General features: G+C 33.1%; 115 protein-coding genes and 2 tRNA genes (2 of these 117 cut by a window edge). 65 read left to right on the top strand and 52 right to left on the bottom strand.

All coding sequences use genetic code 11. The features are described 5' to 3' along the window. Positions 1–696 carry the 5' end (the start) of a patatin-like phospholipase family protein gene (locus NU08_RS08260; RefSeq protein ID WP_129746664.1) on the bottom strand. The gene continues 1,575 nt to the left of window position 1, outside the view, so 696 of the gene's 2,271 nt are visible here — the first part of the coding sequence; its start codon is at positions 694–696; the stop codon falls past the left edge of the window. 6 nt (positions 697–702) lie between these two features. Further along, the gene (gene uvrC, locus NU08_RS08255) at positions 703–2,496 is read right to left on the bottom strand and encodes an excinuclease ABC subunit UvrC (RefSeq protein WP_129746663.1); all 1,794 of its coding nucleotides are present in this window, start codon (positions 2,494–2,496) and stop codon (positions 703–705) included. Positions 2,497–2,630: 134 nt separating this feature from the next. On the opposite strand from uvrC, the gene NU08_RS08250 reads away from it, so the two are divergent. The 3 genes from NU08_RS08250 to NU08_RS08240 all read left to right on the top strand — a co-directional run bounded on the left by NU08_RS08250 (position 2,631) and on the right by NU08_RS08240 (position 6,143). Then, entirely contained in the window at positions 2,631–3,611 is a 981-nt protein-coding gene (locus NU08_RS08250) for a succinylglutamate desuccinylase/aspartoacylase family protein (RefSeq protein WP_129746662.1), read from the top strand. After that, on the top strand, positions 3,598–4,167 hold the full coding sequence (locus NU08_RS08245; protein ID WP_129746661.1) for a 5-formyltetrahydrofolate cyclo-ligase: 570 nt from the start codon (positions 3,598–3,600) through the stop codon (positions 4,165–4,167). The genes NU08_RS08250 and NU08_RS08245 overlap by 14 nt, the downstream gene beginning before the upstream one ends. 425 nt (positions 4,168–4,592) lie before the next feature. Further along, complete coding sequence (locus tag NU08_RS08240; RefSeq protein WP_129746660.1) at positions 4,593–6,143, top strand: vWA domain-containing protein; 1,551 nt, start codon at positions 4,593–4,595, stop codon at positions 6,141–6,143. An 88-nt stretch (positions 6,144–6,231) separates the two neighbouring features. Here the strand turns inward: NU08_RS08240 and NU08_RS08235 are convergent, their stop codons facing one another. From NU08_RS08235 to NU08_RS08195, 9 genes are all read right to left on the bottom strand, one after another. Continuing rightward, positions 6,232–6,978, bottom strand: coding sequence for a tetratricopeptide repeat protein (locus NU08_RS08235; protein WP_129746659.1), 747 nt, complete (start codon positions 6,976–6,978; stop codon positions 6,232–6,234). Between the two features lie 88 nt (positions 6,979–7,066). Further along, positions 7,067–8,809, bottom strand: a complete 1,743-nt coding sequence (locus tag NU08_RS08230; protein ID WP_129746658.1) for a BatD family protein — start codon at positions 8,807–8,809, stop codon at positions 7,067–7,069. Between the two features lie 109 nt (positions 8,810–8,918). Further along, positions 8,919–9,689 carry a tetratricopeptide repeat protein gene (locus NU08_RS08225; protein WP_129746657.1) on the bottom strand — a complete coding sequence of 257 codons (771 nt, stop codon included), beginning with the start codon at positions 9,687–9,689 and terminating at the stop codon, positions 8,919–8,921. A 129-nt stretch (positions 9,690–9,818) separates the two neighbouring features. Further along, entirely contained in the window at positions 9,819–10,853 is a 1,035-nt protein-coding gene (locus tag NU08_RS08220; RefSeq protein ID WP_129746656.1) for a vWA domain-containing protein, read from the bottom strand. A gap of 140 nt (positions 10,854–10,993) precedes the next feature. Next, entirely contained in the window at positions 10,994–11,995 is a 1,002-nt protein-coding gene (locus NU08_RS08215) for a vWA domain-containing protein (RefSeq protein WP_129746655.1), read from the bottom strand. Continuing rightward, complete coding sequence (locus NU08_RS08210; protein ID WP_129746654.1) at positions 11,995–13,632, bottom strand: hypothetical protein; 1,638 nt, start codon at positions 13,630–13,632, stop codon at positions 11,995–11,997. The genes NU08_RS08215 and NU08_RS08210 overlap by 1 nt, the downstream gene beginning before the upstream one ends. A gap of 88 nt (positions 13,633–13,720) precedes the next feature. Continuing rightward, positions 13,721–14,077: a four helix bundle protein gene (locus NU08_RS08205; protein ID WP_095953888.1), complete on the bottom strand. Its 357-nt coding sequence runs from the start codon at positions 14,075–14,077 to the stop codon at positions 13,721–13,723. A 74-nt stretch (positions 14,078–14,151) separates the two neighbouring features. Then, the gene (locus NU08_RS08200; RefSeq protein ID WP_129746653.1) at positions 14,152–15,015 is read right to left on the bottom strand and encodes a DUF58 domain-containing protein; all 864 of its coding nucleotides are present in this window, start codon (positions 15,013–15,015) and stop codon (positions 14,152–14,154) included. 77 nt (positions 15,016–15,092) lie between these two features. After that, complete coding sequence (locus NU08_RS08195; protein WP_008465328.1) at positions 15,093–16,097, bottom strand: AAA family ATPase; 1,005 nt, start codon at positions 16,095–16,097, stop codon at positions 15,093–15,095. Positions 16,098–16,309: 212 nt separating this feature from the next. Between NU08_RS08195 and NU08_RS08190 the strand changes: the two genes are divergently transcribed. Further along, complete coding sequence (locus tag NU08_RS08190) at positions 16,310–17,185, top strand: aldo/keto reductase family oxidoreductase (protein WP_129746652.1); 876 nt, start codon at positions 16,310–16,312, stop codon at positions 17,183–17,185. A gap of 17 nt (positions 17,186–17,202) precedes the next feature. Beyond that, positions 17,203–17,709, top strand: coding sequence for a GNAT family N-acetyltransferase (locus tag NU08_RS08185; RefSeq protein WP_129746651.1), 507 nt, complete (start codon positions 17,203–17,205; stop codon positions 17,707–17,709). Positions 17,710–17,814: 105 nt separating this feature from the next. Here the strand turns inward: NU08_RS08185 and NU08_RS08180 are convergent, their stop codons facing one another. Next, positions 17,815–18,624: a DUF4382 domain-containing protein gene (locus tag NU08_RS08180; protein ID WP_129746650.1), complete on the bottom strand. Its 810-nt coding sequence runs from the start codon at positions 18,622–18,624 to the stop codon at positions 17,815–17,817. Between the two features lie 184 nt (positions 18,625–18,808). On the opposite strand from NU08_RS08180, the gene NU08_RS08175 reads away from it, so the two are divergent. Continuing rightward, the gene (locus NU08_RS08175; protein ID WP_129746649.1) at positions 18,809–19,564 is read left to right on the top strand and encodes an SDR family NAD(P)-dependent oxidoreductase; all 756 of its coding nucleotides are present in this window, start codon (positions 18,809–18,811) and stop codon (positions 19,562–19,564) included. Positions 19,565–19,673: 109 nt separating this feature from the next. Further along, positions 19,674–20,819, top strand: a complete 1,146-nt coding sequence (locus tag NU08_RS08170) for an ATP-binding protein (protein ID WP_129746648.1) — start codon at positions 19,674–19,676, stop codon at positions 20,817–20,819. 114 nt (positions 20,820–20,933) lie between these two features. On the opposite strand, the gene NU08_RS08165 is transcribed toward NU08_RS08170, so the two are convergent. After that, on the bottom strand, positions 20,934–21,677 hold the full coding sequence (locus NU08_RS08165) for a DUF3298 and DUF4163 domain-containing protein (protein ID WP_129746647.1): 744 nt from the start codon (positions 21,675–21,677) through the stop codon (positions 20,934–20,936). Between the two features lie 104 nt (positions 21,678–21,781). Between NU08_RS08165 and NU08_RS08160 the strand changes: the two genes are divergently transcribed. After that, positions 21,782–22,924: a cystathionine gamma-synthase gene (locus NU08_RS08160; RefSeq protein WP_129746646.1), complete on the top strand. Its 1,143-nt coding sequence runs from the start codon at positions 21,782–21,784 to the stop codon at positions 22,922–22,924. Between the two features lie 91 nt (positions 22,925–23,015). On the opposite strand, the gene NU08_RS08155 is transcribed toward NU08_RS08160, so the two are convergent. Then, on the bottom strand, positions 23,016–23,807 hold the full coding sequence (locus tag NU08_RS08155; protein ID WP_129746645.1) for a THC0290_0291 family protein: 792 nt from the start codon (positions 23,805–23,807) through the stop codon (positions 23,016–23,018). 327 nt (positions 23,808–24,134) lie between these two features. On the opposite strand from NU08_RS08155, the gene gdhA reads away from it, so the two are divergent. From gdhA to NU08_RS08130, 5 genes are all read left to right on the top strand, one after another. Further along, positions 24,135–25,478 carry an NADP-specific glutamate dehydrogenase gene (gene gdhA / locus NU08_RS08150; RefSeq protein ID WP_129746644.1) on the top strand — a complete coding sequence of 448 codons (1,344 nt, stop codon included), beginning with the start codon at positions 24,135–24,137 and terminating at the stop codon, positions 25,476–25,478. A gap of 127 nt (positions 25,479–25,605) precedes the next feature. Next, complete coding sequence (locus NU08_RS08145) at positions 25,606–27,888, top strand: T9SS type A sorting domain-containing protein (RefSeq protein ID WP_129746742.1); 2,283 nt, start codon at positions 25,606–25,608, stop codon at positions 27,886–27,888. Between the two features lie 72 nt (positions 27,889–27,960). After that, the gene (gene recO / locus NU08_RS08140) at positions 27,961–28,674 is read left to right on the top strand and encodes a DNA repair protein RecO (protein ID WP_129746643.1); all 714 of its coding nucleotides are present in this window, start codon (positions 27,961–27,963) and stop codon (positions 28,672–28,674) included. 130 nt (positions 28,675–28,804) lie between these two features. Further along, on the top strand, positions 28,805–32,206 hold the full coding sequence (gene ileS / locus NU08_RS08135) for an isoleucine--tRNA ligase (RefSeq protein WP_129746642.1): 3,402 nt from the start codon (positions 28,805–28,807) through the stop codon (positions 32,204–32,206). Positions 32,207–32,212: 6 nt separating this feature from the next. Then, positions 32,213–32,593: a TraR/DksA family transcriptional regulator gene (locus NU08_RS08130; protein WP_008465297.1), complete on the top strand. Its 381-nt coding sequence runs from the start codon at positions 32,213–32,215 to the stop codon at positions 32,591–32,593. Between the two features lie 256 nt (positions 32,594–32,849). Here the strand turns inward: NU08_RS08130 and NU08_RS08125 are convergent, their stop codons facing one another. Continuing rightward, entirely contained in the window at positions 32,850–33,230 is a 381-nt protein-coding gene (locus tag NU08_RS08125) for a hypothetical protein (RefSeq protein ID WP_129746641.1), read from the bottom strand. Positions 33,231–33,267: 37 nt separating this feature from the next. Beyond that, positions 33,268–33,624, bottom strand: coding sequence for a roadblock/LC7 domain-containing protein (locus NU08_RS08120; protein ID WP_129746640.1), 357 nt, complete (start codon positions 33,622–33,624; stop codon positions 33,268–33,270). A gap of 180 nt (positions 33,625–33,804) precedes the next feature. Between NU08_RS08120 and NU08_RS08115 the strand changes: the two genes are divergently transcribed. From NU08_RS08115 to NU08_RS08085, 7 genes are all read left to right on the top strand, one after another. Further along, positions 33,805–34,020 carry a hypothetical protein gene (locus NU08_RS08115; protein ID WP_129746639.1) on the top strand — a complete coding sequence of 72 codons (216 nt, stop codon included), beginning with the start codon at positions 33,805–33,807 and terminating at the stop codon, positions 34,018–34,020. A gap of 119 nt (positions 34,021–34,139) precedes the next feature. Next, positions 34,140–34,736, top strand: coding sequence for a lipoprotein signal peptidase (locus NU08_RS08110; RefSeq protein ID WP_129746638.1), 597 nt, complete (start codon positions 34,140–34,142; stop codon positions 34,734–34,736). A 144-nt stretch (positions 34,737–34,880) separates the two neighbouring features. Continuing rightward, positions 34,881–38,039, top strand: a complete 3,159-nt coding sequence (locus NU08_RS08105) for a UvrD-helicase domain-containing protein (protein WP_129746637.1) — start codon at positions 34,881–34,883, stop codon at positions 38,037–38,039. A gap of 82 nt (positions 38,040–38,121) precedes the next feature. After that, positions 38,122–39,315, top strand: coding sequence for a glycine C-acetyltransferase (kbl, locus tag NU08_RS08100; RefSeq protein WP_129746636.1), 1,194 nt, complete (start codon positions 38,122–38,124; stop codon positions 39,313–39,315). Between the two features lie 113 nt (positions 39,316–39,428). Continuing rightward, a complete protein-coding gene (locus NU08_RS08095) occupies positions 39,429–40,892 on the top strand; it encodes an OmpA family protein (protein WP_129746635.1) in 1,464 nt (487 codons plus the stop codon). A gap of 63 nt (positions 40,893–40,955) precedes the next feature. After that, on the top strand, positions 40,956–43,718 hold the full coding sequence (locus NU08_RS08090) for a PD-(D/E)XK nuclease family protein (RefSeq protein ID WP_129746634.1): 2,763 nt from the start codon (positions 40,956–40,958) through the stop codon (positions 43,716–43,718). Between the two features lie 295 nt (positions 43,719–44,013). Further along, positions 44,014–44,688 (top strand): ATP-binding cassette domain-containing protein, encoded by a 675-nt coding sequence (locus NU08_RS08085; protein ID WP_129746633.1) that lies wholly within the window; start codon positions 44,014–44,016, stop codon positions 44,686–44,688. 6 nt (positions 44,689–44,694) lie between these two features. Here NU08_RS08085 and NU08_RS22295 read toward each other — a convergent pair whose 3' ends face one another. Continuing rightward, entirely contained in the window at positions 44,695–44,838 is a 144-nt protein-coding gene (locus NU08_RS22295) for a hypothetical protein (protein ID WP_165352435.1), read from the bottom strand. 275 nt (positions 44,839–45,113) lie between these two features. Here NU08_RS22295 and NU08_RS08080 point away from each other — a divergent pair, with 275 nt between their 5' ends. Then, on the top strand, positions 45,114–45,449 hold the full coding sequence (locus NU08_RS08080; protein WP_242502509.1) for a hypothetical protein: 336 nt from the start codon (positions 45,114–45,116) through the stop codon (positions 45,447–45,449). Positions 45,450–45,648: 199 nt separating this feature from the next. On the opposite strand, the gene NU08_RS08075 is transcribed toward NU08_RS08080, so the two are convergent. Both NU08_RS08075 and NU08_RS08070 read right to left on the bottom strand, forming a co-directional pair. Next, positions 45,649–46,425, bottom strand: a complete 777-nt coding sequence (locus tag NU08_RS08075) for an alpha/beta fold hydrolase (RefSeq protein WP_129746632.1) — start codon at positions 46,423–46,425, stop codon at positions 45,649–45,651. Between the two features lie 166 nt (positions 46,426–46,591). After that, the gene (locus NU08_RS08070) at positions 46,592–47,395 is read right to left on the bottom strand and encodes a TIGR00266 family protein (protein ID WP_129746631.1); all 804 of its coding nucleotides are present in this window, start codon (positions 47,393–47,395) and stop codon (positions 46,592–46,594) included. A 178-nt stretch (positions 47,396–47,573) separates the two neighbouring features. Between NU08_RS08070 and NU08_RS08065 the strand changes: the two genes are divergently transcribed. After that, on the top strand, positions 47,574–47,930 hold the full coding sequence (locus NU08_RS08065; protein WP_129746630.1) for a hypothetical protein: 357 nt from the start codon (positions 47,574–47,576) through the stop codon (positions 47,928–47,930). Positions 47,931–48,019: 89 nt separating this feature from the next. Continuing rightward, complete coding sequence (locus NU08_RS08060) at positions 48,020–48,538, top strand: ferritin (protein WP_129746629.1); 519 nt, start codon at positions 48,020–48,022, stop codon at positions 48,536–48,538. Positions 48,539–48,593: 55 nt separating this feature from the next. On the opposite strand, the gene NU08_RS08055 is transcribed toward NU08_RS08060, so the two are convergent. Continuing rightward, positions 48,594–49,886: an aminopeptidase P family protein gene (locus NU08_RS08055; RefSeq protein WP_129746628.1), complete on the bottom strand. Its 1,293-nt coding sequence runs from the start codon at positions 49,884–49,886 to the stop codon at positions 48,594–48,596. A gap of 449 nt (positions 49,887–50,335) precedes the next feature. Between NU08_RS08055 and NU08_RS08050 the strand changes: the two genes are divergently transcribed. Further along, positions 50,336–50,905, top strand: a complete 570-nt coding sequence (locus NU08_RS08050; protein WP_129746627.1) for a hypothetical protein — start codon at positions 50,336–50,338, stop codon at positions 50,903–50,905. Between the two features lie 98 nt (positions 50,906–51,003). Here the strand turns inward: NU08_RS08050 and NU08_RS08045 are convergent, their stop codons facing one another. Then, positions 51,004–51,411, bottom strand: a complete 408-nt coding sequence (locus NU08_RS08045; protein WP_066033377.1) for a helix-turn-helix domain-containing protein — start codon at positions 51,409–51,411, stop codon at positions 51,004–51,006. A 152-nt stretch (positions 51,412–51,563) separates the two neighbouring features. Here NU08_RS08045 and NU08_RS08040 point away from each other — a divergent pair, with 152 nt between their 5' ends. From NU08_RS08040 to NU08_RS08015, 6 genes are all read left to right on the top strand, one after another. Further along, positions 51,564–52,937: a polymer-forming cytoskeletal protein gene (locus NU08_RS08040; protein ID WP_242502508.1), complete on the top strand. Its 1,374-nt coding sequence runs from the start codon at positions 51,564–51,566 to the stop codon at positions 52,935–52,937. Next, the gene (locus NU08_RS08035; protein WP_129746626.1) at positions 52,934–53,524 is read left to right on the top strand and encodes a hypothetical protein; all 591 of its coding nucleotides are present in this window, start codon (positions 52,934–52,936) and stop codon (positions 53,522–53,524) included. The genes NU08_RS08040 and NU08_RS08035 overlap by 4 nt, the downstream gene beginning before the upstream one ends. A 22-nt stretch (positions 53,525–53,546) precedes the next feature. Beyond that, entirely contained in the window at positions 53,547–53,924 is a 378-nt protein-coding gene (locus tag NU08_RS08030) for a nuclear transport factor 2 family protein (RefSeq protein WP_129746625.1), read from the top strand. A gap of 4 nt (positions 53,925–53,928) precedes the next feature. Continuing rightward, on the top strand, positions 53,929–54,366 hold the full coding sequence (locus NU08_RS08025) for a GNAT family N-acetyltransferase (protein WP_129746624.1): 438 nt from the start codon (positions 53,929–53,931) through the stop codon (positions 54,364–54,366). 168 nt (positions 54,367–54,534) lie between these two features. After that, entirely contained in the window at positions 54,535–54,984 is a 450-nt protein-coding gene (locus tag NU08_RS08020) for a GNAT family N-acetyltransferase (protein ID WP_165352434.1), read from the top strand. Between the two features lie 20 nt (positions 54,985–55,004). Next, a complete protein-coding gene (locus NU08_RS08015; protein WP_129746622.1) occupies positions 55,005–55,562 on the top strand; it encodes a hypothetical protein in 558 nt (185 codons plus the stop codon). 218 nt (positions 55,563–55,780) lie between these two features. Here NU08_RS08015 and NU08_RS08010 read toward each other — a convergent pair whose 3' ends face one another. Continuing rightward, positions 55,781–57,142, bottom strand: a complete 1,362-nt coding sequence (locus NU08_RS08010) for a hydroxymethylglutaryl-CoA synthase family protein (protein WP_129746621.1) — start codon at positions 57,140–57,142, stop codon at positions 55,781–55,783. A 355-nt stretch (positions 57,143–57,497) separates the two neighbouring features. On the opposite strand from NU08_RS08010, the gene NU08_RS08005 reads away from it, so the two are divergent. The 5 genes from NU08_RS08005 to NU08_RS07985 all read left to right on the top strand — a co-directional run bounded on the left by NU08_RS08005 (position 57,498) and on the right by NU08_RS07985 (position 62,797). Continuing rightward, positions 57,498–58,163, top strand: coding sequence for a succinate dehydrogenase cytochrome b subunit (locus NU08_RS08005; RefSeq protein WP_129746620.1), 666 nt, complete (start codon positions 57,498–57,500; stop codon positions 58,161–58,163). 12 nt (positions 58,164–58,175) lie between these two features. Further along, on the top strand, positions 58,176–60,176 hold the full coding sequence (locus NU08_RS08000) for a fumarate reductase/succinate dehydrogenase flavoprotein subunit (protein ID WP_129746619.1): 2,001 nt from the start codon (positions 58,176–58,178) through the stop codon (positions 60,174–60,176). Positions 60,177–60,271: 95 nt separating this feature from the next. Continuing rightward, positions 60,272–61,018, top strand: coding sequence for a succinate dehydrogenase/fumarate reductase iron-sulfur subunit (locus tag NU08_RS07995; RefSeq protein ID WP_129746618.1), 747 nt, complete (start codon positions 60,272–60,274; stop codon positions 61,016–61,018). Positions 61,019–61,216: 198 nt separating this feature from the next. Continuing rightward, positions 61,217–61,993, top strand: coding sequence for a DeoR/GlpR family DNA-binding transcription regulator (locus NU08_RS07990; protein ID WP_129746617.1), 777 nt, complete (start codon positions 61,217–61,219; stop codon positions 61,991–61,993). Positions 61,994–62,029: 36 nt separating this feature from the next. Then, entirely contained in the window at positions 62,030–62,797 is a 768-nt protein-coding gene (locus NU08_RS07985; RefSeq protein ID WP_129746616.1) for a nitrilase family protein, read from the top strand. Here the strand turns inward: NU08_RS07985 and NU08_RS07980 are convergent. Continuing rightward, a complete protein-coding gene (locus NU08_RS07980) occupies positions 62,794–64,482 on the bottom strand; it encodes an Ig-like domain-containing protein (protein ID WP_129746615.1) in 1,689 nt (562 codons plus the stop codon). The genes NU08_RS07985 and NU08_RS07980 overlap by 4 nt on opposite strands. A gap of 268 nt (positions 64,483–64,750) precedes the next feature. On the opposite strand from NU08_RS07980, the gene NU08_RS07975 reads away from it, so the two are divergent. The 5 genes from NU08_RS07975 (at position 64,751) to NU08_RS07955 (ending at position 69,192) form a co-directional block, all read left to right on the top strand. Then, a complete protein-coding gene (locus tag NU08_RS07975; protein WP_129746614.1) occupies positions 64,751–65,659 on the top strand; it encodes a hypothetical protein in 909 nt (302 codons plus the stop codon). Next, positions 65,619–67,985 carry a hypothetical protein gene (locus tag NU08_RS07970; RefSeq protein WP_129746613.1) on the top strand — a complete coding sequence of 789 codons (2,367 nt, stop codon included), beginning with the start codon at positions 65,619–65,621 and terminating at the stop codon, positions 67,983–67,985. The genes NU08_RS07975 and NU08_RS07970 overlap by 41 nt, the downstream gene beginning before the upstream one ends. A 5-nt stretch (positions 67,986–67,990) precedes the next feature. Beyond that, entirely contained in the window at positions 67,991–68,395 is a 405-nt protein-coding gene (gene mce, locus NU08_RS07965; protein WP_129746612.1) for a methylmalonyl-CoA epimerase, read from the top strand. A gap of 146 nt (positions 68,396–68,541) precedes the next feature. Next, a tRNA-Ile gene (locus tag NU08_RS07960) sits at positions 68,542–68,615 on the top strand. A 157-nt stretch (positions 68,616–68,772) separates the two neighbouring features. Further along, a complete protein-coding gene (locus NU08_RS07955) occupies positions 68,773–69,192 on the top strand; it encodes a very short patch repair endonuclease (protein ID WP_129746611.1) in 420 nt (139 codons plus the stop codon). Here NU08_RS07955 and dcm read toward each other — a convergent pair. Then, positions 69,189–70,175 carry a DNA (cytosine-5-)-methyltransferase gene (gene dcm / locus NU08_RS07950; protein ID WP_129746610.1) on the bottom strand — a complete coding sequence of 329 codons (987 nt, stop codon included), beginning with the start codon at positions 70,173–70,175 and terminating at the stop codon, positions 69,189–69,191. The two genes, NU08_RS07955 and dcm, sit on opposite strands and share 4 nt — an antisense overlap. A 409-nt stretch (positions 70,176–70,584) precedes the next feature. Here dcm and NU08_RS07945 point away from each other — a divergent pair, with 409 nt between their 5' ends. After that, positions 70,585–70,851: a hypothetical protein gene (locus NU08_RS07945; protein WP_129746609.1), complete on the top strand. Its 267-nt coding sequence runs from the start codon at positions 70,585–70,587 to the stop codon at positions 70,849–70,851. Positions 70,852–70,883: 32 nt separating this feature from the next. Here the strand turns inward: NU08_RS07945 and NU08_RS07940 are convergent, their stop codons facing one another. After that, the gene (locus NU08_RS07940; protein ID WP_129746608.1) at positions 70,884–71,474 is read right to left on the bottom strand and encodes a riboflavin synthase; all 591 of its coding nucleotides are present in this window, start codon (positions 71,472–71,474) and stop codon (positions 70,884–70,886) included. A gap of 57 nt (positions 71,475–71,531) precedes the next feature. Here NU08_RS07940 and pdxA point away from each other — a divergent pair, with 57 nt between their 5' ends. The 12 genes from pdxA (at position 71,532) to NU08_RS07880 (ending at position 80,001) form a co-directional block, all read left to right on the top strand. Further along, complete coding sequence (pdxA, locus tag NU08_RS07935) at positions 71,532–72,581, top strand: 4-hydroxythreonine-4-phosphate dehydrogenase PdxA (protein ID WP_129746607.1); 1,050 nt, start codon at positions 71,532–71,534, stop codon at positions 72,579–72,581. Positions 72,582–72,686: 105 nt separating this feature from the next. After that, positions 72,687–73,229 carry a YceD family protein gene (locus NU08_RS07930; RefSeq protein WP_129746606.1) on the top strand — a complete coding sequence of 181 codons (543 nt, stop codon included), beginning with the start codon at positions 72,687–72,689 and terminating at the stop codon, positions 73,227–73,229. Between the two features lie 9 nt (positions 73,230–73,238). Next, complete coding sequence (rpmF, locus tag NU08_RS07925; protein WP_008465217.1) at positions 73,239–73,433, top strand: 50S ribosomal protein L32; 195 nt, start codon at positions 73,239–73,241, stop codon at positions 73,431–73,433. A gap of 175 nt (positions 73,434–73,608) precedes the next feature. Continuing rightward, on the top strand, positions 73,609–74,607 hold the full coding sequence (locus NU08_RS07920) for a beta-ketoacyl-ACP synthase III (RefSeq protein ID WP_008465216.1): 999 nt from the start codon (positions 73,609–73,611) through the stop codon (positions 74,605–74,607). 23 nt (positions 74,608–74,630) lie between these two features. Beyond that, positions 74,631–75,116, top strand: coding sequence for an acetyl-CoA carboxylase biotin carboxyl carrier protein (accB, locus tag NU08_RS07915; protein WP_129746605.1), 486 nt, complete (start codon positions 74,631–74,633; stop codon positions 75,114–75,116). 108 nt (positions 75,117–75,224) lie between these two features. After that, entirely contained in the window at positions 75,225–76,571 is a 1,347-nt protein-coding gene (gene accC, locus NU08_RS07910; protein WP_129746604.1) for an acetyl-CoA carboxylase biotin carboxylase subunit, read from the top strand. A 324-nt stretch (positions 76,572–76,895) separates the two neighbouring features. Beyond that, complete coding sequence (locus tag NU08_RS07905) at positions 76,896–77,192, top strand: hypothetical protein (protein ID WP_129746603.1); 297 nt, start codon at positions 76,896–76,898, stop codon at positions 77,190–77,192. A 76-nt stretch (positions 77,193–77,268) separates the two neighbouring features. Further along, positions 77,269–77,565 carry a hypothetical protein gene (locus NU08_RS07900; RefSeq protein ID WP_129746602.1) on the top strand — a complete coding sequence of 99 codons (297 nt, stop codon included), beginning with the start codon at positions 77,269–77,271 and terminating at the stop codon, positions 77,563–77,565. A 26-nt stretch (positions 77,566–77,591) separates the two neighbouring features. Then, positions 77,592–77,882, top strand: a complete 291-nt coding sequence (locus tag NU08_RS07895; RefSeq protein WP_129746601.1) for a hypothetical protein — start codon at positions 77,592–77,594, stop codon at positions 77,880–77,882. A gap of 17 nt (positions 77,883–77,899) precedes the next feature. Further along, on the top strand, positions 77,900–78,193 hold the full coding sequence (locus tag NU08_RS07890) for a PepSY-like domain-containing protein (protein ID WP_129746600.1): 294 nt from the start codon (positions 77,900–77,902) through the stop codon (positions 78,191–78,193). Positions 78,194–78,208: 15 nt separating this feature from the next. Beyond that, on the top strand, positions 78,209–78,505 hold the full coding sequence (locus NU08_RS07885) for a hypothetical protein (RefSeq protein ID WP_129746599.1): 297 nt from the start codon (positions 78,209–78,211) through the stop codon (positions 78,503–78,505). 137 nt (positions 78,506–78,642) lie between these two features. Then, positions 78,643–80,001: a sigma-54-dependent transcriptional regulator gene (locus NU08_RS07880; RefSeq protein ID WP_129746598.1), complete on the top strand. Its 1,359-nt coding sequence runs from the start codon at positions 78,643–78,645 to the stop codon at positions 79,999–80,001. Between the two features lie 24 nt (positions 80,002–80,025). On the opposite strand, the gene NU08_RS07875 is transcribed toward NU08_RS07880, so the two are convergent. Both NU08_RS07875 and NU08_RS07870 read right to left on the bottom strand, forming a co-directional pair. After that, entirely contained in the window at positions 80,026–82,464 is a 2,439-nt protein-coding gene (locus NU08_RS07875; RefSeq protein WP_129746597.1) for a hybrid sensor histidine kinase/response regulator, read from the bottom strand. 172 nt (positions 82,465–82,636) lie between these two features. Further along, the gene (locus NU08_RS07870) at positions 82,637–84,538 is read right to left on the bottom strand and encodes a S9 family peptidase (RefSeq protein ID WP_129746596.1); all 1,902 of its coding nucleotides are present in this window, start codon (positions 84,536–84,538) and stop codon (positions 82,637–82,639) included. A gap of 327 nt (positions 84,539–84,865) precedes the next feature. On the opposite strand from NU08_RS07870, the gene NU08_RS07865 reads away from it, so the two are divergent. Genes NU08_RS07865 through NU08_RS07855 form a run of 3 tightly spaced genes read left to right on the top strand, consistent with a single transcriptional unit; the run spans position 84,866 to position 87,717 of the window. Beyond that, positions 84,866–85,978 carry an NAD(P)/FAD-dependent oxidoreductase gene (locus tag NU08_RS07865; protein WP_129746595.1) on the top strand — a complete coding sequence of 371 codons (1,113 nt, stop codon included), beginning with the start codon at positions 84,866–84,868 and terminating at the stop codon, positions 85,976–85,978. Positions 85,979–85,982: 4 nt separating this feature from the next. Next, the gene (gene mtgA / locus NU08_RS07860) at positions 85,983–86,771 is read left to right on the top strand and encodes a monofunctional biosynthetic peptidoglycan transglycosylase (RefSeq protein WP_129746594.1); all 789 of its coding nucleotides are present in this window, start codon (positions 85,983–85,985) and stop codon (positions 86,769–86,771) included. Beyond that, positions 86,746–87,717 carry a lipid A deacylase LpxR family protein gene (locus NU08_RS07855; protein WP_129746593.1) on the top strand — a complete coding sequence of 324 codons (972 nt, stop codon included), beginning with the start codon at positions 86,746–86,748 and terminating at the stop codon, positions 87,715–87,717. The genes mtgA and NU08_RS07855 overlap by 26 nt, the downstream gene beginning before the upstream one ends. Positions 87,718–87,867: 150 nt before the next feature. Here NU08_RS07855 and tnpA read toward each other — a convergent pair whose 3' ends face one another. The 5 genes from tnpA to NU08_RS07830 all read right to left on the bottom strand — a co-directional run bounded on the left by tnpA (position 87,868) and on the right by NU08_RS07830 (position 91,393). Further along, complete coding sequence (tnpA, locus tag NU08_RS07850) at positions 87,868–88,320, bottom strand: IS200/IS605 family transposase (protein WP_129746592.1); 453 nt, start codon at positions 88,318–88,320, stop codon at positions 87,868–87,870. 247 nt (positions 88,321–88,567) lie between these two features. Next, positions 88,568–89,152: an SMI1/KNR4 family protein gene (locus tag NU08_RS07845; RefSeq protein ID WP_129746591.1), complete on the bottom strand. Its 585-nt coding sequence runs from the start codon at positions 89,150–89,152 to the stop codon at positions 88,568–88,570. Positions 89,153–89,191: 39 nt separating this feature from the next. Then, a complete protein-coding gene (locus NU08_RS07840) occupies positions 89,192–90,223 on the bottom strand; it encodes an oxidoreductase (protein WP_129746590.1) in 1,032 nt (343 codons plus the stop codon). Positions 90,224–90,345: 122 nt separating this feature from the next. Continuing rightward, complete coding sequence (locus tag NU08_RS07835) at positions 90,346–90,777, bottom strand: YybH family protein (RefSeq protein ID WP_129746589.1); 432 nt, start codon at positions 90,775–90,777, stop codon at positions 90,346–90,348. A 25-nt stretch (positions 90,778–90,802) separates the two neighbouring features. Further along, positions 90,803–91,393, bottom strand: coding sequence for a hypothetical protein (locus NU08_RS07830; RefSeq protein ID WP_129746588.1), 591 nt, complete (start codon positions 91,391–91,393; stop codon positions 90,803–90,805). Between the two features lie 639 nt (positions 91,394–92,032). On the opposite strand from NU08_RS07830, the gene NU08_RS22290 reads away from it, so the two are divergent. The 3 genes from NU08_RS22290 to NU08_RS07815 all read left to right on the top strand — a co-directional run bounded on the left by NU08_RS22290 (position 92,033) and on the right by NU08_RS07815 (position 95,314). Then, positions 92,033–92,209: a hypothetical protein gene (locus NU08_RS22290; protein WP_165352432.1), complete on the top strand. Its 177-nt coding sequence runs from the start codon at positions 92,033–92,035 to the stop codon at positions 92,207–92,209. Between the two features lie 248 nt (positions 92,210–92,457). Then, entirely contained in the window at positions 92,458–93,639 is a 1,182-nt protein-coding gene (locus tag NU08_RS07820) for a tyrosine-type recombinase/integrase (protein WP_129746586.1), read from the top strand. Positions 93,640–93,691: 52 nt separating this feature from the next. Beyond that, positions 93,692–95,314 carry a DUF5131 family protein gene (locus tag NU08_RS07815; RefSeq protein ID WP_129746585.1) on the top strand — a complete coding sequence of 541 codons (1,623 nt, stop codon included), beginning with the start codon at positions 93,692–93,694 and terminating at the stop codon, positions 95,312–95,314. 166 nt (positions 95,315–95,480) lie between these two features. Here NU08_RS07815 and NU08_RS07810 read toward each other — a convergent pair whose 3' ends face one another. Next, positions 95,481–95,939 (bottom strand): hypothetical protein, encoded by a 459-nt coding sequence (locus tag NU08_RS07810; RefSeq protein WP_129746584.1) that lies wholly within the window; start codon positions 95,937–95,939, stop codon positions 95,481–95,483. Between the two features lie 122 nt (positions 95,940–96,061). Here NU08_RS07810 and NU08_RS07805 point away from each other — a divergent pair, with 122 nt between their 5' ends. Beyond that, positions 96,062–96,331, top strand: a complete 270-nt coding sequence (locus NU08_RS07805) for a helix-turn-helix domain-containing protein (RefSeq protein WP_129746583.1) — start codon at positions 96,062–96,064, stop codon at positions 96,329–96,331. A gap of 161 nt (positions 96,332–96,492) precedes the next feature. On the opposite strand, the gene NU08_RS07800 is transcribed toward NU08_RS07805, so the two are convergent. The 8 genes from NU08_RS07800 to NU08_RS07765 all read right to left on the bottom strand — a co-directional run bounded on the left by NU08_RS07800 (position 96,493) and on the right by NU08_RS07765 (position 102,387). Beyond that, on the bottom strand, positions 96,493–97,521 hold the full coding sequence (locus tag NU08_RS07800) for a toll/interleukin-1 receptor domain-containing protein (RefSeq protein WP_129746582.1): 1,029 nt from the start codon (positions 97,519–97,521) through the stop codon (positions 96,493–96,495). A 58-nt stretch (positions 97,522–97,579) separates the two neighbouring features. Further along, the gene (locus NU08_RS07795) at positions 97,580–97,858 is read right to left on the bottom strand and encodes a hypothetical protein (RefSeq protein ID WP_129746581.1); all 279 of its coding nucleotides are present in this window, start codon (positions 97,856–97,858) and stop codon (positions 97,580–97,582) included. Between the two features lie 43 nt (positions 97,859–97,901). Further along, positions 97,902–98,498 carry a super-infection exclusion protein B gene (locus NU08_RS07790; RefSeq protein WP_129746580.1) on the bottom strand — a complete coding sequence of 199 codons (597 nt, stop codon included), beginning with the start codon at positions 98,496–98,498 and terminating at the stop codon, positions 97,902–97,904. A 194-nt stretch (positions 98,499–98,692) separates the two neighbouring features. Then, on the bottom strand, positions 98,693–99,277 hold the full coding sequence (locus NU08_RS07785; protein WP_207214061.1) for a Swt1 family HEPN domain-containing protein: 585 nt from the start codon (positions 99,275–99,277) through the stop codon (positions 98,693–98,695). Beyond that, a complete protein-coding gene (locus NU08_RS07780) occupies positions 99,270–99,896 on the bottom strand; it encodes a DUF5343 domain-containing protein (RefSeq protein WP_129746579.1) in 627 nt (208 codons plus the stop codon). The genes NU08_RS07785 and NU08_RS07780 overlap by 8 nt, the downstream gene beginning before the upstream one ends. Positions 99,897–99,935: 39 nt before the next feature. Then, positions 99,936–100,838 (bottom strand): hypothetical protein, encoded by a 903-nt coding sequence (locus NU08_RS07775; RefSeq protein WP_129746578.1) that lies wholly within the window; start codon positions 100,836–100,838, stop codon positions 99,936–99,938. A gap of 658 nt (positions 100,839–101,496) precedes the next feature. Then, positions 101,497–101,802: a hypothetical protein gene (locus tag NU08_RS07770; protein WP_129746577.1), complete on the bottom strand. Its 306-nt coding sequence runs from the start codon at positions 101,800–101,802 to the stop codon at positions 101,497–101,499. Between the two features lie 15 nt (positions 101,803–101,817). Continuing rightward, positions 101,818–102,387, bottom strand: coding sequence for a hypothetical protein (locus NU08_RS07765; RefSeq protein ID WP_129746576.1), 570 nt, complete (start codon positions 102,385–102,387; stop codon positions 101,818–101,820). A 264-nt stretch (positions 102,388–102,651) separates the two neighbouring features. On the opposite strand from NU08_RS07765, the gene NU08_RS07760 reads away from it, so the two are divergent. Further along, positions 102,652–103,137, top strand: a complete 486-nt coding sequence (locus NU08_RS07760) for a hypothetical protein (protein WP_129746575.1) — start codon at positions 102,652–102,654, stop codon at positions 103,135–103,137. Between the two features lie 121 nt (positions 103,138–103,258). Here the strand turns inward: NU08_RS07760 and NU08_RS07755 are convergent. Further along, positions 103,259–103,332 (bottom strand) — tRNA-Ala (locus NU08_RS07755). Positions 103,333–103,436: 104 nt separating this feature from the next. Here NU08_RS07755 and NU08_RS07750 point away from each other — a divergent pair. The 4 genes from NU08_RS07750 (at position 103,437) to NU08_RS07740 (ending at position 105,792) form a co-directional block, all read left to right on the top strand. Next, positions 103,437–104,201 carry an enoyl-CoA hydratase/isomerase family protein gene (locus NU08_RS07750; RefSeq protein ID WP_129746574.1) on the top strand — a complete coding sequence of 255 codons (765 nt, stop codon included), beginning with the start codon at positions 103,437–103,439 and terminating at the stop codon, positions 104,199–104,201. 91 nt (positions 104,202–104,292) lie between these two features. After that, a complete protein-coding gene (locus NU08_RS22285; protein WP_165352429.1) occupies positions 104,293–104,469 on the top strand; it encodes a hypothetical protein in 177 nt (58 codons plus the stop codon). A 33-nt stretch (positions 104,470–104,502) separates the two neighbouring features. Then, the gene (locus NU08_RS07745; RefSeq protein WP_129746573.1) at positions 104,503–104,955 is read left to right on the top strand and encodes a 6-pyruvoyl trahydropterin synthase family protein; all 453 of its coding nucleotides are present in this window, start codon (positions 104,503–104,505) and stop codon (positions 104,953–104,955) included. A 93-nt stretch (positions 104,956–105,048) separates the two neighbouring features. Further along, positions 105,049–105,792, top strand: a complete 744-nt coding sequence (locus NU08_RS07740) for a UDP-2,3-diacylglucosamine diphosphatase (protein WP_129746572.1) — start codon at positions 105,049–105,051, stop codon at positions 105,790–105,792. A gap of 54 nt (positions 105,793–105,846) precedes the next feature. On the opposite strand, the gene NU08_RS07735 is transcribed toward NU08_RS07740, so the two are convergent. From NU08_RS07735 to NU08_RS07690, 10 genes are all read right to left on the bottom strand, one after another. After that, a complete protein-coding gene (locus NU08_RS07735) occupies positions 105,847–107,058 on the bottom strand; it encodes a cytochrome c3 family protein (RefSeq protein ID WP_129746571.1) in 1,212 nt (403 codons plus the stop codon). Positions 107,059–107,141: 83 nt separating this feature from the next. Continuing rightward, positions 107,142–107,498, bottom strand: a complete 357-nt coding sequence (locus tag NU08_RS07730; RefSeq protein WP_129746570.1) for a hypothetical protein — start codon at positions 107,496–107,498, stop codon at positions 107,142–107,144. Positions 107,499–107,585: 87 nt separating this feature from the next. Next, positions 107,586–108,449, bottom strand: a complete 864-nt coding sequence (locus NU08_RS07725) for a carboxypeptidase-like regulatory domain-containing protein (RefSeq protein WP_129746569.1) — start codon at positions 108,447–108,449, stop codon at positions 107,586–107,588. Positions 108,450–108,572: 123 nt separating this feature from the next. After that, the gene (locus NU08_RS07720) at positions 108,573–108,929 is read right to left on the bottom strand and encodes a hypothetical protein (RefSeq protein ID WP_129746568.1); all 357 of its coding nucleotides are present in this window, start codon (positions 108,927–108,929) and stop codon (positions 108,573–108,575) included. 151 nt (positions 108,930–109,080) lie between these two features. Next, the gene (locus NU08_RS07715) at positions 109,081–109,995 is read right to left on the bottom strand and encodes an alpha/beta fold hydrolase (RefSeq protein ID WP_129746567.1); all 915 of its coding nucleotides are present in this window, start codon (positions 109,993–109,995) and stop codon (positions 109,081–109,083) included. After that, positions 109,996–111,279, bottom strand: a complete 1,284-nt coding sequence (locus NU08_RS07710) for an MFS transporter (RefSeq protein ID WP_129746566.1) — start codon at positions 111,277–111,279, stop codon at positions 109,996–109,998. Then, positions 111,266–112,969, bottom strand: coding sequence for a single-stranded-DNA-specific exonuclease RecJ (recJ, locus tag NU08_RS07705; protein ID WP_129746565.1), 1,704 nt, complete (start codon positions 112,967–112,969; stop codon positions 111,266–111,268). Before recJ ends, NU08_RS07710 begins: the two co-directional genes overlap by 14 nt. 291 nt (positions 112,970–113,260) lie before the next feature. After that, on the bottom strand, positions 113,261–113,605 hold the full coding sequence (locus NU08_RS07700; protein ID WP_008465164.1) for a HopJ type III effector protein: 345 nt from the start codon (positions 113,603–113,605) through the stop codon (positions 113,261–113,263). Between the two features lie 171 nt (positions 113,606–113,776). After that, the gene (gene rsmI, locus NU08_RS07695) at positions 113,777–114,496 is read right to left on the bottom strand and encodes a 16S rRNA (cytidine(1402)-2'-O)-methyltransferase (RefSeq protein WP_111287100.1); all 720 of its coding nucleotides are present in this window, start codon (positions 114,494–114,496) and stop codon (positions 113,777–113,779) included. Between the two features lie 45 nt (positions 114,497–114,541). Beyond that, a protein-coding gene (locus NU08_RS07690; RefSeq protein WP_129746564.1) for a hypothetical protein crosses the window boundary here: on the bottom strand, positions 114,542–115,343 show its 3' portion. It continues 221 nt past the right edge of the window; only the last 802 of its 1,023 coding nucleotides appear in the window; its start codon lies beyond the right edge, outside the window — the gene reads right to left on this strand; it ends in the stop codon at positions 114,542–114,544.

Genomic DNA, 115,343 nt, shown 5'->3' with positions numbered 1-115,343 from the left:
AACGCCGCCATCAACAAGAAGATTTCCGTCAATTTCTACTGGAGTAAATAGGGAAGGAAAAGCAGCACTTGCCATCATTGCTTGAACGAGATTTCCTTTGTTTAGTAAAACTTCTTCGCCTGTTTCAATATTCGTTCCGATACATAAAAATGGAGTTGGCAGTTTGTTGAAATCACGAACATGGCGCACGTTTCTAGTTAAACTGCTCAATAAATTATAGTTGTACATTCCTTTTGAAAGGGCTTCTGGAATGCCTATTCTGAAATTGCTAAATGGTAAAACAATTGCATAGAGCTCATCATTCTTTTTGCCATAAAAGTTTTTGGATGAACGCGGAATATAATCGTTAATTAATTCGTCAAAATTGGTCTTTTTAAAAATAGAATCAATTTGTGAAGCGTTGTAGCCAGAAGCATAAAGTCCGCCAATTACAGATCCCATACTGGTACCGCCGATATAATCAATTTTGATTCCGGCTTCTTCCAAAACTTTTAAAACTCCAATATGAGCAAAACCTTTGGCGCCACCACCGCTAAGAACCAAACCAATTTTGGGTCTTTTAACACTGTCTTTTTTAATTTCCTGTGTAAAAGATTTTTGCGAAAATAAAAATAACAGCAATACAACAAATGAGAATGCGCGCGAGGAAACTCCTTTGAACCAAATTTTTGAAATGTACAGTTGGAATGAACGCATAAAACTCTAGTTGGTTTTGTAAAAGTCGACAATTTTTTTGGCTTTAGAAACACCTACAACGGCTGAAATTTCTTTTTCTGTGGCCAATTTTAATCTTTTAACACTTTTGAAATGTTGTATTAACGTAGTCATGGTTTTTTCGCCAATTCCAGGAATGCTTTCCACAGAAGAATTAAGCGCCGATTTGCTTCTTTTGTCCCTATGAAATGTGATTCCAAATCTATGCGCCTCATTTCTTAAATGCTGAATAACTTTTAATGTTTCTGATTTTTTGTCCAAATATAACGGAATTGAATCGCCAGGATAGAAAAGTTCTTCTAGACGTTTTGCTATTCCAATAATAGCGACTTTTCCGCGTAAGCCTAAATCGTCTATACTTTTTAAAGCGGCCGAAAGTTGTCCTTTTCCACCATCAATAATAATTAATTGCGGCAAAGGTTCATTTTCGTCCAACAATCTTTTGTAACGGCGATACACAATTTCAGTCATCGAAGCAAAGTCGTTTGGACCTTCAACGGTTTTGACATTAAAATGGCGATAATCTTTTTTGCTTGGTTTTCCATCTTTAAAAACGACGCAAGCCGCAACTGGATTTGTTCCCTGAATATTCGAGTTATCAAAACATTCGATATGTCTTGGTTCAGACGGAAGACGCAAATCTTTCTGCATCTGTGCCATAATTCGGTTTACGTGACGATCTGGATCTACAATTTGCAATTGCTTTAATTGTTCTATTCGGTAGAATTTGGCATTTCGAATCGATAAATCCAGAATCTGTTTTTTATCTCCAAGTTGTGGAACGGTCACTTTAATGTTTTCGCCCAAATCCATTTCAAAAGGAACGATGATTTCTTTGGATAATAATTGAAAACGCTCGCGAAGTTCGACAATTGCTAATTCCAGTAATTCTTCATCAGATTCGTCCAATTTTTTCTTCATTTCTAAAGTGTGCGAACGAATAATCGAACCATGAGAAATCTGAAGGAAATTGACATAAGCCGCACTTTCGTCAGAAACAATCGAGAAAACATCAATATTGGTAATCTTCGGATTGATAATGGTAGATCTGGATTGATAATTTTCTAAAACTTCAATCTTTTCTTTTATTTTCTGCGCTTCCTCAAATTGTAAATTCTGGGCATAAGTATTCATTACTTTCTTAAAATCCTTCAAACTTTCTTTGAAGTTTCCTTTCAAGATTTCGCGAATCGCGTTAACCTGTCTTTGATATTCTTCCAAAGGTTCCAAGCCTTCGCATGGGCCTTTGCAATTGCCAATATGATATTCCAGGCAAACTTTAAATTTTCCTGAATTAATGTTTGATTCACTCAAATCATAATTACAAGTTCGAAGCGGATATAATTCTTTGATTAAATCTAAAATCGTATGTACCGTTTTGAAACTCGTGTATGGGCCAAAATATTCAGAGCCGTCCTTGACCATGTTTCGAGTTGAAAATATTCTCGAGAAAGGTTCTTTTTTAATACAGATCCATGGATACGTTTTATCATCGCGAAGCAAAACATTGTATCGCGGTTGAAGTGTTTTAATTAAATTGTTTTCCAATAAAAGCGCATCAGTTTCGGTTGGAACGACAATGTGTTTTATAGTCACTATTTTTTTTACCAATACGTTGGTTTTGGCAGTGTCGTGAATTTTATTGAAATAGGACGAAACCCTTTTTTTTAAATTTTTAGCTTTTCCGACATACAAAATTTTCCCGTCTTTATCATAATACTGATAAACGCCCGGATTATCAGGCAACGTTAAAATTTGAAGATCTAAGGACGGTTTTTGCATTCTATTGTGTTTGTGAAGATGTTCGAGAAGCTTTTCAAAAACCATTCCGATTTCTAAAAGAAGCTTAACATTGAATTAGTTTCAAATTTACAAAATCAAAAGAATAATTTCTATATTTAGATTTTATAATTCACATGAAAAATAGTACTCCCTTGGTCATTTTTGGCGAATCGATTTTGCCAGGAGAACATAGAACCATAAACGTCGAAATTGCTCGACTTCATACTACGACTAAGTTGAATATTCCTGTTATTGTGCGCCGTTCCAAGCATGAAGGTCCTGTTGTTTTATTTTCTGCAGGAATTCATGGCGACGAAATTAACGGTGTAGAAATTGTTCGTCAGATTATCAGTAAAAAAATAAACAGACCGGCTTGCGGCACAATAATCTGCATTCCAGTAATCAATATGTATGGTTTTGTGAACAAATCGAGAGAATTTCCAGACGGACGTGACTTGAATCGTGTTTTTCCTGGAAGTAAAAAAGGTTCGCTTGCCAGCAGATTTGCCTATCATATTGTCGAAGAAATTCTCCCGATTTTAGATTATGCTGTCGATTTTCATGCAGGTGGAGCAAGCCGTTTTAATGCGCCTCAAATTAGAATTACCGAAAATAATCCTGAATTGAAAGTTCTCGCCGATATTTTTAATGCGCCGTTTACGTTGTATTCTAAAAATATAAATGGCTCTTTTAGAAAAACTTCTGAAACGGCCAATGTAAAAATGTTGCTTTTTGAAGGCGGAAAATCTTTAGACATCAATAATGAAATTGCAAATCAAGGCGTTTTAGGAACCAAACGCTTGCTTCATTATCTTGGAATGTTGGATTCTAAACAAATTATGGAACCCGCCTTAACTCCTTCAATTTACATTAAACAATCGGTTTGGCTTCGTGCAAAATGTTCTGGATTGCTTCATGATTTTAATTTGGTTGGAAAATTTGTAGTCAAAGGAACTATCTTAGCCATTATTACAGATCCGTTTGGGAAATTTGAACAAAAAGTCAAAGCGCCGCACGATGGTTATGTAATCAATGCCAACCATTCGCCAATTGTTTATGAAGGCGATGCCATTTATCATTTATCTAAAACCCCAGACGATAATGCCGACGAGTAAAAAAGAACTTCGTATAGAATATAAAAATCTTCGTAAAGCACTTTCTTTTGATGAAATAGAAGAAAAAAGTCTCGCAATTGCCAATCAATTAATTCAAATGCCAATTTGGGATAAAACGTATTATCATGTTTTTCTCCCTATTGAAGAGCACAAAGAAGTAAATACCGAATATATTCTGCACTTGCTTTCTGGGAAAGATAAAGAAATCCTGATTTCTAAAAGTGATTTCGAATCTAGAAAAATGACGCATTTTCTTCTAACAGATAATACTAAAATAAAAAAGAACGAATACAATATCCCTGAACCCGTTGACGGAATCGAAGTTCCGTCGTCTAAAGTTGAAGTTGTTTTTGTACCGCTTTTGGCTTTTGATGTTTATGGAAATAGAATTGGCTACGGAAAAGGTTTCTACGATAAATTTCTTGCCGAATGCAAACCAGAAACCATAAAAATCGGACTTTCTTTTTTTGAATCGGTAAGCCAAATAGATGACGTTTTTGAATCGGATATTAAATTGGATTATTGCGTTACGCCAGAGAAAATTTATACATTTTAATTTCACAACGGAACGTTCAAAATTTAATGCCACAGATTAAAATGATTCCAAAAGATTAATCCTTTTTTAATCCTTTAATCTGTGGCCAAAAAAATCATTTTTTGTTGTCGACATGCTGGGTGTAGACGCACTGAAGTGCGTCTACTACAATTCAAACGCGTAAAAAAAATATGCCACAAAAAATAATCTATTTTAATCCTTTAATCTGTGGCAAAAAAATCTTCACATTCAAAAAAATATTCCACACGAAATCCCTTTAAAAATAAAGGTTTCTCATTTTATTTTCACGTAAGAAAAATATTTGTAAAAAATTTGGCACGATTTTGATACTCGAAAAATTGCAAATAATCGCCTCTAGTAAATCCGGAATGCTAGTCCTTATTTGAAGCCTATAACCTTTTATTAATTTTTTAAAAACTTACTTTATGAGAAATCTTAATTTCTTTATGATGGCATTCCTTGTACTTACTATTTTCGGCTGTAAGAAAGTTGATTATGCTACCGTGGAAACTGCAGATTCTACTGCAGTTGCAGCTACGACCGATTTAATTGAAGAGGAAAGTTATATTCCTGAGACCAATACAGAAAGTTATGCAGAATTAGAAGAAAATCCGTTTGAATCTCCACTCAAAGAACCGCTTTCTACTTTTTCTATCGATGTTGATAATGCATCGTATACCAATATCCGCAGATTTATAAACGAAGGGCAGAAAGTTCCAAAAGATGCTGTTCGTGTTGAAGAAATGATCAACTTTTTTAAATACAAATATCCGCAGCCAGATGGCCAGCATCCGTTTTCTATAAATACAGAATACAGCGATTGTCCGTGGAATAAAAACAGTCGACTGCTAAAAATTGGTCTGCAGGGAAAGAATGTTCCAATGGCAAATTTGCCAGCAACTAATTTAGTTTTTCTAGTGGATGTTTCAGGTTCGATGGATGAGCCAAACAAACTGCCGTTGCTAAAAGAATCGATGAAAATTTTAGTGAAAGAACTTCGAAGCATCGATAAAGTTTCGATTGTAGTTTATGCAGGATCTGCAGGAGTAGTTCTAGAACCAACTTCGGGAGATAATAAAGATGAAATTATGGATGCTTTTGACGATTTGCATGCAGGCGGAAGCACGGCAGGAGGAGAAGGAATTGAATTGGCGTACAAATTGGCACAACAAAATTTCATCAAAGAAGGAAACAATAGAGTAGTGATAGCGACTGATGGAGATTTTAATGTTGGCGCTTCTTCTGATGATGATATGTTGAAATTGATTGAGCAGAAAAGAGAGTCTGGTGTTTTCTTGACCGTTCTTGGATTTGGAATGGGAAATTACAAAGACAGTAAAATGGAAATTTTGGCTGATAAAGGAAATGGGAATTATGCTTATATCGATAACATTCAGGAAGCGAATCGTTTTCTTGGAAAAGAATTTAAAGGATCAATGTTTGCTATCGCGAAAGATGTAAAAATCCAAATTGAGTTTAATCCAAATCATGTTCAAGCGTATCGATTGATTGGTTATGAAAACCGAAAATTGAATGCAGAAGATTTTAAAAATGATAAAATTGATGCGGGCGAATTAGGTAGCGGACATTCGGTTACGGCTTTGTATGAAATAGTTCCGGTAGGTGTAGAGAGTGATTATGTCCCTTCAGATTTAAAATATACTAAAATGTCAAAAGTTGCTGAAAATCATAGTAATGAGTTGGCAACTGTAAAATTCAGGTATAAAAAACCTGATGGCAATAAAAGCATTGAAATCGTAAATGTTATAGCAGATAAGAAAACAGACTTAGAAAACAGTTCTCCAGATTTCAAATTTACGACAGCAGTTTCTTGGTTCGGATTAAAACTGAGAGATTCAAAATACATTGCCAGCAGTTCAAGTTCGGATATTAAAAGATTGGCAAAATCTGGTTTATCAAATGATGAAGATGGTTACAGATCTGAGTTTGTTAGATTGGTGGATGCGGTGAATTAATTATTAAATTCAAAAAAAAACAAGAAATCCCAAATTCCAAAACAGTAATTGGAATTTGGGATTTTTATATTTGAATTATTTCTAAACGTTATTTTACTTCTTTAATTGTTGAAGAGTCAATCCAACCTTGTGTTCCGTCTGTCAATTCAATTTTTTTCCAGCCTGCAACACTTTCTAAAACATAAACTTTTGCTCCTTCGTGCAATAAAATAATGCCATTTGAAGATTTTTCAGGTTTGTGTCGTACTTGGCTTAATTCAGAAAAAACAATGGCAACACGATCGTTTTCAAAATGACTTTTTTCAGACATTCCAGCCGAAATGCTTAACGCAAAAGCAACCAGAATGATAAACATCCCAACAAAATAAATTCTTTTTGCCAATGTAGCATTTGAAAAATAATACCCGATAAAACTCAATAAAAATACAAAACCAAGTACAACAGAAATTTTAGCCCAAGCGTTATAATCAAAAATAGAGGTAAAGTTTTGAATCAGTTTTGCAAAACCTACTTTTGGAACTTCTTTAATTTCATCAATAGTCAGTTTTTTGGCAAACTTTAAATTGTTTAAAGTCTCTGGATCGTTTGGCTTAAGAACCAATGCTTTCTCATAATTATAAATCGAAGGCGCAACCTGGTTTAGTTTGTAATAACAGTTTCCAAGATTAAAATACAATTCGGCAGATTGCAATTTATCTTCTTTTATAATGTTCTCATAAACCTGTGCCGCTTCTTTATATTGTCCTTTTTGGTACAATGCATTTCCTGCTTCAAAGCGACCTTGCGCAAAGAAAACCTGCGAGATGAATAAAAAGAGATATAGTATGTTTTTCATTTTCTTTTTTAATAAGATTTTCAACTTTGCGAACTTAAATTCGACTCAATCTAAATCAATTTTCTTAGCGAACTTTGCGGTAAAAAAATTAAACAATCTGTTTTTCTAATTCAGAAATAATCATAACAGCCTTATCATAATCCTGCTGAATTGAAGCGCTCGATGCTGGTGCATAACGTGCAAATTCGCAGTTTTCAGTCAAAGCAATAAAATTCTGAACCGTTTCTGCATTTGCATTTCTAGACAACAGCAATTCTCTAATATTGTCTTTACTCATTTCTGAAGTTTCAATATGCAGTTTTGCTTTCAAGAAATTGTGCATTGCTTTTTCAAGTGCAATATAGAAAGGCTCTTTGTTGTTAAGATGTTTCTTCGCTTGCGATAAATATTTCTTCGCCAGTTTATTGTTCATTCTAATTCTATTTCCAGTAACATCACTATCCATAGCTTCTTTTTTCTTTCTAGCTAAAATGATAATCGGAATAATGATGAATGGAGCAAACAATAATCCTAAATACAGATTTGAATCATAAAAATCCTTTTTCTCAATAGGAATCAATGCTGTTTTAGATTTAATATTTTTGAATTGATCTGCTTTGGCCACAACATTTTTAGCTGCTCCAGTATTTGCTTCAGCAGGTGTTGGTCCGTCTAACACATCAATCATAATTTCTTTTGAAGTGATGGTTTTATAAGATCCAGTACTCAAATCAAAATACGAAAACTGCATTGGTTTGATAGCGTATTTTCCTCTGTACTGTGGTACAATCGTGTATTTGTCTGTAATTCTGCCAGACATTCCATTCAAAGAGGTAGTTACTTGCTCATCGTGAACTGGATCGTACATCTCTAATGCGTTTGGAACAACTGGTTTTGGAAGCGTAAATAACTTCATGTTTCCAGTTCCCTGAGCACTTACGATCAAGTCAAGACCCTCACCATTTTTAAGCGTTGTTTTTGATGGAGTAACGGTAAAATTGAATCGTCCGACAGCGCCAGTAAAACTTTCGGGTTTTCCAGTTTCAGGAAGTGGTTTTACGTTAATTGTTTTTGCCCCAGCAGAAACGACTTTATTACCTTCTGTTGTAATCATTTGACCAAACATGTCACGACGATTAGAAGCCATTTCTACTTCAATATCTAAAGAAAGAGGATCAATTGTCAATCTTCCAGACTTTTGCGGATATAAAACGGTTTTCATCAAGATTACAGAATAACATCTCTGACCTTTATAACTTCCTTCTTCAATCTGTAATTGCTTAATGGCTATATTCTGATTCCAGAAATCATTGTATTTAGGTTTTGCCAATTCTTTAAAACGGTTTACTCCGATATTATTAAAATATAATTTGTAAACAACTGTAATTGGTTCGTTTAAGTACGGATTTGTTTTTGAGATTTCGGCAACAAGTTCCAATAATTCATCAGGAGATCCTGGAGGTCTGTCATTTGGATCTCTTTCTTGAGCAACTGCATTGGTTACTGTAACCTTTATAGGATTGGTTTTGTAAACCTGACCATTAAATTCAATCGCAGCCTGTTTTATTGTTATAGCGCCTTTTCTCTCAGGCTGTAAGATATAAGAATATATTTTTTGAAAAGAACTGCGACCATTAATCCAAGACTGGCTAATCTGCTGGCTTGGTCCGGCAACCATTTTAAATCCATCAAAAGAAGGCTGTTCGAAATTATCTCCGTCAACATTCATGATGAAATCAATGCGAAGTCTTTCGTTTAGTCCAAGTGTATTCTTGCTGACTCTGGCTTCAAATTGCACCTGAGCCATCAGTCCTTGAAAAGTGATTAGAAATAGAATTAAATATCTTTTCATTCTTTGTTTTAGTCGTTGTTTATTTAGCTGTTAAACTGTTTAACCGTTTAATCGTTTAACTGTATATTCGATTAAACAAATAAACAATTAAACGATTAAACTCAAAATCCTACCAGTCTTTTTCTGTTTTCTTAGGATTTGCTTTTACTTTCTGAGCATTTACTTTGTCCTGAATTTTCTTTTCTTCATTATTTACCGCATCTAATAAATTCTGAACACGCTCTTTTGATATTCCGCCAGGCTGTGGTTTTGGCTGTCCTTGGTTATCAGATTTATCATCTTGCTTAGGATCATTTTTACCGTCTTTTTTGTCTTTGTCCTGATCGCCTTTGTCGTCTTTCTTATCTTTATCCTTGTCTTTGTCTTTATTGTTGTCTTTGTTCTTGTCTTTATTTTTATCCTTATCCTTGTCTTTGTCCTTGTTTTTATCTTTGTTCTGATCGTTTTTCGGAGGATTTTCTTTTAGTTTTTGTTTGGCGTAAGCATAGTTGTAACGCGTTTCTTCGTCGGTTGGATCGTTACGAAGTGCTTGTTTGTAAGCTTCAACTGCCTGTGTGTAATCTTTCTCTTTCATGAAAGTATTTCCAAGATTATGATAAGCCTTGTGTTTTTCAGGTCTTGTTTTGGCATTTTTTATCGCTTTCGCGTAAGCAAATTTAGCTTCCGAAATCTGATTTTGTCTATAAATGGTATTACCTAAATTATAGGCCGCTGCTGATTTTTTAGGAAATTTTGATTCCGAAATTCTATAGTTTGCCTCAGCATCAGTAAATTTATTCTGTTTATATTCTTCATTCCCAACAGGCAATGATTTGTCTTTTTCTTGTGCAGAAACTGCAAAAGAAACGGTTAGTAAAATATAAAGAAGTAAATTTTTCATTCTAGTTTTATTTTTTTTCGCCACGAATTTCGCTAATTGGCACTAATTTATTTTGTTATTTTCTTTTTGAATTTCACCAAAAAAGCAATTGTTTTTCGTGTAAATTCGAGCAATTAGTGGCTAACTTTTTTATTTCTTTTCATTAAATAAATCCAACTCTTTGATCCAGTTTGTTTTTCTTTCTAATAAGAAAATGTCTAGGAAAAGCAATAAAAACGCAAATCCGATAAACCATTGAAACTGCGATTGAAATTCGGCCATTTGTGTAGCTTCAAATTCTGTTTTCTGAATATTGTTTAAAGCATTTTTGACATATTCTAAAACCTCTTTTGTGCTTCCGCCGTAAACATAACCACCTTTTGTTGCTTTTGCAATTGTTTTTAAACCTTCTTGGTTTAATTTGGTGATTACGGTTTCTCCGTTTTGATCTTTCTGATAACCTCTTACAACACCATTTTCTTTTAACGGAATTGTTCCTCCTCTTTCTGTTCCAACACCAATTGTGATAATTTTCATTCCCAATTTATTGGCCTCTTCTGCCGCAGCAGCTGCACCTTCAGAATGATCTTCTCCATCAGAAATCAGAATTAATAATTTGCTGGTTTTGCTTTTTTCATCAAAATAAGTCGAAGACAATTTAATCGCTTCATCCAAAGATGTTCCTTGAGACGAAACCATTCCTGGACTCATGCTTTGCAGAAACATTTTGGCAACGCTGTAATCTGATGTGATTGGTAAAACAGGAAAAGCACTTCCTGCATAAGCTACGATTCCGATTCTATCACTTCCTAAATTGTTGATGATCTGTGAAACTAACTGTTTGCTTTTATCCAAACGGCTAGGAACAACGTCTTCTGCCAGCATACTTTTAGAAACGTCGACAGCGAAAACAATATCAATACCTTCTCGTTTTACGGTTTCCATTTTGGTTCCGATTTTCGGATTTACTAAACCGATAATCAAACACGTAAGTGCCAGAAGAATCACTACGATTTTTAAAACAGGTTTGAAAACCGACTTCTCAGGACTCAGCCTTTTTACCATTTCCAAATCACCAAATTCGCGTTGCGTTCTTCTTTTCCAATACATATTGAAAAGAAAAATACACACCACAATCGGGATTAGTAATAAGAGATATAAATATTTTTTTTCGTCTAATTCCATAAATATTTTTAAAATTCCAATCTCAAATAATTCTGAGATAAATTCCAAATTCCAAACTTGTTTTAAACTCCAATTTTAAAAATTCCAAATTCCAATTTGTTATTTTGAATTTTATTGTTGGAATTTTTTGATTTGAAAAATCAAATAAAGCTTCTATAAACTGTATTTCTTAATCCAACTTCGAGCAATAATAAAAAGCCAGCAAATAAAACAAAAAACCTGTACTTTTCATCATAATCATAGAATTTCAATTCCTGAATTTCTGTGGTTTCCAATTTATTGATTGAGTTGTATATTTCTGCTAATTTATCATTGCTAGTAGCTCTAAAATACGTTCCGTCTGTTTTACGAGCAATACTTTTCATCAATCTTTCGTCGATTTCAACTTTTTGCATTTTGAATAAGAAACCTCCGTTTGGCGCATAAGCATATGGTGATTCTGCCATTCCGTTTGTACCAAGACCAATTGTATATACTTTTATTCCGTATTGTTTCGCAATGTCGGCTGCAGTTTCTGGTTCTATAAATCCGGCATTGTTTACACCATCAGTAAGCAGAATGATAACACGGCTTTTTGCTTTACTGTCTTTAAGACGGTTAACAGCAGTTGCCAATCCCATTCCAATTCCTGTTCCGTCTTGCAAAACATTATCATATTTAATGCCTTTTATGGCTTCAAGAATAATGGCTTTATCGCTTGTAACGGGCGTTTTGGTATAAGCTTCAGAAGCGTATAAAACCAAACCAATTCTGTCGTTTGGTCTTTCTCCAACGAAATCTGCAGCAACTCTTTTTAAAGCTTCCATACGGTTTGGCTTTAAATCTTTTGCCAGCATAGAACCAGAAACGTCAATTGCCATTACGATGTCAATTCCTTTTGTCGTTTTTGTCTGGTTGCTAATGTCTACTGTTCTTGGTCGAGCCAAAGCTATAATCAAAGAACATAAAGCCAAAATTCTAAAAACGTAAAGAGCAGGTTTAAACTTGGTCCAAAACGATTCGCTGTTTTGAAATCCTGCTGTCGAACTCATTTTTAAGGTAGCCGATTGCTGGTTGCGTTTCCAGAAAAACCAGATTATCGCAATCGGAATTAATAGAAACAACCAAAGAAACTCTGGATTTAAAAAACTGAAATTGCCCATTAGTTGTTTGCTCTTTGAAGTTCAACAGAATTTAAGATTCGAGTTGTAATCTCGTTCGCATAAGTATCGCCTTCTTCATGTAAAATCAAAATTTGCTGTAAACCTTGATCTTGTTTGAAAAGCAATAATTCATAATATGCTTTTGTACTCGTTTTGGTTGCCGGATTCAAAACAGTCATTGTTCCATAACCTTTTATTCCTTGAATACCTTCGTTTGTTTGAAAATCTTCTTGTTTTACAATAATATTTTGTCCGCCTTGAGCCTCAATGATTTTTAGAGTTCCTTCAAGGGTTTTGCTTAAGTCAATATCGGTTGGCTGTTTGAATTTAGACGTAGAAACCGTTACATAGAAATTGTCAATCATGCTTCCATATGCAAAAAGCTGCATTTCTTTGATAAGAGCCATAGCTTCTTTTGGAAGTACTTTTTGCGCATCCATTCTTTTTAAAACCTTTGGAGTTTCAATAATAATGGCTGGACTTCCGTAAGCACTTTTTACCCATTCGCCTTCTAATAATTCTTTAGATGGATGGCCAATTATATTGTCTTTTACATAATTGAATCCCTTGGTAACAATAAAGAAAGTTGTTGTAGCAAACAATAATAGTATGACAGCTCCAACTGCATAACCAATTCTTGCATTGCGCTGTTTTTTCAACTGTGCCTGAATTTGTTTTTGTCTTTGCGCTTCGTTTAGTAGCTGATCTTCTATATCCTCAGGAACTTCTGTCGGAATAGCATTGTCAAGCGTTAAAATTACTTTCTGAATTTTATTTCTATCCTCAGTAATTTCAAAATCAAGCGGTTTTGATTTTGCAAATTTTACCAAATCGGCCTGACGTAAAACACGTTCGAGATTTTCAACCGTTTCAGGCGTAAGCGTCATTTTCTTTTGTGTCGATGCTACTCTGATAGCCTGAATTAACTCAGAAGTTGTACTTTCCATTGCTGGAATATGAATGGCTTCTTCGATATAATTTCTAGCGATATCAGTTAATTCGCTGTAGTATTCTTTAATTTCACCTTTTTGAACCAGTTCTTTTTGCTCTAAGTTGTTTAATAAACTAGTTGCTTTTTCAATTGGTGTTTTATAAACTTCTTCTTCGATTTTTTTCAGCTGGCGTTTTTTAACATACCAATAAACAAAAGCTCCGATTCCGATAATAGCTAAAACAATTAAAACGTAAATCCACCAATTTCCCATTCCTTCATCAGCCGAAGCAATATCTTTGATGTCATACATTTTCTGCTGTAAAGTGTCCACTTTTACGTTGGCAACTTCAACTTTAATAGAGTCACTATAAAAAGGCTTTTTGTCTATTAAAATCTTAATGCTAGGAATTGTATAACGTCCAGAATCAAACTGTGTTAAACCATATTTTTTTATGAGTTCGTAATTAGTAGCGTCTTTCTTAACCGTATCGATTGGATAAGACTGAATTACTTCTAACGGACCAATATTTTTAAGTTTTGGGAATTCAACTTTTGCTGTTGAAGATACAACTGTTTTCAGGGTCAGTTTGAACTCTGCACCAATCTTATTTTTGGTGGTGTCAATACTAGTTTCTACTTGTTTCTGCTGTGCAAAAATCATAGTAGAAAAAAGCAATAAAAATATATAAAGTTTAAATTTCATTTGATTAACGATTGAAGATTAACGATTTTTGATTTTTGATTTTTCCAAGGATTTCTCAATAGTTTTCTAAAATTGTAATCTTTAATTTTTATGAATTATTTTTTGATGTTTTAATGCTGGATACAAAAATGGAAATTAATTGATTTGCTTCTATTTTTACCTGCATTAAACTTTCTCTGTCTGTTGATAAATTTGCTTTTTCTATTATTTTCAAACAAACAAATGTTTCTCTTAATTCTTTCAGACAAATTCCCATTTTATGAATAAAATCTTTTTTACTCTCTGCACTTTGCGCTTCACCGTAATTTAGCGCTGGCGATGTTCCCGATCGAATTATTTGTCCAGATAAATGATTTCCTGCATAATTTTTTTCAAACTTACTTGCTATAATTATAATTGTTGCTGCAAAATCAATCAATCTATTTTCTAATTCTTGTTTAGTCATTTCTTAAATACTTCCTTTAATCTCAAATCACACACATCATAAATCAAAAATCGTTAATCAAAAATCAAAAATCTTTACCTCGATTTGAAATAGCCTAATAGTTTAGTAACGTAATTTTCGTCTACTCTGGTATTTACAATTCCAGCTCCAGATTTACGAAAAGTATCTTTAAAGTAATTTAGTTTCTCCTGATAATGCTTCTCGTAATTCATGCGAACCACTTTGGAACTTGTATCAACCAATTGAATTTTTCCGGTTTCGGCATCCAACATATTTACCATTCCTAAATTTGGAATTTTTTCTTCGCGAATATCATACACGCGAACACCAGTAATGTCATGTTTTTTTGAAGCGATTTTTAATGTATGTTCGTAAGAATCAGACATAAAATCGGAAATCATAAAAATGATGGCTTTCTTCTTTTGAGTTCCAGATAAGAATTTTAAAGCTTGAGCGATGTCTGTTTTGTGACTTTTTGGTTCAAATTCGATCAATTCACGAATGATACGCAGTACGTGCGAACGTCCTTTCTTTGGTGGAATATATAATTCTACGGTGTCAGAAAATAAGATTAAACCAATTTTATCATTGTTTTGTGTAGCCGAAAAAGCCATCGTTGCCGCAATTTCGGTTACGATGTCTTTCTTGAATTGATTTTTAGAACCAAAAGATTCCGAACCCGAAATGTCGACCATTAAAACCATAGTCAATTCGCGTTCTTCTTCAAATACCTTAACATGAGCTTCGTTGTAGCGTGCGGTTACATTCCAATCGATGTTACGAATATCATCTCCGTATTGGTATTGACGCACCTCGCTAAACGTCATTCCTCGTCCTTTAAATGAAGAGTGGTATTCTCCCGAAAAGATATGATTACTCAGCCTTTTCGTTTTGATTTCTATTTTCCGTACTTTTTTTAAAAGCTCTTTTGTATCCATTTTTGATTTGGTTTATGGTTTATGGTTGTTGGTTGATGGCGAATACCATCAACAAAAAACTATCAACCATCAACTTTTTAAGGTACTTCAATCTCGTTAACGATTTTGTTGATAATGTCTACAGAAGTAATGTTTTCTGCTTCCGCTTCGTACGTAATTCCAACTCTGTGACGTAACACATCGTGAACAACGGCACGAACGTCTTCTGGAATTACATAACCACGACGTTTGATGAAAGCATAACATTTAGCGGCATTAGCCAAGTTGATACTTCCACGAGGAGAAGCCCCAAAACTGATAAGCGGTTTTAAATCGGCTAATTTGTATTTTTCTGGATAACGAGTAGCAAAAATGATATCCAAGATATATTTCTCAATTTTTTCGTCCATATAAACTTCACGAACCGCTTCTTGCGCACGTAAAATCTGGTCAACAGAAACCACTGGGTTTACTTTTTCGAAAGATCCTTTTAAGTTTTGACGAATTACAAAACGTTCTTCATCAATTTTTGGGTAATCAATAACGGTTTTCAACATAAAACGGTCAACTTGTGCTTCAGGAAGTGCATAAGTACCTTCTTGCTCAACAGGGTTTTGCGTTGCTAATACCAAGAACGGACGATCTAATTTGAAAGTTGAATCACCAATAGTAACTTGTTTCTCCTGCATCGCCTCCAAAAGTGCTGATTGAACTTTTGCAGGAGCACGGTTAATCTCATCGGCAAGTACGAAATTGGCGAAAATCGGTCCTTTTTTAATTGAGAACTCGTTTGCTTTAATGTTGTAAATCATGGTTCCGATAACATCGGCAGGCAATAAATCTGGCGTAAACTGGATACGGCTGAAAGATCCTTGAACCGCTTGAGAAAGCGTGTTGATGGCTAAAGTTTTTGCCAGACCAGGAACTCCTTCCAATAAAATATGCCCTTGTCCAAGTAATCCGATCAATAGACGCTCGACCATATGTTTCTGACCCACAATAACTTTGTTCATTTCCATTGTAAGAAGGTCTATAAAAGCACTTTCTCTTTCAATTTTTTCATTTATCGCTCTAATGTCTAAAGTCGTTGTATTTTCTTCCATATAAATATTTTTAAAACCTTGATTTTTACGCCTAATTTTTGAGAGTGCAAATTGAATATTTTTTGAGAAGTAAGATGTTAAAGAATGGTTAAAACTTCGACCAATGACCTAATTTTAAGGACTAATTGTGAATCTATTTTTATATTTTTAAGAACTTTGATGATTATGTTTTATAAAAGCATAATTATTACCAAAAATAACGCATAATTATTATGAGCAAAACAGTCTTATCGCCTATAATTTCGGGCACTATGAATTGGGGAGTTTGGGATAAAAACCTTACAACCAAAGAAATGGAAAACATGATACAAGTGAGTATCGAAAACAAAATTACGACTTTTGATCACGCGGATATTTACGGTTCGTATACGACCGAAGCCGATTTTGGAAAAGCCTTTCACGCAAGTAAGATCAACCGTGAAAAATTACAATTAATTACCAAGTGCGGCATTCAGATGATTGCTGAAAAACGCCCTGAAAACAAAATCAAACATTACGATTATTCTAAAGACTATATTATTAAGTCTGTGGAAACTTCTTTGAAGAATTTAAAAACAGATTATGTAGATGTTTTTTTACTTCACAGACCAAGTCCGTTAATGCAGGCTGACGAAATTGCAGAAGCAGTTGAAAAGTTAAAAGGAGAAGGGAAAATTATCGATTTTGGACTTTCTAACTTTACAAGTTCTCAAACAGAATTAATTCGCCAGAAAACAGAAGTGAGCTACAATCAAGTGCAATTTTCGGCAACGCATTACGAAGCAATGACAGACGGAAGCTTAGATTATATGCAGGCGCATGGAATTCGTCCGTTGTCTTGGAATCCGCTTGGAACTGTTTTTAGAGAAGATACCAAAAAAACACGTCGTCTGAAAAAACTGTTTTCTGAGTTGGTAGAAAAATATCATTTAGGTTCTGATACTTTATTATTGGCTTGGATTTTAAAACATCCAGCAAAAATAATTCCGATTGCTGGAACAGTAAACATTGCCAGAATTCAGTCTTTGATGAAAGCTGTAGAATTGGAAATGGATAACCAAGACTGGTTTGCGATCTGGACAGAAAGTATGGGCGACGATGTGCCTTAATTTACGATTCTGAAAAAATGATACACCTAGAAAAATTTGAGAAAAAAGATTATTCTGAATTGATTAATTCTGTCAAAAACGCAAAAGATTTAATGCAATTTGGCGGGCCAGAATTCACTTTTCCCTTAACGGAAAGTCAAATAGGCAAAACACTTTCTGATGAAAACAGGATTGCTTTTAGAGTTGCAAATACTTCTAATGGCAATACGATTGGACATTGCGAAATTTATTTTTACGATGGTGTTGCAAAGTTAGGTCGAATCTTGATTATGGATCAAAACCAGAGAGGAAAAGGAATTGGTGAAAAAATGGTGATCTTAATGTTGCAATATATTTTTGAAAACAGGAAAGAAAGAAACATTGAATTGAATGTTTTCGACTTCAATATCGGAGCTCAAAAGTGTTATGAAAAAGTTGGATTTACTATTAATCCCGATAAAAAATACTTGAGAGAAGTCGATGGAGAAACTTGGACAGCGCTTAATATGGTGTTGAATTTAGAAGAATGGAAAAATAAGCATTGAAAAAATGCCACAGATTAAAGTCATTTTTATTTTTAAATGAATAACCATAAAAAAAACAGCTATTCTGCTTTTTAGAATAGCTGTTTTTTATGTTTTAGGTTTTTTTTATTTTAAAACTAGAGTATTCACGTTTGTGATTTGCCCGTTTACCACCACGACATTTGGAACAACTAAAGCAGGTAATTGTGAACTTGCATCAGGAGTAATGGTTACAGAATAAGTTCCTGCTGGAATACCATTTAATTGAAACGCTCCTGATTCATCTGTATATGCTGAAATAGCTGTGTCTCCCACTTGAACAGATACTAAAGATTGGAAAGAGAAAGGCGTTACTAATCCTTTAATTATTCCTGATGTTGCAGTTGTAGATACTCTGATTACAGGATGTAAATTGAAGTTGCCAGAACCGCCAGCTTCTACAACAACAGAATGTTCTACATCAAAATCTAATAAAAAGTCATAAGTTGCACCAGCTGTCAATGTTTGGTTAACTTTTAATTTTAAACCTGATTGTTGCGCACTAGGTGTTTTTAAAGGATAAGTTACTCCGTCTTTAACAACAGTGTTTTTGTCTCCAAGAATTAATCGAATTTGGCCTAAAAATCCAGAAGGCACTTCATTATCTGCTAAAAGCACATTTACACCGCCAGTTAAATCTAGTAAATTATATACTCCAGGTTTTATGTTTCCTATACTAACCCAGCCATCTTCGCCAGTTTCAGAATTACTTTTAATTTTAACGTCTAAAACTTCAACGTTTACTTGGTCATAATCACCCGGTGCATCTGTCATTCGTACACTTACTTTTGAAGTTTGTGTGCCATCATTACCATCATTACTGCTACAACTTGCTAGAAATAGGGTAGATAATGAAGTCAAGAGAAAAATTTTAAATTTGAGGGTTGTACTTTTCATAAATTTGTTTTTTAAAAAATTAGTAAATTAATAACGAAAAACAGAATCTATTTAGTGTTTTTATAACGTAATTTTGTGTTGAATTAATCAAATCTTAAGACATTAGGATTTTATTTAATCGTAAAAAATGGATCCTAAAATTGATACATTACTTTATTATGTGTCAAAAAACAAATAATTTAAAATGAAAAAAACAGTTTTAATTACTGGTGCTACAAGCGGAATTGGAAAAGCAACTGCTCAGATTTTAGCAAGAAATAATTATAAAGTTGTGCTTTGCGGAAGACGTAAAGACCGTTTAGAAGAACTTCAGAAAGAACTTTCTGCTTTTACAGAAGTGCATTCTTTAGCATTTGACGTTCGAAATAAAGAAGAAGCTTTAGAAAAAATAGGCTCTTTGCCAAACGATTTTTCGGCTATCGACGTTTTAATTAATAATGCAGGAAATGCACATGGTTTAGATCCGATTCAAAATGGAGATTTAGACGATTGGGATGCGATGATTGATATTAATGTAAAAGGACTTTTGTACGTATCAAAAGCAATCATTCCGCAAATGGTAGAAAGACAATCTGGGCACATTATTAATATTGGTTCGACAGCAGCTAAAGAAGTGTATCCGAACGGAAATGTATATTGCGGTTCTAAACACGCCGTTGATGCCATTACAGCAGGAATGCGAATCGATTTGAATCCGTTTGGTATTAGAGTTGGAGGCATTCATCCAGGAATGGTGGCGACAGAATTTAGTGAAGTTCGTTTTAAAGGAGACGTTGAAAGAGCAGCAAATGTTTACAAAGGATTTGATCCGCTTCAGGCAGAAGATATTGCCGATATTATTCATTTTGTAGTTTCAAGACCGTATCATGTTAATATTGCTGATTTGGTTGTCATGAGTACGGCTCAGGCGTCTTCGACGATTGTGAAGAAAAATATTTAAAAATTAGATAGTTAGACTTCTTAGAAGTTAGATCTTTAGTTTAATTTAGAAAACTGAAAATCAATCTAAGAAGTCTAAAAATCTAAGTCAGTCTAATAATCTAGAAAGAATGATTAATAAGCGCCTTTTAATTAAAAATCTCCTCGCTCATAATGACGAAAGCAGTTTTTATGATAAGAAAAGGCAATTGAATCTTCATTCCAGAGAAGGAAAAGGAAAGTTCTTGAAGCATATTTGCGCGCTATCAAATTCCAATCCGAACAATAATTCTTATATAGTAGTTGGAGTAGAAGATCAAGATAACGAAATTGTTGGCGATGATTTCTTTGATGACAGCCGAATTCAAAATCTGGTGAATGCTTTTTTAGAAAATCCTCCAAAAATTCAATACGAAAACGTCCCTTTTCCAAACCTTCCAAAAGACAAAGTAGTTGGTCTTGTCACCATAAAGCCTAAAAGTAAAATCTCGTACTTTAAAAAAGGAATCCATACCATTTTAGCGAATAGCGTTTTCATAAGACGTGGCAGTAATTCGATTCCGCTCGAAGAACACGAGGAAATCGAAAAAAGCAATCAGAATACAGAAACTGTAATCGGGATTGAAAATAGCTCTCGAAACAGCATTCAATATACTTTAGATGGGGTTATCGATTTTATGAATTTCAGGCATAAAGATATGTCGCCAAAATATCATGTTTTTAAAGAGTTGTTTGTAATCTGCTGGGCTGGAGTTCCAAAAAAACTTCGTGAAAAAACGTATTTGTCGCGTGTAGATATCGAATTGATAAACGAACAGATTAAGCTTTTTTATTCTGCGCAAGACGTTGTCACGATAGATTATAATGACGATACTTTTACAATCACAGAATATGTTCCTTTGGGGTTGAATGACAAAACGAGTTATTATCCGCTTGAAGAACAAACGATTCATTTTTTTGACAATGGTTATTATAAAATCGATCGTCAAATGCTTTTTCAGCCACCAGAATTCAACAGAAAAATGTTACATCACATTTATAATTCTAATATAGCTCTGCTAAGAAAACTTGAAAAAGAGATGTCATTATCTGAGCGTGAAATGAAAGACCTAGAGAATCTGCCTTCTACTTTTATGATTTGTCATTTGAATGGTTTTGAAGATGCCAGACAAAAATTGATTGACGCTAAACTACTTTTAAAGCCGTATAAAAATATTTATTCTTCTTTTAAAGAAGCTTTGAGGGTTTTGCGTAAAATGAAATATGATGTTCAGTAGAAAAGGTTCTAAGTTGCTGAGATACTAAGATTCTGAGATTTACTGTAGAGATGCACTGCAGTGCGTCTCTACGATATACAGGAACCAAATTAAATGGCTTGATTTATTTTTTTTTTATTGAAAATTCAAATATTTTTTTACTTCTTCATAGGGAAATATAAGCTCTTTTGGACCATCTGCGTAAGATGCGGCTTCGTATGAATTGTAATATAAAAGTAAACCTGCAGAGGTATAAAAAATGTTTTGAGGCAGTTGAAATTTATCATTTTCGAACATCAAGCCAGTAGCATTAATATTCGCTTTTTCAGGAATTTTATATTTTGCTCTAAAAGTTTTTTCGGCGAAAGCTTTAAACTCATTTTCGTTTTTAAATAATTGTTTGTTGAAAATTGTCTTACCAGTTTTTTTATCAAATAACAATGATCGATAGCCTTGATATCCGTGAGCGCCTCCAGTAAAAGTATAGTGATCAATTTTAAGGTTTAAAACTTGGTCAGATTCAAATTCGACATTTCCAATAATTTTTGCTTCCCAACCAAAAGTGTCATTTGGGAATTTTTGATGCATTTCTTCATATGAAGCAATAAAAGATTTAGCCAACGATTTATAATCATCAACTTTTACTGAATCTTCTTCGAAAAATACAATCTCTTTTATAACAGCAAAGACTTTTTTATTGATGCTGTCTGATGTTACTTTAATATTTTTAGCAATAGGAACTTCTATCGTGATTTTTGGGCAGTCATTTGCGCACGGTACAGTAGATTTCTCTTCAAATGTTTCATTTTCAAATGAAAGCTCTTTTTTGCAACTTGTAAAAATCAAACACAAAAAGATTATAAATATGGAATTTTTCATATCAAAAAGTGTTAATTATCTACAAAGGTAAGAAGTTGTGTCACGATAAAATAAATTAAGCGGTAAATTTGTAAAAGAATTACAGAATTAAAATTTATAACTATATGAAATTCAATACAAAAGTAATACATGGTGGTCAGCATCATGATCCAAGTACAGGTGCGGTTATGCCTCCGGTATATCAAACTTCAACATTTGTGCAATCAAGCCCGGGGAAACCTTTGGCAGATTACGAATATAGCCGAGCTTCAAATCCTACTCGTACAGCTCTGGAAGAAGCGTTGGCAAGTATTGAAAACGGAACTCGCGGATTGGCTTTTTCTTCTGGCCTTGCAGCTACAGATTGCGTTTTAAGATCTTTTAAAGCTGGAGACGAAATCATTGCGATGGATGATTTATACGGAGGAACATACAGAATGTTCTCTCGTGTTTATAAAGATTCGGGTATTAAATTTCATTTTGTCGATATGACAAATATTGATAAACTGAAAAGTTTAATCAACGAAAATACGAAGTTAATCTGGGTAGAAACACCAACCAATCCGTTGATGAAATTGGCAGACATTCAAGAAATAGCAAAAATTACTCAGGAGAAAAAAATTCTTCTTGCCGTAGATAATACTTTCGCAACGCCATATTTGCAAAAACCTCTAGATTTAGGAGCTGATATTGTAATGCACTCAGCAACAAAATATTTAGGAGGACATTCTGATGTTATTGCTGGAGCTTTAATTGTAAAAGACGCAGCCCTTGGAGATCAATTGCATTTTCAGCAATTTGCAACAGGAGCAACTCTTGGACCAATGGATAGCTTTTTGGTTTTAAGAGGAATTAAAACATTAGCATTAAGAGTTCAGAGACATTGTGAAAATGGAGAAAAAGTGGTTGAATATTTAAGCAATCACCCAAAGATTAAAACGGTTTATTATCCAGGTTTAGAAAATCACCCATTTCATGAAATTGCGAAGAAACAAATGAAAGCTTTTGGCGGAATGGTTTCATTCGATTTTAAATCGGGTAAAAAAGAAGATTCTATTGCATTTTTAGAGAAACTAAAAGTGTTTACTTTAGCAGAGTCTTTAGGTGGAGTAGAATCATTGGCTAATCATCCAGCATTAATGACACACGCATCGATTCCTGCAGATAAAAGAGCAGAAGTTGGTATTACTGACGATTTGGTTCGATTAAGCGTTGGTATTGAAGATGCAGAAGATTTAATTGCGGATTTGGAACAAGCCCTTTCTTAAAAAAAGAATTTGCAATAAAACTAAAATCCCAAATTCCACTTTTTAATAGTTCTGGAATTTGGGATTTGTATATTTTGGATTTAAAATTTTTTTAAAATTGTAAATAGTAGATGTATCCGAAGTTAAACCAAACTTGCCAGTCGTTAGATTTATTTTCTTTGTAGATATCTTTGTTTGGATTTAATCCGTCGATCCAGTCTGAGCTGTACATATGAAAACGAGTTTCAAACATCAAATCACTCATTTCAGTCAGTTTATAATGAACTCCAATTGCTGCTGTTGCTGCTAATGCTACACCGGTTTCGGTAGAGAATCCATGTGCACGTCCGTCAGATGGAGTTAAATATTTTCCTGGAGTATTAGCAGGAAATGTAATGTCTCCTAAATGTGATCCAACTTTTGCTGAATAATAGCTTACTTGAACCCCAAAAGCTCCATACGGACTGAAGCTACCAATTGTGTTTTCGAAATCGTGAATTTTCATAAAAGGAGAAAATTCTAGCTGTGTGCCCAAGCTTACAATGCTTGAGCTGGCATGCATGTTTCTCAACTGTGTTGCAAATAATCCGTTAGACTTATAATCAACCCATTTGCCATGATGTTTTAAATTGGTTCGGCTGTAAGACAGATCAGATCTTACTTTAAAATGTTCTGTGAAATAATTTTCTCTATTGTTATTGGCAGAGAAGTTAATAAAGTGCATGACTCCAATGCCAAAACCTGTGTTTCCGACATTATTATCAAAGTTGTTTCTTTCTCCAAAATCGGACTGTAAAGTTACTGGTCCTGCATAGATTCCGATCTCTTGGGCTAATCCTTGCGCTGATACGGCAGTTGAGATGCCGAACAAGGCAAATAATGTGATAAATAGGTGTTTAGACATTTTTAGGGGCTTACAAATCGTGGCAAATATATAAAAAACCTAATCGATTCAAAATATTAAATCGATGTATTGAAAAATAAGTAACAAAATACTTAATTTACTAACTTTTAAAAGGTGATTTGCATGTAAACACCTACATGAAAAATGTGTTTTTTTTGGAATGTTTGAAAAAACCACAAATCGATTCAAAAAAGTGAAAAATGTAACATTGAATCATTATTTGCTATATCTTTGTCAGTTAAAACGAAAACGTTTTCTTAAACATGATTTCTTATTTTTATAAGAGTAAAAATTAAATCTAAATTATCTGAAAAATTTATTTCAAAGATGGAACAAAAAATAAATGAATTTATGGCTCTTATTGAGTCAAAAAATCCAAACGAGCCAGAATTTCTTCAAGCAGTTAGAGAGTTTGCAGAAACTGTAATTCCGTTTATATCTGAGCGTAAAAAATATGATGGAAAGAATATTCTTTTAAGAATCGCTGAACCGGAAAGATCAATAATATTTAGAGTTCCGTGGGTAGACGATAAGGGAGAAATTATTGTAAATAGAGGTTTTAGAATTCAGATGAACTCTGCAATTGGACCTTACAAAGGAGGGATTAGATTTCACCATACAGTAAATTTATCAGTTTTAAAATTCCTTGCTTTCGAACAAGTTTTCAAAAACAGTTTGACAACTCTTCCAATGGGCGGAGGTAAAGGAGGATCTGATTTTGATCCAGAAGGAAAATCTGATGGAGAAATTATGCGTTTCTGCCAGTCATTCATGACAGAATTATGCCGTCATATTGGACCAGATCTTGACGTTCCGGCTGGAGATATTGGCGTTGGAGCAAGAGAAATTGGTTATTTGTTCGGACAGTACAAAAGAATTAGAAATGAATTTACTGGAGTTTTAACTGGAAAAGGTTTAGCTTATGGAGGTTCATTAATCAGACCAGAAGCTACAGGATATGGAGTAGTTTATTTTACAGATCAAATGCTTCGTACTATCGGACATGAGATTAAAGGTAAAAGAGTAGCTATTTCAGGATTCGGAAACGTAGCTTGGGGAGTAGCTTTAAAAGTAAATGAATTAGGAGGTAAAGTAGTTACTATTTCTGGACCTGACGGATACATTTACGATGAAGAAGGTATTTCTGGAGAAAAAATCGATCATATGCTTGAAATGAGAGCTACTGGAGATAATAGAGCAGAAAGATATTTAGAGAAATATCCAAATGCTGTTTTCCATAAAGGAAAAAGCCCTTGGGAAGTAAAAGTAGATATCGCAATTCCATGTGCTACTCAAAACGAATTAAACGGTGATGATGCTAAGAAATTAATAGATAATGGCGTTTTATGTGTGACTGAAGCTGCAAACATGCCTTCTACATTAGATGCTATTAAACTTTTCTTAGACAATAAAGTGTTATTCGCTCCTGGAAAAGCTGCAAACGCTGGTGGTGTGGCTGCTTCTGGATTAGAAATGACTCAAAACTCAATTCGTCTAAACTGGACAAGTGAAGAAGTAGACTTGAGATTGAAAGAAATCATGATCGGAATTCATAACCAATGTAAAAAATACGGTGCTGAAGAAGACGGATATGTGAACTACGTAAAAGGAGCAAACATTGCCGGATTTGTGAAAGTTGCCGATGCGATGCTTGCACAAGGTGTCGTTTAAGATTTACTTACTACTATAAGAAATACCCTCGATTGTCTGGATAAGATATCGAGGGTATTTTATTTGTGTTAAAAATTAAATAAAATCTTGATTGTAGTATATTTGTCCTAATCGAATATATTAAATGATGAAAAAAGTATTTTTCTGCAGTTTGTTTTTACTTCTCATCCAGTTTTGCGGAGCGCAGGGCAAATTGTCTTGGCAGGGATATTTTTCATTTAATGAAATAAAAGATATTTCTGAGTCGGCTACAAGTGTTTTTGCGGCTTCAGAAAATGCGTTGTTTTCAAAAAATACAGCAACAAATATTCTTAAGACCACAACTACCGTCGATGGACTATCAGGTCAGACCATTTCTGCGGTTTATTATAGCGAGGCATTCAAAAAAACGATAATCGGCTACGAAAATGGTTTGATGATTTTGATTAATGATATTGACGGAAGTATTCTCAAAGTAGTTGATATCATTAACAAACAACTGCCCGCAAATGCAAAAAAGATCAATCACTTTATGGAAGATAATGGATTGGTTTATATTTCTTGTGATTTTGGAATTGTGCAATTCAATTTGAAAACTTCGCAATTTGGCGATACTTATTTTATTGGTGACAACGGAGCTGAAATAAGCATAAAACAAACCGCGTTATATAACGGATTTATTTTTGCTGCAACATCAAGTGGGATTAGAAAAGCAGATAAGACAAATGCTAATCTTATAGATTACAATCAGTGGTCGATTGTAAATGGAGGAAATTGGTCTAGCGTAGAGACTCTGGATACTGAGCTTATCGCAATAAATGATTCAGGATATATTCATAGATTCAACTCAAATACTTTTGTTGGATTTTTGCAATTGCCTCAAGCAGCAGTCGATACTAGAGCCAAAAATCATAGTTTATTTATTACAACTGCCAATACGGTTTATGTGTACAATAATCAAATGGTTTTGAATCGTCAAATTACAAATTCTCAGGTTTTAGACAATACTTTGAATTTTAGCTGTGCAACCGCTGTTGGAAATCAGATTTTTATTGGAACAAAAGAAAAAGGTCTATTTGCTTCTTCTCTTAATAATGTAGCCGCTTTTGAGAATAATACGCCAGCTGGACCAATTCGAAATAATATTTTTGCTATAGATGCAGGTTCTAGTGTTTTGTGGACAGTTTACGGCGACTATGATGTTTCGTATAATCCTTATCCTTTAGATAATTACGGAATTAGCAGGTATAATGCTTCTGGTTGGCTGAACATTCCGTATTCTGAAGTCTATGACGCAAAATCAATCACAAGAGTTCTTGTTAATCCAAATAATGAAAAACAAGTTTATGCGAGTTCATTCTTTTCTGGTTTGGTAAAAGTTGAAAATGATGTGCCTAATTTTTTATACAATGAAAAAAATAGCGGTTTAGAATCTATAACTACAGAAGGGCCAAATTATATTGATGTTCGTATAAATGCAACGGCATTTGATAAATCTGCAAATCTTTGGGTAACAAACAGCCGAATTAAAAATGGACTGAAGGTTTTAAAAACAAATGGACAATGGGGAAGTTATGCCATGACTTCGATTATAGACAATGCCGAAGAAGAAAACTATTCGAGTATAGCCATAGATCGAAATAATGTAAAGTGGATTGGAACTCTAAAAAGTGGAGTTGTTGGGTTTAATGAAAGCACTAATACGTTCAAAAAAATGACTTTTGGTGTTGATGCTGGAAATTTACCAATAGCCGATGTTCGAGCTTTAGCATTAGACACTAAAAATCAGCTTTGGATTGGAACAACAAAAGGGCTGAGAGTTTTGTCAAATGTCTCAAGTTTTCAGTCGGAAAGTCAATTAAAAGCAAATCCTATTATTATTAACGAAGACGATTTGGCACAGGAATTATTATACGAACAGTTTATTACTTCAATAGCAGTTGATGGAGCAAACCATAAATGGATAGGAACAGCTGATTCTGGAGTTTTTATGGTTTCTCCAAATGGTCAGGAAACCAAATATCATTTTACTATAAATAATTCTCCGCTGCCGAGCAATTATGTAAATGATATCAAGATAAATGGTAAAACGGGAGAAGTTTTTATTGCAACCAATAAAGGGCTGATTTCGTTTAACGGAATAGCAACAGAGGCAAACGACGATTTGAGTAATGTATATGTTTATCCGAATCCAGTACGCCCGACTTATACAGGAACTGTAAAAGTTGCTGGATTGATCGATAAAGCCAATGTGAAAATCACAGATATCGAAGGAAATTTAGTTTACGAAGTAACATCTTCTGGTGGAACAATCGAATGGGATACAACCGCTTTTGGCAAATATAAAGTGGCTTCTGGAGTTTACATGGTTTTTATTTCTGCGGAAGATGGCGGTGAAACTAAAGTCAAAAAAGTAATGATTATTCGTTAGTCTGAAAGTCAAAAGTATCAAAAGCAAATAGCCAAGAAGTCTAATAATCTAGTATCTAAGAAGTCTAAAAAAGTGCTCGTCAAAACAAAAGCCATAGTAATCTCTTCTATAAAATTTCAGGAAAAAAGCTTGATTGTAAAATGCTTTACACTTTCTAGCGGACTGAAATCTTATTTTGTGCGCGATGCATTTTCCAGCCGTAAAGCAAGTCAAAAGATTGCTTATTTTCAGCCTTTTTCGATTTTAGAAATTGAAGCCGTTCATAAAAATAAAGGAACACTTGAAAATTTTAAAGAAATAAAAACAGCCGTTCCGTTTCAGACTATCCATACTGATATTGTTAAAAGTACAATGGTGATGTTTTTGTCTGAAATGCTTCATTATTCCATTCAGGAAGAAGAAAAAAACGAGCAGCTTTTCCTTTTTTTGGAAACCGCTCTGACTTGGCTGGACCATCATGAAGAAATTTCAAATTTTCATTTGATTTTGCTTTTAGAAATTACCAAATATTTAGGTTTTTATCCAGATATTTCAGAAATTAATTTGCCTCATTTTGAAATGAATGAAGGTGTTTTTGCACTTTTTCAAGGAGCGAGTGTTTTATCAGAACACGAAACCAATTTGTTTAAAAAACTATTGGAATTAAAATTTGATAACGATCAAAAAGTTTTTCATGTTTTAGAAAGGCAAATCCTCTTGAAAATTCTAATTGACTACTATAGTCTGCACTTAGAAGGATTCAAAAAACCTAAATCTTTAGAGGTTTTAAAGGAAGTTTTCTCTTAAATCACTAAAAAGGATATTATTTATTGCGGAATCTACTCGAAATTTCCTGAAATCGGTCTTTTTTGTCTTATCTTTTATCTATTTTCCTCAAAATTCCTTACTTTCGCACCTCGTTTAAGAAAAGGATAAAATGAGTACAAAATTTACTGAATACAAAGGACTTGACTTACCAACTGTAGCGTCTGAAGTTCTTGATTTTTGGAAGAAAGAAAATATATTTGAAAAGAGTGTGACAACTCGCGAAGGTGCCGAACCTTTCGTATTTTTTGAAGGCCCGCCTTCAGCAAACGGATTACCTGGAATTCACCACGTAATGGCACGTGCGATTAAAGATATTTTTTGCAGATATAAAACTCAGAAAGGTTTTCAGGTAAAAAGAAAAGCCGGATGGGATACTCACGGTTTGCCTGTAGAATTAGGTACCGAAAAAGAATTAGGAATTACAAAAGAAGATATTGGTAAAACAATTTCGATCGAAGAATATAACGAAGCGTGTAAAAAAACCGTTATGCGTTATACTGACGTATGGAATGATTTGACCGAAAAAATGGGGTATTGGGTTGATATGGAAGATCCATATGTGACTTATAAACCAAAATATATGGAATCTGTTTGGTGGCTTTTGAAACAAATCTATGATAAAGGTTTGTTGTACAAAGGATACACAATTCAGCCTTACTCTCCAAAAGCAGGAACAGGATTGTCTTCTCACGAAGTTAATCAGCCTGGCGCTTATCGTGATGTTACCGATACTACAATCGTAGCGCAATTCAAAACTTTGCCAGAAACGCTTCCGAGCTTTTTGCAAGGTTTTGGAGATATTCACATTTTAGCTTGGACGACAACTCCTTGGACGCTTCCGTCAAATACCGCTTTGACAGTTGGTCCAAAAATCGATTATGTTTTAGTAAAAACTTTCAATCAATATACTTTTGAGCCAATCAATGTGATTTTGGCTAAAAACTTAGTTGGAAAACAATTCGGAAAAGGATATTTTGTAAGTGAAGATGACGCTGATTTTGACAATGTGAAAAATGGCGACAAAAAACTTCCATACAAAATCTTAACTGAAGCAAAAGGAGCAGATTTAGTAGAAATCCGTTACGAACAATTATTGCCTTACGTATTGCCGTACCAAAATGCTGAAAATGCGTTTAGAGTAATTTCTGGAGATTTCGTTACAACAGAAGACGGGACAGGAATCGTGCATACAGCGCCGACTTTTGGTGCAGATGATGCTAAAGTAGCAAAAGAAGCAAAACCAGAAGTTCCGCCAATGTTAGTTTTAGACGAAAACGGAACTGCAGTGCCTTTGGTTGACTTACAAGGAAAATTCACTTCTCATGTAGGTGATTTAGCTGGTAAATATGTTAAAAACGAATATTACGATGCAGGACAAGTTCCAGAGAAATCTGTAGATGTTGAAATCGCTATTCGTCTGAAAGAAGAAAACAAAGCTTTTAAAGTTGAAAAATACGTGCACAGTTATCCACACAGCTGGAGAACAGATGAGCCGTTATTATACTATCCTCTAGATTCATGGTTCATCAAAGTAACCGATGTAAAAGATAGAATGTTCGACCTGAACGAAACTATCAATTGGAAACCTAAATCTACTGGTGAAGGACGTTTTGGAAATTGGCTTAAAAATGCTAATGATTGGAACTTATCTCGTTCTAGATATTGGGGTATTCCGTTGCCAATTTGGAGAACAGAAGATAAAACGGAAGAAGTTATTATCGGTTCTGTTGAAGAATTGTACAATGCAATCGAAAAATCAATCGAAGCAGGTTTCCAAAAAGAAAATCCGTTTAAAGGATTTGAAATCGGAAATATGTCTGAATCAAATTACGATTTAATCGATTTGCATAAAAATGTTGTTGATGCTATCACTTTGGTTTCGGCTTCTGGAAAACCAATGAAGCGCGAAAGTGATCTAATTGACGTTTGGTTCGATTCTGGAGCAATGCCTTATGCACAATGGCACTATCCTTTTGAAAACAAAGACAAAATTGACGGAAATAAAGATTTTCCAGCGAATTTCATTGCCGAAGGAGTAGACCAGACACGTGGATGGTTTTATACCTTGCACGCTATCGGAACTTTAGTTTTTGATAAAATTGCATATAAAAACGTAGTTTCAAATGGTCTTGTTTTGGATAAAAACGGAATTAAAATGTCTAAGAGTAAAGGAAATACGATAGACCCATTTAAAACCATTGCAGAAAACGGCCCAGATGCTACGCGCTGGTATATGATTATGAATGCAAATCCGTGGGATAACTTGAAGTTTGACCTTGAAGGAATTGCTGAGGTGAAACGTAAATTCTTCGGAACGCTTTACAATACCTATTCATTCTTCTCGTTATATGCTAACATCGACGGATTTAAATATGCTGAAGCTGAAATTCCGTTAAACGAAAGACCAGAAATCGATCAGTGGATTATTTCTGAATTACATTCGTTAATCAAATTTGTTGATGAATGCTACGAAGATTATGAGCCAACAAAAGCAACTAGAGCAATTTCTGACTTCGTTCAGGAAAACTTAAGTAACTGGTACGTTCGTTTATGCCGTCGTCGTTTCTGGAAAGGGGAATATGCAAAAGATAAAATTGCAGCTTACCAAACGCTTTATACTTGTTTATTGACTATAAGCAAATTGAGCGCTCCAGTAGCTCCATTTTTTATGGATAAATTGTACAGAGATTTAACGTCATCTACGGGAACCGAGGATTTTGCTAGTGTTCACTTGGCTGAATTCCCAAAATTTGTCGAAAACTTTGTTAATAAAACGTTGGAAAGCAAAATGCAGAAGGCGCAAACCATCTCTTCTTTAGTTTTATCACTACGTAAAAAAGAGATGATTAAAGTTCGTCAACCTCTGCAAAAGGTAATGATTCCGGTACTTGACGACAATCAGCGTGCTGAAATTGAAGCGATTTCTGACCTTGTAAAAGCTGAGGTAAATGTTAAAGAAATCGAACTTTTAGACGATGCTTCGGGTATTTTGGTAAAACAGATCAAGCCTAATTTTAAGGCTCTTGGACCACGTTTTGGAAAAGACATGGGCTTGATTTCTAAGGAGATACAAGGTTTTTCTGCAGAACAAATCAATCAGCTGGACAAGCAAGGAACGCTAGATATTGTTATTGCAGGAAATAGTGTAACTTTATCATTAGAAGATGTAGAAATTACATCACAAGATATCGAAGGATGGTTAGTTGCAAATTCAAACGGAATAACAGTTGCGCTTGACATTACACTTACCGAAGAATTGAAAAATGAAGGTATCGCCAGAGAATTAGTAAATAGAATACAAAACATCCGTAAAGATTCAGGATTTGAGGTTACGGATAAGATTAAAGTTCAAATAAAGAGAGACGGTATTTTAGAAGATGCGGTTTCAAAAAATGAAGACTATATTAAGTCAGAAACATTAACAGACGAACTGGTTTTTGCTGACACGTTAGAAAACGGCACAGAAATTGAGTTTGATGACATTAGAACCATTATATTAATTTCAAAATAGTAGAAAATGATAGATGAAATTATTAGATACTCAGACGCAGATTTAGCAGAGTTCAAAGAGATAATCCAAGCAAAAATTAAAAAAGCACAAGAAGATCTTGATTTGATCAAAAGTGCTTATATGAACGATTTGAATAACGGAACTGACGATACTTCTCCAACTTTTAAAGCTTTTGAAGAAGGAAGTGAGACCATGTCAAAAGAGGCGAACTCTCAGTTGGCTATCAGACAAGAAAAATTCATTCGTGACTTAAAAAATGCTTTATTCCGTGTTGAAAATAAAACATACGGTATCTGCAAAGTAACAGGTAAATTAATTAGCAAAGAAAGGCTTAAAATCGTCCCTCATGCAACAATGAGTATCGAAGCTAAAAACTTGCAGAGATAAATTTTAAAGATATATCTTCTAAATAGAAAAACGCTCCTTTTTAAGGGGCGTTTTTTTTGTTTAATATTTGTTAACGTTCTAGTTTACTGGGGAAATGGCGTATTGAAAGAAATTATTTATAATTAATCAAAATAAATTAATTTCAAAGACGACTTTTTTTGTAAGAATAAAACGGGTAGAATTACTTAAGATTTTTTAAGAATAGGCCAAAAAAAAAACGCCTTGATTAGAGGCGGTTTTTTTTAAAGTAAAAATGTTATGCTAGATTCTTTTCAACATCAGCTTTGTGTTTTCTTAAAATAGCTCTTGTCATGCCTAAATTTGCTTTTGAGGCGTCAGCTGCAAGATAGATCATGAATTTTTTGTTAGGAGAAATGTCGATAATGTGAATCTGATTAGATAATGTAATCAAAATGTCTTCAATATCCTGGTTTAAGCCTAGGGCTTTTACTGCATTCAGTTTTGCTTTTACAACTTCAAGATTATAAGCCGCTGCAAGTTCGGGATCAAAGCTAGGGTCGATTGTTAAATTTCCAAAGCTTAATCCAGATTCAATTTCTGTTACTGCTACAGCGATAAAGCCGTTTACGTTACTTTTCATTTCGCTTAAAAATACGTTTAAAAAATCATTGCTCATAGTTCATTAGGGTTAAATTGTTAATAGAATTTTATGGTTATTTCAATAGGGAATTTTTGCTTAATTCTGCGGAAACTTCTTCTGTAGAACGCATTAATAATGCTAAGTTGCTCCCTTCTTTAGAAAAAGCAACAATAAAGTTAGAGCCACTTATTTTGTTTCCGACAATTACACCTTCAGCGCTTTTTAGATACAATTGCTTTAAAGCACCCTTTTCTAAATCAATTAAGAATTTTTCGCTCATGGATAAAATGGCAGCGCTCATCGCGGCAATGCTGTCGCCGTAGTCAAGATTTAAGGAAGTGATAAGTTTTCCTTTTCCGTTCAAAATTAATGCAGCAGTAGATTTGGTGCTAACAAGAAAGTCATTTAAAGTAGTAGTGATTTCATTCATAATTTGTAGGATTTTGGGAGGAATGTTAAATTCAGTTTATTTGGTATTTGGTTTTAAAAATTAATTTGTATTTATCCTAAACAAGTGTTAATTTTTATTAACAAATATAAATTAAATTATGTATCATTGCAGTACCAAATCAGTAATAATTTAAATTATTTACTACGAAAAACTTACATTATGGCTAAAGTACTGAAATTCAAAGAAGTAAACTCTGATGTAGAACGCAGAATGAAAGAATTTGAAAAACTGCGCGTTAAATTTAAAGCAGATGTAAAGAAGGGAGAAGCTAAGAAGCTGGCTGCCGGAAAAGAGAGTAAAGGAATTTTTAAATCAATTTCAGATTTCTTCTCCGACAGTCCAAAAACACCAGCAAAAGCTGCTGTAAAGAAGTAAACTTTATCAGGTTTAGATTAGCATATAAACTTGTTTAGTTTGTTAGAAAAGAATTAACGCTCCATTAGGAGCGTTTTTTTTGATTTAATTGTTATTTTTGCCCATCAAAAAATCATAAAATGTCATTACGAAAAGCGTATTTCCTTATATTCTTAGTTTTAATTGTTGATCAGCTTTCTAAAATCTATGTCAAAACAAATTTCATCCTTGGTGAAGAAGTTGTAATTGCTGATTGGTTTAGAATTCATTTTATTGAAAATGAAGGAATGGCGTGGGGAACAAAAATACCTGGGGAGTATGGAAAATTAATTCTGACAGTATTCAGAATTTTTGCTGTTTTCGGAATTGGCTGGTGGCTTTCTGATTCGATAAAAAAACGTTATTCTACTTATTTAATAGTTGCTATTGCATTAATCTTTGCTGGAGCGGCAGGAAATATTATCGATTCTGTTTTCTACGGAGTTATTTTTGATGATAGTACCCATAATCTTGCGACAATTTTTTCTCCAGCGCCATATGGAACTTGGTTTCATGGTTTGGTTGTAGATATGTTTTATTTTCCTATTTGGGAAGGAAACCTTCCAGAGTGGCTTCCACTATTTGGGGGTAAACATTTTGCTTTCTTTAATGCTATTTTCAATGTAGCCGATGTGGCAATTTCTACAGGTGTAGGAATACTTTTGGTTTTCAATCGAAGAGCTTTTCCAAAACATTAATAAATTTCAGAAATTCCAATATTTTCAAAATTCCAAATCCCAATATTTATAGCATTCGCAACAAAAAGATATTGGAATTTGGAATTTTTCATTATTGAGGGTTGAATATTTTGTATTATTTTTACAATACAAAAAAATCAAACTATGCAAAGTCCGTCTTTTTCCATTTATGATGCTTCTGCGGGATCAGGAAAGACGTATACATTGGTAAAAGAATATTTGAAAATTATTCTTTCTTCGCCAAAAAACGATGCATACCGAAATATTTTAGCCATTACCTTTACCAACAAAGCGGTTCACGAAATGAAAAGCCGTATTGTTGGAAATCTGTCTGAATTTGCAAAAGACGATCCGTCACCAAAAGCGGTGGATTTGATGGAAGACTTGTCGCGCGATACAGGACTTTCAATTATTAAAATCAAAACCAAATCGCAACAAATCATTAAGCACTTAATTCATAATTATGCTGCTTTTGATATTTCTACCATTGATAAATTTACCCATAAAGTTATCCGTGCTTTTGCGCATGATTTAAATCTTCCGATGACTTTTGAGGTTACTCTGGACACCGAAAATTTATTGGTTGAAGCTGTTGATGCCATAATTGCGCAAGCGGGTGAAGACGAAACATTGACCAGGCTGCTCATCGATTTTACAATGGAAAAAACTGATGATGACAAAAGTTGGGATGTTTCACGCGAAATTCTCGATACTGGAAGATTGGTTTTGAATGAAAATAATCGAAATGAAATTCTTCATTTTCAGAATAAAACAATTGAAGAGTTTGTAGAGATTAAAAAGAAAATGCAGGCACTTTGTAAAGAGTTGGAAGATGTCAACGAAAGTCTTGCAGTAAAAGCAATTGAATTGATTGATAAAAACGGAATTGATCCGAAATCATTTTCAAGAGGAACTTTTCCAAATCATTTGCAAAGTATTAAGGAAGGGAAGTTTAATCCGAAAAATAAAACTTTTCATGAGTTTGATGATATTGCGATTAACAAAACAGCAAAAGACCGAGCTTTAATTGAAAATATTATTCCAGAATTGCTTCAAATATTGAAAGAGGTTTATCAGAATTTCGAAAAAAGAGATTTTTATAAAGCCTTTTTAAAAAATATTACTCCCCTTTCATTACTAAATACAGTAAGTAATGAGTTGGCAAAAATTCAATCGGAACAAAATATCTTATCGATTTCAGAATTCAATGCGATAATTCACCGCGAAATTCAGAATCAGCCGGCGCCTTTTATTTATGAACGTTTGGGCGAGCGTTATCGCAATTTCTTTATTGATGAATTTCAAGATACTTCAGAAATGCAATGGCAGAACTTGATTCCGCTGATTGATAATTCGCTTTCTGGTTTAGATGATCTGGGAAATAAAGGTACATTGATGATTGTTGGAGATCCGAAACAGTCAATTTATCGTTGGCGTGGTGGTAAAGCTGAGCAATTTATAGAATTAAGTAAAGATGTAAATCCGTTTAATAATCCAGATAAGCAACTTAAACATTTAAACACAAATTATCGTAGTTACAGTGAAATTATTGAGTTTAATAATGCTTTTTTTAAATTGATATCGAATGAATTTTCAAATGAAGATTACAAAGATTTGTATGAAAATCATAGCTTTCAAAATATCAATTCCAAAAAAGGCGGTTATGTGAATATTTCATTTCTTCCAATTGTCGATAAAAATGATTATGGTCATGAAGATGATGTTTTGGAAAAATCAGATTTGTATGTTTTGGCAACTTTGAATACAATTCAAGAAGTAATTAAGCAAGGTTTTGAGTATAAAGATATTGTGATTCTGACTAGAAAAAGAGATCAAGGAATTGCAATAGCAAACTATTTGACAGAACAGGGAGTTCCTCTGCTATCTTCAGAAACTTTGATGATTCAAAATGCGTCAGAAGTTCGTCTTATAATTCATCTTCTTAGGTATTTAAATAATAGTTCGGACTTAGAATCGAAAGCTAATGTTTTGCATTTCTTGGCTTCAACGAAAGATTTGTTGATGCCTATTCATGATTTTATTGCTATGGGAATGAATCATCGATTTGAAAAAGAATTTGAAGAGTGGCTTTTAACATTTGATGTTTCTTTTTCTTTTGAAGATGTTCGGAAAAAATCTTTGTATGAAGCGGTCGAAATTATCATCTCTAAATTTATTCTTCCATCAGAAGGAAATGCTTATGTTCAGTTTTTTCTGGATATTGTTTTGGAAAGAGATATTAGAAACCAAGCAGGAGTTGCAGATTTTTTAGTTTTCTGGGATAAAAATTCGCATAAGTTTAGCATTCCATCGCCAGAGGGAAATAATGCAGTTCGAATTATGACCATTCATAAATCGAAAGGGTTAGAATTTCCAGTTGTAATTATGCCTTTTGCTGATGAAGATTATAACCGAAAGCCAAAAGATAAATTGTGGCTCGATACGGAGGAAATAGATTTGGGAGTTCCAAAAGCATTAGTTGATAATAGCAGTGCGGTTGAAAGTTTTGGAGAAAGTGCATCGGCAGTTTTTAATTTGAAAAAACAAGAAGAGCTTTTGGATAATATAAATGTGCTCTATGTTGCTCTGACTCGTGCTGAAGAACAGCTTTACGTGATTTCGCAATCTCTAAAGGCTAAAAGTGATGGCGAATATCCAAATAACATGGCGTCCTTTTTTATTAAATTTTTAATTAATGAAGGGGTTTATGATGAAGGAAAAGTGAATTATGAGTTTGGAAATAAAATAAGACTTTCAAAAGCCACCAAAATGGTTGATACAGTTAAATCAATTCCAATAGTGAGAGACGTTTTGAATTCCAAAAACATAAAAATTGCACAACGTGAGGCCCTAATGTGGGGAACGCATCAGCAGGAAGCAATATCGTATGGAAATGTTATTCATGAGATTTTGGCTTTTGTTAAAGATAAATCAGATGTTGATTTGGCCGTAACAAAAGCGCTTGAAAATGGATTGATAACTTTTGATCAAGTAGATCAAGTTTCGCAGACTTTGAAAGAGATTGTGAATCATCCAGAACTTAGTGTTTGTTTTAATGGAAATCATACTGTATTAAACGAACAAACAATTGTTCAGAAAGAAGGGAGAATTTTAAAGCCTGATCGAATTGTATTTTTGGAAAACAAAGAGGCTTATTTGCTGGATTATAAAACTGGAGCATCAAATGCTAAATACCAGCAACAAATTAAGGAGTATCAAGATGCAATTGAAGATTTGGGATATTCAGTGTTAAAAAAAGCTCTTGTATATATAGGAGAGGAAATTGAAGTAGTAAATTTGTGAAAAAATTAATCAGGTGTTAAAGAAAAAACGAAGCTAAATTTTGGTTAAGTTGTTAATTTTTAACGTTTTAAATAAATAAAAAATGTACGGTAAAATAAAAGAACATCTGCAAAAAGAATTGCAGACGATTGAAGAAAATGGAATTTTTAAAAAGGAGAGAATTATTACCTCTCCTCAAGGTGCTGAGATCACAATTTCGACTGGAGAAAGAGTATTGAATTTTTGTGCAAATAATTATTTAGGGCTTTCTTCGCATCCAGAAGTAGTGCAGGCAGCAAAAGATGCCATGGATACACATGGTTTCGGAATGTCATCTGTGCGTTTCATTTGCGGAACACAGGATATCCATAAAATATTAGAAAAAAAGATTGCTGATTTTTACGGTACAGAAGATACCATTTTATATGCTGCCGCTTTTGATGCAAACGGTGGAGTTTTTGAGCCTTTATTAGGAGAGAACGATGCGATTATTTCAGACAGTCTAAATCATGCTTCTATTATTGATGGGGTTCGTTTATGTAAAGCGGCTCGTTATCGTTATGAAAATAATAATATGGAAGATCTGGAGCAGCAGTTGGTCAAAGCCAATGAGGCTGGAGCTCGCTTTAAATTGATCGTAACCGATGGGGTTTTTTCTATGGATGGTTTAGTGGCGCCATTAGACAAAATTTGCGACTTGGCTGATAAATATGATGCAATGGTAATGGTAGACGAATGTCATGCGGCTGGTTTTATCGGAGCTACAGGAAAAGGAACTCTTGAGGCAAAAGGAGTAATGGGAAGAGTGGATATTATTACCGGAACTCTTGGAAAAGCTTTAGGAGGTGCTATGGGAGGTTACACTACTGCTAAAAAAGAAATAATAGAATTGTTACGTCAGAGATCTAGACCTTATTTGTTTTCAAATTCATTAGCTCCTGCAATTGTTGGGGCTTCAATAAAAGTGTTTGAATTATTGGAAAAAGATACAGCGCTTCGTGATAAACTAGAATGGAATACCAATTACTTTAAAGAAGGTATGAAAAAAGCAGGTTTTGATATTATTGATGGAGATTCTGCAATTGTTCCTGTTATGTTATATGATGCCAAACTATCTCAAACCATGGCAAACGAACTTTTGAAGCAAGGAATTTATGTCATTGGATTTTTCTTTCCGGTAGTTCCAAAAGAAAAGGCAAGAATTCGTGTTCAGCTATCTGCCGCACATGAAAAAGAGCACCTTGATAAGGCTATAAATGCCTTCACAGTTGTCGGTAAAATGTTAAAAGTTATATAATTACCACTTTGGTTAAATTTTTGTAGGTTTTTTTTAACATTTCATTTTGTATTTAAAAAATTTGGTGTTACTTTTGCTTGTAATTAACTAAATTGTAATTAAAAAAATTAAGTATGAAACATCTTAACAAACTTTTAGTTGCTGTATTGATGGCGATGGGTTTAAGTTCTCACGCGCAAGACAGTAACAATCCATGGGCGATCTCTTTCGGGGTTAATGCTGTGGATACTAGAACAAGTTCAGGTGCTGGTCATGGTTTCTTTGACCAACACTTTTCTCAGCCATTCGCTGTAAAAGATAACTGGAATATTCTTCCATCTCTATCTTACATTGGAGTAAATAGATATGTGGGACATGGTTTCTCAGTTGGTTTACAAGGATCTGTAAACAAAATTGATAAATATGTTACTTTTAACCCAACTGCTGCAGGTCATGACAACAGAGGTAACGTTGTAACTAATCCTGGTGATTTAATGTACTACGGAATCGATGCTAGTATCAAATATAGCTTCCAAGAGTTGATTAAATCTAAAGTAGTTGATCCTTCGTTATCAGTTGGTGGAGGTTACACTTTCTTCGGAGATAGTAGCTATGGAACTGTTAACCCAGGTGCTGGTGTTACTTTCTGGTTTACAGATGCTATTGGTCTTGAGCTTGCTACAAGATACAAATGGGCTGTTAGTGGAGATAGACAAGATGCAAATGGTGTTCCAGATGCTCCATCTCACTTCCAACACACTGCAGGTTTAGTTTTCAAATTCGGAGGTAAAGATACTGACGGAGACGGAATCTATGACAAAGATGATGCTTGTCCAGATGTTGCAGGTTTAAAACAATTCAACGGATGTCCTGATACTGACGGTGACGGAATCGTTGATGCTTCTGACGCTTGTCCAGATGTATTTGGTTTAGCTGCATTAAACGGATGTCCTGATACAGACGGAGACGGAATTGCTGATAAAGATGACGCTTGTCCAGATGTTGCTGGTTTAGCTGCTTTAAAAGGTTGTCCTGATACTGACGGTGACGGAATCGCTGATAAAGACGATAAATGTCCTACAGTTGCTGGTCCAAAAGAAAATGGTGGTTGCCCATTCTTAGATGCTGATAAAGATGGTGTTGCTGATAAAGATGATGACTGTCCAACAGTTTATGGTCCAGCTAGCAACAGAGGATGTCCAGAAGTTACTTCTGAGGCGTTAGAAGATCTTAAAGTTCAAGCTAGAGCGGTATACTTCAACTCAGGAAAAGCTACTTTCAAAACTGGTGATAAAGAAACTCCAGCTAGATTAGACGCTATTAAAGAAATCCTTAAAAACTATCCAAACGCGAAATTCTCTATTGAAGGACACACTGATAGTACAGGTTCTGCTAAATTGAACCAAAAACTTTCTGAGGATAGAGCTAAAGCTGTAATGGATGCTTTAATCCAAAGAGGTGTTAATCCAGAAAACTTAGAGTATAAAGGATTTGGTTCTAGCCAACCAGTTGCAAGTAACAAAACTGCTGCAGGTAAAGCTCAAAACAGAAGAACTGAAATTAGACACATTGGTTCTAAATACCAAGGTAAACTATAATTAGTTTTCTAAATAAACAAGAAAAGCCATTCTTAATTGAATGGCTTTTTTTATTTTTATACTATGGTAAATGATTCTTTTCTTCAGAAAATTGCGTCTGTCGTAATTCAGAATTTTGCAGAGAAACTTTCTGATATAACAATAATACTTCCTAATAAAAGGGCAAAAGTTTTTCTGATTGAAGCGCTTAAAAAAGAGACTTCAAAGACTATTATTGCTCCAGAAATTACAAGCATAGAGGATTTTGTTCAAGATGTCGCTTCAATTCGTGCAGTTGATTCGATAGAGCTTTTATTTGAGTTTTATGAAGTTTATTTGTCTATTACAGAAAAGAAGCATCAACAGTCTTTTGAGTTATTTGCTAATTGGGCCAAAACCCTTTTGCAGGATTTTAATGAAATCGACAGGTATCTCTTAGATCCTTCACATGTTCTGTCTTATTTAAAAGATATTGAAGACATAAAAAAATGGGGACTTGAAGTAGATCAAAAAACAAAACTCTTAGAGAATTATATTGACTTTTGGAAATTGCTTCCTGTTTATTACGACTCATTGTACAATCATTTGTTGTTTAAATCGATTGGGTATCAAGGTTTAATTTATAGAGAAGCGGTGAATAATCTCAATCATTTTTCAAATACGATTGGAAATCGCACTTTTATTTTTGCAGGATTTAATGCTTTGAATGCTGCTGAAGAGAAAATAGTGCAGCATTTGCTAGCTTTGGATCAGGCGAAAATTTATTGGGATGCAGATCAAGCTTTTCTAAATGATCCCTATCATGACGCTGGGCTTTTTTTAAGAAGATTTAAAGAAAGTTGGAAATATTATAAGTCAAATATTTTTGAATGGATTGTGGATGATTTTTCGCAATCAAAAAATATTCAAGTTATAGGCACTCCAAAAACAATTGGTCAGGCAAAATTAGCGGGTAGTATTATTGAAAATTTAATAGATCAAAATCCTAATGCTTCACTAGATAAAGTTGCGCTTGTGCTTGGCGAAGAAAACTTATTAGTTCCAGTTTTATATTCGCTTCCTGCGTCAGTCGGTGCATTAAATATTACTATGGGATATTCGGGAAAGAATAACCCATCACAAATATTTGTAGCTAAGTTGTTTAAAATGCATACTAATGCGCTTTCTAGAAAGGGCGGTAGTTATGTTTTTTATTACAAAGATGTACTTGATATTTTAACACACCCCTTGGTTGAGCCTTATGCAAAGGCGCAAAGATTGGTAAGAATTATTAAAGAGAATAATTATACTTTTATTACACATCATAAAATTTTAGAGCTTCATCCTGAGCCTTCACTTTTTTTTAATTTGCTGTTTGAAAAATGGGAAAATGGTTCTGTAGCTGTCCTAAAGAATATTTCAGCTTTGTTAATTGAAATTAAAGAACATTTTAGCAATGACAACGAAGAAGAAAAGATTGCTAAAGCTTTTGTTTATGGTGTTTTTAAAGTAATTAATAAACTGATAAATTATTATTCGAAACATCAGCATATTGATAATATAGAAACTCTTCATTCTATTTACAAACAAATTATAGATTTGGCAGAAGTGTCCTTTGAAGGAGAACCATTGCGTGGTTTGCAGATTATGGGGGTTTTAGAAAGTCGTGTTTTAGATTTTGACACTGTTATTATAACTTCTATGAATGAAGGGAAATTTCCAGCGGGGAAATCGCAGAATTCATTTATTCCATACGATGTAAAGCGTGAGCTAGGGCTTCCAACTTTTAAAGAAAAAGATGCGATTTATACCTATCATTTTTATCATTTGTTGCAAAGGGCTAAAAATATATATTTGATTTATAACACAGAAAATGATGGATTGGATGCAGGGGAACGAAGTCGCTTTATTACGCAATTGGAAGTAGAGAAAAAAACAAAGCATGATATTACTTTCGATATTTATAATCCCGAGTTGCCAAATACAGCTCACGAACCAATTTCTGTTCCGAAATCTGGACTAGTGATGGAGAGGCTCAAGGAAATTGCTGTAAATGGTTTTTCTCCGTCTGCATTGACAAGTTATATTCGAAATCCGATTGAGTTTTATTTTCAAAAGATACTGAGAATTCGTGAGGTAGAAGAAGTAGAAGAAAATATTGCTTTGAATACTTTAGGAACCATTATTCACGAAACCCTAAAAGCGTTGTATGAACCTTTTATTGGGAAGTTTATTTCTGAGACGGATCTTCTAAATTGTTTTAAATTATTGGACGATGAAGTTTTGAAGCAATTTAAATTGGTTTATAAAGAAGGTGAAATCAAGAAAGGTAGAAACCTTTTGGCTTTTGAAGTGGCTAAGCGAAATGTTGCTAATTTTCTCAGAATGGAAGTGGAGTCGGTAAAAAATAATGAAGCGATTCAGATTATTGCTTTAGAGCAGACTTTTGAGCGTGAATTTGTTCATCCAAAACTGCCATTTCCTGTTTTGATTAAAGGAAATGTCGATCGTATTGAACGCCGAGACGGGAAAATTAGAATTATCGATTATAAGACGGGAAAAGTTGAAAAGTCTAATGTTATCCTTAAAACTTGGGAAGGATTGACGCAAGAGCTTAAAAATGATAAAATCATTCAGGTTTTGGCATATGCTTTCATGTATGAGAAAGAGGCAGGAGAACTTCCGATAGAGGTCGGTATTATTTCATTTAAAAACTTAAAATCCGGATTTTTACCCTTTGGATTTAAAGAAGAGAAAGATTTAAACGTTTTGGTTACTTCTCAAATATTGAATTCATATTTAGAAGAAATTGCTAATTTATTAGGAGAGATTTATGATGTTAACATTCCTTTTGAAGAAAAAATATAGAAATCTTATCAGGAAATTTAGAAACATATTTGAATTTTATAAAACTACTTTGGCTGTTAATTTAACTTTCTCAGTTATAGTGTCTCTTTTCGGAGGGCTTAATCAATTTTTACTTATGATAGCTACACTAGGTTTTGTATTAAGCATTGGATTTAAAGAGGCTTTCCGTAAAGATGAATACTTATTTTATATGAATAATGGGATTTCAAAGAGGGCACTTTTGTTCTGTAGTTTCTTAGTGAATCTTGTTTTTGTATTTTTACTTCTGGTAGTTCTAATCTCATTTTAAATATTTTTGAAAAAGCATGTCCTTAAAATAAGTGGTATTCAAAAAAGCTTTAATGATAAATTGTTGCTTTCGGATATTTATTTGGAATTGCAAACAGGACAAATAATGGGTTTATTTGGAAGAAATGGCTCTGGTAAATCTACATTATTTAAGATTATATTCGGAATAGTAACCGATTTTGATAAGAGTATTTTTATTGATGGAATTTCAAAACATAATTCACCTACATTGATATGTGAAATTAGTTATTTGCATCAAAACCAGTTTGTTCCGAATCATTTTTCAGTTTTTAAAGCCATTAGATTATCAATAGATAAACAAAAACTAGACGCTTTTTGTGATGATGGTTTTTTAAAATCGCTTTTTAATCAAAAGGTTAGGAATTTATCTTTTGGAGAACTGCGATATCTTCAGGTTAAATTGATTCTTTTTAACCAATCAAAATTTGTATTATTAGATGAGCCATTTAGCGGTTTGTCTCCAAAGATGATTGAAATTGTATTTAAGTTAATTAAAGAAAATTCTAAAGAAAAAGGAATATTTATTACTGATCATCATTATGAAAAGGTAATAGAAATTGCCACAGATTTAAGAATGTTGAAGAACGGAAAATTAAGCATAATCAGTAAGAAAGCAGAACTTATTGAAAATGGTTACTTGGTAAATCCGGTAATTTTATAGGTGTTTTTAACCAAATATTTTTTTGAAGAAACCTTTTTTAGATTTTTCCTCAGAAGCTTTGGTATTAATATATCCGTTTTCAATACGAAATCTTCTAAACTTCTCCAGTTTTACATTTAGATCAAAGCGTAATTCGTCAACAGTTTTCATTTTAGTAAAAATTTTTGCAAATCTATATAAAAACTTTTTGTCAAACGTAATAATCTGCAAATGTTAATTCTAGAATTAAAATTTGTTAAACAAAATGTTAGGTTTTTGATATTATTAGTTTTTTATGTTAATTTTTTTTGCATATTTTTTGCAAATAAATACGATTAATTATGTGATAAATAAAAGTGTGCCAGTACGTTATATTGCATCTTTTTTTTAACAAGTGTTTATCGAACAATTACCAATATTAAAATATCTTTGATGCTTCCAAAAACATGACAAATAATAATATGGTTGATTTACAAACACTAGTAGAAGAGACCGGAGCAGAGTCTGGGCTGAGTTTTAACATTGATGGCATCTTAAATGAATCTGTTAATTTAGAATACGACGGAAATGTTGCAGCAATGATCGGAATGATTTTAAAGATGTGTCTTGAAATGTCTGAAGATGTTAACAACGGAGATCTTAAACAAGTTATGATTAAGAATAATGACGGAATTGTTGTAGCAAGTAAAAGTCAAGATGATAATTGCATCGCATTGCTTTCTAAAGATTTGAGTAAAATGGGGTTGTTGCTAAGGAGAATGGATTCTATTTTTAAGAACTAGATTAAATCTAATGTTTTCTTATATAGTTAGTTGTAGATTCTACATAAAGAAAATCTTAATTTAAGAAAATCTGACTCTATTTAAATATAAAAAGATATTGTTTTCAGAGTTATAATGATATTTTGCCCCCAAGAATGAGAAAAAGGCTGTTTCAACCCTCGGTTAGAAATGGCCTTTTTCGATTTTAATAGTTGTCTTTTTATTCAAAGAAATGCAGTAAAACGGTTTTTAGTTCTTCTTTGTTTTCAATTTGACTCATGTGCCCATCTTCAAATGAAATTAACTCAACAGTGGTGTCTTCAATTTGAGAAATACTTTCTTCGTAGTTTAAAACAGGATCTTTTTTTCCTAAAATCAATAAAACAGGAAAACGATTTTCTTTTAAAAGCCATTCTCTGTCTTTTCTAATTTTCATTCCTTCCTGAGAAGCTATAATTCCTTGTAATGGCGTTTTTAAGGCTTCTATTTTTACTTTCTCAATTTCTTCAGACAATCTCGTTCTGTTATTTTCGCTGAATAAATTTGCAATTGCCAGACTTATAAAGTTAACATAGTTTTGTTTTACGGCTTTAATTGCACGAGTTCTGTTTAGTTTTTTCTCGGCACTGTCTTCTTTTGACGTTGAATTTAATAAAACCAATTTTTGGATCTTCTTCGGATACAATTCGGCGAAAGCCAAGCCAACATATCCGCCCATAGAATGTCCTACGATAATAGCTTTTTCAATTTTTAGGTTTTCCAAGACTTCATTTACAGCATTGGCATTATCTTCCATTTCATGAACGTAACCTAGCGGGTCAGATTCTCCATGGCCTAATAGATCTATTGTTATGACACGGTATTTTTCTGAAAACAAATCAACATATTCTGCCCACATTTTTTTGTTTTCTAAGAAGCCGTGAAGCAAAACGATTGTATTTCCTTTTCCTGAATCTGTAAAAGATATTTTGGTGTTTTTATATAAAATGTTTTTCAAAACGATATTTTTTGTTGAGAAGTACAAAGTTAAGAAAGCTGAACTAAAATATCGTGATGTCTTGATTTAATTGGGAAATCTTTAAAACAGCTATAGATTTATTTATAACAGGATAATTATTGTGAAAAAATAAAAAATGGCTTCCGTGTCTGAAAGCCATTCTAAATTAAAATCTATTGTCACCATCTAAAAGATTTCCTAGTCCGCCTAGAAGACTTCCTTCATCGCGGCTATTTCCGCCAGATCTTGGTGCCGATGCAATGATTCTGTCAGCTAATCTTGAGAATGGTAAAGATTGTATGTAAACGGTTCCAGGACCTTTGAGAGTGGCATAAAATAATCCTTCGCCACCAAAAATAGAATTCTTGATTCCGCCAATAAATTCAATATCATAATCCACATCTTTGGTGAAACCGATAATACATCCCGTGTCTACTTTTAGGATTTCGCCGTGAGCTAATACTTTTTTAGCCATCGTTCCGCCAGAATGTACAAATGCCATTCCGTCTCCTTCAATTTTTTGCATGATAAAACCTTCACCACCAAATAAACCGCGTCCTAATTTCTGAGAGAATTCTATTCCTACAGAAACGCCTTTTGCAGCGCATAGAAAAGAGCTTTTTTGGCAAATAAATTTACCTTGAAATTCAGTTAAATCAATTGGAAGAATTTTTCCTGGATAAGGCGATGCAAATGAAACTTTACTTTTAGTATGACCTTGATTTAAAAATGCTGTCATAAATAAGCTTTCGCCAGTAAGAACTCTTTTGCCGGCGCTTAAAAGTTTGCCAAACAAACCCGAACCTTGCTGTTGAGAACCGTCTCCAAATATAGTTTCCATCTGGATGTTGTTTTCCATCATCATAAAACTGCCTGCTTCTGCAATTACAATTTCTTGAGGGTCTAGTTCTATTTCGACATATTGCATTTCTTCGCCAAAAATCTGATAGTCTATTTCGTGTGCCTGCATAATTTCTTAGTTATTTGTTTTCAAAATTAGACTAATCATGTTTTAAAATGTTACAGCTTTTGGTGTATTTCAGTGGTTTTTAAAAACATAAAATCATTTTGTTATTTTAAATTAGTCTTAATTACGTGTTTAATTCCCTTAAATTATATATTTTTGCACCGTTATTATATTTATCAGAATGGCATTAGTTAGTGATTTAACGACCAAAGTATTATTTGAAACCGAAAAAGGATATAGTTATCAATGTGATTTGACTAATAGTATAATTATCAATTTTATTGATACAGTGTCAAGTTATAAAATTCAAGATTTTTTGATTTTTCAAAGAAAGGTTAATAGCGTTGACATTCTTAACATGCTTTACGACTTATCTGATCAGTCAGATGCACAGCTGATTGAAACTACCAAAAGAAATTTTTCCAGAAATCTCACCATCTGCGAAATAGTGCAGTTAAGAGATTTGTTAAACGGAACTAAATTTACTCTCACATTACATTCTATGCTTTGTAGCGTAGCAAATGTTGAACTTATTTAGATTCTTACTTAGATTAAATCCAAATTTTCAAGCACTTAGAGATGCCTGCTTTAATTTTTGTAATTTTACACGTATAAAAATTAAAGGTTATGAAAGATTTACTAAGAACACGTACTTCATTAACTGAAGGTGTAGAAAATATATTGAATTTACAGGCAAAAATAGAAAGTGACGCTTCTAACAAATATTTAGCTATGGCTGCATGGTTGGATAGAAATGGTTATGCTAATACAGCATCGTATTTGTATAAGCAAGCTGAAGAAGAAAGAGAGCATTTTCTGAAAATTTTCAAATTCATTACAGATATGGGCGGTATTGCCATTACACCATCTGTTCCAGAAGTGCAACAGGAATTTGCTTCTTTTAGAGAAGTATTCGAAATTGCTTTGCAAAACGAAATTGCAGTTACTCAAGCAATCAATAAAGTAATCGCAAAATGTAGAGCTGAAAACGACTATGCTACAGAAGATTTTATGATGTGGTATGTAGCTGAGCAAAGAGAAGAAGAGAAAAACGCGAGAAGAGCTTTAGAGCTTTTTGATCTAATTAACGGAAATGAAGCTGACGGAAAATTCCAATTGGATCTTCAGATTTCAAAAATCGGATAATAAACGTTTTTAAAATTAAAAAGCCCTTAATAAATTTATTAAGGGCTTTTTTTATTTATGAATTCATCAGGCTTTCAATCTCGTCAACTTCAATAGGAATATTTCTCATTAAGTTGAATGGTTCTCCTTTTTCCTGAACCACAACATTGTCTTCTAAACGGATTCCGAATTTTTCTGCTGGAATATAAATTCCTGGTTCAACCGTGAAAACCATATTCGCTTTCATTGGTTCGTGAAGCAATCCGTAATCGTGCGTGTCAAGTCCCAAATGGTGAGAAGTTCCGTGCATGAAATATTTTTTGTAAGCTGGCCATTCTGGATTTTCGTTCTGAACATCAGCTTTGTCAATTAAGCCTAAACCAAGTAATTCAGAAGTCATGATTTTACCCACTTCAACATGATATTGTTTCCAAAGCGTTCCTGGCGTAAGCATTTTTGTAGCTTCGTTTTTTACTCTCAAAACAGCATTGTAAACCGCTTTCTGACGATCTGTAAAACGTCCCGAAACAGGAATCGTTCTCGTCATGTCGCTTGAATAATTTGCATATTCTGCAGCAACGTCAAGCAAAATTAAATCTCCGTCTTTACATTGCTGATTGTTTTCGATATAATGTAAAACATTTGCATTGTTTCCAGAAGCAATAATTGGCGTATAAGCAAAACCTTTAGAACGGTTACGGATGAATTCGTGAGCCAATTCAGCTTCGATTTCGTACTCTGTAACATTTGGTTTTACGAATCCTAATAATCTGCGGAAACCTTTTTCTGTGATATCACAAGCGTGCTGAATCAAATCGATTTCTTCGCTTTCTTTTACAGAACGCAATCTTTGTAAAATAGGGTTGCTTTTTGCAACATTATGCGCTGGATAACGCTCTTTCCACCATTTTACAAAACGAGCTTCGCGAGTTTCTGTCTCAACAGTTGCACGATAATGTTCGTTTGTATTGATGTACATCGTGTCTGCGTACGTCATCATTTCATTCAAAACCTTATGAAAATCTTGTAACCAGTAAACCGTTCTAATTCCCGAAACCTGAAAAGCACGTTCTTTAGTCAGTTTTTCACCTTCCCAAACTGCAATATGTTCGTTGGTTTCTCTCAAGAAAAGCATTTCTCTTTGGTGCTCGTAAGGAGCATCTGGAAACAAAAGCAAAACGCTTTCTTCCTGATCTACACCGCTCAGGTAAAAAATATCTCTGTGCTGTGCAAACGGCAAAGTACTGTCAGCACTAACTGGATAAATGTCGTTTGAGTTGAATACTGCTACAGAGTTAGGTTTCATTTCAGCCATGAACTTTCTGCGGTTTTTTACAAAAAGAGCGCTGTTTATTTGATGATATTTCATAATTATTTCGTTTTTGAACTTCGAATTTCAAAATTAATGATTTTACAGGAATGGCGTATGGTTGATTTTATTAAAGTTTTCTTATTTGTTTTAGGGTTTGCCACGAAGACGCTAAGGCACAAAGTTTTTTCTTCAAACTGTAATGAAATAATCTCGCAAAGTCGCTAAAGCGCAAAGTATTTACCCAATCTTGTCATTTCGACGAAGGAGAAATCTTCACAAGTAACTCTGTAAAGATTGGTAGTTTTATTTCTCGCAGATTTAGCAGATTAGGTAGATTTTTTCTTTTCAAATTTGCAAATAACCACAATCTTGTCATTTCGACGAAAGGAGAAATCTTCGCAAGGAACTCCATAAAGATGACGATTTTTGTTTCATACAGATTTGAATTAATTATCTTTTAAACGATTTTGTATATTGGCTAATAGTATTCTAAACCTAACAACGGAATGAAAAATCTCCTTATTTTAATATTTATCTCCAATATTTCATTTGCGCAGACTAATGCTTTAAACTTGAAATTTCCAAAAGATCCAAAGATTTCTAAGAAGTTTCAAAATGCAATAGATGAACAAAAAAATCAATTCAATTGGCTTGATGAAAGCAATAAAGAAAAGATCAAAAATTATTCAATGGAATTTATTTTAGATAAAATCGATAATAATCAGGAATATGGGTATTTATTTGATGCTGAATATTGGATAGCTTTTAATTACGAAAAGATAATTCCACAATTAATAAATCGAATAACAGACAAAAAAGAAGTTGGCCTTGTAAACAGTGCCGATTTGATGATACTTGAAAGAATAGAAAGTGGAGATTTAAAAGGCTATGGACATGGATTGATAGTAAATGATGATTTATTCACAGTCGCTGGAAGAGCAAACAGATTGCTAACAGCTGTAACGGGAGAAAATTTTGGTTCAGTTTCGATGAAATCGACTCCGAAAGATTTGCATATTCTTCAAGAAAAATGGATTTTTTGGTTGAATGAACTTAAAAAAAAACAGGCTCCATAATATAAATATTTAGGATATGCTTTATAAGTTAAATTAATAAAAAAACCGAAGCTTTGAAATTTCAAAACTTCGGTTTTTTCTTTTATAAAAATAAATTTCTATTTCTTATCAAGTAACTTTTCCAAAAGAGCAACTTTCTCTTTTTCAGCTTCAACCAATCTTTCATAAAGTTTTTCATTCTTTTCAATAACTTCCAAAAGTTTATCAAGCGGATTAAATGTACAATTATTATGATTTATTGATGAAGACCCATTGTCATAACTATTCCCCATAATATTAAAAACTGCTTCTTCAGAAAAGTTCCTAATTACATCAGCTGGAACACCTAAAACTTCAGCAATTTTTTTTAGTTTTTCTTCATCAACGTTTTCAGTTCCTTCAATAATAGAGATGGTCTGCTGACTAACGCCAAGTGCAATAGCAAGCGCTTCCTGCTTCATATCTCTCAGTTCTCTAATTCGGCTAATGTTTCTACCGATATGTTTTGGTTTTATTGCTGTGCTCATGATTCAAAGATATTTAAAATTCTTTTACCTTTTTGGTTTATGCAGAAAACAAGTTTGCAGTTGCAAGTTCTTTTTTGTGGAGTAAAAATACAATTTTTCTGACTATCGAATTGGTTTTGAATTTAGAATTGTGTAATCTTGATATAAAATAAATGCCAGATAAATTTGGTTTAATAAGAATAAAAATGCACAATTCAGCTTTTAAATTAGTTACTATAAAAGAAGTAAAATCTAAATATCCCTTTTTACTTGATCGAGAAGGATTTGATTATTTTGATGAATGGGACGATGAAGATTTTTTTCTTGTAGCAGATAAAGATGTGCTTTTTGATTCCAATTTTCATTTGGATATTTATGAGGACAAAATAAAGAAATGGTATCTCAATATTTTTAATCTTCCTTTTAAAACCATTGATGAATTTAGGATTGAAGGAATTTTAATTGACGGAAATGCTTTCATTAGCGGTTCTATTATTAATGCTGAAGGAGATTATGGTCCGTATGTTTTTATAGGCGGAAATGTTTTCTGCAAAAGTTTGCTTTTAGGCGGTTCGTATGTAGAAATAAACGGAAATGTCACTGCTAAAGAAGTTGTAATGACCTATTATAATCATGGTAATTTTAATTGTACAGGTTTAATTGAAGCTCCGGTTTTTATTGTAACAGATCACAATACGACATTTGCCGAAAGAAAAAATGAGCTGTTTTATTATAATGATAGAGATGAAATTGATCCTAAAAATGAATGCGAATATGACGATGAAACAGATGAAGAAATTATTTCTAACGAACTCAGGAAGTCATTAGATAATCCATTAATCGAAACTTTTGAAGAATTAGAACGGGATTTGGCAAGAGGTGAATATGTTTTAAAGCAAAGCAATCCAGCTCCAAAAACCTTTGCTTATTGGGAATTAAGGGTAAAAGAAAATTATAGAGATCTAAAACTGGTTCCGCCTCAGTATAAAACCAAAGAATTGTGCAAAATGGCATTAGAAAATACATTTCATGCTTTGCCCTATGTAAACGAAGAATTTATTACGCCAGAACTTTGCGAAAAACTGGTTGAAAAAGATGGTTTTGCAATTCAGGTAATTCCTGATGAGTTTATTACAAAAGATCTTTCTTTTAAAGCGGCTGAAAGCGGTACAACGCTGAGATTAATTCCAGAAGGATATTATTCTGAAGAACTGATTTTATTGGTTTTTAAAAATGGAAAACATGAACCAGACATCAACGATGTTCCGCCTGTATTTATTACAGAAAGTCTTCTTGTAGAATATGTGAAAATAGGGAAAGGATTGTGGTTTGATAAAGCCTGCAAAGCAAGTGGAATTGATAAATTACAAGTTCTAAAAAAAGTAATCGATTCAGGAATTGAATATTTAGAGAATATTTTTGGAAATCATTTTAGTAAGGAAACGGTAGATTATGCAGCTTTAGTTTATAATAATGAAGCCTTTAAAGAAAAATGGAATAATTATGTTCAAAAGTATAAACAGAAATTTGAACGACTTGAGAAATGAAAGAGCTGTTAATAGAAAGTAAAGGAATAAAAACTAGCGAGTATATTATACCGCCTTTTGAGCTTAGAAAAGGAGAACTACTTCTCATTCATATATATGGAACAGCTTATTTTTATGAAATAAAAGCAGAGTTAACAGATATTTTTACAGGAAAAACACAATATGAAAATGTAAAGATATTACATCCCTTAACTTTTGCAGAGAATTTTAAAGAAACAAGATTTGAACGTATTTTTAATTCTATAACAGTAAGTAAATATTTAAAAAGAAATACAAATTTGCATGAAGACTCGGTTCCAAAAATCTTTAAAGAAAATGGGATTTCTAAAAATGACAAAGTAAAAAATCTTGGTTATAGTCAAAAAAAGTTACTTTCTTTATATTCAGTTTTTACGAAAACAAAAAATATAGTTTTTGATTTAAGTGGAGAAGGTCCTGCTGGAGCTATAAAAACATTTGATTTTGTTAAAAATGAAATAAAAAATGATGGTGCCGCAATTTTAATTGATTGGGCGGGAAGTGATGTGAAAGATAAATGTTCAAAAGTTATTGCTATTGAATGGCTTATTGAGCCGAAAAAGAGGTAATAAAAACATTGAAAGGAATATTATGAACAACAAAGAAAAAATTATTCAAAATTATATCGAAGGATATAATCAATTTGATATTGATAAAATGATTGCTGATTTTGACGAATCGGTTATTTTTGAAAACATTCAAAATGGCGAAATCAACCTGACTTTGAATGGAATAAAAGAATTTTCGGCCCAAGCCGAAAAAGGAAAAGAATATTTCTCAGCACGAAAACAAACTATTACATCATTCATACAAGATGAAATTACAGCAATAATTGACATTGATTATTATGCTATTCTAGCAGTAGATTTTCCAAACGGATTAAAAGCTGGTCAGGGATTAAATATGAAAGGGAAGTCGATTTTTCAGTTTTTAGATGACAAGATTATCAAATTGACCGATATGAGTTAAGATTATGAGCTTACAAGTAGAAATCAGAAAAGCAGGAAATCAAGATTTAGATTTTGTCTACAAAGCAATCTGCGAACTCGAAAATGAGGTTTTAGATTTTGAAGTTTTCGAAATGATATTCAATGAAAATATTTCAAACTCCAAAAATCTTTATCTCATCGCAGAAAACGAAACAGAAGGTTTAGGGTTTATTAGTTTTCATACTCAAAATCTCCTACATCATTGCGGATTGGTTGGCGAAATTCAGGAGTTTTTTATTCATCAAAAATATCGAGGTCAAGGCGTTGGAAGATTATTGATAAATGAAATTTTAGATTTTGCTGAGAAAAATGCTCTGAAAAGTATCGAAGTAACCACAAATAAAAAGCGAATAGAAAACGTGGCGATTTATGAAAATCTTGGTTTTACTTTGAGTCATAATAAGTTTACGATTTATAAATAGAGATGTTGTTTAACTGCAAAGCTCGCCAAGGTTTACGCAAAGTTCGCAAAGTTTTGTGTTCAAAGCTTTGCGAACTTTGCGATTATTCAATGAAACTTAAGATTGAAAATTCTTTGCGGACTTTGCGGTTAAATTTTAAAGATGCTTAAAAACTTGTTTTTCAAACTAATGATAATTCAAAAAGCCAACATAATCGACAACGAAATTCTAACTTCAATAACCAAAAAGTCAAAAGCTTATTGGGGATATTCTGATGAGCAAATTCAGATATGGGATAAAAATCTAACTATTTCTAAGGATTATATAAGAGAGCATAACGTTTTTAAATTGGTTGATAATGATTTAATTATGGGATATTATTCTTTTATTTTTGAAAATGACAAGACTGTAGAACTTGATAATTTATTTGTCCTGCCTGAATATATCGGAAAAGGATTTGGGAAATATTTGCTTCTAGATTTCTTAAACCGAATGAAAGAAATTGGAATCGAAAAAATAACGCTAGATTCAGAACCCAACGCTGAAGAATTTTATTCAAAAATGGGATTTGTAAAAGTTGGAGAATTTGAATCGTCAATAAAAAACCGTTTCATGCCTATTATGGAAATGAAACTTTAAATTTTAACTGAATTAAAACTATGAATGCAAAACAACGTTGCCTTATCGGATTAGTATTTTTTCTAATTAGTTATTTATTCTTTTCTAAGCTTTTGCCAAGTTTAAGCGAATCTGTAGATTTTGCCCATTGGTTTAATTTAATCGGCGCATGCTTTTTATTGTCTTTTAATGATGCATTTCCTAAAACAAGAATTAATAAAGAGGGTTCTGTTTTGACAACTTTAGGCGTCGTTGCGCATATCGGACTTTGTACAATCGATTTTATAATGTCAAGTTATGGAAATAACGAAATTGAAAAGGCTGAATTAAGTCAGCATATCAGCAATTCGCCATTGCTTTTTTATCCGTTTGTGGCTGTTGGTCCGTCTTTGCTTTTTCTGGGTTTAGCAGTTCATGCATTCACTTTTATAAAAACTGAAACTGTAAAATCTTTAATGGTAATAATTGGTGCGGTTGCTGTGGGAGTTTCCTTTTTTGCTTTGAAAAATGGGATTTTGATGGTTTTAAGCTGTTTGATTTTTGTTTTAGGATTGGGGTTGTTGGTTTGTAAAAAGGAAGAAGAAGGACTATTGAGTTAGTAAAGCGAATTTTTTAAAAATTGTAGTTTTTTCCTCAATCTTGTCATTTCGACGAAGGAGAAATCTTCGTAAGTAATTCTATAAAGATTGACGACATACTGTACGGAGCTTCTCGTGAAGATTTCTCCTTCGTCGAAATGACAAACTATGTGTAAATAAAACAAAAAAACCGAAGCTTATGCTTCGGTTTTTTTGTTTGGAATTTGGAATTTAAAAATTTAATTGATCCACTTATAATATCTCGCTCCAATCAAAACAGGAATTTCTTTTTCAATTCGGTCAAGAACCCATTCGTTTTTCGGAGTTCTTATGCTTTGTTTTTGTTCTTTTTTATGAAGGCTTTCATAAGTGTTGAAATCAATCTCTACGCTTTCAGCTAAATTTTCAAAAAGTTTTACGTTTTCTAAAGCCGATTTCCATTCTGGCTGAATTGTTCCTTCAAAAACTTTTGATTTCGATCCGCTTCCGTACGCTAAGAAACCGAATTTAGTTCCGGCAACCTCTTTATTTGTGTCATAAAAATGAGCTAAAGTCGATAACAATCCCATGAAAATAGAACCTGTATACAGATTTCCAATTAAAGAAGAAGCCAATTCAGCAGGCTGTAATTTCTCAGTTACAAAACTTTTGTAATCATCCGATTTTGCCACTTCTTTAATTTTGGTTTGATAATCTGCAGGCTCAATATCATCGGCAATAATTTTTTCGGCACTGTCTAACGCATAGATTTCAGAAAGCATTCGTCGCCCTTGGAAAGAATACGGCAAGTGCATTACGATACTATGCCAAGTGTTGTATAATGTCTCACTAGTGTTTTTTAATTTTTTGAATGAAAAGTAAGCATTTCGCGTACGATCCATATAACATTGGTTTGAATATTGTCCGTCAAAAACCGGCTGATCTTTATGGATTTCAATTTCAGCTTCTAAATTGTCAAACCAAGAATCGTTATTGGTGTTTTTTGTAATTTCTTCTTTAGAAATGGTTCGGTATGGTTTAAAGAAATCGAAAACACCTTTTGTACTTGTTGCCCAATTGTCGTCAAAAGCTATGATTTTTGGGTTTGCAGTAATTAACATGGCAACAGCTCCAGCACCTTGAGTGTATTCTCCTCCTGAATTTAAATCGTATTTTGCAAAATCAGAAGTAACTACAATTGCTTTTTTAGTTGGATTTAATTTTACGAAATCCAAACAGTTTTGCATAGCGTCAACTCCGCCAATACAAGCGAAAGTAAAGTCAACTACGTCACATTCTGCTAAAGAATCTCCGCCAAATTTTTGCTCCATTAAACTAATTAAATAAGAAGCAATTGGTTTAGAACTGTCAATGCCGCTTTCGGTACCAATATAGATTCGGCTGATTTCTTTTAAGTCAATTTTATTGTCAATGATAAGCTTGGTTAAAGCATTTGCGCCAAAAACAACCGCGTCCTGATGAACGTCTGGGAAAGTCATTTTTAGTAATCCAAGTCCTTTTTCTAATTTTTCGGGTTCAATATTTCTGGCAACAGCCAAAGTTTTTATGGGTAGATGTATGTTTGCTACATCAAACGAAATAGCATCAATTCCTGTTTTCATTATTATTTTTTTGAGGCGCTAAAGGTAAAACTATGTTGTGGAATGGCAATTTTTTACTTAGACAAAATTTCTGCCGATTGGCACTTTTGAAGAAAATAAATTAAAACTTTAAATAAAATAACAATATGATAAATTTTTGGTAACCTGCTTAGTGTGCAATTTTCTTTCAAGACTTAAAAAACAGTGTTTTGAAGTTTTCTATAGTGAATTATTTTTTATCAGCTTCGTTTCTGTACGTAAAAGTACTTAGAAAATAGCTATTTTAAAATCATTATAAATAACAGCGAAATGGTTGTAGTTCTTTTGTAATTGAATTATTTTTGTCTAATTTTTTAAAACAAACTACTTAACACTTATGGCACAATCTGCACTATTGAATGCTTCCATTTTAAAGAAAGTAGCTATGGCTCTTTCGGGAATATTCTTAATCACGTTTTTAGCGCTGCATGTTTCCTTAAATTTTATCTCTATTATTAGTGAAGACGTTTTCAACGAAGCTTCTCACTTTATGGGATACAATCCGCTGATTCAGTATGTAATGCAGCCAATTTTGGCATTCGGGGTAATTTTCCACTTCGTAATGGGATTTATTCTTACGGCTCAAAACAGCGCAGCACGACCAATTGCATACGCAAAATACAACGGAGCAGCAAATGCTTCTTGGAGTTCTAGAAATATGATTATTTCTGGATTGGTTATTTTGGCTTTCTTAGGATTGCACTTTTATGATTTCTGGTTTCCTGAAGTTACCTACAAATATATTGCAGGTACAGCTCCAGATGCTACAAGGTATTATGGTGAGTTAGTTCACAAATTTCACGACCCAATCCGTACGGCATTGTACTGTGTGTCATTTATCCTTTTAGGATTCCACTTATGGCACGGATTTGCATCTTCTCTTCAATCTGTAGGGATGCACAACAAATACTCTAGATTTTTGGCGAAAGTAGGTTACTGGTTTGCGGTTGTAGTTCCAGCTCTTTTCGTAATTATCGCTTTATTTCATCATTTCAATAATTAATATAAAATTATAATGGCATTAGATTCAAAAATTCCAAATGGTCCTATTGCGGACAAATGGACAAATTATAAAGATCATATTAATTTAGTAAACCCTGCCAACAAACGTAATCTTGATATTATCGTTGTGGGTACAGGTTTGGCTGGAGGTTCGGCTGCGGCTACTTTGGCTGAGTTAGGATATAACGTAAAAGCATTCTGCTTCCAAGATTCTCCACGTCGTGCACACTCTATTGCTGCACAAGGAGGTATCAACGCAGCAAAAAACTATAAAGGTGACGGTGACTCAGTTTACAGATTGTTTTACGATACAGTAAAAGGAGGTGACTACCGTGCACGTGAGGCAAACGTTTATCGTTTGGCTGAAGTTTCTGCTAACATTATTGACCAATGTGTGGCTCAAGGGGTGCCATTGGCTCGTGAATATGGCGGACTTTTAGATAACCGTTCTTTTGGAGGAACTTTGGTTTCTCGTACATTTTATGCGCAAGGGCAAACTGGACAACAATTATTGTTAGGAGCTTATTCTGCAATGAACCGTCAGATTGGTCGTGGAAAAATTAAAATGTACAACCGTCACGAAATGCTTGACATTGTAATCGTTGATGGAAAAGCGAGAGGTATTATCGCTCGTAACTTAATCACTGGAGAAATTGAAAGACATTCTGCTCATGCGGTAGTAATTGGTTCTGGAGGATACGGAAACGTATTTTTCCTTTCAACTAATGCTATGGGAAGTAACGCAACAGCAGCTTGGAAAATTCATAAAAAAGGAGCATTTTTCGCAAATCCTTGCTACACGCAAATTCACCCAACATGTATTCCGGTTTCTGGAGATCACCAGTCTAAATTGACTTTGATGTCTGAATCTTTACGTAATGACGGTCGTATTTGGGTGCCTAAAAAATTAGAAGATGCTCAGGCTATCCGTGAAGGAAAGAAAAAAGCAATTGATTTATCTGAAGACGAAAGAGATTATTTCTTGGAAAGAAGATATCCTGCTTTTGGTAACTTAGTTCCTCGTGACGTTGCATCTCGTGCGGCTAAAGAAAGATGTGATGCTGGTTTTGGAGTTAACAAAACTGGAGAAGCAGTTTATTTAGATTTCGCCGCTGCTATTGAGCGTTACGGAAAAGAAGCTGCTCACGTAAAAGGATTGAATGAAAATGATAAAGCTTTAGTTACTAAATTAGGAACTGATATCGTGAAAAGTAAATACGGAAACTTATTCCAAATGTACTTGAAGATTGTTGACGAAGATCCTTATGTAACGCCAATGATGATTTACCCAGCGGTTCACTACACAATGGGTGGAACTTGGGTTGATTATAACTTAATGACTACAATTCCTGGATGTTTCTCAATTGGAGAATCTAACTTCTCTGATCACGGAGCAAACAGACTTGGAGCTTCTGCATTAATGCAAGGTTTAGCTGATGGATATTTCGTATTACCATATACAATCGGAGATTATTTAGCTCCAGATATTAAAATGGGACCAATTTCTACAGACTTGCCAGAATTCGTTGAAGCTGAAAAAGCAGTTGTAGATCAAATCAACAAATTTATCAACAACAACGGTAAACATTCTGTAGATTATTTCCACAAAAAACTTGGAAAAATCATGTGGAACAAAGTGGGTATGGCTCGTAATGCTAAAGGTTTAACTGAGGCTATCGAAGAAATTGCTGCTTTGCGTGAAGAGTTTTATAGAGATGTAAAAGTTCCTGGAAGCGCTTACGAATTTAATCAGGAATTGGAAAAAGCGACTCGTGTTGCCGATTTCTTAGAATTAGGAGAATTGTTCGCAAAAGATGCTTTACACCGTAACGAATCTTGTGGAGGTCACTTCCGTGAGGAATACCAAACAGAAGAAGGAGAAGCACTTCGTGACGACGAAAACTTTGCATACGTTGCAGCTTGGGAATATAAAGGAAAACCAAGTGATGCAGTGTTACACAAAGAACCTCTTAATTACGAAAACATTAAATTAGTTCAAAGAAGTTATAAATAAGAATTTGGTCGAAAGCCCAAAGTCTTAAAGTCAAAAGGCAAAATGTGCCAAGCGACTTTCGACTTTCGACTTTATGACTTTCAAACGAAAAAGGTATGAAACTTACATTAAAAATATGGCGTCAAAAAAACGCTCAAGATAAAGGAGGGATTGTAGAATATCCTATCGATGGAATCGAACCAGACATGTCTTTCCTTGAAATGTTAGACGTTCTTAACGAAGGTTTAATCAACAAAGGAGAAGAGCCTGTAGCATTTGACCACGATTGTCGTGAAGGAATCTGCGGAATGTGTTCTTTGTTCATCAACGGTGAAGCACACGGACCAGACAGAGGTGTTACAACTTGTCAATTGCACATGCGTATGTTTAAAGATGGCGATACGATTTTTATCGAGCCATTTAGAGCAAAAGCTTTCCCTGTAATTAAAGACTTAGTGGTTGACAGAAGTTCTTTTGATAGAATTCAGCACGCTGGAGGATTTATTTCTGTAAATACTTCAGGAAACACAATCGATGCGAATACTATTCCAATTCCAAAAGCAGATGCAGATAAGTCATTCGACGCGGCAGCTTGTATTGGTTGTGGAGCTTGTGTTGCAACATGTAAAAACTCTTCAGCAATGTTATTCGTTTCTGCAAAAGTTTCTCAATATGCATTATTGCCACAAGGTAAAGTTGAAGCTACTGACCGTGTATTAAACATGGTTCACCAAATGGATTTAGAAGGTTTCGGTAACTGTACAAATACAGGAGCTTGTGAAATCGAATGTCCAAAAGGAATTTCACTTGAAAATATCGCGCGTATGAACCGTGAGTATTTAGCAGCAAGCTTGAAAGGATAATACACAATTTAGTATATTTGAAAAAACGCATTCATTAATTTGGATGCGTTTTTTTATTTTAATAAGCTTAGTTGCTATTTTTTCTTTAATTCTTTCTCTTAACAAGCATAATAAGCCTAGAAAATCTTTTTTCAGGTTTAACCACTTCTTAGGCTACATTTAAATTCTTATTTTTGTAAGTAGAAAAAAATAATTGGCATGAGCACTGAAAATGAAGTTTTAAATTACAGCAAAGAAGAACGTAAAAATCATATCCTAAAAGAGATTAACCTGCACACACGTGTTAGTTTTGAAACTCTTTCGGCTAAACTTGGTGTTTCCGAGGATACTGTTCGTCGTGATATTAATGAACTTGATGCCGAAGCTCTTATAATTAAAGTAAAAGGCGGTGCGATGACTAAAGGATATCACTATTCTTCGTTGAATCAGACTTATGCTGTAGAAGCAAAACAAGTTATTGCGCAAAAAGCAGTCGATCTTCTTCATGACGGAATGGTTTTAATTGTTGACGGAGGAACAACTATTCGTGAATTCATCCGATTAATTCCGAATGATCTTAATCTGACTGTTTTTACTATTACTGCTTTAACGGCTGTTCAGCTTTTGGATAAACCCAATATCAAAACTATCATGATTGGCGGAAGCATTTCTTCTTACAGCCAGATGTGTATAAGCGGAGAAGCTTTTCAGCAATTAGCCAGCATAAAAGCAGATCTTTTGGTTTTAGGAACAAATGCTCTTGATGTAGATGGCGGTTATTCTGATTCTGATTGGGAAACGGTTCAGGTGAAAAAAGCCATGATTAATGCTTCTAGAAAAACGGCGGTTTTAACCATTACTGAAAAGCTGAATACGGTTCTTAAAATGAAAATTGCCAATTTATCTGAAGTGAATTATGTAATTACAGAAGTAGAGCCAACTCACGAAAAACTGCAGCCTTATAAAAAAGCTGTTCCAAACTTAGTTGTAATCTAATTTGAAACTGTTTTTGACTTTTATACCAATATAAAAATGAAAATTGCTTTAATCCAAACCGATCTTTTTTGGCAGAATGCCAGTAAAAACAGAGAAAACTTCGATTCAAAAATTAATGAAATTGAGTCGGAAGTAAATCTGATTGTGCTTCCAGAAATGTTTTCGACTGGATTTACAATGAATGCCGCTGAAGTTGCCGAAACTATGCAAGGCGAAACAATTGGATGGATGAAGTTTAAAGCAAAGCAAAAAAATACCGCAATTACAGGAAGCGTAGTTATTGCCGAAAATGGAAAATATTACAATCGTATGATTTTTGTATTTCCGTCAGGCGAAATTCAATATTACGATAAAAGACATTCTTTTTCTCTGGCGGGCGAAGACAAGGTGTATACTCGCGGAAACCAAAAGGTAATTGTAGATTATCTGGATTGGAAAATATGCCTTCAGGTTTGTTACGATTTGAGATTTCCGGTTTTTGTTCGAAATGTAGAAAATTACGACCTGATTTTGTATGTGGCCAATTGGCCAAAAGTGCGTACCAATGCTTGGGATGCTTTGCTAAAAGCTCGAGCAATAGAAAATCTTTCGTATGTAATTGGAGTAAATAGAATAGGGAGGGATGCTCACAATTATGAACATATAGGCCATTCGCAAGCAATAGATTTCTTAGGCAATTATATTTTAGAGCCACAAGAAAAAAATGGTGTCTTTGTCGTAGAATTGGACAAAAACACCATGTATGAGACGCGTAAAAAATTAGACTTTTTAAGCGATAGAGATCAGTTCGAAATCAAGTTTTAGAAAGCTTTTCGTTTTTTTTCTGCGTCTTTTCTCTTTTTATCGTCCTGTTTTTTCTCAACTTCTGGATTAAAAGGGATACTCAGGTCAATAGTTTCGTTCCGATCCCAATTGGCGCGGACATCAAATTCTTCCTGGTTGTAAAAAACCTCTTCGGCGTATTTTTTTTCTAAGAAACTACCAGTGTCGTATTGTTTATTTTTGTTATCATCATAAATAACACGAACCGTGAAAACATCTGGTTGAAGTAAATTGAATTCTAATGTAGTTTCGCCTTCAGAATATCCTTCTGCCAAAACAACATCTCCTTTTTTGTTAGTCAGTTCAACAATGATAGGAAAACGTTTTACATTTTTAAGATTCAAAATAATGTTTCCGTAATCGGCATATTCTTTAGTAGCAAGTTTATACGATAAAGTATCGTTTGTTTTTTCGTAGAAATCGGTCAAAGCACCTGGAAAGAAAGTGAAATTATACTTGTCCAAAGGTTCTTTCTTAAAATCTATATAGAGTTTCTGGTCAAATTCGTCGTATTCTGTGGTGTAAGGAACAGCAACAGAATCTTTGTTTACCAATCTGATTTTAGATTTATCAAATTTTACCAATGGAGTTTCGCTTTCCAATGTAAATCGTTCTCTAAAATTAAGTTGTCCATTTTGTAACGCTTTGATATTTAAAGTGTCTTTTTTCAAAGCTTTAATTTTAAAAGAAAATCTTTTCTTGTAATTTCCTTTTTCAACTTCCATTGATAGCGAATCGGCTTTAACAGGTTTGTACCAAACTTGAAGTGAATCTTTTTTAGGAAATTGTGTGACAATAGTTTCTAAAACTTCATTGCCATTTTTTAGCGTAATTTTTGGTTTTGAATTCTTGAAATTTTGTTTCCCTTCATACGGAAGAAATAAACGGTTTCCAGAAGCTTGGATAGGTTTGAAAGCTTTTAGGGGAAGCGTTTCTTTAAATAATTGTAATTCGTAAACAGTATCTGACGGAACTGTGATATAGTTCTTCAAGAAACCGATTTTGTCATCTTTCGGATTAAATTTATTGTTTGATCCTTTGTCTTTTAAAGCGACCAAAAGATATTTTCCTTCTTTTAAATTTTCAAACTGAAAAGTTCGCATACTGTCCAAAGTGTTGGTAATATAGCGTGGAAATTCTTTGTAAATGGTAGAATCTTTAAATTTATCATTTACTTCGTATAGCATTACCGAAACAAAATTGTCAACATATTTTCCGTAAGCATCTTTAATTCTTCCGTTCAATTTAAGTGAATCAATATGCGATCCTGTTGAGAAAATGTATTTGAACTGATTTAAAGCATTTCCTTCATTATTGTCTTGAATTGCTTGCCCGAAATTTAAACTGTAAGTAGTGTTTGGTTGCAAAGTGTCTCGAATTTCTATCTTTATAAATTTACTAACACTCTGGGGCGTGATTAATGGCTCATTTTTAAACGGAGGAGAAATGATTAATTGTTTATTGGTGTTTTTCAGTTTGATATATTCGTCAAAATTCAGAGTAATAGTGTTTCCTTTGAAATTTGTACTGTAGTTTTCGGGATAACTCGAAACCAAAACAGGAGCAAGTGTATCTTTTAAACCGCCGGTAATGCTGCCTCTTTTGGCGCAGCTTATCATTGATATTAAAATTATAAATGCAATGTATTTAAGTGTGTTTTTCAACATAACGGTTTTTCAATTTGATTGCACAAAATAACGATTATATTTGCTTTAATTGAAATTTTTTAGCCATTTATTAGGATTTAGGATTTTTGCGAATCTTCTAAAAAATTAGTGATTTAAATATTTTAAAATGATATAATTTCTTACTTTTGAATTAAAATGTAATTTCTAAGTTTTGTTCAAGCGATTTTTTCCAGTTTTGTTTCTTTTTTTAATGTTGTCATGCACTAAAAATGAAAAACCTGTAATCTCCTTTTATTACTGGAAAACGATGTTCAAATTTTCAAATACAGAAAAAAAAGTTTTGGATGAGAATAATGTTCAAAAACTGTATGTGAGGTATTTTGACATCGGACTCCATCCAGAAACCAATTTTCCAATTCCCATTAGCCCAATCCGATTTGAAGAAAATCCAAAAGAATATACAATTGTTCCAGTAGTTTTTATTCAAAACAAGGTCATGTTGCAACCCAATCTCGATGTAGAAAATCTGGCTCAAAAAACTTTTGATTTTATAGAACAAATCAATTTTAAAAACAAAATTTCTTGTCAGGAAATTCAAATTGACTGCGATTGGACACTGAATAGCAAAGAGAATTATTTGAAGTTTATAGAGACTTTTAAAAAGCTTTCGAAAAAGAAACTTTCAGCGACCATTCGACTGCATCAGGTGAAATACTTCAAAAAGACAAAAATCCCAAATGTAGATTCTGGAGTTCTGATGTATTATAATATGGGTTCGATTGCGCCAGATTCGTTAAATTCTATTTACGATCAGAAAGTGGCAGAGCGATATCTTAAGAGTTTAAAGAAATATCCGTTGCATCTCGATTTTGCATTTCCAATTTATTCTTGGGGAGTTCATATTAGAGACAATAAAGTGATCGGACTTCGTTCTAAAATGAGCGTTTCAACATTAGAGAAAGATTCTGATTTTGAAAAAACAAGCCCAATTTTTTTCAAGGCAAAACATTCCAATTATAAAAATGGTGTTTTTTATGAAGAAAATGATCTACTGAAAATAGAGGAAATTAAAACAGAAGATTTAAAAGAAATGGCAGAAGATTTGCAAGACAATCTTGTCGAAAAGCCAAACGAAATTATATTTTACGATTTAGACGAATTCAATTTAAATAATTATGAAAAGAATATTTTTAAGCAAGTTGTTTCTTGGTTTTAGTGCCGCATTCCTTTTTGCTTGCGGAATAATTTATGCCTGCGCAGATGGAGATTGGGATTATTTTGGAGCTTACAATTCAAATTTTACACCAGAAACTTTTGCTGACAAATCATACTCGCCTTTGTTTTTATCGGGCGGAATTTTCTACGGAATCGGTTTTGATACCCAGCATAATTCTCGTTTTAACAAAAACATAAAATCAGATTGGGCAGATTATCTTAAAGGAAAAGTAGATACAACGACAGTGAATTATTTTTTAATTGGAGATGAAAAGCCAAGATATTACTCTGATGAAAAAAATGCCATCAAAAACAAAGAAGAAATAGAAGACTTGCATGTTTTTTATAAAACAAAAAAAGAAAACAAAAGCTCTCAGAAATGGGGTAAAAAGCTGAATTTGAAAGATGATAAAGTGAAAAACTTTGTCGAATTTTTGTATTTGGCTCAGAAAATTGAAACGGTTTCAATTGGCGAAGATTATTGGAGTTATGATCCTGTTGTGGCAAAAACTTTCAATGATGCCAAAATGATTCAGTCTATAGAAAATGTGTACAATACTTTGTCAGACCCGTTTTTGAAAAACAGATATTGGTTCTTGACTATGAAAGCTCGCTTTTATAGTAACGACAAACAAAAAGCAATTGATTTTTTTAATAAAACCGAAAGTTCTGTTGCCAAGAATACTTTGTATTATCGTGCTTTAGCTTATGTTGCTGGAATAAATTATAAGCAAAAAAAATATGCAACTTCTAATTATTTATATGCTCAGGTTTTTGATAAATGTCCAGAATTAAGAGTGGTTACGGCTTATAGTTTTAAACCAAAAAACGAATCAGATTGGACTAAAGCTTTAGCCATGGCAAAAAGCAATAAAGAAAAAGCTGCACTTTGGGCAATTCACGGATATTACAAAGATGAAAAACAAGCGATTGAAAAAATCTACGAGTTAGATCCAAAAAGTGAACATTTAAATTATCTTGGAACGAGATTGGTTAATTCGTTAGAACAAAAAATAAATAATTCATTTCAGGTGAGTAGCGGAGATTATAGCAAGCCGCCAACACCGCAGACTGTTGCAGAGAATAAAAATGAAAATAAAGCAAAAATCGATAACGGTGCAGTTGATTTAATTGCAAAAATTTCTGCTGCTGGAAATACCGAAAAACCATACTTATGGGATCTTGCAATTGGATATCTTCAAACGCTAAAAGGCGATTATGCCAATGCGGATAAGAATTATACGAAAGCTGAAAAAACACTTCCAAAAACGGAATTGGCTAAATATCAAATTCGATTATTGCGTTTTGTAAATAATTTGAGCAAAATAGATAAGCTGACAGATAAAAACGAAAAAACAATTCTAGCCGATTTGAATTGGCTGTATTATGAACTTCCTAAAAATTATAAAGGACAAGAATTTCGTTATCAGAATGCTTCATCATGGAGCAGAAGTTATTTGTCAAATCTTTATAAAGAAAGCGGCAATTTGGTTATGGCTGAAATTTTTGGTGAATCTCGTTATAGTTATTGGAATGATGGAAATTCGTTTTATGATGATGAAAAGAAACTATTAGGAATTAAAACATTTTTGGCTAAGCCAAATAAAACTGAAATAGAAAATATTGGCGCAGGAATTTATAGTTTGAAACTGAAAGATATTAATAATTTTCAAGCAGTTCAGTCAACATTCAAAAACAAAATTCCGGAAGCAATCGAGTTTATGAAACAAACCGATTCGGTTCAGTATTATAAATTTTTAGGAAATCCGTTTAACGGAAGTATAAAAGACTGTCACGATTGTGATCACGCGGCGTATCAGAAAAGAAAATATACTTTCATGGATTTCTTGACTACAATAAAAGAAATGCAAGATAAATTGGCTCAGAAAGAAGATGTTTATACAAACAGTCTTTTATTAGGAAATGCGTTTTATAATATTTCTCATTTTGGAAACGGAAGAACTTTCTATGAAAATAATATTGTTGGTTATGGTTCTAGTCCATATTCATTTAGAAATACAATGAAAGAAATGATTACGAATAATTCGGTTTCGAAAATGTATTATCAAAAAGCTTTTGAAGCGGCATCAAACAAAGAACAAAAAGCAAAATGTTTGTATCTGATTTCGAAATGTGAAAGAAATGATTATTACAATAAAAAATATAATGCATTAAAGAGCTATTGGGAAATTCAAGATGATAAAGTTAATTTTATTGCCTGGAACTCATTTAAAGCGTTGAGAAAAGACTATTCTGATACGAAATATTATCAGGATGTAATTGCAGAATGTGGTTATTTTAATACTTATATAAATCAATCAAGATAAGAGAAATGGTAAATAAAATAGAGCATATCGGGATTGCAGTTAAGAATATGGACGATGCCAATATTTTGTTCGAAAAAATGCTTGGCGTTCCGTCTTATAAAATGGAAGCTGTAGAAAGCGAAGGCGTTTTAACCTCTTTTTTTCAAACTGGAAATAATAAAATCGAACTTTTGGTTGCGACAAATCCTGAAAGTCCAATTGCTAAATTTCTGGAGAAAAAAGGAGAAGGGATTCATCATATCGCTTTTGATGTTGATGATATTGAAGCTGAAATTATCCGTCTAAAAAGTGAAGGTTTTGTCTTGATTAACGAAGTTCCGAAGAAAGGAGCCGACAATAAATTGGTTGTTTTTCTGCATCCGAAGAATACAAATGGTGTTTTGGTGGAACTTTGTCAAGAAATTAAATAAAAAAATGGCATTTTAATTTTTGAATAAGATGTTGAAAATCAATTTCGTTTTTGAGATTCAAAAAAAGATTTAAAATAAAATTCAAATGATGTCTTAAAATATTTGGAGTGAATGAAAAATAGTAGTAATATTGCATCCTCTAAACCGGTCCTATAGCTCAGCTGGTTAGAGCACCTGACTCATAATCAGGTGGTCCCTGGTTCGAGCCCAGGTGGGACCACTCTTTTAGAAGTACAAAGCCTTTACAGAAATGTAGAGGCTTTTTGTTTTTTGGCACTTTTAAAATGTGAAAATTGAAATTTTGACGCTCCATAATTGAATATTTATTCCTTTAAAATGTTTTAACTTTATCCATCCGAAACAAATTTAATCTTCAGATGGATAGATTGACTCCCGAACAGAGGAGAAAAACTATGCAGGCGATAAAAAGTACTGCTACAAAAGGCGAAGTAAGGCTTGCAAAAGCATTATGGAAATTGGGCTACAGATATCGAAAAAATAATAAAAAGATATTTGGAAGACCTGATCTTACTTTTGCCAAATATAAAATTGCCATTTTTGTTGATAGCGAATTCTTTCATGGAAAAGATTGGGAAACGGAACAATTAAGAATTAAAACGAATCGAGAATATTGGATTCCGAAAATTGAAAGGAATATACAGCGAGATGAAGAAGTCAATTCTTTTCTAATTAATAAAAATTGGACTGTTCTTAGATTTTGGAGTAAAGATATTGAGAGAAACCTTGAAGTCTGTCTGGCAAAAATCGAAGGAACGATTATGCTTTTGAGTATTTAAACCTTTTCTGCTTTTAATTGTTTGGCTTCGATCTTTTCAATGCATTTGAATATTTCTGAAGCAAGTCTCTCAATAACTGGCATGCTTACCGAATTACCCGCTTGCTTGTAAAGACTAGAATTAGAAATCTTAGGCAATTTATAACTGTCAGGAAAGCCTTGAAAGCGAAAACACTCTCTTGGAGTTAATTTTCTAAAACCGAATTCTGTTGTGATAATTGGAACGTTGTGTCCGCCAGTTCCCATATTTGCAGTTAGAGTAGGGCACACTTCTTTTTTGTTTTCTCGTACGTAATGTCTTCTGAACTGATAAATTCTATCTTCTCTCACAACCGATTCTTTCAGTGTGTTATACATGTATTTGTCTTCTGTGTAATAGAATTTTTTATCGACTTTTTCTTTTATGATTAAATCGGTAACTTTTTGGGTTAATTCTTCTTTTTTAGGAAAATTAAATTTAAAACCTTTTTTAACGAAATCCTTATCAAACGCAATCATGAAAATTCGTTCGCGGTTGTGTGGAATGTTTCCAAAATCTTTAGTATTTAAGATGGCGCTGTCAAAAGTGTAATTGCGTTTTTTGATTTCACGCTGAATTACTTTCATGGTATTTCCTTTGTCATGGCCTTTCAAATTTTTGACATTTTCGAGAAATACCACTTTAGGTCTCATTTCATCAATAAAATCTAATATTTTGAAAAAATGATTCCCTCTGCTGTCTTTAAAGCCTTTTCTGTGGCCCGCAAGAGAAAAAGGCTGGCAAGGAAAACCAGCGGTAAGAATGTCTATTTTGTTGAGTTTCTTTACATCGAGCTGCATTACATCGCCTTCAATAAGTTTGTGCTCAAAATTGTTTCGGTAAGTTACACAGGCTTTTTTGTCAAATTCATTTGCCCATTCCAATTTGAAACCTGCATTTTCGAAACCTAAACAAATACCGCCCACGCCTGCATATAAACTTCCGACTGTATATTTGTTTTTCATTTTGATTATGATTGAGATGCGTCTGAATTGGATTGTACAAATATATTAATTTGATAATATTCTCTCGTGTGCTTAGAAATTAATCCAATTACTTTTTTATATATGAATTTATTCGAATGCAACAGTTTTGCTTAGAATAAGTAAATTCTTATAAGCTCATGATTGTATTGGATAGCGTTGAAAAAAAAGAGATTGTCCTCTAGAACGTTTTCAGAAAAGGATTAGTGTAATCTGAAAAATAAAATGTTAAAATTTGTTTCGGCTTTTTTAAATTAAAAGTTGCTTTTCTGTAAAAAACTTATACTTTTGTTCCAAGATTTTGGAAGTAGGAATGCATTTGTGCGAAATTTCTATTAAAGAATATTTATCGATAATTATCTAGACTTGCATTTTGCAATAGCTTGAATTTATGAAAAATCTAAAAGCCCCATTTTTAGTAATCGCCTTATTTTTAAATGTTTTATTAGTTACAGCTGAAAATGAGAGCGGCCCTCCAGCGCCGAACTTAAGTTCCAAAACTATGACTGCAGGTGACTGCGATGATTCAGACGGTATTCCTTGTAATGAACAAGGAAATATACCAATAGATCAAAATATTATAATTTTAGTAATTGGAGGTCTAGCTTTAGGGTTAACTGCGATATATAGAAATCAAATAAAAAAGGCTTCAATTTAAATTGAAGCCTTTTTTATGGATAAACGACAGGGCTATTTATTGATCGAATAAAGCCTGGAAATATATTTTCCGACTACATCAAATTCAAGGTTGATTTTTGTTCCAACTTTGAAATCTTTAAAATTTGTGTGTTCATAAGTGTACGGAATAATTGAGACGCTAAATTCATTCGTTTTAGAATTTACAACGGTAAGACTTACTCCATTTATTGTAATCGAACCTTTTTCGATCGTGATGTTGTTTTGGGTTTTGTCGTACTCAAAAGTATAATTCCAGCTTCCGTTTGCTTCTTCAATTTTGATGCAAGTTCCAGTTTGGTCTACGTGACCTTGTACAATATGTCCGTCCAAACGGTCGCCAAGTTTCATCCCTCTTTCTAGGTTTACGATATCGCCAGTTTTCCAATCGCCTATATTTGTTTTTAAAATCGTTTCGTCAATTGCGGTTACAGTGTAAAGAGAATCTTTAATTGCTACAACTGTAAGGCATATTCCGTTATGCGAAACGCTCTGGTCTATTTTTAATTCGTGTGTTATTGAAGAGTCAACTGTTATGTGAAGATTGTTTTGATCTTTTCTGATTTCGTGAACCCTTCCAAGTGTTTCTATAATTCCTGTAAACATTGTGGTTTTATTTTACTAAATTTGCACATCAAAATTAGTAATAAATAAACTGAGCTCATGAATAAAAAAGCAGAAAATATAATTGTTGGAATTTCGGTTGGAGATTTAAACGGTATTGGAAGCGAAGTTATACTGAAAACATTCGAAGATTCTCGTATGTTGGAATTGTGTACGCCGGTTATTTTTGCAAATGCTAAAATTCTTTCTTTTGTTAGAAAAAGCTTTACATCGACAGTTCAATTTCATGGTGTTGATAAACTAGATCAAATTATTCCAGGAAAAGTAAATGTTTTGAATCTTTGGAGAGAAGGAGTTGATATAAATTTTGGAGTAAATGATCCGAAAATAGGGGAGTATGCTATAAAATCTTTTACGGCTGCAACAAAAGCTTTGAAAGACGGCGAAATTGATGTCCTGGTAACAGCTCCTATCAATAAATATAATATACAGTCTGAAGATTTTAAATTTCCAGGCCACACCGATTATTTAAATCAGGAATTAGAGGGCGATGCGCTTATGATGATGGTTCAAGATAATTTGCGAGTAGGTTTAATTACGGATCATGTGCCGTTAAACGAAGTTGCTTCTCATCTAACAGAAGAATTAATCGCTAAAAAGATAGAAACTATTAGAAAGTCTTTAATTCAAGATTTTAGTATTGTGAAACCAAAAATTGCAGTTTTAGGATTAAATCCGCATGCTGGTGATGGAGGAGTGATTGGAAAAGAAGATGATTTGATTTTAAAACCTACTTTAAAGAAAATCTTTGATTCTGGAACAATGGTTTTTGGTCCATTTCCTGCAGATGGTTTTTTTGGAAGCAGTCAATATGAAAAATATGATGCTATTGTGGCAATGTATCACGATCAAGGATTAATTCCGTTCAAAACATTATCTTTTGGAAAAGGAGTTAATTATACAGCTGGTCTAAATAGAGTTAGAACCTCTCCAGATCATGGTACAGCTTATGATATAGCTGGAAAAGACACGGCAGATTACAATTCATTTAAAGAGGCAGTCTATCTTGCAATCGATATTTTTCGCTCGCGTAATCAGTATGAGGAGATTAGCCAAAAACCTCTTAAAATAAAAGAAAAACAGTTATAAACAAAAAAAGGTGAATAAGATTATTAGATTTATAATAATTTTATATCTTTGCACCCCAATTCAGATATCTAGTTTTAGATTTGAATTGTTCAAATTGATGTTGAAATGAGCAAAACAAAAGAATTTTTAATTCCTTTCGTAGGATTAAAACTAGGAAAACACCATTTTGAGTATCAGATAAATAACGAGTTCTTTAAGAATTTTGAGTACGAAGAGTTTCAAAGTTCGGATATTAAAGTCAATTTGCTTTTCGAAAAGAAAAGTACTATGTTAGAATTAGAATTCAAACACAAAGGAACAGTAAATGTGCCTTGTGATCTAACAGGCGAAGATTTTGATTTACCTATAAAAGGGAAAATGAAGTTAATAGTTCGCTTTGGAGAGGAATTTAATAATGATAATGAAGAGTTGTTGATTTTGCCACATGGTGAACATGAGATAGATGTTGCGCAGTATATTTATGAAATGATCGCGCTTTCAGTACCTCAAAAAAGAATTCATCCAGGTGTTAAAGATGGAAGTCTGCAAACAGAAGCTTTAACAAAATTGAATGAGTTAAGTGTGAAAGAACAAAAGGAAGAGAGTAACAAAGAAGAAGATATTGACCCGCGTTGGGAAAAATTAAAGAAACTATTAACGGATAAATAATATAGTAAAATGGCACATCCTAAGAGAAAAACCTCGAAAACAAGAAGAGATAAGAGAAGAACACATTACAAAGCTACTGTAGCTCAAATCGCTACATGTCCTATTACAGGTGAGGCACATTTATACCACAGAGCTTACTGGCATGAAGGTAAAATGTACTACAGAGGGCAAGTTGTTATCGATAAATCTGAAGCGGTTGCTTAATACGTTTTTGTAAATTATACTAGAACTCTCACATAGTGAGAGTTTTTTTTGTTGGTTATAATTTTCGTTTTTTAGGAAAATATAGACAAATTCGTTACGTTTTTTTTTGTAATTTTCAAGCCTTTTAAAAATTTTTCAAATTAATGATAATTTGAAAGGAAAATAATAGAATATAATGAATACAATCACAGCCGCAATTACCGCTGTTGGAGCTTATGTTCCTGACTTCGTTCTTTCGAACCAAGTACTAGAAACAATGGTTGATACCAATGATGAGTGGATTACCGCTCGAACAGGAATTAAAGAAAGAAGAATTCTTAAAGATGCTGATAAAGGTACTTCGTACCTTGCGATACAAGCAGCAAAGGATTTAATTGCAAAAGCAAATATTGATCCGCTTGAGATTGATATGATTATAATGGCAACTGCAACACCAGATATGATGGTCGCTTCTACAGGAGTCTATGTTGCTACAGAAATTGGGGCAACAAATGCATTCTCATACGATTTGCAGGCTGCATGTTCAAGTTTCTTATACGGAATGTCGACAGCTGCAGCATATGTTCAGTCAGGACGTTACAAAAAAGTGCTTTTAATTGGTGCTGATAAAATGTCATCAATTGTAGACTATACAGACAGAGCAACTTGTATTATTTTTGGAGATGGAGCTGGTGCAGTTCTTTTCGAACCAAATTATGAAGGTTTAGGATTGCAGGATGAGTATTTAAGAAGTGATGGTGTTGGACGAGATTTTCTTAAAATTCCCGCAGGAGGTTCTTTGATTCCGCCTTCAGAAGAAACTATAAAAAACAGACAGCACAATATTATGCAAGACGGTAAAACTGTTTTCAAATATGCTGTAACTAATATGGCTGATGCCAGCGAATTGATTTTACAAAGAAATAATTTGACAAATCAAGATGTGGACTGGTTAGTACCGCATCAAGCTAACAAACGTATTATCGATGCTACTGCAGGAAGGTTAGAATTAGATGAGTCTAAAGTGCTGGTAAACATTGAGAGATACGGTAATACTACTTCTGGAACTTTACCATTAGTATTGGCTGACTTTGAAGATAAGCTTAAAAAAGGAGATAATGTTATCTTTGCCGCTTTTGGTGGTGGATTCACTTGGGGATCTATCTATTTAAAATGGGCTTACGATAAGAAATAAATTAAAACTAAACACGAATCATTATGGATTTAAAAGAAATTCAAAACCTAATCAAATTTGTTGCAAATTCGGGCGTTGCAGAAGTGAAGTTAGAAATGGATGATGTAAAAATCACGATCAGAACAACTTTAGAAACAAATGTAACTGAGGCAACTTATGTACAGCAATTACCAACTCAAGCAGCTTTACCTCAAGCGGCAGTTCCACAAGTTACAGCTCCAACAGTTGTAAGTGTAACTCCGGAGAAACCTGCTTCTGACGATTCTAAATATGTTACTATAAAATCTCCAATCATTGGAACATTCTATAGAAAACCATCTCCAGATAAACCAGTTTTCACAGAAGTTGGAAGCACTGTATCTAAAGGTGATGTTCTTTGCGTAATTGAAGCAATGAAATTATTCAACGAAATCGAATCTGAAGTTTCTGGTAAAATTGTAAAAATTCTTGTTGACGATATGTCTCCAGTTGAATTTGACCAACCTTTATTCTTAGTAGATCCATCATAAATAAATTTAGATTTTAGATTTTAGATTTTAGAATGGTTCGAAAAAAGTTTTGTTAATCATCTAAAATTATCTAATTATCAAATTGTCTAATTATCTAATTAAAATAAGATGTTTAAAAAAATATTAATTGCGAATAGAGGAGAAATTGCACTACGTGTAATTCGTACATGTAAGGAAATGGGAATTAAAACTGTTGCAGTTTACTCTACAGCCGACGCAGAAAGTTTACATGTTAAATTTGCTGACGAAGCGGTTTGTATTGGTCCTCCTCCGAGTAACTTATCGTATTTGAAAATGTCAAATATTATTGCAGCTGCAGAAATTACAAACGCAGATGCAATTCATCCAGGTTATGGATTTCTTTCTGAGAATGCTAAATTCTCTAAAATCTGTCAAGAGCACGGAATTAAATTTATCGGTGCAGCTCCAGAAATGATCGACCGAATGGGAGATAAAGCTACTGCAAAAGAAACAATGAAAGCTGCAGGAGTTCCTTGTGTACCAGGTTCAGACGGTTTATTAGAATCATACGAACATGCAAAAGAAGTAGCTAAAGAAATTGGCTATCCAGTAATGATGAAAGCTACTGCTGGTGGTGGTGGAAAAGGTATGCGTGCCATCTGGAAAGAGGAAGATCTTTTAAAAGCTTGGGAAAGCGCGCGTCAAGAAGCTGCTGCAGCTTTTGGTAATGATGGAATGTACATGGAAAAACTTATTGAAGAGCCACGTCATATCGAAATTCAAGTTGTTGGAGATTCTTATGGTAAAGCATGTCACCTTTCTGAAAGAGATTGTTCTGTTCAAAGACGTCACCAAAAACTTACTGAAGAAACACCTTCACCTTTCATGACAGACGAACTTCGTACAAGAATGGGGGAAGCTGCTGTAAAAGCTGCTGAGTTTATTAAATATGAAGGAGCTGGAACTGTGGAATTTTTGGTTGATAAACACAGAAACTTCTACTTCATGGAAATGAATACTCGTATTCAAGTTGAGCACCCAATCACAGAACAAGTTATCGATTATGATTTGATTCGCGAGCAAATTATGGTTGCTGCTGGAATTCCAATTTCAGGAAAAAACTACCTTCCACAATTACACGCTATCGAAGTTCGTATTAATGCTGAAGATCCTTATAACGATTTTCGTCCTTCACCAGGAAAAATTACTACGCTTCATATGCCAGGAGGACACGGAGTGCGTTTAGATACTCACGTATACTCAGGATATAGCATTCCGCCAAACTACGATTCAATGATTGCTAAGTTAATTACAACTGCACAATCTCGTGAAGAAGCTATCAGCAAAATGCGAAGAGCTTTGGATGAGTTCGTAATTGAAGGTGTGAAAACTACAATCCCTTTCCACAGACAATTAATGGATGATCCAAAATATATTGCAGGAGATTATACAACTGCATTTATGGATACATTTAAAATGAATAGTCCAGAATAATTTAAAGGCCGTCAATATTGACGGCCTTTTTTTATAAAGCTTCAAATCTCAAATTCCAAATTCCAAACTTGGAACATAAAACTTTAAACTTGGAATTTGGAATTTAAAATTTGGAATTCCCCTTCAAGGTTACACTATAAGTGTTTACTTATTACACACATTTTTCTCTTTTACACACCTTTTCAATTTTCTCTTTTTTTGCTATATTTGATGTAAAGTGTTTAAATATAGTGTTTTACGATCTTTGGCATGGCTCTTTTCTTTTACGGCATAATAATTTCATTACTTAAAGCGTAAACAACTATTAATTTAAATATATACGTTATGAAAAAATTATTTTTATCAGCCGCAATTGTTTTAGGAAGTTTAACTTCATTCGCTTCAACTATACAAACATCAAACACAATCGTAAAAACGATTTCTATTGAAGACGAATACACAGAAATCAAATTAGAAGAATTACCAGCTGCTATTACAGAAGCTTTGAAAAAAGCATATCCAGAAGCAGTAATTACTAAAGCATATAAAAACGAAAAAGCACAGTATAAACTTGACGTTACTGTTGGCGACAAAGTTGGAAATCTTTTCGCAAATGCAGACGGAACTTGGATTAAACAATAATCTTAAACTTAAGGTCTTGTGAAAATCCGTATCAAGAATACTAAGATCAAATTAACTATATTAAAAAACAACTATCATGAAAAATTTATTTTTATCAGCCGCAATCGTTTTGGGAGGTTTAACATCATTTGCTTCAACTTCTCCAGTTTCAAATACAATCGTAAAAACAATCTCTATCCAAGATGATTATACAGAAATCAAATTGGAAGAAGTTCCGACAGCTGTAACAGATGCTCTTAAAAAAGCATATCCAGATGCTGTGCTTTCTAAAGCATTTAAAAACACAAAATCTGAGTACAAACTTGAAGTAACTGTTGGAGATAAAACAGGAAATCTTTTTGCTAACGCAGACGGAACTTGGATTAAAAAATAATTAAGTCTAACCCTTAAACTATAACTATGAAAAAGTTAATCTTATCGGCAGCAATTGTCTTAGGCAGTTTGTCGATGCATGCAGAAACCACTGCTGTAACCAATCCAATGGTGCAGACAGTTAATGATCAGGATGGATATAAAGAAGTAGACGGAGTTCCGGCAGCTGTGAAGAAAGGCTTAGATGAAGCTTATCCTGGTGTAGTGCTTGAAAAAGCATGGGTAAATGATAAAAAGGAGTACAAAATTGAAATAACCGTTCGAGGTGAAAAATCGATCGTTTATACAGATGCTTCTGGTAACATTCTTAAAAAATAATTTAAACCACAAATATTATGAAAAAGTTAGTTTTATCAGCAGCGATTGTTTTAGGAAGTCTTTCAGTAAATGCTGCAGTTCTTCCAGCAATCTCAATTACTCAATCAGTAATTTTTCAAGATGCATTTACAGAAGTAGCTGCAGACCAAGTGCCAGCAGCAGTGAAATCTACAGTTGAAAAATCGTTTCCAAACACTAAGCTGGAAAAAGCTTATAAAAACGATAAAAACGAGTATAAACTTGAAATTTCAAGTGGAGAAAAGAAGTATACCATTTTTACAGATGCTTCTGGTAATATTATCAAGAAATAATTAAAAATCAGCATCATGAAAAAAATAATCTTATCAGCAATAGTTGTTCTAGGAACAATGTCAATTCATGCAAATGTGTTGCCAGTTTCTAAAAACGCTAAAGCAACTGTAACTCTTCAGTCAGAATATACAGAAGTTACAGTAGATGCTGTGCCTGCAGCTGTAAAAACAGCCTTGCAGACCGCTTATCCAGGCGCAAAACTGGAAAAAGCCTTTGTAAATGAAAAAAAAGAGTATAAACTCGAAATATCAGTTGGAGACCAGAAGGCTACTGTTTACTCAGATGTCAATGGTAACTGGTTGAAAATATAATTAGGTGAATTTAGATTTATGTTTTTGGTGAAAAAGAGATTGCGTCGTGCAATCTCTTTTTTTTTTACATATTTTACATAATTTTATGAAATAACAAGTTTAATAATATTATTTTAGCAAAAAGACCCTAAAAGCAGATGCCGAAGATATTAGTAATAGAAGATGATATTGCGTTTTGTAAATTATTAGAAAAATTTCTAATCAAAAAAGCGTACGATGTAACGATAGCGTTCTCTGCCTCAGAAGCACGTGAAGCAGTTAAAAATGAATCATTTGATTTGATTTTGACAGACCTTCGTTTGCCTGATTCTGATGGTATTAGATTGATGTCTGAATTTAAAAATTCACATCCTCATATTCCTGTTATTTTAATGACAGGCTATTCTGATGTAAATACTGCAGTAAAAGCCATCAAAAACGGAGCTGCAGATTATATTTCTAAACCCTTTAATCCAGATGAAGTTCTTTTGGTTATTACCAATGCATTGCAGGCTCCAAAAGCGGAGGAAGAACAATCTGAGATTCCAGAAAAGAAGAAGAAAGCATCTAAAAAGCCAGTTTCAACAGAAAATGAATTTGTTAGAGGAATTTCTGTTGCTTCAAAAAAACTGCTAGATCATATTCAATTGGTTAGTCCAACCGATATGTCTGTTTTGATTATTGGCGAAAGCGGAACAGGAAAAGAAATCATTGCTAAAAGCATTCACCAGCAGAGCAGACGAAAAGACAATAATTTTATTGCAGTAGATTGCGGAGCGATTCCGAAAGAATTGGCGGCGAGCGAATTTTTCGGGCACTTAAAAGGTTCTTTTACGGGAGCGATAAACGACAAAAAAGGATATTTTGAAGCAGCTAATGGCGGAACTTTATTTTTAGATGAAATCGGAAATCTTTCGTACGAAAACCAAATTCAATTATTAAGAGCACTTCAGGAAAGAAAAATTAAGCCTGTGGGGAGCAATAAAGAAATAAACGTCGATATACGTATTATTACAGCTACTAATGAAGATTTGCGCGAGGCAGTAAAAAACGGCGATTTTAGAGAAGATTTATACCATAGAATCAATGAGTTTTCTATTCAGTCGCCATCTTTAAAAGATCGTGGAGAAGATTTAATGGTTTTTGCCGATTATTTCCTAGAAAAAGCCAATCAACAGTTAGATAAAGACGTGATCGGATTTTCTCCAGAAGTAGTTTCGATTTTTCAGAATTACAACTGGCCAGGAAATTTACGAGAATTGCAAAATTGCGTAAAACGTGCTACTCTTTTGACTCGAGGAGATTTTATAGAAAGCGATGTCCTTCCGGCAGAATTTTTTCAGATTCAAAAACAGCAGCCTAGCGCAAATGAAGTTTTCTCATTGTCTGAAAACGAAAAAGAGACTATTATTCATGCCTTGTCAAAAGCGCAAAATAATAAATCTGAAGCGGCAAAATTGCTGAAAATTACCAGAAAAACACTTTATAATAAATTGAAGCAATATAATATTGAGTAAAAATTACTTTTGAAAGAGTTGGTTTTAAATCTCGTGTTTTAATTCTTCAAACAGAGCTCTTATTTTTTCATTTAAATCTGTATAAGTAGCATTCACATCAATTGTGTTTAAATCTTCTTTTTCCAGATCTTTTAAGAGATCACCAATTTTATTGGCTTGAATTTGTTTAAACATTGGTGCAATACGATGCGCAATAGATTTTATTTCTTCGTGATTTTTCTCTTCAACAGCAGTTTTTAAAAGTTCAGTATTTTCAACAGTAGTTTCTATAAAAGATTTTAAAACTTCTTTCAAAGCCGATTCGTCGTGACCTAGAAAATCCTTCAACGTTTCTAGAGAATACATTTGAGAAGCATTTTGATTTTCATTTTCTGTCGATTCAACTAACGGCACTTCTTCATGATCTAAAATATGCTGAATAGTTTCTAATAAAATTTTTGGCGAATAAGGTTTCTTTACAACTGTTGTAAAACCAGCATTTTTATATACCGAAAGATCCAAATCTGTGCGTCCAGTAAGTGCAATTACTGGCTGGTTTTTAAAAATGGTTTCAGGAAGTTCACGAAGTTTTTCTAAGAACATAAAACCGTCAATTTCTGGCATTTGAATATCGGTAATGACAAAATCGAAACGTGTGTTTTGAATAGTTTCTAAAGCTTTTGCAGGATTAGTAAATGAAAATACCTGGTGCTGTTCTTGTTTTAAAACACCGCTGGTTAAATTTAGAAGATTAATATCGTCGTCTACAACAATAAAAGTCTGCTTTTTACTGCTTTTTATTGTTCTAGGTTTCACTTCTGCAATTGGAGTATTTTGACTGCTATCAAATATTAAAGGCAAGTGAATAGTAAATGTGCTTCCTTTTCCAAAAATACTGTCTAAGCTCAAACTTCCTCCCAAAATAGAAATAATCTTTTGGCAGATTGATAATCCCAAGCCAGTTCCGCCATATTTCTTTTCAATGCCTTCATTGGCTTGTGCAAATTCTTCAAAAACCAGTTTCTGATTGGCTTTTTCAATTCCAATTCCAGTATCTTGAATCGAAATAGTAAAAAACTGGTCGTCATTCGCGTAAGCGGCAATTCGAATATGGCCTTGTTCGGTAAATTTATAAGCATTTCCGATAATGTTGGTCAGAATTTGCTTTAAGCGAAATGGATCGCCAACAATACGCTGCTGAAACTTTTCGTCTACATTGATAATAAGATCAATGTCTTTTTGCTTGTAAACCGTCTGAATGTTTCGGGCAACATCCTCAATAATTTCAGGTAGTGAAAACGGAACTTTTTCTATAGAAATTTTCCCTGCTTCGATCTGAGAAAAATCCAATAAATCCTGAACAAGTTGAGTGATGTACTCAGATGAATTTTTAATGTTTTTAATGAAATAGGATTGTTTGGTATTGACATCTGAATTGCCCAAAAGTTCAGAATAACCGACAATGGTGCTCAAAGGAGTTTTTAAATCGTGACTCACCGTCGAGATCAATTGCTCGCGGCTTTTCAGCAGATTTTTGGTTTTGAAATTCGCAATTTCAAGCTGTTTCTTATACAATTGAGATTTTGAATAATCGCTTACAATTAGAATGGAAAAAAAGACAGTCAATAATAAACCGATAACAGCCGAAGCCGTTACAATTTCGTTGACTCTTTTTAATGATTTTTCTTTTAATGAATTGTTTTTTATCGAATTGATGATAATTTCTCTTTCAATAATTCGAAGTATTTTTCTAAGCTGATCGGAAATCGCTATTTCGTTTTGAAGCAATTTATTTTCTTCAAAATTCAAAGATTCTTTCTTCTTTTCAGCTTTTATTTTTACAGAACTCAAAAGCTTTTTAGAATTGGCCAAAATAGAGTCTGAAGCTTTTTTGCTCAGCGTATTGGTGCTGTCATCAGGAATGTTCGAATTTAAATAATCGACATAACGCTGCAGAACACTTCGCTGGTAACTTCCTAATTGATTCGGGTTTTTAGTAAAATCCTGAAGTTCCAATTTTCTAAGATTGAACTCCATTTTAGTGATTTCGTCAATCGCATTATTTACAGAAGTTTCATCATCAGCTTTATTCTTGATTTCTCTTAACTGTTTGATGTTTTCTGTTTTTTCGGCCAAGAAATACGTAACACTATCCAAAAGTGTTTTTTGGTATTCTGTAGTAACAATCTGTTTTAAAGTGTCTATACGCTTGCGAAGCGAATCGGTTTCGATTAAATAACTTTTAAAATCTTTTTCAGAATTATTCTGAATCGTTTGTCTGGCTAAACTCTCTGTTTTATAAACATTAGAATACAATCTGCTGACTCTAAGGATTTTGGTTTTTTCTAAAGCAATCTTATCTTCAAGTTTGTTATAAACAACATTTTCAGAATATAGAAACCATCCAACTGTAACGACCAAAGCCAATAATGCAACATAGCTGAATAAAACTTTGATTGCAGTGTAACTTCTTTTGGACTCCATATTTTGCTGAAAGATTTGGGAATTAGGCATTATTAAAACATTGCAATTTATCTAAAAAAATCTGTTTTATGAAGAGTAATTCTACCGAATATGTTATATAATTGTAAGGTCTCAAAATAAAAACAGCCGTAGATTATGTAAATCTACGGCTGTAAAATATGGTTTTTAGGTGTTATAAAGTTTCGTCTAACCATTTGAAAAACTCACCTTGCCAAACCTGAGCATTTTGTGGTTTTAAAACCCAGTGATTTTCGTCTGGGAAATACACAAATCTACTTTTGATTCCTCTTAATTGAGCAGCTTGAAAAGCTTCTTGTCCTTGTCCGATTGGCACACGGAAATCTTTTCCTCCTTGGAAAATCAAAATCGGCTTGTTCCAGTTTTGAACCAAAGTTGCAGGATTAAAAGTCGTATATGCTTTTTGCGCTACAGCATTATCTTTTTCCCAATAAGGTCCGCCAAAATCCCAGTTGTTAAAGAAAACTTCTTCAGTAGTTCCTAACATTGAAACGGTATTGAAAACTCCATCGTGAGCGATAAAAGTTTTGAAACGGTTTTTGTGGATTCCAGCTAAATAAAATACAGAATATCCTCCGTAACTAGCACCAACACAACCTAAACGGCTTTTGTCAACATAGCTTTCTTTTGCCACATCATCAATTGCAGAAAGATAATCGTCCATAACTTGTCCGCCCCAATCTTTGCTGATTTGCTCGTTCCATTCGACACCATGTCCAGGCATTCCACGACGGTTTGGGGCTACAACCACATAACCTTTTGCAGCCATTAAAGAGAAATTCCAACGGAAAGAATACGATTGTGTCAATGCACTTTGTGGTCCTCCTTGGCAGAATAATAAAGTTGGATACTTTTTAGAAGCATCAAAGTTTGGAGGTAAGATTACCCAAACCAGCATTTTTTTACCGTCAGTTGTAGTAACATAACGTCTTTCGGTTTTGCTTAAAGCTAAAGTTTTATATGTTTCAGTATTGATGTTTGATAATTGTTTCCAAGTATTTTTTTTCAAATTGAAAGAAAAAATTTCACCAGCATGATTCATATCTGTTCTTGTAACGATAATATCGTCTCCAGAAAAACCAATTAAATCATTCACGTCAAAATCTCCATTTGTCAATTGACGAACGTTGATTGCGATTTTAGTTAAACCTGGAAAATTAACTGAAAAAAGTTGTTTTGTTCCGTCAATTGGCGCCACAAAAAATACTGTTTTTCCGTCTTTGCTCCAAATGAAATTATCTACAGTTCCGTCCCAGTTTGCTGTTAAGTTAGTTTTGATTCCTTTAAACTCAACAATAATATCGTTTTTATCAGACTCGTAACCGTCGCGTTTCATTTGCAACCAAGATAAATTTCCAGTTGGAGAAAATTGTGGTGCAGTATCATAACCTAAATTGCCTTCGGTTTTATTTGTTGTTTTTTGGGTTTTTAAATTGTACTCATAAATATCTGTGTTTGTAGAAATTGCATAAGCAGTTCCTGCTTTTTTCTTGCAAACGTACAAAATGCTTTTGCTGTCAGGCGACCAGATATAATCTTCGTCACCGCCAAAAGGTTTTTGCGGAGAATCGAAAGTTTCACCTTTCATGATGTCTGTTCCTTTTGCGCCATCTTTGTTTTCTTTATAAAAAACGTGATTAAATTTTCCTTCGTTCCAAGTATCCCAGTGACGGTAATCTAAACCATCATAAATTTGAGCATCAGATTTTGTTAGACTTGGATAAAAATCTTTGCCTAAAACACTTTCGAGTTTTACTTCTTCATTGTAAACCACAAATTTTCCGTCAGGCGAAATGTTTTTATCAGCCAAAATTTCTTTTGTGTCTTTAATTTCAGTTGCAGTTCCTCCATTTACAGGAATTGTGTAGATTTTAGAAGTCGATTTGTTATCGGCCACAGAAGGCGTCGAAACTTTAAAAACTACACTTTTTGCATCTTTAGAAATGCCAAGAGGCGTTACTCTTCCTAATTTCCATAACAATTCTGGCGACATTACATTCTGTCCGATAGCATTTAAACTCATCATTATTAAGGTTGTTAATACTACTTTTTTCATAATCAAATTATTCTATTTTTTGTGACGCTAAAAATACGAATTAAAAATCCCAAACTTTTAAATTCCAAATCCCAATTATTGTTAAAATTTCAAAAACGTTGCCATTAAATTTTTGTTCGCCACGAATTCACGAATTTTTATTCTTAAACATTATTAAAAAAGCAATTTATGTTTCCCTGAGCGAGTCGAAGGGTGCAACAAGAGGCTTCGACTCCGCTCAGCCGGACAAAGTATTTAAATCAACTTACATTTCTTATATGGTAAAAAAAATGTAATTTAACCCAAGATTGGAATTTGGATTTTTAAAATTTGGAATTTAATAAAGTTATGGAACTAAGCTACTGGGAACTTAAAAATTGGTTTACGAATGTCGATTACACAATTGTGGGCAGCGGAATTGTAGGTCTTCATACTGCATTACGCTTACGCGAAAGATTTCCCGCGGCTAAAATTCTGGTTCTAGAACGCGGAATGCTGCCACAAGGCGCCAGTACAAAAAATGCAGGTTTTGCTTGTTTCGGAAGTCTTTCTGAAATTATGGATGATTTAAAAACGCATTCTGAAGATGATGTTGTAGCGCTTATCGAAAAACGCTGGAAAGGTTTGCAATTGCTTCGAAAAAGATTGGGAGATCAAGCAATTGATTTTAAACCTCACGGCGGATATGAATTGTTTTTAAAAGAAGATGAATTTGGGTTTAATGAATGTGTTTCTAAAATTCCGTTTATCAATGAAGTTTTAAAACCGCTTTTTAAAGCCGATGTTTTTTCTAAAGAAGTAGACCGATTTGGATTTCAGAATATTCAGGATTATTTAATTTTTAATCCGTTTGAAGCGCAGATTGATACTGGAAATATGATGCAGGAGTTGCTAAGGCAAGCTGTTTCAGAAAATATTTTAATTCTAAATCAACAAACTGTAATTTCTTATGCAGAAGCAGGAAATCATGTCGAAGTTGCAGTAAATGATTTTAGTTTTAAAACTAAAAAATTGCTTTTTGCAACTAACGGTTTTTCGAGCGAATTAACAAAAGGAGCTGTAAAACCTGCAAGAGCGCAAGTGCTTATTACAGAGCCGATTCATAATTTAGATATTAAAGGAACGTTCCATTTAGACAGAGGTTATTATTATTTCAGAAATATTAATGACCGAATTTTATTAGGCGGCGGACGAAATCTTGATTTTGAAGGGGAAACAACAACTGAATTTGGACAGACGAAAATTATTCAAAATAGATTGGAAGATTTGCTGAAAAATGTAATTTTACCAAATCAGGATTTTCAGATTGCTCACCGTTGGAGTGGCATTATGGGAGTCGGAAATAGTAAGAATCCTGTCGTAACCCAGCTGTCTGAAAATGTGTTCTGCGGAGTGCGTTTAGGTGGAATGGGTGTGGCGATAGGAAGTTTAATAGGAACAGAATTAGCAGATTTAATATAATACAATGGCAGCAACCAAAAAACCAGCACCAAAAACAACTACAAATAAACCAAAACCCAAAACGTCTTCCAAAAAATCGAATCGTTCTTTTGGCGAAAAAGTAAAATGGTTTTTTATAAAAGCGGCTTTATGGTTTTTCGGAATTTCAATTGGTTCGGTTATATTTTTTAAATATGTTCCAGTGCCATTTACGCCATTAATGCTTATTCGTGCCATCGAAAATAAAATGGCTGGGAAAGAAGTTTATTTTGACCACGATTGGGAACCGATTGATAAAATCTCAATGAATTTGCAAAAAGCTGTAATTGCAAGTGAAGACGGAACTTTCCTTACGCATAATGGTTTTGATTTTAAAGCATTGCAAAAAGCATATAAAAGTAACGAACGCGGGCGCCGAATTCGTGGAGGAAGCACCATTTCGCAGCAGACTGCCAAAAATGTTTTCTTATGGCAGGGAAAAAGTTATTTCCGTAAAGGTCTAGAGGCTTATTTTACTATTTTAATAGAATTGATTTGGGGCAAAGAACGAATCATGGAAGTATATTTGAACAGTATTGAAATGGGCGACGGAGTTTACGGTGCTTATGCAGCAACAGAACATTGGTATCGTAGGGATGCTTCGAGTTTAACGCCGATGCAGGCTGCGGGAATTGCAGCTATTCTGCCAAATCCTAGAAAATTTAAAGCTACAGGCTCATCAAGTTATATTAACAGAAGAAAAGAACGAATTGTACGCGAGATGCGTTACGTTGGAAAAATCAACTATAATGGAAAAGAAGAAAAGAAAAAGTAAAAAACTTTTTTTTGCTTTTCTGATTTTGACTGTAACGTTAACTTTTGGGCAAGGAAAAACAACAGAAATTGGTTTTATATCAGATAATGATTTATATACCTCGTCTAAATACGATATGTACTACACCAATGGTCTGGAATTTTTTTATAGATTTTTATCCAAAAGCAACAACGAGAAAATTAATAAACAAATTACCGAATTTAGAATTGGGCAATATCTGTATAATCCTAGGTTTTTAAATAAAGAAGCGGTTACGATAAATGATCGGCCTTTTGCGGGTTATCTTTTTGCAGAAGCAGGAAAAAGCTTTTTTTATCAGAGCGAATCGGTTTTAAAGACTGATTTTCAAATTGGCTTTCTTGGGCCAAATGCATTTGGAGAGGAATTGCAAGAGGGTTTTCATAAATTGATCGGCTACAAAAAAGTATATGGCTGGGAAAACCAGATTCATAATGCTTTAGGTTTGCAGGCGCATGCCATTTATTCAAAAAAAATGTTTCCATCAAAACACAATGATTTTGTAGATTTTCATTGGCAGTCAGAAGGAAATCTGGGAACTATTTTTTCTGGAGTTTCTACAGGATTTATGGCGAGATTTGGATTTAAAAAACTGCTTCCAATTTACGATTCTAACATGTATAATGCTTCTGTAAGTGCAAATGAACAGCTAAATGTTAGAGAGTTTTATTTCTACGCGGCGCCAAGTGTCAATTACCAGTTTTACGATGCTACAATTGAGGGAAGCATGTTTAACGATACAAGCCCAGTAACTTTCGATTTGGAACCTCTTCGCTTCAACGCCGAAGCTGGTTTAAAATATCGACACAACAACTTCAACATATCTTATTCTTTCCTCTATCGCGGAAGAGAATTGAATGATCCTGGAATTGATACGAATTCGGGATATTTTTATGGATCGATAAGGATGGGTTTTTTGCTTAACTAGTGCGTTGCACTATCTTGATGCTTTTAGGCTTTCAGCCTAGAGCTAAAGATAGCTCTGAAAGAGCGCAACCACTAGCATAACGCAACGCGTTATGAATATGAATATGAATGCGAATGAATTCAGTTAATCCAGCCCTGAAAGGGCGAAAGCCTAATCCCAAAGATAGCGTTCGTCATATTCAACATTATATTTGTTTAGAAAGGCTAGAAGTTCTTTTTTGAATGTCTTTTTTCTATGATGTTCTTCTTGGTTTTTAATGTACTTTATAACGATATCTAATTGTGAAGGATTAACAGAAAAAATGCCATAACCATCCTGCCAATAAAAGTTAGAGTAACGCGGATCTACCGTTTTTACCCATTTTGATGATCGTTTTTTTACTTCTTCAACCAGCTTCATTTGCGTAATCTTTTTAGATAAGAGACATAGAATATGAACATGGTCATTATATCCTCCTACTTGAATGGGATTGCATTCTAAACCTTTGCAAATTCCTCCAAGATAAGCCCATAATTTCTCTTTTAAATTGTCGTCAATAAACGGATAACGCTTTTTTGTGCTAAACACTAGATGCACATATACTTCGTATAACGATTGTGGCATATTTTTCTCTTTTATAATTGCATTGATGAATTTTAAGCAGAAAGATTTGTGTCAAATGCTGATGATTTGAAATGCAAATATTGTATACGCAAATACAGAATTTGGACTCCAAAAGTTTTATTTATGACATAATAAGTCACAATATAATTCAGAAAAAAAGCCACTTCTGTTTTTTTCAGAAATGGCTTTTCGTTATAAAGAATTGAAAGTTTTTTTCTTCGAAAATTTAAGATTTAGAAGATTGATCTTAATCCCAACGGCTTAAATTTCCTTCGGCGCGTTCAAACAACTCTTCCAGAACATTTTCTAGAGATCTTCCTGGAAGACCAGATTCTAAAAGTTCTAATAATTGATTTACCGTAGATTTAATTTTGTCCTGATGGCAGTAAATGTTTGCGAAGCTTCCGTTTTTATCGAAAATAACATATTCGCCACTTTCGTTAATATCTTCCTCAGACATCATCCAACCAATACACGAAAAAGCTTCGTTTATTTTTTGAGTCTGCTCTTCGGTAAGAAATTTATATTCTTGGAATTCTGGTCTGTCATTAGCCCAAAAAGCAATAATCATATCGATAATTCCAGTGGAATTATGTTTTAGGTTTGTTCTTTCCTGAATTTGATTAAGCAGATTTCCTAGAGAAAAAATGCTGAAGGTTTCGTCAGATTCAATTCCTCCAATAGTTTTATAGAAAGTGATTAATTCTTTTGGCAAAGGTTGCCTGAAATAAAAAGCCAGTTCTTGTATTTCTTCATCTGAAGCCAATGACGATTCTTGAATTTCATCGTATTCAAGTTCGCATATGGCAATACGGTTTTTAATTTTTTCCATTTTATGTATTAGGTTTTTTGTAGTTAGAATTTGGAACTCTTAATGACGATTATCGCACTGAATACTAATTTCTTCATTTGATTTATCAATTACCGAAATACTAGGACAGCCAAAAGAAACATATTCAAAACCAAAGACAACTTCGGGTTTATTTTTAAAAAGTTTTCCCGTCCATTGATCAATAGATTCTTCTCCATTTTCATAATTTAGTGGAGAAGGAGATGTGCCTTCGCTTTGGCTGAAAAGTTTTTCGATTATAACATTTTTGGTTTTAGAATCGACAACCAAAAGGCGTCTGCCATAAATTATTTTATTGCTGTCTAGGTAGTCTTGTAAAAAATACTCGTAGTTATCTGTTTTGTAAAAATACGTATTGCCTGTTACAGTGTTCTTTAATAAAGCGCGATCATCATTTTTCAATGCTTTTGACGGATAATCTTTTTTTGCAATTTTTTTCCACGAAATGGGTTTCAAACGCTCTTTAGAAAACGGATTTTCTTTACCAACATATACCAAAGCATCTCTGTAATATTCGCTGAAACCGTTTAAATGTTTTTTGCTGATTTCAAAACCAATCATAAAATCATAATTATGATACGGCCAATCTTCTTCTGAAGAATATCCATTTAACATTGCGGCCGTTTTCAGGTTTTTTACGGCAAAAGAAACCAGTTTGTTTTTGGCATAATCATAAATAAAGAGTGAATCAGTTTCAGAAATATTGGTTTTAGACAAAAATCTTTTTCTGTAGTTTTTGTCAAATGTAAAATATTGCGCATCGTATTTTCCTATTTTTTCTATGTTGGGCAAAACGAGCGTATCTTTTTCGTCGCCGACAGGATAAATATCAGAAAGCGAAACAAAAGCAACATCACTGCTATCTTTTGGTATAACGTTAAATAGATAAATGCTTTCTTTTTTTGAAGTTTCGTCGGTTTGAAGAGTATCAGTTTTAGTTTCTGCGTGTTCTGCTACTTCTGGAAGTGTAGCTGCTGAGGTGTTTTCTTTTTTGTTGCAGGCAGATAATAGAATTAAAAAAGTGGTTGATATAAGTAATGATTTTGTTGCCATTTTATATTTGTAGATCTATTTGATTTTTATCGTATACGAAAATACTTTGTTTGTTTTTAAATTGAAACTCAGACAAATTCAAATTTTTAAAAATAAGCTGTATTCCCTTATGTTCATTTATTTTATCCCGAATGGTCAACATACAAATACCAAACGCCATTTATCTTTCGCATAATTCCCGAAAAGTTACCAGAACTATTTTTGCCATTTGGAGCTTCGACGCTAAATTTTGCGCTTACAAAATCATCTTTTTTCGAAAGTGGTTCCACAACAAAATCGGTCATAGTCAATTTTCCCATTCTTTCTTTTGGCCAATATTTTTTGAAGAAATCGGCAATATTGCTTTTTCCATAAACCACACCAGCACTGTAAATCATACGAACCGAATCTACGGGAGCATAAAAATCAAGGTAACCTTCGAGATCACCATTATTCCAACAAGCTTGCTGTGCTTTTAAACGGTCGAGTATTTGTTGTGAAATTTTATCTTGACAAATGCCTTTAAAAGAAAACATCAGTAAAGAGGCGAGAAATAGTAGTTTTAAGTAACGCATATAGATAATTTTAGTAATTATAAAATTAATTGTTTTTTATCGCTGTAATATTTCCTGTCTTTTTATCGAAAATAATGGTTTTGTTTGGTCCGCCATAAAAGAGAGTCAAAGTCAGCGTGCTATCGGTTTCATTTTTAAAAAGAATATCTTTTGCGGTTCTGATTTTGACATCCAAATTATCATTCATAAGTTCAGAATCGGTACATTTGATGATTCTTTTTTCAAACAAACCTTTTTTCTCAATTACTTCCAACCACGGTTGAACCATTACGCCGTAGCCCAGAATTTGTGCTCTGTAATTTTCGTTGAGATCTTTATTTTGGTACAAACCTAAAGATGTGCTCGAAAGTAATAAAGTATAAAAAGGAAGCATCATGGCTATAATGCTCAATGCAAATGTTACTAGTATTGCTGCCAAAAAAAGTTTTGCCAAGAGTTTTTTCCAAAAAACAATAATAATTACAAAACTGCTAAGTAGCCAAAGCCATGATAAAACAACGTCGCTGTAATAACCACGAAGACTGATTTCTTGAAAATAATATAAAACACAGTCCAGCACAAAAAGTGCACATATACTGAAATAGACTCGTAATATTATTTTTTTACTTTGGCTCATAATTTTTTTAAGATGTAGTTTAAAGTAAATATTGTAAGAATAGATAAAGTTAAAATAGGGAGGAAAGAAAATTTAAGAGTATACATTATTTCTTCCTTAAAGAGATAAGTACTCCAAGAAGATTCTCGATCTACAAAAATGGTATAATTCCAGAAAAACCATATTAAGATTAACAATAGTAATTGAAGTGTAACTTTTATATTGCTGTTTTTAATTAAAGAAAAAGGTAGAAAAACTATGGATAAGAAAACAGTAGAAAACAAAGTCATCAAGTAAGCATCGTCAAAAAATGAACAATCTAAACAGCCACTTGATGGTTTGTTAGAAAAACTACCCATTGCCCAATAGATCTCTATTAAAGTAAAGACAAAAAGTGCAACTGCAATTATAAGAGGTTTTTTTATGAATGAGAATATTTTGTTTTTTAAGTTTTGATTCATTTTGAAACGTTTGATGAGCTATTAAAAATAACCTGTTCGGAATTTTGTTTCACACAAAAATAGAAAACAGTTTATGAAGAAATGTCTTTCAAAAAATATAATTGAATCAAAATAAGTTTTATTAAAAAATAAAATGCTTAACTGTTTGATAACATGAAAGATAATTTAGATTGTTTACCTTTAATTAAAATTTCAAATTATGGATGTCAATTGGAATATAATAGCGATTGTAGCAATCTTGGTAATTATTCTTGTTGTGCTAACAATCAGAAAAAATCAGCGAGAGAAAAAGAAATTGGAAAAATTGCTAAACAACGATTTTAAAAAAGCTGAGAAAAAGAGAGTTGATGCAGATGATGCTGCAAATGAGAAATAGATAGAAATTTAAAAATCTAAATAAAACTTTGTCATTTCGAGCCTTCTTCGGAATAAATATTTATACTAAACCCGACAGGTTTTAAAAACCTGTCGGGTTTAAATTTTGTGGAGAATACCGGATTCTCTATTATTGTTTTTAATCCTTTTAAAATCAATGGTTTTTCAATAGGATTGAAATATTTAGTCCTAAAACAGTCCTAATTGTACAAAACGATTCGTATCTTTGTATTGTAAAGTTATAGGATTATGAGCAATTATACAACACCCAAATTAAACAAAGGCAAAGCACCATTATCAATTCCGAGAGGAAGTAGCAAGTTAAAGGAACTAGCAAAAAATGTTTGGTATGTATCCTATACTTTCGAAGGCAAGCAATATAAGGTAAAAGATAACCTTAATAGAATTCATGACCCTGTTGAAAAAGAACTTGCAGGTGAAATTCTATTGGAGAGCATTAAGCAAGACCTTAAGAATGGCTACAATCCTTTAAAGCCTTTGCAGTGGACTGAACACTTGCGTAAAGAAACAATAACATTGGAGAGTGCTATAAAGCAATTTGAGGACTACCACAAGATTCACAATTCCAGAAAAAAAACTATACAGACCTATTTGAGTAAATTAAATGCTCTAAGTAAGTATCTTCCGAGCATATTATTATCTGAAATAACGACAAAGAATCTTGAAAGCTTTGTCAGGTCAAAAGTAATTGACAATACTTACTCGCAAGATAGTGTTAAAAGTGTCAAACGTATTTTTTCTACTTTTTTCAATGTGTGCATCAAATTAGACCTCATACAAACCAATCCAATGAATGGTTTTGATGGAAAAATAAGAAGTAACAAGGTGACCGAGGAAAGACATATCCCGTTCTCTGATGCAGATTTAAAAACAATATTTGAATATCTGGATGCAAATGATAAATATTCTGCCTTTTTCTGTAGAATGATATATTATACTTGTTTGCGACCTTCTGAGATTAGAGGACTAAAAGTAGAGAACATTAATATTGAGAGTAACAGAATCACAATACCAGCATCTGTTAAGAAGGTCACCATCAATAATGAGAATGACTATTTGGATATAAATTCGAGTTTTGCTCCAATTCTAAAAGAACTAAATCTGGAGCAATACCCAAAAGATTATTATCTTACAGGTTCTTCTACGCACATTGTTGGTGAGAAGCGAATAGGAGAAAACACACCTTACAATAAATTGATTTCAGCATTGAAAAAACTAGGGTTAAATGAAAAAGGATACGATTTGTATTCCTTCAAACATACATCGAACATTAAAAAGTACATTGACGGATGGACACTAAGCCAAATCATGAAAGCGAACAGACATACCAATATTAGTACTACCGAAATTTATTTGAAAAAGTTAGGTCAGTTTGTTGATATTAAGGATAAAGCTATTCCTGTGATATAAAGCGATAACAAACAGAACTATGAAAGAAATAAACAGAATTGAATTTTAAGACATGGCATCAAGCATAGAATGGACTAATAGAACTTGGAATCCGACCACAGGATGTACGAAAATATCTAAAGAATGTGATTTCTGTTATGCGGAAAAAGAAACTTTTAGAAAGATGCATAATCCAAATTTAGAAAAATATAGACAGGGGTTTGATGTTGTTGTTGAACATTCTAATACATTGCAAGAACCTTACAGTTGGAAGGAACCAAGTACAGTTTTTGTAAATTCTATGAGCGACTTGTTTCATAAGGATATTAGTTTAGATTTTATAAAAAAAGTGTTTGAGGTGATGAATGATACGCCTCAACATACTTATCAAGTCCTTACCAAAAGACATGATATTCTTGAAAAATACTCTAAAGAACTTAATTGGACAGATAATATTTGGATGGGAGTTTCAGTTGGTAATCAAATAGCAACTAGGCGTATCAAATCTTTGGTTAAATGCGATGCTAAGCATAAATTCTTATCTATAGAGCCTTTTATAGAGGAAATTAAAGAAATTGACCTTAAGGGAATTGATTGGGTGATAGTGGGCGGTGAAAGTGGTAGCAATGAAGTTAGACCAATGAAAGAAGAATGGGTTTTGAGGATTAAAGAAAAATGTTCCGAACAAAATGTTAGTTTCTTTTTTAAGCAGTGGGGAAAAGTAAGAAACAATCCAAATCCAAATGACCCAACAATAAATAAATTACATCGCTATCATTCAAAAGGTGGTAGTGAATTACAAGGTAAAGTATACTGGTCAAATCCATCTATTGAAGACGATTCAATGCCAACTATAAATTTGTTTGGTGATGAATATCTTATAATGGATGAATTAGATGATTTAGTAACCATATGGGAATTAAAATCTTATTTGCCATTTGCTGACCAAAATTTATTTGAAAACCTAAAAGAAGATATTATTAAAAACGGATTGAATGACCCAATCCTTTATATAACGACCTCTAATGGTCAAAAATTAGTAGTTGAAGGACATACAAGAGTAATGATTTTAAAGTCTCTTAAAAAGTCCAAAATAGCTACAAAAGAATTAAAAGAAACTTTTAACAGCATAGATGAAATTAAGGTGTGGATGGTAAAACATCAAGTTGGAAGAAGGAACCTATCGAATGTGGAGCGGATTAAATTGGCATGGATTTCTAAACCAACAATTGAAAAACTCGCTAAAGAAAATTTATCTAAAGGAGGAAAAAAATTTTCAAAAAATATACTTGCTGAGAGAACTTCTAAAGAAATTGAGAAGGTTGATACTTATGCTGAAATTGCCAACATTGCGAACGTAGGCAGGAGTTCTGTTGTTCGATATTCTCGAATTTTAGCGAATGCTTCAGAATCAATAATTGATAATCTGAATAAAGGGAATATAACAATTGGTTCTGCTTATGCTTCTTTAAAAAGTAAAGAAACAATTATTGAGGAAGAATCTTCGAAAGAAGAGATAAAAACAGTGGAGTCAAAGCAATTAGACAATGTTGTAGTATTGCAAAGTATTGAGGAAGGAAAAAAGAAAATATTAAATGGCGATATAGATGTGATAATGATATTTAATGAAAGTGATGAGTTAAATATTTTGAAGAAAAATCCAAAAGCAAAAATAGGAGTTGTTTATTTGATATAGTTATAACTTAAAAGAACCTTTGACCAAAGTGGCAAACCTTGTTTTTAATTTGGAACAATGAGAATGATTCTTATGATCCTGCTTCGCAGGATTATAAGAATCATATAATAATTTAATGAGCTCAATTCAGTTTATTTTTAAACAATACTCTAGTATTTGGCTGATTTTAATATTCCCAACCCTTCTCTAGAGTGCACTCAGTATCGCTATTAACGGAATTATTGTCCTTAAAATTTAATGAGTTCCCGAAATTTGAATTGTATTCAAATGTATATGTTCCGTAATTGCAATTCCCTAATGTTCTATGTTTTTTAGTTGAAGAATCAGTTTGAACATCTCCAATAGATAATGCTACTGGCGGTTGTTCCTCCCATTTATCATCTCCTTTTAGTCCCGTTCCTGTGCCATCAAGAAAAGCAATTTTTTTCCAACATCTTATTTCTTGCGCTGTTATTTCAAATCTATAATATGTTATAATGCCACCGCTCTCAACAGTTTCATCATGCCATTGACCAATAATAAAGTCCCTGACCTCTTCTGTAGATTGAATACTTGTTGTGTTGCAGCTCGTCATTCCAATGGCTAAAAGAAAAGAAATAGTAATAAGATTTAAAGTTTTTTTCATTTTTTAAAGTTTTAAATTAGAATTACAAACATATAAAAAATCTCCATATAAAGAGTATTCTTATTTGGAGTTACATAATTTAAAGACATTCTATTGATTTGCTGTATAAAAAGAGCAAAGTAATGACTTCAAAAAAAAATGAGGATATTAAGAAAGAAACTAAAGCAGATGAATTAATTTATTTGAAAAAGATAGGTGAACGCCTAAAGTACTTTAGAAAAAGAGCAGGTTATACCAACTCTGAATATTTCGCATATGAAAACAATATCAGCAGACCACAATATGGAAAATATGAGGCAGGGGCGAATATTCAATTAAATACACTTATCAAAATTCTTAAAGCAATGAATGTATCACTTGAAGAATTTTTTACTGGCTTTAATGAATATTAAGAATTACTCAAGATTACAAATTATGTGATTAAATTTGTGATTAATCTGCTCCGCAGATCAATCACAAATAATAAATTTATTTTAGATAACTTTTTAGATTTTTAGTTTCTGTTTTTGCTCAAGAAATATCATTTTTATATTCACCGCAAGTGATGTTATTTTTAGAATGGTAAATCATCAGGTTCTTCAATTTTAGTTTTAGCATTGTAATCAAAATGATTTTTCTTAACGCTTTCTGTTATTAAATCCAATACGTCATCAGGCAAATCAAGTAAATGTTTGCTAATTTCGTCTCTAATTTTTAATTCTTTAGGATTGTTTGAGCTGGTAAGAGCAGACACTTCAGTAAATCCTCTTAATTCAAATCTTTTTAGAATTGAAGAGTAGTTTCTAGATAGCTTGTTTGCAATTTCATTAATTTCTTCCCATTCTTTAATGTGGTCGATTTCATTTTGTTCTTGCCAACCTGTCATTAATTTAAATCTTCCTGTTTCAATTATGTAATGCAACAAAATAAGCTCATCATCTTTAAGCTTTTTTGAAGTTATTGTGTTTACAAACTTTGAAAATAAGTCAGTTGGATTTGAAGAAGTTGTTTTTAATAGTTGATTCGGCTGTAACTGGACTGTTTGTGCTATTGTCTTACTTTCTTCCTTTACTATAGGTTTATGTATTGCCTCACTTATAACGGGTGGTTTAGCGATTTCGGGTTTATAACTATTAATTTCAGATATAAACTTCTTTACACTTTGAGAAATAATAATATGACTTTTGGATATTTCGAAGTCTTCTGAAATTAATTGTAGAAAAGACAAAATTCTTTCTTCGTCATTGATATAAAAACCAATTTCTCTTGGGTCTAATGCTCCGCTTTGAAACTCTTTACTTGATAAATTAAAGTTTGGTGTAAAAATTGCCGCGTGTTTGTTTTCGATAATCCAGGCCGCACCCATTTCATTTAGGCAAGCAATACTTTGGTAATATTCTTCTGATAAGAGGTAAATTACAAATGGCTTTTCTGTAATTTGAGATTTTAACCAGTTGAATATATTTTGGCTAACAGGTATTCCGTATGCTGTATTACTTGTAAAGATTATTTCGTTCTCTTTAAGACCTACGCTCCTTAACAATTCAACTAATTTATCTCCATAAAATTTATTTTTGGATGAATGTGAGATGAATATTTTCATTTATATGTCTATGTATTAAAAATTGCGGGTAATTTTCTCTATCTATATAGTATCTCAATTAACGAGGAGAAGAGTCGTTCACAACATTGATTAAATCTTCTTTTAACCATTCAGAAAACATTTGGTTCAATCTTTCAATCTCCAATTCAATAGAAGTTTCAAGTTCTTGTCCTGTTTTTCCTCTCTGCAATTCTAGTATTTCAACCTGTCGTTTTAATATTGATTTTAAGTAGTAGCTATTCATAAGGTTCGTTGAATGAATGTTCATCAAAAAAGTAGCTATGTCAATTTTAAATGTAGGATTATTTAATTCGTTTTTTATATCGTCAAAATTCATATCATTTATTTTTAATTATTATCATGTAGTTTTATTAGTGCTTTTAGTACATCGATTTCCTTCTTAAACGATTTTCAACCCAGCTAGGGCGATTGTTTTCAACAAATTCATAGTCAGCTTGTGTTGGATTACTGTTTAAGCCTATGTCTTCTAATTTCAAATGTTTGTCTACAAATTTACTTAATGAAACAGAAGCGTTCATTCCGTTCATGATAAAGCCATTTCCAAATTGCTGATTTATATAAATAATTTTTTTACTTATTAGTCCAGTTATTGTTGAATTGTCAATTGGAACTTCTAAAGATGAAGTTTGATTGATTATAAATTCTCGTAAAACCGATTTTTCGTGATAATCAAGATTTCGGAGTTTTTCAATGTATTCTTTTTTAATTTTCCTAAAGGTTAATTTATTTGAAACACTTTTAAAAATCCATATTATGGAATTTACAAATACAAGTCCAGAAGTCGAAATAAAAACCAATCCTACAATCCATCCATACAAATCATTCAGTTTCTCCAAATGAAGTTGTTTGAGCAATTCTGCATCAGCAAATAGAATAAACCCAGATAGAACAGCAAAGAGAAAAAAGAACTTTGCTGGAAGTTTAGTTAAATCAAATAATGCTTTTAAATTATCCATATTGTTGTCTTTTTAAATGTTGTTCTTTAAATAGTATATCGTGATCCTACCTGCGGTAGGATTACAATATACTATATATTAAATTTTCAATTACGAATCAATCAGATTGTAATATAATCAATTGTCTAATTAGAAGGTAGTAATCTTGTGGTGTTCTCGCTGGTCACAGAAAAGTTATTATAGGCCTAATTATTTTACAGACCAATTACTCTATTCCAATCAGCGACATACATATATATTCTTTGAGATTCTGATGGTAATAACATCCGGTTATGAGCAATGAAATTGCGTGCTTTTTCTAATTCATCCATTCTTTGATTCAACCAATGTTGTGATGGAATTAAATTGCTGAAAAACTCCCACTTTTCTATCATTATTTTTGCTAACATACCAAAATCTACAAAACCAAGAAGGTCACTTTTTTCTCCTTCTAGCCAAGAATCTTTCATTGCAGTTGCTTGCCTACTTTCGGCATGAGTTTTAATGCTTTTTGGAAGCTTGTCCCACCAATCTAAACCTATATTCTCTTCAAGAGTTTCACGAATAAATGCTCTGATTTCATTTTCAAAACAATTAACAACAGCGTAAAGTCTAGCCATTTCTAACCCATTATTTCTCCTATTCACGCCAAAAGGAGATAATGCTTCAGCCAGTAATTGTTTTTCAGTAAATTGGTTATCAGCGCCAATTTGAATTCCTGCTTTTTGGAATTCTTCAGCTTCAGATTCAAACATTAATCCTCTGAAAAAAAAATCTCGTATATCTTTCTTATTAGTCAATCAAGTGTTCTTTTAGTGATTTAAATATTGCATTATAAACTTCCACATCTTTGGTTGCAGGTAAATGTATTTGTATATTGTAATGTAGTCCAACTCTGGATGCTGATAATGTTTTTGGAGGTTGTACATCTTGAGATTTATCACTTGAGGATTGTTTCTCTTCTTGTTTCTCTTGAGTGACTATTTTTGGTTTTTCATTGTGATTTAAATCCGCTAAATCTAAAAGAGCATAGAAAGTATTTGTATGAAGTTTAGCTACATTATCGCTAGCATTGTGATAACTTTTAAATTTCCCCTGAACCAAATCCCTATCTTTTTCAGTCGGATTTGATTTGATGAGAAATATGTCTCCATATGCTTCTTTTATAGCTTCTCCCATTATTTCTTTTGATTTAGAATGATTTCTATATTCATGATAACGTTGAGTAGGGCTACCATCGGAAGATAAAAAGCCTAATGATTTCATCAAAGGAATAAAAGGTCTGTGGTTATTTGATTTATAACCTAAATCTTTTAAGTTTTGATGTCCAAATTTGTCTGGTGCTTGAGCATCACGAATTTTTCCAAAGAATTCTCCAAGAACTCCATACGCTTGACTGTAACTTTTCGGTAATCCCATATTAATAGTTATTCATTTATAATTACTGTGAGAGATAGGTTATTTAATCTTTTTGATATTTGACTTAACCGATTTTTTTATTGAATCATAGTTGATTTTTTTATTGTCTTTTTGTTTTATAGTGTCTATGGATTTGGCTTTGTTTAGTAGACCATCTTTACCATATAAATTGTCTTGATTTTCTTTAGTAAGTTTTATAATTGAAGATATTCCTCCATAAATTATAAAGCCAATGAGAACTCCTGTGACTAATTTGTTGTTTTTAAATTTATCTGAAATTTTTTCAAAATGTGTTTTCTCTAATTGTGATTTTGGGATTAACTTTCCTTCTTGATATAAATTTAGTTCTTGAGAGATTGACTTTTGAAATTTAGCTGTTATCTCCAAGAGAATTTTAAGATACTTATCTAAGTGTTTTAAGTCAATTAATTTAGGTATTTCTTCAACGCAATAAAAGTTTTTATTTACAATTGTAACCTCTCTTGATTTTCTGTCAAGCCAACTAAATTGAAAGGTTTTGTATTCTTCCAAATGTCTGTATTTTATTCTTTCAGGCGCATTAAAATATTCATTTTCTTTTTTTTCGACTTCTTCTAGGAATTCTCTGTATTTTGAATTATTCCATTCTCTGGATATTTCAGTAAAATATTCTTTTTCAACTTTGTTTAAATTCCAACTATCAATGTCGTTAATAACTTCTTCAAAAAATGTTGTAACTGTTAAGGTATTGCTGGTATGCATTATTTGATTGGTTTCTTCTTTTAAACCATCAAATAGATTAATCAAATGATTTATTTGAAATTCTAAATTTTCCTTATTCCAATTATTCTCTTCGTTTTCGTTCTTTTGAAAATAATCTGTGAATTCAAATATGGTAGAAGCTTCTCTAAATTCAATTAGTGTATTTAGTGCCCAATTTTTTCTCGGAAACGTAGGTTGCATATCTTAATATAGTAAATATATCTCTTTAACTTTTTGTTATCTCATTTTAACTGTATATCAACTTCTTGAATTTTTTCACAAGCAGTAGCGGAGAAATTTTCTGAGTTGTTAGATTAATCAAATATATGAAAGAATTCTTATGAATAATTTACTAGATTTTATTTTATTAGATGTTATTACATGCCCCTACCTACGTAGGAGCGTGCAATAATATTTTAAACAGAATGGATCGTGCAGAGCACGACCCATTTGTTTAAAATGAAACATTATAGATGTATCTTTAATGAAATGCCTTTTTAAAGCTAATAAGACATTGGTTTTACAAATGAGTTCTTTACTGAATACGTGCTAACGTAGGTGCTTTTAGGAACATTTATAGCCAAAAAAAATATAAAAATGCTACAGGCATCTATCCGTTTAGTGGTTATTGATAGGCATATTTCCTAATAATACGCGTGGGTAACGAGGCTTACATTATTCGAGTAAGTAACATGGAGGAGAGAAGGCTATCCTAATTGTTCTATTCGCTTGCGTATTTGTTCAATTTCTTTTTCCAATTGTAGCTTCTGCAATTGAGTGTGTAAATCTTGTTTTCGATTCGGGTCACTTTCTACAGAAATTTCCAATTGTTTAATTCTTATTCTGTCGTCAACGCCATTTACCATTCTAAATTCAAATATCTTTCAGGAAAATATCTAAATTTTAAAAAGTAGCTTTCCTTGTGTAAATTATCGTGTTTAAGATGCGGTACTTCATTTAAAATTTTATTTCCCCAATCGTCAAAAACATTAAGACCGCATAATATTTTCCATTCCGACCTATTACTTCTAAGAAATCTGTAAACGTCTTCAGTTAGGTTTTGGTTTATTTCTCTATATCGCTTAAAATTGTATGGTTGTAGTGCACTTGGATTTATTCCAAGTTTTCTTTTGAAGTCGTCATTGTTAAATTCTTGTTCGTTCATTTTTTTTTCTATTTTTTAAATGATTGTTATTTTACCACTTTTTCTAAGGTAACTGGTGGCGCTACCGTAATTATTTATTTTTTCGATTTGGCAACGATATTGTCCACAAGCAATATATTTTTTAAGAATTCCTGAGACTGCAATTTCAATATTATCTTTAAAGCCGTCGGTTATAGCGTGAAGATGACTTACACCGCGTCCATCGGTTTCAATAACATAGCCTATGTTTACGGATGGTAACTCTTGCTTAACTTCTTTAATCAATTGGACATGATAATTAATATCGTAATTGTCTTTAGTATTCCAAGTCACCATGGTTTCCCATTTATGGTTGGTAAGATTTGATTGTTTCTTATTGTATTTTGGTAAGAACTCATCGATTAAAGTATAATGAATTTGCCATGCTTTGCCATTACGTTTTAGAAGACTTGGAATGTTTGAGTATTTTTCTTTTACCAATTTCATTCTATACTTTAGAGTTCTTGGAGACATTCCAGTTATTTCTTCTAATTGATTAAGTTGATAATATATTTTAGCTCTACTACTATTTATCTTATCAATAATATTTTTACTTTCTTCTATCATTAGTATTTTGTTTATTAGATATAATTAGGACAAGAGAGGTCTTGTCCAATTTGTCATTTATAATAAATATGCACCTAATTGAAAAAAATCAAATTATTTGCACTTATATTATCAAGTATACTCATTATAAAAAATTAGTCAAGTGGAATAGGGAACAAAACGGTGAATTAATGTTTGGGAAGAAGTTGGATTTCATGAAAACAATTGCACCTTTAATTTGTAAATTTGACAAAAGAACTAAGCACTCCTTAATAAGAAAGCATTATGACGCCTTTAAATTTAACCCATCAATTTGATATGATTTTCACGACAAGCTTTAAGCATACTAGTAAAGTTTTATATGAAGTTGAATTTAGCAATAGTAATGTTCTGGAAATAATTAAGAAACTAAACGAACTTAGATACAAAGTAGAGAATAATATCACTACAGGAAAACATGTCGGCGCACAAATTGATACAACTGATGTTCAACTGGCTTTGAGTACTTTGGAAAAAATTTCTGAGCATTACATGAAAATTACAGGACTTACAGAAGTGTCCGTAAACACCAAAACGTATAAAATGATTTCTTATGTAAGAGATAGCGAAAGATTAAACGTGAAAGACGTTGCAAAAGAAGTCCTTGATGAGGTTTTAAATCCTGAAAAAAAAGATAAAAAGCTTACTAGAGAAGAAATTATAAAATTTGGTGCTGAACAAAAAACGCTCGAAAGAAAACTTGAGTTATTGAAAAAGCAAGGTAAATTATAGGTTGAATAGAGGTTTCGTCGTCCTAAAAGAGTCCTAAAGCACTTCAAAAACTCTCTTAAAATTCGTAATTTAACATAAAAAAAGCCTATAAATGTAAGATTTATAAGCTTTTTTTGTATTGTGGAGAATACCGGATTCGAACCGGTCACCCCTTGCCTGCCAGGCAAGTACTCTAGCCAAATGAGCTAATCCCCCAAAGTCTTAACAAATAAAGTCAATTAATTCTCAAAAAACAAATTTCCAGAAGTTTCGGATGAATTATTTTCAAAAGCGTAACTTTACCTTTAAATGTAATTTTTATGAGCCTAGAAAATACAAACGGAAGTTTAGAAACTTCTTTTCAAAATACGATTGCAACGGTGCAATTTGGTCATCCAGCCAGTAATTCTTTTCCGCGAACTTTATTAGATGCTTTGTCTGCCGAGATAAATAGTTTGAGTCGAAACGAAGATGTTTCGGTTATTATTTTAAAAAGTGAAGGAAACAAAGCTTTTTGTTCTGGCGCTTCTTTTGATGAACTTTTGAAAGTTGAAAACGAAGAACAAGGCGTAGAATTCTTTTCGGGTTTTGCACATTTGCTGAATGCCATGCGAAATTGCAATAAAATTATAGTCGGACGTGTACAAGGAAAAGCTGTTGGCGGCGGTGTCGGAATTATTTCGGCTTGCGATTATGTTTTTGCAACTCCGCAAAGCGATATTAAATTATCTGAATTGGCAATAGGAATTGGGCCTTTTGTGATAGAACCAGCAGTTTCTCGTAAAATTGGTAAAGCGGCAATGACCGAAATGACTTTGTCGGGACACGAATGGAAATCGGCAGAGTGGGCGCTTCAAAAAGGACTTTTTTCTGTTGTGTGCGAATCTCGAAATTTGGATGCTGAGGTTGAAAGTTTTGCTCAAAAATTAAGTTCGTACAATCCTGAAGCTTTGCTCGAAATGAAAAAGATTATCTGGGAAGGAACAGAAACTTGGGAATCGCTTCTTTTTGAACGCGCAGCAATTACAGGAAGATTGGTTTTATCCGATTTTACAAGAAATGCATTGCTTCAGTTTAAAAAATAGATATGATATAAGTCATTAATTTTAAATAAACAGAAACATAGTTTTGGAAATATTTTAAAACGATTTTTTTTCACTATCTTAATTATTGAATATGACTATCATTTCGTTGATACAAAAAGTTGACATTGCAGAGAAAATAAAAGATGCTCCAGACAGCGGTTATCAAATTGGTGTAGTTATCGGATCTTTTATTCCATTTCTAGTTTTGGGCGGAATTGCTTTGTGGATGTATACTCGTGCTAAAAAAAGAGCTAAAAACGGCAATTAATTTGTAAATTTGCAAGCTTAAAATTAAAAATCGATGAGTAATATCAGAATTACAAAACAATTTAGTTTCGAAACCGGTCACGCTTTGTACGGTTACGATGGAAAATGCAAGAACGTTCACGGACACAGTTATAAATTATCGGTAACGGTTATTGGCTCGCCAATTACAGACCGATCGAATGTAAAGTTCGGAATGGTGATTGACTTTTCTGACCTAAAGAAAATTGTAAAAGAAGAAATCGTCGATCAATTTGATCATGCAACTGTTTTTAATCAGACAACTCCACATGTTGAATTGGCTGCTGAATTAAAAAATCGCGGACATCACGTTATTTTAGTAGATTATCAGCCAACTAGTGAAAATATGGTGGTTGATTTTGCTGAAAGAATCGTTGCGAGACTTCCAGAAGGAATTTCTCTTTTCTCACTAAAACTTCAAGAAACAGAATCGTCTTTCGCAGAATGGTACGCATCAGATAATTTGTAAAAAAGTCAAAAATCAAAAGTCAAAAATCAAAAGTCAAAAGATTTTATCTTAGTTGTTTAAAAATCTAAGAAGTCTAACAATCTAAAAATCTAAATGAAAAAAATATATTTTGCTTCAGATCAGCATTTTGGTGCGCCAACTCCAGAATTAAGTCTTCCGCGTGAGAAAAAATTTGTGGCTTGGTTAGATGAGGTAAAAGAAGATGCAGAAGCGATTTTTTTATTGGGAGATTTATTTGATTTTTGGTTCGAATATAAAACGGTTGTGCCAAAAGGTTTTGTTCGAATTTTAGGTAAGTTGGCAGAAATTCGCGACAGCGGAATTCCTATTTATTTTTTTGTTGGAAATCATGATCTCTGGATGAATGATTATTTTGAAACCGAATTGAATATTCCGGTTTATCACGATAATAAAGAATTTACTTTTAGCGGAAAAACTTTTTTAATTGGTCACGGCGACGGAAAAGGTCCTGGAGATAAAGGTTATAAAAGAATGAAAAAGGTATTTACAAATCCGTTTTCAAAATGGCTTTTCCGTTGGCTTCATCCAGATGTTGGCGTAAGTTTAGCACAATATTTATCAGTCAAAAATAAATTGATTTCTGGTGCCGAAGATGTAAAATTTTTAGGTGAAGAAAATGAGTGGTTGGTTTTGTACGCTAAACGAAAACTAGAGACCAAACATTATGATTATTTCATTTTCGGACACCGTCATTTACCAATGATAATTCCTGTTGGAGAAGATTCTAATTATGTTAATCTAGGCGACTGGATTGGTTACTTTACATATGGAGTTTTTGATGGGGAAAATTTTGAACTTAAAAAATTCGAAAAATAGTTAAGTCAAAAGTCAAAGTTAGCTTAATAGCTTAAAAAAAGGCTAAAAAATGACTTATTTTGAACTCATTGGATAAATACCAATTTTATGCGTTCTCAAAATATAATTTGATAATTGTTTGCTGTTTGAAAGCTGAAATTTAATTGCTCCAGATGCTTTTTTCGGCATATGGCATTCTACACAATTATCGTCTAATAATTTTTCAGGCATTGTTTTTAGGGTCGTTTGATTGTGTTTTAAACCCTGATGACAGCTCATACAAATTTTAGAATAAGAAGCCATGTTCTTAGAAGTATTTTCATGCGGATTGTGACAAGTAATACAATCCATTTTTTCGCTATTTATAAAACATTTGCTTTGTGCCATTAAACGAAATTGATTTCCGTGAACATCAAATTTTGCGGTATCTGTAATACTTCTCGTTTCACGAAAGAATTCCGATAAATTATCTCCAGGTTTAAACTCAAAACGAGATTTTAATTTCATTCCGTCATTTCCTGCATGACACAACGCACAGGCGTCTAATTTTTGCTGTCTTGTAAGGGTTTTGAAGCTTGTAATGCTATTGGCAACTTTTACATTCGGATTTTTCAAATGAAATTCTGCATGTTTTTTTGCAGGTCCGTGACAGCGTTCGCAGTCAATTCCGTAAACAATAGTTTTTTTGTTGATTACGTCTTCGATATCCATTGACATGAAGTTTTTTTCCGCCGAACTCTGATCAACAGTTCGCGAGCTGATATTTGAACTGTGACAAGCGTAGCAATCTTTAACGACCATTCTGTCAAAATAAGGCTTATCAGCTGGAAACCCTGGACTTGTTGCCCAATTGTTTATCGAATGATAAAAAGAAAGCGGTAATTCGTAAGTATTATTATTTTTCCAATAAACAGATGTCTGTGCATGTTTTGTTCCAAATACAATTTCGAATTTATATCTTTCAGTTTCTTTTCCATTTTTATACAAAACCTGATACAAACTGTCGCCATGTTTTTCCATCACCAGTTTGGTGTCTTTATCATAAATGAAAGTATGGTTTTTAGAATCAAAATCTCCAGAAACATTTCCTAAAATAGCTGGAGCTGTAGCTTTAAAATGCGAACTATGAAAAACCATTTCCGATTGTACTTTATGGCATTGTACGCAACTTTCAGAACCTGCATAGTCAGTTCCGCGGGGATCAATATATTCTTCAGATTTGTTGTTGCAGCTGACAAAGAGAATTGCCAGAAGTGATATGGTAAATAGAAATACATCTTTTTTCATTGCTGTAAATATACTTTTTTTTGAATGGAATCAAAATATATTTCAATAACGAAAAAATGTTGTTAAAATATTTAGAATGCTCCTTAATTCATACCGACTCCATAAACATATTCATCCAGTTCAATTTTGAATAAAGAGCCTTCGACCAAATCTTTAATCGATTTTAATTCGGTCATATTTACGGCTAAATCTATCGAATTGCATGGTGTTTTCAATAAAAACTTATGGCAAGAATATTTCATTTCGCAAGCTTCACAACAAGAGTTTTCAATCATACTATCTTCAATCAAATCGCAAAAATGATTCAATTCCTGAACTGTAAAATAAAAGCCAGTTTCTTTAAAAACTAATTGCACTTTGTCTGAAATTGTAGTGTTATGATCTTTCCAGTAAAAAGCTATTCCAAAGTTATTATGATATATTTGTTCAATTTCTCTCATCGTAAATCCTTTAATTTCAACAAATATAAATATTATTTAAATTAATTCTAAATAAAAAAATCATAAAAAAGAATAAAATTTTTCATTTTACTGGCACATCGTGTTGAGGTAAAAAGTCAAGCTTTGTCCGCTTCTAAACCAATTGGCCATATTTTTTTCTCTGTAAAAACTATTTTCGGTTGCAGATACGGCTGTAGAAATAGAGAAGAATTTGCTTTTTTCGTTGGTTTTTATACTTTCAATCCATTGAATTGTCACAGCAATATCCCCCATTTCTTTATCGAGATAAATATCGTAAGGTTTTAAATCGACTGTAAACAATCCAAGTTTGTTGTCTTTCACTTCAAAAATTATGTCTTTTTCAATTAAAATTTTGGAAGGAAGACCATTTTCAACTTTATAAAAGTTCAATCTGAATTTAACCGATTTAAATTCGTTTGAAGTAATATTGAAATTAAAACTCTCTACTTTGCAATCTTTTTTGATATGGAATTCCATTCCTCTTTCGCGACTTAAATAGTCATCAACCGTTTTGTCTAGAGCAGTAAAAAAATTAAAATGCATAAGACCAAGTCCTTTTGAACTTCTGCCGAATTGTTTTGGTTTAGGTTTTTTGAAAGAGACCACAACTTCCTTCAAAGAATTTTCAGAAGGAATCATTTCAATAACATTATGGTCAGATTTCAGTTGATTGACTAATATTTTTTTGGTTTCAAAACCAATATGAGAAAAGACAATTGTATCGTTAGGATTTACTTTTTCATTTAAATTTAATTTGAAAATCCCTTTCGAATTTGAAACAGTTCCGACATTTTTATTCGCGATTCCGATATTTACATAATCGAGCTCTTCGTTGTTTTGCGTATTCTTGAGTTTACCCGAAATAGCAGATTCTTGAGCGAAAATAGTAGATGTAAAAATAACAGAAAATAAAAATGTGGGATATTTCATTTGCTTGATTTTTAGAATAAAGAAATGAAATAAGATTAAGATTGAATATTCTTTTATTCAATTTTTAACATTTGAAAGGAACTCTATTACAACTATTTATGAAGAGTTGCAATGGAAGAAAGTTTAATTCATGCCTGCACCATGAATATATTCATTGAGATGAAGTCGAAATAAAGAACCATCAACCAAGTCTTTTATAGAATCTAATTCCTTCGGTGATATTTCTAAATCTATAGCAACATAGGGAGTTTTTAATAAAAATTTATCGAAAGCACGTTTTACGCCACTTGTATCATAATCATTGTGGTCTGTTACGCAATCTTCAATCAAATCGTGAAATTCATTTAATTCTTGAACTGAAAAATAAAATCCCATTTGTTTAAAAAGCAACTGGATTTTATCTGATATAATTTCGTTGCCTTCTTTCCAATAAAATGAAATTCCAAAATCGTTTCGGTATATCTGTTCGATATCTTTCATGGCAATTTTTTTAGGCCACAAAGATACGAACTCTTTATACTAATACTTGATTAAGAAAAGCATAAAAAAAAGCTAAAAATCATTATTAGTGTTTTGATTTTTAGCTATTTATGTGAGGTTTTGTAGTTCGCTTTTTTATGAGACTCAATTGTTATTTCAACCAATATTTTAACTTGGAAAAAAAAGCAGTCTGTTGGTCAACAAATAAATAATGCGAGCAATTGTCTAGAAAAGCAAAATGTTTTTCGCCAGTTATTGCCTTGAGAGATTTAATTTGTGCCGATGAAAAAATACCATCTTGTTTTCCGTAAATTCCATAGATAGGAACGTCAGCGGTTTTAATTTTCTTTAAGATTGTACGTGTATCAATATTATTCTGTTTTTCGTTTTGATAGAAAAGCAAAGGAGCATTTTTGTTTCTGATATTGGTTTTATAAAATTCTCCAGCTTCGTAATCGGCATATAATTTTTTAGACTCCGCAGTTGGATTTGGCATCTTGAAGAAATTGTTTTCTCCAGCCAGTTCAAAGCACTTTTTTCGATAATCAGCTGAATTTTTATCCAGATTTTCTACAATATTGATTCTTTTTAATTGTTCAGAATTGTTGTTGTATTTCTTTTTTAAAGTATCTAAAATATGATCATAAGTTTCCTGTTGAGAATACAATGCGCCAGCCAAAACCAAAGCGCTCACATTCTTCGGATATTTATTAGTATAAAGTGTCGCAACCAAACCGCCAAAGCTATGCCCCAATATAATTGCTTTCTTTAAATGATATTTTTTATAAATCGAATTTATATCCTGAAAAGCTTCTTCAAAAGTAAACATTGCATTAGGATCTGCAGATCTTCCTTCGCCACGACGATCATAAGCAATAACATAAAAACCTAAATCAGCTAGATTTTGAGCTGTTGTTCCTTCAAATAAAGTTGCGTTGCCACTTGGGCCACCGTGAATAAAAATTATGGCTTTATTCTTTTCGTTTCCATAAGTTTTAATATAAAGGTTTTGTCCATTTGCAAAAAAGGATATCGATAAAATAAAAGCTACGAATAATGATTTCATCTATTCCAATTTATGATGATCGTCCATATCTTTTTGAAGATCTAAATTTCTAAAAGTAGGAGATGCAAATCCAAAACCTAAAACGGTCAAAAGTGTAACGCTTCCTCCAAAAATTACAGAAGTAACAGTTCCCATTAGTTTTGCGGTTGCACCACTTTCGAAAGCACCTAATTCGTTAGATGATCCAACAAAAATTGAATTTACTGCACCCACACGGCCACGCATGTGATCAGGAGTTTTAAGCTGTAAAATGGTTTGGCGAATCACTACTGAAATTCCGTCAGCCAATCCGCTTAAGAATAACGCAAAAACAGAAAGCCAGAATGAAGTTGAGAAACCAAATAAGATGATAGATAATCCAAAAACAAAAATGGCTGCCAAAAGTTTTTTTCCTGCATTTTTATATAAAGGAATATAGGCCGAAACGATCATGGTTATAAAAGCTCCAACAGCAGGCGCAGCTCTTAAGATTCCAAATCCTTCAGAACCCACTTTTAAAATATCTTGTGCAAAAACTGGCAGTAATGCTACCGCGCCTCCAAAAAGAACTGCAATCATATCAAGAGATAATGCGCCTAAAACAATTTTATTTTTGAAGACAAAAGTTAAACCTTCAGTTAAACTGTCTTTAATTGATTCTCCAATCTTTGGATTTATAATTGGTTTTGCACTGATTTGTGACAAAGCAATTAAAGAAAGAATTGAAAATCCGAAAACTAGACACATTGACCAATGAACGCCAATCCAGTTAATTGAAAATCCTGCTAATGCTGGTCCCATAACTGCTCCAATTTGCCAAACGGTGCTGCTCCAAGTAGCGGCATTTGGATATGCTTTTTTAGGAATAATAAGCGATAGAAGAGCAAAAATTGTTGGCCCAAGAAAAGCACGAACTAATCCGCCAAAAAATACTAAAGCGTAGATAGAATAAAGTATAACATTTGAAGACCAGCCTCCAACTACTTTTGGCCAAGTCAATAAAAATAATCCAAAACTGATCACAGAAAAGCCTAAAATGCATTTTACCAATAATCCTTTTTTCTCTTTTTGATCGACGATATGTCCAGCAAATAAAGCCATTCCGACCGCAGGAATTACTTCCATTAGACCAATAATTCCTAGAGAAAGCGGATTTTTGGTTAAGCTATAAACTTCCCATTCGATGACAATAAATTGCATTGACCAGGCAAAAACCATGGCAAAACGCAATAATAAAAACACGTTGAATTCTCTGTAACGAAGTGCCTGATAAGGATCAGGTTTGTTGGATTTAATCTCTTCCATCTGTTCTAATGTCTTTCAGCATAAGCTGAGTTGAAATGTTGCCGTTCCATTCATTTTCGGCAATTGTATACGCCAGCTGAAACGGATTTTGATTTTTTGCTATGTCTAATTTTTTTCCGAGTCCAAAGCCAATTGCGGCGATTCCATCAGAATTATTTTGTTTTACGAAAAGTCTTAAATGCTCTTCTTCTGCGCCTAAAGTTTTGGCGTAACCTGTATCTATAAGGTTTCGTGTCATAAAAACTGGCGTCATATTCTGCGGACCAAACGGTTCAAATTGTTTTAAAATGCGGATTAGTTTTGGAGTGATGTCTGAAAAATCAATTTCAGCATCAATTTCGATTTCTGGAGTTCGCATTTCGGGCTGAATGGTTTCTTGGACGCATTTCTCAAAAGCTTCTTTAAAAAGCTGATAATTCTCGGCTTTCAAAGTCATTCCTGCCGCGTACATGTGTCCTCCAAATTGCTCCAAATGTTCTGAACACGCATCTAGTGCATTGTAAACATCAAAACCTTTTACAGATCGGGCAGAAGCGGCGTATTTATCTCCACTTTTAGTAAAAACTAAAGTTGGACGGTAATACGTTTCGATTAATCTTGAAGCGACAATTCCGATAACGCCTTTGTGCCAGTCTTCTTGAAAAACAACAGTCGAAAAACGTTCTTCCTCGTTGTTTTGTAAAATCTGCTGAAATGCTTCTTTAGTGATCTTTTTATCTAAATCTTTTCGGTCTGCATTGTATTGTTCTATTTCTGAAGCAAATTGCTGTGCTTGCTCAAAGTTGAATTCAGTTAACAATTCAACGGCGTGATTTCCGTGTTTTATTCTTCCAGCAGCATTAATTCTTGGTGAAATAATAAAAACAACATCGGTAATATCGAGAACTTTCTTTTTGACTTGATGTGTTAAAGCTTTAATTCCGGGTCTCGGCTCGCTATTAATGACTTTCAAACCGAAGTAAGCCAATACACGATTTTCTCCAGTTATCGGAACAATATCTGCTGCAATAGCTGTAGCAACCAAATCAAGATACGGAACTAAATCTTCAATCGTTTCATTTCGATTTTGTCCTAAAGCTTGAATTAATTTAAAACCAACTCCGCAACCGCATAATTCATCGTATGGATATTGACAGTCTTCTCTTTTTGGATCTAAAACTGCAATAGCGTTCGGAAGAAATTCTCCAGGTCTGTGGTGATCACAGACAATAAAGTCAATATTTTTAGCTTTCGCGTAAGCGATATGATCAATTGATTTGATACCACAGTCAAGAGCGATAATTAGGGAAATTCCGTTATCGTCTGCATAATCAATTCCTTTATATGAAATTCCGTAACCTTCGTCGTAACGATCTGGAATGTAAGTAGCAATATTTGGATAATGTGATTTTAAATAGGAGGAAACCAAAGAAACAGCTGTTGTTCCGTCTACATCATAATCACCAAAAACTAGAATGTTTTCTTCGTTTTGAATGGCTTGTTCGATTCTAGCAACGGCTTTATCCATATCTTTCATCAAATACGGATCGTGAAGATGTTCTAATGATGGACGAAAGAAGTTTTTCGCATCTTCAAAAGTCTCAATTCCACGCTGAATTAACAGTGATGCTACAAAATCTTCTACATTTAATGCTTGCGCTAAATGTTTAATTTTTTCTTCAGAAGGTTTTGGTTTTAATGTCCAACGCATGGGTTGATTTAGATTTTAGATTTTAGACTTCAGATTTTTGAAATCGTTTAATCTGATTGGTAATTTTTTTGCCACTCCCGATAGCATCAGGATAAAAGATTTGAAAGGATTTTTAACCACAAATTACACAAATTTCCGCTAATTCAATTTGTGGGAATTTGTGTAATTTGTAGTTTACTTTTTTATTGCTTCATCTGTGGCGGGTTATTTCGGCAAATTTGACAAAGTTTTGAGAATGTTAGATTGGTGATTTTTGAAAAATCTAAAATCTGCAATCTAAATTCTAAAATATTATTTCGCTTCTAAAGCATTTCCTTCAAACTGAATTCCATCCCAACCTAAGTTGATGAAATTTCTAATGTTCTGGTGGTTCGTTCCGTTTGGATCTCCTAAAACTTCTTCGAAATAAAAAGCTCCGAAGCAAGCCAAAGTTTCTTCTTTACTTAAGTTTTGCAGTTTTGCGAAAGAAAACAATTTGCAAGAACCTGAATTTTCGCCCGCTGCATTATGTTGTGTTCCATTTTGAAAAGCAGTTGGAGTAAAGTTGTAATTTTCTTCGATTACTGCGATAGTTTCAGGAAATGTGATTTGTGTTGGAGTTTGTTTTACTTTTTCTAAAAAGGCTTGAATGCTCATGATTTGTTTTTTGTCTGTTTGATTTTTTTGCCACAGATTATATTGATTAAAATGATTTTTTTCGAAGCACTTTTTTAACCACACATTACACAAATTTCCGCTAATTAAATTTGTGCTAATTTGTGTAATTTGTGGTTACTATAATACTAAATCTGTGGCTGAAATAATTATTTATTCTTCATCATCCTTAGAAAACTTACTTTTCTTTGGTTCTTTTGTTATAGTTTTTCCGGCAACCACAACTACGATTTCTCCTCGTGGTGCTGTTTTTTCGAAATGTGCTAGAACTTCTTTTGCCGTTCCGCGTACATTTTCTTCATGTAATTTTGATAATTCTCTTGAAACGCAAACTTGTCTGTCTTCTCCAAAATATTGTACAAATTCAGCTAAAGTCTTAACGAGTTTATGCGGAGAAACGTATAAAATCATCGTTCTGGTTTCTTCGGCTAAAGCCAAAAAACGAGTCTGACGTCCTTTTTTATCAGGCAGAAAACCTTCAAAAACAAATTTGTCATTTGGCAGTCCGCTGTTTACCAATGCAGGAACAAAAGCCGTTGCGCCCGGAAGACATTCGACTTCAATTTTATTTTCGACACAGGCTCTTGTCAATAAAAATCCTGGATCTGAAATGGCCGGAGTTCCTGCGTCTGAAATTAAAGCGATAGTTTCGCCAGCTTTTAAACGTGCAATTAAATTTTCGGTCGTTTTATGTTCATTGTGCATATGATGGCTGTGCATGTGCGTGCCAATTTCAAAATGCTTCAATAATTTTCCGCTTGTGCGGGTATCTTCAGCCAAAATCAAATCGACTTCTTTCAAAACCCGAATGGCTCTAAAAGTCATGTCTTCAAGATTGCCAATTGGCGTTGGAACGATATATAATTTTGACATAGTTGTTTATTCGTAAAATGTAAAATGTGAGATGTGAAAATGTCTTTACGAGAATTTCTTTTCAATAATTCCCATAAAACGTTCTGCGTAATCGTCTTTTCCTTCCCAGTTATTGTAATCTGGTTTTACCATGTTTTCGATAAAATCTTTCGCTTCGCTATAAGAATCAAAAGTCATTAATTGGTTTAAAACACGACTGTAATCTTCTGTACTGTTTCCGAAAAGATTTTTAGTAAATGCAATTCTGTCATTCAAATCAATATGAAAACCTCTTGCCAATTTCTCATTCAAACTTACTGATTTTGGCTGTGCAGGAGTTTCAAGAATTGCAGTTTCAACTTTTTTCTCTTCTTTAAAATCATTAATAGAAGGCGTTTTCGCAGGAGGAACAGCTTCAAAACTATCTACTTTTACAAATTGTGCGTCGGCATAATTAATTCCGAAATCTTCAAATTGAATAGTTGGTTGTGATGGAACTTCCTTTTTTGGTTCTTCCTTAACTTCTTCAATAAATGGTTCCGTTTCCAATTCAAAAGCTGGTTTGAAATCTGGAATTGGTTTCAATTCATTTATAGTTGTGAACGAAAGATCATCAATAGCTTTTTCTGTTTCTTCAGCCTTTTCAGCAACTGGCTCAATAATTTCTTCAATAACTTGCTCTTCAATTTCCGCAGCGATTGGTTCAACAGTTTCTTCGATTGCTGGTTCTTCAATTTCGACGATTGGTTCAGCAGCTTCAACAATTTCTACTGGTTTTTCTTCTGAAATTTCAGGTTCATAAGATTCTTCAAGCGCAATAACTTTTTCTTCGGCTGGCGCTTCAAGTTCAATTATAGCAGGAATTGCC

Origin of the sequence: Flavobacterium anhuiense (assembly GCF_004151235.1) — a bacterium.
GTDB classification, from domain to species: Bacteria; Bacteroidota; Bacteroidia; order Flavobacteriales; family Flavobacteriaceae; genus Flavobacterium; species Flavobacterium anhuiense_A.
The sequence above is the reverse complement of the archived record's forward strand: the minus strand, read 5'-3'. Positions and strand labels throughout refer to the sequence as shown.

Coding starts and splice junctions, on each gene's coding strand:
- NU08_RS08105 (WP_129746637.1), top strand. CDS start 34,881: ATGCAAAGTCCGTCTTTTTCCATTTATGATGCTTCTGCGGGATCAGGA.
- NU08_RS08175 (WP_129746649.1), top strand. CDS start 18,809: ATGAAAAAAACAGTTTTAATTACTGGTGCTACAAGCGGAATTGGAAAA.
- NU08_RS07875 (WP_129746597.1), bottom strand. CDS start 82,464: ATGGAGTCCAAAAGAAGTTACACTGCAATCAAAGTTTTATTCAGCTAT.
- NU08_RS07870 (WP_129746596.1), bottom strand. CDS start 84,538: ATGAAAAAAGTAGTATTAACAACCTTAATAATGATGAGTTTAAATGCT.
- NU08_RS08110 (WP_129746638.1), top strand. CDS start 34,140: ATGTCATTACGAAAAGCGTATTTCCTTATATTCTTAGTTTTAATTGTT.
- NU08_RS08115 (WP_129746639.1), top strand. CDS start 33,805: ATGGCTAAAGTACTGAAATTCAAAGAAGTAAACTCTGATGTAGAACGC.
- NU08_RS08215 (WP_129746655.1), bottom strand. CDS start 11,995: ATGGGCAATTTCAGTTTTTTAAATCCAGAGTTTCTTTGGTTGTTTCTA.
- NU08_RS07865 (WP_129746595.1), top strand. CDS start 84,866: ATGGAACTAAGCTACTGGGAACTTAAAAATTGGTTTACGAATGTCGAT.
- NU08_RS07905 (WP_129746603.1), top strand. CDS start 76,896: ATGAAAAAATTATTTTTATCAGCCGCAATTGTTTTAGGAAGTTTAACT.
- NU08_RS07725 (WP_129746569.1), bottom strand. CDS start 108,449: ATGAAATATCCCACATTTTTATTTTCTGTTATTTTTACATCTACTATT.
- NU08_RS07780 (WP_129746579.1), bottom strand. CDS start 99,896: ATGGGATTACCGAAAAGTTACAGTCAAGCGTATGGAGTTCTTGGAGAA.
- NU08_RS08050 (WP_129746627.1), top strand. CDS start 50,336: ATGAAAAATCTCCTTATTTTAATATTTATCTCCAATATTTCATTTGCG.
- NU08_RS07735 (WP_129746571.1), bottom strand. CDS start 107,058: ATGAAAAAAGATGTATTTCTATTTACCATATCACTTCTGGCAATTCTC.
- NU08_RS08180 (WP_129746650.1), bottom strand. CDS start 18,624: ATGAAAAGTACAACCCTCAAATTTAAAATTTTTCTCTTGACTTCATTA.
- NU08_RS07760 (WP_129746575.1), top strand. CDS start 102,652: ATGACGCCTTTAAATTTAACCCATCAATTTGATATGATTTTCACGACA.
- NU08_RS07895 (WP_129746601.1), top strand. CDS start 77,592: ATGAAAAAGTTAATCTTATCGGCAGCAATTGTCTTAGGCAGTTTGTCG.
- NU08_RS07920 (WP_008465216.1), top strand. CDS start 73,609: ATGAATACAATCACAGCCGCAATTACCGCTGTTGGAGCTTATGTTCCT.
- NU08_RS08195 (WP_008465328.1), bottom strand. CDS start 16,097: ATGGAAGAAAATACAACGACTTTAGACATTAGAGCGATAAATGAAAAA.
- NU08_RS08125 (WP_129746641.1), bottom strand. CDS start 33,230: ATGAGCAATGATTTTTTAAACGTATTTTTAAGCGAAATGAAAAGTAAC.
- NU08_RS08200 (WP_129746653.1), bottom strand. CDS start 15,015: ATGGATACAAAAGAGCTTTTAAAAAAAGTACGGAAAATAGAAATCAAA.
- NU08_RS07765 (WP_129746576.1), bottom strand. CDS start 102,387: ATGATAGAAGAAAGTAAAAATATTATTGATAAGATAAATAGTAGTAGA.
- dcm (WP_129746610.1), bottom strand. CDS start 70,175: ATGAAAAACAAATATACAGTCGGAAGTTTATATGCAGGCGTGGGCGGT.
- NU08_RS07955 (WP_129746611.1), top strand. CDS start 68,773: ATGGATAGATTGACTCCCGAACAGAGGAGAAAAACTATGCAGGCGATA.
- mtgA (WP_129746594.1), top strand. CDS start 85,983: ATGGCAGCAACCAAAAAACCAGCACCAAAAACAACTACAAATAAACCA.
- NU08_RS08225 (WP_129746657.1), bottom strand. CDS start 9,689: ATGAAAAATTTACTTCTTTATATTTTACTAACCGTTTCTTTTGCAGTT.
- NU08_RS07975 (WP_129746614.1), top strand. CDS start 64,751: ATGTTCAAATTTTCAAATACAGAAAAAAAAGTTTTGGATGAGAATAAT.
- ileS (WP_129746642.1), top strand. CDS start 28,805: ATGAGTACAAAATTTACTGAATACAAAGGACTTGACTTACCAACTGTA.
- NU08_RS08025 (WP_129746624.1), top strand. CDS start 53,929: ATGAGCTTACAAGTAGAAATCAGAAAAGCAGGAAATCAAGATTTAGAT.
- NU08_RS07700 (WP_008465164.1), bottom strand. CDS start 113,605: ATGAGCATTCAAGCCTTTTTAGAAAAAGTAAAACAAACTCCAACACAA.
- NU08_RS07900 (WP_129746602.1), top strand. CDS start 77,269: ATGAAAAATTTATTTTTATCAGCCGCAATCGTTTTGGGAGGTTTAACA.
- NU08_RS08080 (WP_242502509.1), top strand. CDS start 45,114: ATGACAAATAATAATATGGTTGATTTACAAACACTAGTAGAAGAGACC.
- NU08_RS08190 (WP_129746652.1), top strand. CDS start 16,310: ATGAGCAAAACAGTCTTATCGCCTATAATTTCGGGCACTATGAATTGG.
- NU08_RS07795 (WP_129746581.1), bottom strand. CDS start 97,858: ATGAATTTTGACGATATAAAAAACGAATTAAATAATCCTACATTTAAA.
- NU08_RS08160 (WP_129746646.1), top strand. CDS start 21,782: ATGAAATTCAATACAAAAGTAATACATGGTGGTCAGCATCATGATCCA.
- NU08_RS08130 (WP_008465297.1), top strand. CDS start 32,213: ATGATAGATGAAATTATTAGATACTCAGACGCAGATTTAGCAGAGTTC.
- NU08_RS08065 (WP_129746630.1), top strand. CDS start 47,574: ATGGCATTAGTTAGTGATTTAACGACCAAAGTATTATTTGAAACCGAA.
- NU08_RS08155 (WP_129746645.1), bottom strand. CDS start 23,807: ATGTCTAAACACCTATTTATCACATTATTTGCCTTGTTCGGCATCTCA.
- NU08_RS08005 (WP_129746620.1), top strand. CDS start 57,498: ATGGCACAATCTGCACTATTGAATGCTTCCATTTTAAAGAAAGTAGCT.
- NU08_RS07985 (WP_129746616.1), top strand. CDS start 62,030: ATGAAAATTGCTTTAATCCAAACCGATCTTTTTTGGCAGAATGCCAGT.
- NU08_RS08010 (WP_129746621.1), bottom strand. CDS start 57,142: ATGAAAACAGGAATTGATGCTATTTCGTTTGATGTAGCAAACATACAT.
- NU08_RS08230 (WP_129746658.1), bottom strand. CDS start 8,809: ATGAAAAGATATTTAATTCTATTTCTAATCACTTTTCAAGGACTGATG.
- NU08_RS08185 (WP_129746651.1), top strand. CDS start 17,203: ATGATACACCTAGAAAAATTTGAGAAAAAAGATTATTCTGAATTGATT.
- NU08_RS07885 (WP_129746599.1), top strand. CDS start 78,209: ATGAAAAAAATAATCTTATCAGCAATAGTTGTTCTAGGAACAATGTCA.
- NU08_RS07750 (WP_129746574.1), top strand. CDS start 103,437: ATGAGCCTAGAAAATACAAACGGAAGTTTAGAAACTTCTTTTCAAAAT.
- NU08_RS22290 (WP_165352432.1), top strand. CDS start 92,033: ATGGATGTCAATTGGAATATAATAGCGATTGTAGCAATCTTGGTAATT.
- NU08_RS07890 (WP_129746600.1), top strand. CDS start 77,900: ATGAAAAAGTTAGTTTTATCAGCAGCGATTGTTTTAGGAAGTCTTTCA.
- NU08_RS22285 (WP_165352429.1), top strand. CDS start 104,293: ATGACTATCATTTCGTTGATACAAAAAGTTGACATTGCAGAGAAAATA.
- NU08_RS07820 (WP_129746586.1), top strand. CDS start 92,458: ATGAGCAATTATACAACACCCAAATTAAACAAAGGCAAAGCACCATTA.
- NU08_RS07990 (WP_129746617.1), top strand. CDS start 61,217: ATGAGCACTGAAAATGAAGTTTTAAATTACAGCAAAGAAGAACGTAAA.
- NU08_RS08020 (WP_165352434.1), top strand. CDS start 54,535: ATGATAATTCAAAAAGCCAACATAATCGACAACGAAATTCTAACTTCA.
- NU08_RS07790 (WP_129746580.1), bottom strand. CDS start 98,498: ATGGATAATTTAAAAGCATTATTTGATTTAACTAAACTTCCAGCAAAG.
- NU08_RS07835 (WP_129746589.1), bottom strand. CDS start 90,777: ATGCGTTACTTAAAACTACTATTTCTCGCCTCTTTACTGATGTTTTCT.
- NU08_RS07715 (WP_129746567.1), bottom strand. CDS start 109,995: ATGAAATCATTATTCGTAGCTTTTATTTTATCGATATCCTTTTTTGCA.
- recJ (WP_129746565.1), bottom strand. CDS start 112,969: ATGCGTTGGACATTAAAACCAAAACCTTCTGAAGAAAAAATTAAACAT.
- NU08_RS07810 (WP_129746584.1), bottom strand. CDS start 95,939: ATGAAAAAAACTTTAAATCTTATTACTATTTCTTTTCTTTTAGCCATT.
- NU08_RS08040 (WP_242502508.1), top strand. CDS start 51,564: ATGCCAGATAAATTTGGTTTAATAAGAATAAAAATGCACAATTCAGCT.
- tnpA (WP_129746592.1), bottom strand. CDS start 88,320: ATGCCACAATCGTTATACGAAGTATATGTGCATCTAGTGTTTAGCACA.
- NU08_RS08090 (WP_129746634.1), top strand. CDS start 40,956: ATGGTAAATGATTCTTTTCTTCAGAAAATTGCGTCTGTCGTAATTCAG.
- accC (WP_129746604.1), top strand. CDS start 75,225: ATGTTTAAAAAAATATTAATTGCGAATAGAGGAGAAATTGCACTACGT.
- NU08_RS08030 (WP_129746625.1), top strand. CDS start 53,547: ATGAACAACAAAGAAAAAATTATTCAAAATTATATCGAAGGATATAAT.
- NU08_RS07740 (WP_129746572.1), top strand. CDS start 105,049: ATGAAAAAAATATATTTTGCTTCAGATCAGCATTTTGGTGCGCCAACT.
- NU08_RS08240 (WP_129746660.1), top strand. CDS start 4,593: ATGAGAAATCTTAATTTCTTTATGATGGCATTCCTTGTACTTACTATT.
- gdhA (WP_129746644.1), top strand. CDS start 24,135: ATGGAACAAAAAATAAATGAATTTATGGCTCTTATTGAGTCAAAAAAT.
- NU08_RS08070 (WP_129746631.1), bottom strand. CDS start 47,395: ATGCAGGCACACGAAATAGACTATCAGATTTTTGGCGAAGAAATGCAA.
- NU08_RS08210 (WP_129746654.1), bottom strand. CDS start 13,632: ATGAAATTTAAACTTTATATATTTTTATTGCTTTTTTCTACTATGATT.
- NU08_RS07745 (WP_129746573.1), top strand. CDS start 104,503: ATGAGTAATATCAGAATTACAAAACAATTTAGTTTCGAAACCGGTCAC.
- NU08_RS08015 (WP_129746622.1), top strand. CDS start 55,005: ATGAATGCAAAACAACGTTGCCTTATCGGATTAGTATTTTTTCTAATT.
- NU08_RS08235 (WP_129746659.1), bottom strand. CDS start 6,978: ATGAAAAACATACTATATCTCTTTTTATTCATCTCGCAGGTTTTCTTT.
- NU08_RS08145 (WP_129746742.1), top strand. CDS start 25,606: ATGAAAAAAGTATTTTTCTGCAGTTTGTTTTTACTTCTCATCCAGTTT.
- NU08_RS08000 (WP_129746619.1), top strand. CDS start 58,176: ATGGCATTAGATTCAAAAATTCCAAATGGTCCTATTGCGGACAAATGG.
- accB (WP_129746605.1), top strand. CDS start 74,631: ATGGATTTAAAAGAAATTCAAAACCTAATCAAATTTGTTGCAAATTCG.
- NU08_RS07945 (WP_129746609.1), top strand. CDS start 70,585: ATGAAAAATCTAAAAGCCCCATTTTTAGTAATCGCCTTATTTTTAAAT.
- kbl (WP_129746636.1), top strand. CDS start 38,122: ATGTACGGTAAAATAAAAGAACATCTGCAAAAAGAATTGCAGACGATT.
- NU08_RS07995 (WP_129746618.1), top strand. CDS start 60,272: ATGAAACTTACATTAAAAATATGGCGTCAAAAAAACGCTCAAGATAAA.
- NU08_RS07830 (WP_129746588.1), bottom strand. CDS start 91,393: ATGAGCCAAAGTAAAAAAATAATATTACGAGTCTATTTCAGTATATGT.
- NU08_RS07710 (WP_129746566.1), bottom strand. CDS start 111,279: ATGGAAGAGATTAAATCCAACAAACCTGATCCTTATCAGGCACTTCGT.
- NU08_RS07855 (WP_129746593.1), top strand. CDS start 86,746: ATGGAAAAGAAGAAAAGAAAAAGTAAAAAACTTTTTTTTGCTTTTCTG.
- NU08_RS08035 (WP_129746626.1), top strand. CDS start 52,934: ATGAAAGAGCTGTTAATAGAAAGTAAAGGAATAAAAACTAGCGAGTAT.
- NU08_RS07805 (WP_129746583.1), top strand. CDS start 96,062: ATGACTTCAAAAAAAAATGAGGATATTAAGAAAGAAACTAAAGCAGAT.
- NU08_RS07930 (WP_129746606.1), top strand. CDS start 72,687: ATGAGCAAAACAAAAGAATTTTTAATTCCTTTCGTAGGATTAAAACTA.
- NU08_RS08045 (WP_066033377.1), bottom strand. CDS start 51,411: ATGAGCACAGCAATAAAACCAAAACATATCGGTAGAAACATTAGCCGA.
- NU08_RS07940 (WP_129746608.1), bottom strand. CDS start 71,474: ATGTTTACAGGAATTATAGAAACACTTGGAAGGGTTCACGAAATCAGA.
- rpmF (WP_008465217.1), top strand. CDS start 73,239: ATGGCACATCCTAAGAGAAAAACCTCGAAAACAAGAAGAGATAAGAGA.
- NU08_RS07815 (WP_129746585.1), top strand. CDS start 93,692: ATGGCATCAAGCATAGAATGGACTAATAGAACTTGGAATCCGACCACA.
- NU08_RS08120 (WP_129746640.1), bottom strand. CDS start 33,624: ATGAATGAAATCACTACTACTTTAAATGACTTTCTTGTTAGCACCAAA.
- NU08_RS07770 (WP_129746577.1), bottom strand. CDS start 101,802: ATGAACGAACAAGAATTTAACAATGACGACTTCAAAAGAAAACTTGGA.
- NU08_RS07720 (WP_129746568.1), bottom strand. CDS start 108,929: ATGAAAGATATCGAACAGATATACCGAAACGATTTTGGAATTTCATTT.
- NU08_RS22295 (WP_165352435.1), bottom strand. CDS start 44,838: ATGAAAACTGTTGACGAATTACGCTTTGATCTAAATGTAAAACTGGAG.
- NU08_RS08205 (WP_095953888.1), bottom strand. CDS start 14,077: ATGACTAAACAAGAATTAGAAAATAGATTGATTGATTTTGCAGCAACA.
- NU08_RS07840 (WP_129746590.1), bottom strand. CDS start 90,223: ATGGCAACAAAATCATTACTTATATCAACCACTTTTTTAATTCTATTA.
- NU08_RS07980 (WP_129746615.1), bottom strand. CDS start 64,482: ATGTTGAAAAACACACTTAAATACATTGCATTTATAATTTTAATATCA.
- pdxA (WP_129746607.1), top strand. CDS start 71,532: ATGAATAAAAAAGCAGAAAATATAATTGTTGGAATTTCGGTTGGAGAT.
- NU08_RS07775 (WP_129746578.1), bottom strand. CDS start 100,838: ATGCAACCTACGTTTCCGAGAAAAAATTGGGCACTAAATACACTAATT.
- NU08_RS07845 (WP_129746591.1), bottom strand. CDS start 89,152: ATGGAAAAAATTAAAAACCGTATTGCCATATGCGAACTTGAATACGAT.
- rsmI (WP_111287100.1), bottom strand. CDS start 114,496: ATGTCAAAATTATATATCGTTCCAACGCCAATTGGCAATCTTGAAGAC.
- NU08_RS07970 (WP_129746613.1), top strand. CDS start 65,619: ATGAAAAGAATATTTTTAAGCAAGTTGTTTCTTGGTTTTAGTGCCGCA.
- NU08_RS08170 (WP_129746648.1), top strand. CDS start 19,674: ATGATTAATAAGCGCCTTTTAATTAAAAATCTCCTCGCTCATAATGAC.
- NU08_RS08060 (WP_129746629.1), top strand. CDS start 48,020: ATGAAAGATTTACTAAGAACACGTACTTCATTAACTGAAGGTGTAGAA.
- NU08_RS07730 (WP_129746570.1), bottom strand. CDS start 107,498: ATGAGAGAAATTGAACAAATATATCATAATAACTTTGGAATAGCTTTT.
- NU08_RS08165 (WP_129746647.1), bottom strand. CDS start 21,677: ATGAAAAATTCCATATTTATAATCTTTTTGTGTTTGATTTTTACAAGT.
- NU08_RS08055 (WP_129746628.1), bottom strand. CDS start 49,886: ATGAAATATCATCAAATAAACAGCGCTCTTTTTGTAAAAAACCGCAGA.
- NU08_RS08095 (WP_129746635.1), top strand. CDS start 39,429: ATGAAACATCTTAACAAACTTTTAGTTGCTGTATTGATGGCGATGGGT.
- NU08_RS07880 (WP_129746598.1), top strand. CDS start 78,643: ATGCCGAAGATATTAGTAATAGAAGATGATATTGCGTTTTGTAAATTA.
- NU08_RS08250 (WP_129746662.1), top strand. CDS start 2,631: ATGAAAAATAGTACTCCCTTGGTCATTTTTGGCGAATCGATTTTGCCA.
- NU08_RS08220 (WP_129746656.1), bottom strand. CDS start 10,853: ATGGAATTAGACGAAAAAAAATATTTATATCTCTTATTACTAATCCCG.
- uvrC (WP_129746663.1), bottom strand. CDS start 2,496: ATGCAAAAACCGTCCTTAGATCTTCAAATTTTAACGTTGCCTGATAAT.
- mce (WP_129746612.1), top strand. CDS start 67,991: ATGGTAAATAAAATAGAGCATATCGGGATTGCAGTTAAGAATATGGAC.
- NU08_RS07800 (WP_129746582.1), bottom strand. CDS start 97,521: ATGAAAATATTCATCTCACATTCATCCAAAAATAAATTTTATGGAGAT.
- NU08_RS08245 (WP_129746661.1), top strand. CDS start 3,598: ATGCCGACGAGTAAAAAAGAACTTCGTATAGAATATAAAAATCTTCGT.